Genomic DNA, 115,343 nt, shown 5'->3' on the forward strand with positions numbered 1-115,343 from the left:
AGTTCACAGATGGCATCCGAGATTACGCGTACCCAACAGACGATTCGTTCGATTACTGGTTCGTCGCCTTCGCTCTTTAGACCACCATATGGCGCCACCAATGCAACGTTGAAGTCGGTCATTAGCCAGAACGGATTGAGAGAAGTATTGTGGAATGTCGATTCACAGGATTGGAATGGGGCAAGTGCCTCACAGATTGTAGCTGCCGTGAATCGTATGGCAAGCGGAGATGTTATTTTGATGCATGATCAGTACCAAACAACACTTCAGGCCATTCCACAGATTGCTCAGAATCTGAAAAACCGTGGCCTGTGTGCCGGCATGATCTCTCCATCCACCGGACGAGCTGTTGCACCGGATGGGGCAACCAACAATCCACCCGCAACGACGGTGAGAATCGAAACGGAGAATATGACCAAGAGCGGACAGTATACCGGGAACATCAGCTCCCCGTTCAACGGTGTTGTCCTGTATGCTAATAATGATGCCGTGCGGACGACGCATAACTTCTCAAGCGGAACGCATTCATTCGCTTTGCGAGGTGCGTCGAACAATGCCAATATGGCCAGAGTGGATCTAAAGATTGGCGGGCAGACGAAAGGCACGTTTTATTTTGGAGGTAGCAGTCCCGCAGTGTATACGCTGAATAATATCAGTCATGGTACCGGAAATCAGGTGATTGAACTGATCGTAACAGCAGATGACGGTACATGGGACGCATATCTCGATTATTTGGAAATAAGTTAGTTCGCAAATTAACCGTTTTGAAGGGGAGCATTTTACCGTTAATGTTAATATGAAACGGGCTATTTCAATGACACGCATTTGGTTGTGTCGTCAGCGAAATAGCCTTTTTTGCGTTTATGCAAGCGAAGATAAAAAAAGTGAAAACAAAATGTGACCAAATGTCGTCCGTAAGAGTGTTTAGGGTATAAAGGAGGGCACAACAACCATGCAGCAAACAACATCTCAACCAAGTGATGAAGTTACGAACATCTATGATACATACGCGGATACGCTGTTCCGGATTGCAATGGTTCACCTCGGCAGGCGGGAAGACGCGGAAGAAGCTACTCAGGACACATTCATCAAATGGATGGAAAAAGCGCCTGCGTTCAACGATGCGGAACATCAAAAAGCATGGATGATTCGGGTGATTACCAATCATTGCAAATCCTTGCTTCGTAAAGGCTGGCGTAAACGGGAAGTCAAGCTGGAAGCCGTGGAGCCCATCACGCTGGATAATTCTGAAGATCGGGCTTTGATTGAACTAGTGTTGTCTCTGCCCGTGAAATATAGATCGGTAGTTCATCTCTATTATTACGAAGACTATGGTATCCGGGACATTAGCAAGATTTTAGAGATTAGTGAATCAGCTGTGAAGATGAGATTACAACGGGGGAGACAACTGTTAAAACTGGAGCTTGAAGGGGAGGAACAACCATGAATGAACAACAATTCAAACAACGATATAAGAAAGCGGTGGATCAGATGAAAACAGATGACCAGATGAAAAAAAGAATCGAACAGAACGTGAATGTCCAGCGTCAATCCACGAAACGCCCTCGTAAATCGCTGTACATCGCAGCGAGTGTTGTAGTCGCAACAAGCATTGGATTGGCAGCACCAACGGTATGGCAACAATGGGGTGGAACGACTGCACCTGCAAAAGAGACTGCGTTAAATTCCGGAGAGGTTAACCAAGGCAAGGTTACCAAAGGAAAGACTGCGATCAAAACTGAAAACTCAAACATTGTTCCCGTAGAGATTCCGAAGACTGAGTTACCCAGTAATGATAAGAATGTTAAGGCAGACATGATTGGACTAGTTGTTTATCATGGCAACGTCTACACCGAATCTGCGACAACGGTGGATGGGGCAGATGCCTTGTCGCTCCGCGGTGAGAAACTGGGCAAAACGACTGGTGGCATCCATGAGCGAAGTGGTGAGGATGACTACAAAGAGCTGGCCTCGACGATTGGTACAGCAGATATTTACACCGTGAAAGGATACGATTCTGATTTTCGGATTATGTCTTATACGGAAATAGACGGTCAAGTCTATGCACAACTGTTTGATAAAACCAATGGTATATCGGTCAGCGGCCTATCTGATCTCCTCGGCAAGCTGAACATGAAGGATCATGTGACTGCGGCACAGTGGGAGAGCTTTGATAGCTGGAATAACGGGTTGCAGCAGCTCCAGCAGTTTCCGGTAGACGACTCACTGAACAACTTTATTGATGCACTATCTCTAGCAGCTCCGGTAGCAGCCAGTCCTGAACTGGATGAACGTCTCTATGGTAGAGAAGATCGTAAAATGATTTATTTGACTCTTGAGGATAAAACCAAGGTTAAACTTGTCCTGTTCGGAGAGGAAGGCATGGTACGTTACGGCTTTGCGCCTGTATTTTTTAAAGTGGAGCAGGGGGCATTCCAGCAATTTTGGAACAGTCTTAAGTAAATAAAAGAGCTGCTTGGATGAGCAGAATGAGCTACCTGGGTATGTAGAACGAGCTACAGTATACAAAGAGAACAGCCATCTGGCTGCTCTCTTTTTTGATGCACATACGGTCGAAGAGTCAGAAAAGTTGTTCGCAATGAAGACCTAGAAGGTTGCACACTTCTCATTTAGCAGCCTCATGAACTGCTGTAGCGCACTGCTGACATATCGATTTTCACCCCGTACAAATGTGGTTGTAGTCGGTGTGAGTACATCGGATAGATTGTGTAACGTGTATGCCTCAGGTTTATTGTGAACAACGCTACAGGGCATAATTGTCACAGCGATTCCGGATTCTACACAGCTAAGTAGATTTTCCATTGTACTGACTTCGATCAATCTTTTGGCCGACAGCCCCTCCTCTGCCAAAAACTTCTCTGTAATTTCACGGTACGGACATCCTTGGGGAAAGACAACCCATGAAAGTTGACAAAATGACTCCAAAGGTGACTCCATTCGTTTCGAGATGATGTGAACCGTATCCTGCATCTCATATTCCACCTTTAACCCTTCCTTCACGCAGGCCCCGCTAATGAAAGCACCATCCAGTTCAGAAGACCGAATTTTATGCCTTAGTACTTTGGGGGAGGTAGCGTTCACCAGCGAAATGGATACGTCTGGATACGTCATCTGATACTCATTCAAAATCTCGATGAAACGACGTGAAGCAGCGGTCTCGACGATTCCGATTTTCAACGTACCCGATGGTTCCTCCGGATCGGCCATCTCTTGTTGCAAATCATGTAGTAGACCTCGAATCCGTGCCGCATAAGCAAGAAACTGCGTCCCTTTTTCCGTGGGTATCACCCCTTTGGAAGATCGGTTAAACAACTGTACCTGGTATTCTTCCTCCAGTTTTTTGATCCGTGTCGTGACATTAGACTGGGCGTAGTTTAGTTCTTTGGCTGCTTGTGAGATTTTGCCCGAGCGTCCAACGGCCAGCATAATATCAATATCAGATAGTTCCATGACAGCCTCCCGAACAGCAATTTTTTTAGGCGAAAAAAAGAACGATTGTTCTTCGTTATTCCTTTAAGGAAAGGTATCACTCTCAGTGATAGTCCTATATATTCTAATCATTTTACGATATGTCTTATTCGTTCTACAATAGTTTTAATTTCAAACAGAGAAGAGGAAATGACATGTCTAAATCCAATTTAAATATGTTTCAACCTGTAACGATCAACCAATGGAAGCTTCGCAACCGTATCGTGATGGCTCCACTGACCAGAGGTTTTGCACGGGATGAGGACGGAACGGTAACCGATGAGATTGCTGCTTATTACGAACAACGAGCTAGAGATGGCGTAGGTTTGATCATTACGGAAGGCATTAATCCGATGCTTTCAGGCAAAGGGACATACGGGATACCTGGATTATACACGGGGGCACAGATCGCTTCATGGAAAAAGGTAACAGAGGCTGTTCATCGACACGGCGGTACGATCATCGCACAATTATGGCATGTGGGGCGCCTCTCGCATTCCGACTTGATCGGAAGGAAGCCCCAAGCACCTTCACCCATCCAAGCGGAGGGGAAGGTGCATAAACTTCACAAGCCCTATGAGTGCCCTCAAGCCATGACTCCATTGGAGATCGAGGATGCCGTCTATCATTTTCAGATGGCTGCGCGCAATGCAGTTTTGTCAGGGTTTGACGGGGTTGAGCTCCATGCAGCACATGGGTATCTGATTGATCAATTCATCAATGAGCGTACGAACAAACGAACAGACCAATATGGCGGCGGTCTTCAGGAGAGACTTCGTTTTTTGAGAGAGATTATTGAGGCGGTAAAAAAAGAAATCAGCGTGGAACGCATAAGCATCCGGTTTTCCGAAAAAAAAGATGATGATCCTTCTTATTCATGGGCCTCTAGAGTCGAGACTCTCCACGCCTATCTGGCGCTGTTTCGTGAAACGGGCATCACCATTCTGCACCCTTCAACCGAAAGTTACGCAAGTGTCTGGTTAGATGGACTCAACTTCCATCAGGCCATTCGGACACAATGGAAACACATCATGATCGGAGTAGGAAATCTTAGTCTGGAGACAGCAGAAGAGGCAATTAAGGGCAGTGTAATTGATCTGGCGGCTTTTGGCCGACCATTCATTGCCAACCCTGATCTGGTACACAAGTGTAAGTCAGGAATTCCGCTAACAGCATACGATAGCACCAGACACTTATCCGTTTTAATATGAATCCGAAGCTTGCTGCATATTTTTTTGACCCCATAACACCATCGATTCAATTAAAGGAACCAGTTCTTTGCCAGATAGTGTGAGTGAATATTCGACTCTTGGCGGAATTTCGTTATATTGCTCCCGATGCACGATTCCGTATTGAATCAAATCTTTCAAACAATTCGTTAACATCGTTGGTGTGATGCCGGGCAGCCTTCTTTTTAATTCGTTATATCGAATACTGTCATCTTCACTCAGGATCGCCAGAATTGGCAGATTCCACTTGCCGCCAATCACCTGAAAAGCATACGTAGCTGGACAGAGTTGATCAAAATTAAAATCATATTTCACGCGAAAACCTCCATTAGTATACTTTTTGATACTTAGTCAGAAAAAGAATCGTACTTGTTCTGTAGATTGTAGATATTATAATCATACTAACACAAAATTAATTCAATAGATAAGATCAAAAAGGATGGGATAATGATGAGTAATGAATCCATGATGTGTGATTTGGAAACGGGTGTATGTGGTGTAAGTGATGAAGAAGAAATGCAAGTGATTAATCTAATGGAGGAAGAGAAAAAAATAACACTTTATTATGCTACAGACCCCATATGCTCACACTGCTGGGCACTGGAACCTGTGTTGAATCGATTTGTAGAAGAGTACGGTCATTATTTTAATGTGGAGACTAAAATGGGTGGTTTGTTAGCAAGCTGGGAAGGGTTCTCCGATGGGGCAAATGGTATTCAGAAACCTGCTGATGTGGCAGGCCATTGGAGAGAAGTGGGCGAGCACTCACGGATGCCGATTGACGGTTCCGTTTGGCTTGAGAACCCAATCCAGTCTTCCTATCCGCCTTCTCGTGTGTTCAAAGTCATAGAGCGGATATATCCTGGGAAAGAACAAGCCTTTCTAAGAATTGCACGTGAAGCCGTATTTGCGATGAATCGAAATATTGGAGAAGATGCCGTGTTGATTGAGCTTGTGGATCAATTGGGTCTCAATGGAAAAGAAATCGTGCACAGCGCTGCTCAGCAATCTGCACAAGACATGTTAGAAGAAGATTTTGAGATGACCGCCCGGCTTGGCGTTCGAGGTTTCCCCTCCATTATTATTGTCAATCAAGAGCAACAGGGAATCAAAGTGGTAGGAGCTCGCGCATTGGAAACGTATGTTCAAGCACTACAACAGATTCTGGGTGAAACGCCGAGGCCGAAGAAGATTGCTGGATTGTCTCACAAAATGAAAGAAGGACATCTTCTGTTCTCCAAAGAAATTGAAGTACTGTATGACGTGGAGAAGGATGCTGTGGAGTCATTTGTACAATCTGAATTAGAAGAGGGCACCTATCAGGTACGGCATATCTTAAATGAATTCGCTGTTAAGCGCGTGTAACTGAACCAGGAAAAAGATAACAATATAATTAGTACATTTATCCATGTATTATTGCAAAATCTTCGAGGTCTGTATTCAAAAAAAGTCACATTAATACATGTGAATATGGGTTGATAATATATGTAGTGTATCCCTGATCTGAATCCACATAGTGAAGTAAATGTATTTTATTAGTTCACTTGCTCTAATCTGATATTAAGTAAAAGCAGCTACCTTGGATGGTAGCTGCTTTTTTTAGATGATATGTTTTAAACGGTAAGCTTCTTAAAAGAGGTTCTTGAAATAAACCAGATGATCCGTCCATTCCTCATGTTCATAGATAAAACCTTTGCGAATACATTCGAACTCCAGACCGACACTTTCAGCCAGCTTGATTGAGGACAGGTTATCCAGATTGATATGTGCTTCCAAACGGTGGAATTTTAAAGACTCGGCTGCAATACGGAGGACCTGACTTACTGCTTCTTTGCCGTATCCTTTTTTCCAGTGCTGATTGTGAATGGTGTACCCAAAGCTCGCCCACTGAAAAGGTTCTCTCGCCAAGGTGGCAATATCGATCATGCCCAAGTGAGTGCCGTCTTCTTTGCGGAAAACCCCAAAGACATATACTTTATCGTTAAGCGCCAGTTCCTGATGCCTTGCTACCAGACGCTCGAACCATTCTAATGTACATTCACTCATATCCATTTTTCCAGGATCGTGTCGATGCTGGGAGGGAGAACGGCTCTCGAATTCGTGAAGCCAGTTCTCGTAATCTTCATCTTGTAGTGGGCGGATCACGAGTCTTTCGGTCTCCGACATGTAATCAAATTTATCTTTAATACTACTCAATAGAACATCTCCTTACACTATGCAACGTTATCATCGTTATGAATCGTTATGAATTGCATGTCTCTCTGTCGGAGGACAGAATTAACTCCAGTGTAACACAGATCATTTCTAATGTTGGTTGGATAATGTCTCAAGGATTCACACGCAATGAATGTGCAATCACCCAATATCACGGCTATGCTCAATAATGCAATAGCCCTAAAGGGTGATTGTGCCTATTTTCACGAAGTTGTCAGAAAGAGTTGAGCCTTTCTTGAACGTTTATGAACAAGGGGGTATCAGTGATTGAATTGCTTAAAATTAAGGATATAATAATTTTGATTATTAGGTCTAAGCCAAAGATTAAGGGGTGACGTAAATCTGGGAGTAGGGAACATCCAACCTTGGATAGCGTTCAAGTGTTACAGAATTAAATGCACTGGACATGTGGCAACCTATCCTTGTATTTTGGTTTGTGATTTTTTTCTCATAATGAATCGAATGGAATTTGAGAGGAGACAATGCAAAATGGCAGTCGATACTGTGTTATGGAGCAGACTCGTAACGGGTTTGACACTTGGATTTCACGTTATTTTTGCAACACTTGGCGTGGGTATACCTCTGATGATTGCGATTGCTGAATTTATCGGAATTCGGAAGAAAGACCCCCACTACATACTTATGGCAAAAAGATGGTCACGAGGTTTTGTCATTTCGGTGGCTGTGGGGGTGGTGACAGGTACAGCGATATCCCTGCAGCTGGCCTTGGTGTGGCCGAATTTCATGAAGCTGGCTGGTAATGTCATCGCATTGCCGCTATTTATGGAAGTGTTCGCCTTCTTTTTTGAAGCGATATTCCTCGGCATTTATCTCTATACATGGGATCGATTCAAAAACCCGTATATTCACTGGCTGCTTACGATCCCGGTTGTCGCCGGGGCAGGCATGTCAGCCGTTTTCATCACAACCGTGAACGGATTCATGAACCAACCGGAAGGATTTGTGATGCAGGCTGGTCAATTTACAGCGGTCAATCCCGTGCAAGCCATGCTGAATACAGCAACGTTCTCTAAAGTGTTCCATGTCTTAAGCTCGGCTTATCTGACAGGGGCGGCTTTGCTCGCCGGGATTGCGGCTCTGGCGATGTTGAAGAGAGGTGCATCTGCTTACCACAAGAAAGGCTTAAACCTGATGATGGCCGTGGTTCTGGTATTCAGTTTGCTGAACACCCTTGCCGGAGATGTATCTGCGAAGTTTTTGGCTGAACACCAACCGGAGAAGTTGGCCGCTGCAGAATGGCATTTTGAGACAGAGAGCGGCGCGGATTTGATCCTGCTTGGTTGGCTGAATGCAGAACATGAGATTATAGGTGCGTTGCATCTGCCCAAGTTGCTCAGCTTTCTGGCCTATGGAGATTTTAATGCTGAAGTCACCGGGCTGAACGAATTTCCACCCGATGAACAACCGCCACTGCTGGTGCATTATCTATTCGATTTGATGGCTGGCATCGGATTTGCTCTACTCGCGATCTCCAGCCTATATTTTCTGTTTGTGTTATGGAAGAAGCGTAATCCGCTGAACAAGTGGATGCTTGGCCTAGTTGCAATCAGCGCACCGCTTGCTTTCCTCGCTGTGGAGATGGGCTGGTTTTATGCCGAAATCGGACGACAGCCATGGATTATTCGGGGGTACATGCGTGTCGAAGAAGCCGCTACATCTTCTCCGAGTGTACGAATTTTATTTTTTGTTTTCTTGCTTTTGTATATCGTGCTTGGCGTGATCTGTGCTCTCGTGTTGAAACGCTTGTTCAATAACAATCCTGCTGAGCTTGAAATGGAACGATGGTTGCAGGCCAAACAAAATAAAACAGCAACAGTTGCGGAGAAAGGAGAGCCATCCCGATGAGTTATGAGTTGATTGGTATTTCAGTGCTCTGGCTGTTTCTGTACGGATATTTGATCGTTGCGTCAATCGATTTCGGAGCTGGATTTTTCGCCTTTTATGCACGCTTGACCAAGCAGGATCATCTGATCAATCGATTAATCTCTCGTTATCTATCGCCAGTATGGGAGATTACGAATGTATTTTTTGTCTTTTTCTATATCGGTATCGTTGGATTTTTCCCAGATACGGCCTCTTATTATGGCGCAGCCTTGATCGTTCCCGGAAGTATCGCCGTTATACTTCTAGCGATCCGTGGCTCGTTCTATGCCTTTGAAAATTACGGTTCCAAGAACAACATCGTGTACCTGTTTCTATATGGAGCAACGGGTTTGTTGATTCCGGCATCTTTGTCCGTAGCTCTGACTTTGTCCGAAGGTGGCTTTATCCTGAAGCAGGGGGAGACAGTTACACTGGATTACTGGGCTTTGTTCACCAATCCGTTATCCTGGAGCATCGTTGGACTGGCGATTGTCTCTGTATTGTTTATCAGTGGAACCTTTCTGACCTTCTACGCCTCACGGGCAGAAGATCAAGGTGCCTTGAAGCTCATGCGGAATTATTCCTTATTTTGGAGCACACCTACGATTATTTTAGCGCTGACTGCATTTATATATTTGGGTCAGCACAATGAACGCCATTTTCAAAATATGATGGATCTCTGGTGGCTTCTCGCTATATCCGTAGCCTTCTTCATGGTTGCCATGTGGTTGCTGTACAACGAACGCCGCTACGGACTTGCTTTTATTTGCATCATGCTACAGTTTTTCTGTGCCTTTTTTGCATATGGCATCGGTCAATATCCATACATCCTTGATCCGTACATCACGATTCAGAGCAGTGCCACCTCGCCAGCCATGGGTTTCGCACTGGTAGTCGTCTTTATCGGAGGACTATGCCTGCTCATTCCATCTCTGATTCTGGTGTTCAAACTGTTCCTGTTTGATGCGGATTATGTCAAAGGCAACAAATAAAAGGGAGGGTCATCCTGTGAAAAGGCAAAGGAAAGAGCGAACCAAACAGCAAGGAAAACAGTCAGGTCGGCAAAAATCGATTCTGATTCAACAGCAGATGTCTTCACTCCGAAAAAGCAGACTTCTCCTTATGGCCTTTTCACTGGCCCTTGGTGCAGCGATCATAAGCCAGGCTGTATTTATGGCAGAATCTGTACAGCGTATTTTTGTAGAAAAGGCAACCTTATCATCGATCATGCCGCTTCTCGGGTTATTACTCACCGTTATGGCTCTACGTACGCTGTTAACATACGGCAACGGGAAAGTTGGTTTGCATATGGCTGCACGTGCGAAAACAAATATGCGTGCCAAGGTGTTACAAAATCTGATTCAAGCTTCCATGTTCTCTGCATTGCAAGGGCAGACGGGAGGCAAGGTCAGCGTTGCCCTAGACGCCGTCGATGAGGCGGACAGCTATTTCAGTCAGTACATGCCGCGCATGATGGAAGCGTCGATTATTCCGATTGTGATTTTGGTAGTTGCCTTCACACTGCATGCCAATACAGGCTGGATTCTGTTGTGTACAGCACCGTTTATTCCATTGTTCATGATTCTCGTTGGTTTGCAGACCAAAAATAAATCCGAAGAAAAGTATGCACAGCTGGCGGAGTTTTCCGGTACGTTCCTCGACTCGCTGCAAGGTCTGGTGACATTGAAAATATTCGGACGGGTGAATCGTCAGCAACAGGAGATCGAACGCAGCAGTCTGGGTTATCGGGATAGCACGATGAGCATTTTGAAGATTGCTTTTACGAATACGTTTATGCTTGAAGCGATTGTCATGTTAAGTATCGGTATCGTTGCGTTAGAGCTTGCCATTCAGCTACTCGTGTATAAATCGATGACTTTTCATACCGCTTTTCTATTGCTGTTGCTCGTTCCGGAGTTCTACAGTTTGTTAAAAAATACAGGTACCGCCTTTCACAGCGGTCGAACAAGCATGGGCGCTATTCGTAAAGTGGAGCAACTAATTGGAGAAAGCGAACAACGAAGTGAGAATTCACAGCCCAAGAAAGATGAGGAGAATTCGTCACATCACCAATTTTTGCCTAGATCGTCGTCAACGAAGTCAGATATGCCGTCATTCATTGAATTAAAAAATGTCCGGTTTCATTATGCCCCAGGTTCGTTTGCACTTGAAACGGGACATGTATCGATAAAACCAGGAGAAAAGCTCGCCATTGTTGGTCCAAGCGGCTCAGGTAAAACAACCTTATTGAGCCTAATCTCCGGTTTGTTACATCCAACCTCGGGAGAAGTTTGTATTAACGGAAGACCGCTTGTACAAATAAACGAAGACGACTGGTTTAAACAGATCAGTTATATTACACAACATCCCTATATTTTTGCAGGCACATTAGCTGAAAATATAACTATAGGTTCAGGAAGGGATGAACCCCGTGCGGAGATAGAGAAAGCGGCTGAACGCGCAGGACTCACTTCACTTATTGCTCTATTGGATAAAGGGTTGGACACCCCTGTTGGGGAAGGAGGGCGTGGGCTTTCTGGGGGAGAAAAACAACGATTAGCTCTCGCTCGCGCTTTTCTGAAGAAGCCTGCCCTCATCCTGTTTGATGAACCTACAGTTGGACTCGACCTGCGTACCGAACAGATTTTGCAACGTTCTATCGCAGCATTGTCACAACAGGCCACCATCATTACGGTGGCACACAGGTTATATACGATTCAGCAAGCAGACCAGATTTGGTTCATGTCGGATGGTGTACTTGCAGATTCGGGAACACATCAGGAGCTGTTAGAACGAGTGCCTGTATATGCCGAGATGGTACAACTTCAGAGAACAGGAGGGATCGCATGAAAGAGTTAGCTGTTCTGTCCAAGGCAATGATGCAGGAACGCAAAGACATTTTGCTTTCTATATTATGCGGATTCATTGCTGGCACAGCAGGTGTAGCCCTTTTCTCCGCAAGCGGATATCTTATCTCGCAAACGGTATTTGCACCGCCACTGTACACCTTGATCGTTCTAACGTCGATGGTCAAACTGCTTGGATTCGTGCGTGCGGCTAGCCGTTATGGCGAGAGACTTGCCTCTCACCGGGCAACCTTTTCCATCCTCAGCCGTTTACGAACCTCATTTTTTGCCAAGCTTATTCCGGTTACGCCTGGAATTTTGAACAAAAACCGAAGCGGAGATCTGCTGGCACGTATTGTAGGTGATGTAGAGAGCTTGCAGCATTATTTTCTGCGTGTTGCTTATCCGCCTATTATGGTGGTGATGGTATTCCTGAGCACCGTCCTGTTTACAGCCGTTTTTTCATTCTGGATTGCGTGTTTACTCATCGTTGGTATGTTGATTACAGCCTTTGTTGTCCCAAACCTGGTGCTGATCGGTCAACGTAAGATCAACGAACATGTACGCCAGCAACGGGCAAAGCTATCTACAGAGGTTACCGAAGTATTGTATGGTTTCCGTGACTTGAAAGTATATGGACAATTGGCAGAGCGTGAGCGGCAGCTTCAGCAGGATTCGGCTGAACTCGCAACGCAGCAACAACGTGCCGCTACACAATTGGTGCTGGGACAATCCATGCATGTTTTTGTCACCTATCTCGTCACATGGGGTGTGCTGGTAATCAGTGCTTTTCTCATTGCAGACGGAGTCTTTGCCGGTGTGTATCTTGCGATGTTGATTCTGGCAACACAAACGATGTTTGAAGAATCCGCAGCAATGGCCGTGTTACCAGCGTATAAGTTGGACAGCGAGAATGCTGCGAAACGTTTGGCTGAAACTGTGCCTGATCAGCAGAACAAAGGATACGATGATCAATCTCATTCATCATCTAAAACCCATTTATCTCTGGAGGTCGATGCAGAAGGGGAAGCGGTAACCATTGAACTGTCTCATGTTTCTTTTCAATATGAAGGGGAGTGGAGATCTGCGCTAAATGACGTCTCACTCTACCTTGCACCTGGCTCCAAAACGGCGATTGTCGGGGCAAGTGGCTCTGGAAAATCTACCATTTTGGATTTGCTTCTCAAGCTACGGACGCCTGCTGCTGGCAAAATAAAATTCAATGCCATCTCGGTGAATGAATGGAATGAAACAAACATATGGCAAAATACCCGTGCTGTGTTGCAACAAAGCCACTTTTTCCGGGGAACGATTCGCGATAATCTGCTACTCAGTGGTGAGTCTCACTCCGATGAATATGTGCAAGATATACTCCATCAAGTTCAACTGTTCAATACATCTTTGGACGACTCCGTATACGAAAAAGGAGAAAATCTGTCCGATGGCGAGAAGCAGCGGCTGGCTCTGGCCCGTGCCATGTTACGCAAGGGCAGGTTATGGTTGCTGGACGAACCAACTTCTTCGCTGGACTACGTTACGGAAGCACGTGTGCTACAGAACTTGCTGACACAGGCGGTTGAGGACACGCTGCTACTCGTCTGTCACCGTTTGACAGGACTTGAACGGATGGATCAGATTGTGGTCATGGATCAAGGCCAGATTGTCGAAACAGGCTCGTTCGAAGAGTTGATGGAACGTAAAGGTTATTTTTACGAGATGAAGAAGATTGAACTGCAGATGATTGGAGAGCAAGGTGCCTAACTCTATGAAGCAAAGCCGCACATAAGCGGCTTTTTTGCGTTAGATTCGAAACTGCCAACCGGCTGAATGGTTACTTTGCTCCAAAGTATTGTAAATACGACGATCCATTGCGAAGGATTGCTTGAAAGCAATATTCACATCATACATATATACTAAGGGTAACTAGTCCAATCATGTGAGGAGGTTCGGTTGAGGTGAGAAAAATAATGCAGTTTCCGCTCGTATGGATGTTTACAGGTGTTACTCTCCTGGGCCTGTCCGGTTTCATGACCCAAAAGCTGTTCGTTGATTCGCAAGGCATTCTGTCGATTATGCTGGCACTTGCAGGAGGTATCGTTTCCATTGTGGTCTACTGGTTTGTAATGAAATTCATGGCAGGGCGCAAGGTACAGGAATTGCAACTTCGACATGCAGGAATCGAATTAATCTTAGGCTCAGGAGTTGGTCTGATCTTGATTGGTGTTTCTGTCGGGATCATCACGTTGCTTGGTGGATACAGCTTTACATGGTCAGCGACGAACGCGGTTGGTTCTATTGTGGCTTTGGCGATCGGTGCAGCCATTGTGGAGGAATTGATCTTTCGAGGCCTGTTCCTGCAAGCGATTGAAAAGCGACTTGGAAGCTGGATCGCTTTGGCTATAACTTCGCTATTTTTCGGTTTGGCTCATCTGCCAAATCCCGGAGCAACACTCTGGAGTTCCGTTGCTATTGTCATAGAGGCAGGCATTTTGCTCGGAGCCGGGTTTCTGTGGCGGCGTAATCTGTGGTTTGTCATCGGACTACATTTTGCATGGAATGCACTGGAGGGAATGCTGGGTATACCGGTGTCAGGCATAGCAACGCAAGGCTTTTTTGATGTACAGCTATCCGGAGCGCCTTGGTTGACAGGGGGAAGCTTCGGACTGGAGGCATCCATTGTACCGATCATCGTCAGTTTGCTGATCGCCATCCCTATGCTGATTAGCGCATATCACAAAGGAAATATGAAGTTCAAGAGATAGGCAAGCTAACCGGACTTTTTTTCGAAATTCTTGCAAAATACGTACGTGAAGGGTGAACCGCAAAATGGTTTTCCCTTCTTTGTGATGTTTCCGTACATTCATATTTCCAGACATACATAAAGGATCATAAGAAATTGAAAATTAATCTTGACCTTAGGTCAGACCTAAGGTTTATGCTAACTATAGATAAGAGAACAAAGGTGGAGTTTACGATGAATGAAATGAAAGATGTAATTACGATTAGCGAGCTGGCTAAGCTCATGCAAGTATCCGTACATCAGATTCGTTATTTCGAAGAAAAAGGGGTATTACACCCGGCTTTTACAGGTGAAAATCAATACCGAATGTATGGGATGAATGAAGTGTACCGTTTAGCTCATATTTTATTGCTGCGTAAGATGGGCTTGTCTGTGCAAGTGATCCAAGATTGCCTGTCCCATCTGACGGCCGAGCAGATCATGCCGATTTTCCGTCAGGCGCTGACAGATACAGAGGCGGAGATCCGAAGGCTGCGGGACACCAAACATTTTATTGAGAAGTTGCTTGAGAAAAAAGAGTCCATTTCCCAAAAATCCATCCAGACAGAGGGAGGTGCTTATTCGATCATTCATCGTGACGAAGTTTCATTGTCTCTGTGGTTTGAGATGCAAGATGCTGAAAGTCTGGGAGCTCAAAGGTTAGTCGAGCATCGAGGCAACATTTCCAATCTGTTCGAAGCGGATATTCATTATGTGTACAACGATTCAGGCACCATCGGATTGTATACGCAAGAGGAGAACAGGCAGAGTGATCTGATATTGCCTACCGGTTCATATCTTTCCTGTACACTTTTTGTACAAAATGAAGAACGAATCGCCAAAACAATTCAAGAGTTCTATGCTTATGCTGAAGAGAAGGGTTACCTATGTTCAGGGCCATTGATTATGGTCGAAAAATCATATTTATCTCTGTTTACACCTGACCAGCTCCATTATGAGCTTCTCTCGTATGTTTCGAACCCGGAGGCGGAATAGTAATGAGCCATCTTTTCAACACATATTTCAATAAGACGAATCTCATGAACAGCAAACTAAATCAAACGAATCTCATCCGGATCGAACCTATAACCCTTAAGCAATATCCGGCTGCGGCAAAAATAATGGCTTATGGCTTCGGGCACAAATTTCAGAAGTTATTTTCTGTGTCTACAACGGACATGGCTTTTGTTTTTGAACAATTGTTACTTTACAGTCCGCATCAGACAGGCAGTCTGCGGTTCGTAGCGCTAGAAAATGATGTGCTCGTAGGCACGATGGCTTTAAAGTGGAAGGGGAGCGAGGTTATCCAAAAGGCTAATAATCCCCGGCTCAATTGGTGGAGCATGCGCAGTCACATCGGGTGCTGGAAGTTGCTTCGTATCATGGCAGGTATACATTTACTCAAACACGAGCCTGAGGTAGGTGAATGTTATATCGAAGACATCACTGTAGATCCGCACTCTCAAGGCAAAGGCGTTGGCAGACAGCTGTTGGCTTACGCAGAGCAATACATGTTTCAAACGGCTCAGTTATCTTACCTCAGTCTGCATGTAGCTCGTCACAACCAGAAAGCGGTACGGATGTATGAACGGTATCATTTTCGCAAACAAAGTAGCACGAACAGCCTATTAACCGCTATGTTCCTTGGTGAAAATGAGTGGAATTACATGACCCGTAGAGGAGACAACAACATTGAAACACCACATGTTTAAACATAAAAAAATTTGGATTTCATTCCTTATCATCATTGTATTATGTGCGGGTACAAGCCTATATATCATTGCACAGCAAGACTATAACATGATAGAACGATCCGTGGAGATTCCCACCCCACAAGGGAAATTAACGGGTATTCTTACCCTTGCTAAAAAGGATACCGGGACAGAAAAGCTTGGTTTAGTGGTCTTCATCCATGGAGATGGCCCCCTCGATGCAACGCATAGTGAAGGTTACAAACCGCTGTGGGAACGTCTTGCCTCGCTCGGTTATGCGTCCTTGTCACTGGACAAACGTGGCATCGGAGGTTCAGAGGGGAACTGGCTGAATCAGAGTATCGATGATCGTGTCGTTGAAGCACAACAGGCGATTGCTTGGGCCAAAAAACAACCGATGATTGACGGTTCCCGGATTGGTGTATGGGGAGCAAGTCAGGCCGGCTGGGTCATTCCGAGGCTTGCAGGTAAGGAACATCTCGCATTTAGCATTCTGGTATCACCAGCGATCAACTGGCTGAAGCAAGGGGAATACAATACACGGAGTCAGATGGCCAAGGACAGGCATACACAACAGGAGATTGAAGCGCAGGTGGATTACGATAATCAGATTAAAGATATTTTAAAACGCCACGGCTCTTATGAAGAATACACGAAACATGTTCGGAAGGACGACGAACCAATGTCTCGTGAACGTTGGAGCTTTGTCAGCAAAAACTTTAATTCTGATGCTACCGAGAGTCTGCAAAATTTTAAAACTCCGGTGTTGCTACTGCTTGGTGAAAATGACGTAAATGTGGATATTCAAGATACGGAGCGTACCTATCGTAAGGAGGTTCATCCTGGTTACTTGCTTCATGTCAAAACGTTTCAACATACCGAGCATTCTATGTTACCTACATCGATTGCCGGATCAGAATGGAAGATGGGACTGCGTTTTTTATTTGCCCCAAGAAGCATAACAACGGAAGGGTATATGGATGAAATCGAGACGTTTTTGACGAAACTTGCGTTGTAGAGAAAAAAGAGCATGTATGCCTTATATACAAGCTCTTTTTGAACTGAATACCTTCTACTGAATTAACCCTGTGCTATTTTGTCTGGTCTTCTTGATCAAGTCCACGCCATCGTATGCCAGACTTTCAACATTTGCTGCCTTCTGAAGTATGTAATGATCAAAAAAGTTCTTCGTATAATCTGTAACCAGATTTCGCATCTCCATAGCATCCCGTTCGCCTCTGAGTTCCTTATTAACATGGGTAAACACGATGTCGCAATAATCTAAATGCGAAACACGGTCAACTGAGAAATAATAGGTTTCCATACTGTTGTTAGCACCAATTATCACATTCATGTTATAGTTCGGTTCACAAAACAGAAGTAAGAAGGTTTTTTTTAGATTGCTGTCAAGAAGACCAAACGCACCGCTATCAAGTCCAATCCCGCAAATGAACCGGTCGTCGTCCCGGCAAACGATCGCCGTCGTAAGCCCTCCATAAGAATGCCCGACGATGCCGATGCCAATGTCCAGCAACAATCTGCCTTTAAAGATGGAATTCAACTCTCCAGAGTCCAGGTTGTAAAGATAATCGGCCACATATCTTATATCTTCTGCCTGTAATTCACTATACTCTGTTAGCTTGGCAAGGATCGGTAGTGCAAGCACGTTACGGCACATTTCCATGGCCGTTTCATCGTCAGGCCGCATTTCCATTTTACCAGCTAACGCCAACATCTCCGGATCTTCAGAAAAAGCCATGATGACATCCGAAAAATCCTTGGATATATTAAACAGGCGTCCGTCTTTACGCTTATACATCGTGCTGTTCGGATGGCCGATACTTACTACAACATATCCTATGCTTGCCAGGTCTGTGCATATTACGGTACCCCATTCTGGAGAACCTCCACCACCGCAAACATAGAACAAAACCGGATAGCGCTTTTGTTTCCCTGAAAGAGCGATGTCATCATAACATTGGGTCTTGATATCAATAGAGAAAAAATCCTTCCCTTCAAGATATGCAGTGACAAGAGGTTGCTCATTAAACATTTCGTAGACTTCTGGAAACATGTATGTGGATGTCGACTTACCTTCGCTGCTGTCGGAAGGATAGTATACAAATGCCGTCAGTTCTCTTATTGAGTTATCTGATGCTGTATATTCAAAATCCATCTGGGTTCGACCGACCGTATATCCGCCAATAGGCTCTGGAAATGAATCATACGTCTTCATTTTTTGTCCTCCTTTATCTACTCCTTGGCTTTCTTGAAATCGCTAACTAGTGCAGCATATTGATGATCTTCAAGCAGTCCATGACCCATAAAGTCAGCAAAGTACATGCTAATCCTGTGTTGCAGCTTGGAGTCCTTAATATCAAATTCTCTGAAAAACATAACTAAATTAAACTGCATGGACTCAAACATAAAAGCAATCAAATCATCGTCAAGATCGGGTCGAAGATATCCATCAACCCTCATTCGGCGTAAAATTCCTTTGATTAAAGGGAAAGACTCGCCCTTTAGCACATTCAGATATACTTTAAGTAAAACGTCCTCAGGAATATTTAAAAATGTTTCAGTGAGTTTGATCTCTAACTCATTCAGCGGCTCAGTTACCAAACCATTCGTATTACCAAATAAACGGGTAAGAAAAAATTGGTTAAGGGAATCCCCATCATTGTTATTAAAACATGCAGCTCTTTTCCGGGTCACATTACGAATTAAGAGACAATAAAGATCATCTTTGTCCTCGAAATATCGATAAAATGTTCCGGGATGCATAGACAAGCGATCGAAAACCATCTTCATTGTTATATCCTCGTAAGGATGATCAACAAAAAGATGCATAGCACGATTAGATATTTCCTCACGCCTTGCTTCATTTAAACGAAAGAACGAATGTTTAGGCATAGATTACTCCTTCATATATAGTGTGAACTAATTCACACTATATCGATAATACATTCACATGTCAAATCGTATAGATTGATTTTCAAGATTTTTTTCCCAAAAGTTGCTTTTACTTCTGGTATAATAATATTTTGATCATCTATTGATAAGTAATCCATCATGAAAGGAATGAAGGCCGGGAGTGAGTAGGTGGGAAATTGTTTCTTATGTTGCTATATTTGTTTACACGCTTGTGATGTTGTTGAATGACCAATCGATTTTACTTGTGTTAGGTACAGTGCTGGTTGCTGGACTCATTATGTTTAGCATTTTTGTTTTATATCCTATGGTCTGGGAAACACGTATGGATCGGTTAGAGGCTTTTTTAAGAAGAAAACAACATGCGCCCTATATTTATATTAATTATGCGACAGCCAACAGGTTGGATGAAGAAGTTGAGCTCACGATGGAAAAGCTGATGAGCAATACATCGGCCAGCAAGTCGACGAAGGCCAACTATCAGGCAGCATACGGTGCTTACCGAAAGGATCTGTTTACCGTGAGAAAAGCGGTACGCGAGATGCATAAATCGGTTTATCGTACATACTATGAAACGTTTGTCCTGATCGAAGAAGGAGAGACTGAACGAGCCAGAGAGCATTTAAGTTCCATTAAAAGAGAGTGGATGCGATTTGCCCTTCTAGCCAAAATTGAGCGTAAGCTGAATCATTACAAGGAAGCCGAAGAGTTGGCTGCGCAAGCCGTAAAAGCTAGTAAAGGAGTTAATCGATACGCGATGACGAAAGAATACGAAAGATATTACACTAAAGAACAGCAGGCACAATGATAGAAACTGCTCTCAAGGAGAAAGAAAATTCATATCACAGCGAGGACGATGTCAGCATCGTCTTTTTGTCGTTTTATTGAGCAATTATCCATCGAGATTCCGGGGCTTTACCATAACGTATACGTTATGGTTTATAATGTTTTCAGGAAGGGGAGGTAAGCATGATCCTGATCGGAGAATTAGCGAAAAAAACAAATATCAGCAAAAGAACACTCCATTATTATGAACAGATCGAACTGTTACAACCGACACTTATTACGGAAAATGGGTATCGATACTATGATGAAAGTGCTATCCTTCGCCTGCAAAAAATTCTTCTGTTGAAGTCCATCGGCTATACATTAGAACAGATTAAAGAACTGTTTCAGAACCAAGAAAATAAGGGAGAACATGAAAACTGGGTGGCCTCTTTAAACGAACAAATAGAGCTTATTGAACAGAAAAAAGAAGAATTAAGCCGGAAGCAATATTATCTCAGATCAACCCTTCATACGTTGAAATTGGGAGGAATGAGCGATCTCGAAAGTTTATTGCAGATTATTTCCCAAATGGAGGATCGGAAGCTCTCTGAAGGGATAATTCGTCCCGAATTCAGCGATGATTTACAGTTAACATCAAGGGAAATGGATATACTGAATCATCTGCCTATACTCGGGAGTAACGATCCGCGAATGGAGGAACTTTTAACTATTTTCCAACGTGTACGATCCTTGATGCCTTCATCTCCCTATTCTGCAGAGGTTCAAGTCATTGCCAAGCAATTGTATGAAACAGCATTAAAGCTGTTTGATCATGATGAAAAACTACTTGACAAGTATTGGGAACTTATTAATCCAAGAGATGCGTCTGAGCCTGTAGTCATGGGCATGGATGAAGAATTCATGTCCTATGTTGATGAGATGATCCGCTTTTTTCTAAAACAAAGAGAGGACATTGCTAATGAAGGGGATTAAACAAAACAGGACACAAAGTAAAAATATGTGGCTTCTGTTATTGCTCTCCGGTCTACTCATCATATTCTCAGCTTGTGGAATGACAGCAGAAGATACTTTGAATGAACTGGATCGTGAGAAGTCAAAACAAAATACAGCGCATGACTCGGAGGGAATCGTCGTTGAGGTGCTTGTTGAAAGTGATGTTAATTCGGCATCTGATCTGGAAGTAAAGATCAATGCTCGAAAAAATCCGGAAAGTGTGTATTGGGATACGATTGAAGTTCCATACAAAGATAGATTTGTTATCCCAAAAGATACGTTTATTCCTCTGCTCTCAACTTACGTTAGGGCAAAAGCAAATGACAGTGCAAGCTGGGTAAGCTGTTCCATTTGGTACGATGGGGAGTTAGTTGCATCTCATAAGTCCCGAGGGAGCGGTGCGAAGGCTGTCTGTGAGAAGAAGTTCCAGCTGGGGCCAGGATAACTTCACTAAAGGGAGCGAGGAACACAATGACATTGACAGCACTGGTATCTACTCTTGTACTGCTGGCATTAATTGATTCAACAAGTGTAGGTACTCTTTTAATTCCGATCTGGTTACTGATGACACCCCAGCGTGTTCGAGTGGATCGGTTTTTGATCTATTTATTCACAGTGTCTGGTTGTTACTTTGTTATAGGTCTCATCATCATGTTTGGAACGGATTCATTTCTGAACCAATATGCACCCCTAATGGAATCTCAGCCCTTCCTGTTAGGACAACTGGTGATAGGTATATTGTTAATGGTTATAAGCCAACTCATGGATACAAAAAAATCTCGTGCACGTGCTGCGGAACGTGCAGGAAGCGGAGAAGGTACTATTTTAAAATGGAGGGCTCGTGTTACGGGAGAAACGGTTTCCAGCAGAAGCTCTATTACTATACTTATCGGGCTTGCCCTGACCGCGGTTGTGCTGGAACTTGGAACAATGTTGCCCTATCTAGCAGCCATAGGAGTGTTAGTTAGTGAAGGACCTGCCTGGCCTATGTCGGGGATTCTGTTACTGGGATATTGCTTCGTTATGATAGTACCTTCGCTCATTTTGCTGGCAGGGAGATTGCTCGCTTACCCTGTTTTGAAACAACCTTTAGCTAAAATGGATAGCTGGCTGGTGAACAATGCACAGAATGCTACAGCCTGGATTGTAGGTATCGTTGGCTTTCTGCTGACGGTTAATGCAGTTTATGATTTAGGCTGGTTTCAGTGAGACGTGGGGTATGAGCCGTGTTGACAGTACCCGGATCTTGCTCTTTTCGGCACAGGCATGTGTTATTCGCACAGGCAAGTCGTCCACCCATCGCGTAGACTAAAGCAGATCAAGTCGAGTGAGGTGAATTCCATGGCTAAGACCAATGAAATACACGTTAAGGCAAAACGATTCAAGGATCGTCCGGTCTGCGTGACTCTTCATAATGGTGAGACGTACATCGGGTACATCTCTGGCGTGAGCAACGAGGGTGTAGAACTTACCGGGGGCGGGAAATTAACACAAACTTCAACAACCACAGCAAAAGCAACGGGGACGGCACGGAGTCGTGATCGTCAAATGAAAACCAAACCAACCAAGTCAAACAAGTGCGTATCTTCTTCGAGCCGGAAAAAGGTTCATCGTTCCCGCAAGTCCTCCGTGCGATCCCGGGTAACTTCACGTAGATCTTCGCGCCAAGCTCACGTATCATCCTTTATGCCGATGATGGGCTCTTTATTAGGTGGACTGGGCGGGGCAGGATCATTTGGAGGCATGCTTGGAGGCGGCATGCGTTTGTTCGGCATGATTCAGCGTTTTGTGCCTGTTGTGAAAATGGGCTACGGCATGATCAAACAAATCCAGCCGTTTATGGGAGCTGTGCAAGGGTTGATGTCACCAGCAAGTCAAGCATCGCAGGACGAGGCTGAAGCTGAAGCGGAAACCCAACGGGGGTAACAAGATTGCACAGGTGTAGTGTCGAGAACATGTTGATGTGTAAGAAGAAGAGAAGATAAGTAAGCGCTCCTAAGTCGCTATTATAGCGGCTTTTTTTAGCGTTTAAGTTGTTTGGGATATGATAAAGATTCAATAGGGGGGACTAGCTTCAGTGAATTCATACTTTTCGGGTGGATGGAGCATTATTAAGTATTAGTGATAAATTATTCCAAATATGTGTTATGATATTTTAAGGTGAAATACAATACGTAATCAATTTCTATGATCAAGAGGTGGAAACAGCAATGAAACATAGAAACGTAACAGGTATTGTAGTAGCTATAATCTATTGCATTATTATATATATTTTTTTGACTGATTCCCCACTAGGTGAAGCTCCCAATAATCCCCGCTGGGTATACTTATTGTTACCGCTTGGAGCGATTGCAATAACATCTCTGTTTGATTATGTAATCAAGTTCGATTTCTTTAGGATGAAGAAATGATCCTCAAAGCCTGTTAGATTATCTTTAAAACTCGAATGTACGATAACATGTAGGATAGATTTCTTTAACTCGTAGCAAGTTGCTCTCCGTACTTCATGTGAAGGGGAGTTTTTTTCGAGCCAAAAGCGCTAACGATCACCAGGAAGCTTATTTGAGTAGATATTGAGCTTTGAAAATTCTAACGATCCTGAAAGACCTTATTTTGTTGAAAAAACGTGATTTGGCCTTAAAAACACCCGAATTGTCCGAAATAGCGTCTCCTGTGATCGTTACAGTAAAAAATGAGCTCAAAAGAGTCAAATAAGCTCGCCTGAGATCGTTAGAATATAAGTTACATACTTGGGGCCATTCAAGCGCCTCAATATCCCATTACCATACGTCCGTCAGCAAAGGAAAAAGCCAATACTAATGCTAAGGTTAAAGCCCAGAAGCAGGTATGCTCTGGGCTTTTGATCTTGCGCGATTAAGCTTGTTTTGTTTTCAAACGGATCACGTTCCAGGATGCTTTGTTCAGCACAGCTTGTACTTTACCTTGGTCCACGGTTGTATGTCCGCCGTTGTGAGGCAACACGTTACGTGGATTTTCTTTGGTATTGCTTGCTTTCAGGTCATTGTTTTCCAGGACAATGTGTTCAACAAATGTTGTTTCCCCGAAGGAGCGGAGGTCTACATTCAGTTCCATTGCCTCATCGAGATGTCTGTTCACTGCAAAGATTGTAATGGTGCCATTTTCTTCGTCATGTACACTGATGGATTCGAGATAAGGTACATCCGTGAAGTCTTTGGAATCATACTTAGGTGAAGATGTGATGGAACGCAATACTGTTCCGCGTCCGAAGTTGGAAGCGTGCAGGAACGGGAAGTACGTCGTCTGTAACCAGATTGCGCCGTTATTTTCCGTCATGATTGGTGCGATCGTGTTAATCAACTGCGCAAGACAAGCCATTTTTACACGGTCAGCATGTTTGAGAATGGTGATCAGGTAACAGCCCACTGCCAGCGCATCTTCATGCGTGTACACATCTTCGAACTCTGGAGGAGCAATCTGCCAGCGTTCTTCCATACGGCTTGTACCAATCGATTTCCATACATTCCATTCATCCAAGGAGAGCATCAATTTCTTTTTGCTACGTTTCTTCGCTTGTACAAAATCACAGATCGAAGCCACACTATCAATAAATTGATCCAGATCCAGTGAGGTTGCAAGGAAATCATACGTGTTGTCTTTATTGTTATTGTAATACTGATGCAGAGACAAGTAATCTACATTTTCATAGGTAAGATCAAGCACGGTTGCTTCCCAATCCGCAAATGTCTTCATGTCACGGCTAGAGCTACCACATGCAACGAGTTCGATCTCTGGATCAACCCATTTCATCGCTTTGGCTGTTTCATTGGCAATACGGCCATATTCATATGCGGTCATCGCACCAATCTGCCAAGGACCGTCCATTTCATTACCGAGGCACCATGTTTTGAATTTATGTGGATCTTTATATCCGTGAGAGATACGCAGGTCACTCCAGTATGTGCCGGAAGGGTGGTTGCAATATTCAACCAGATTTCGGGCTGCATCGATACCGCGGGTTCCCAAGTTAACAGCCATCATTACTTCCGTACCTGCCAGCTTGGCCCAATCTGCAAATTCGTTCGTGCCCACAGCATTGGTTTCAATCGTCCACCAAGCCAGCTCAAGTCTACGTTTACGGTCAGCTACTGGACCCACGCCATCTTCCCAGTTGTAACCGGATACGAAATTGCCGCCCGGATAACGAACGATAGGTACGTTAAGCGCTTTAATCGCTTCAATAGCATCCTGACGGAAGCCTTGTGCATCTGCGGTTGGATGACCTGGATCATAAATACCGCCATACACGGCGCGTCCCAGATGTTCTATAAATGAACCGTAAACACGCGGGTCTACTTCAGCAATCTGAAAGTCTTTATCGATCAGCATTTTGGATTTAAGCATAGTGAAAACCTCCATAAGATTAATTTTATAGTGCATGTGATTGATTTTGTATCGTTAGTAATGTCATATGGTGTCACTAATCTATATTGAATTCGCCTAAAAGCAAAATCAATACATTGATTTGTTATCTAATATGTATCATAATGCGGATATACAGAGCAAGTTCATTTTACACAGTTCGCTAAATAGCGAATTCTAAAATGTGAGAAATGAGATGCCAAATGTACAAGCTGAATATGCAAAAGGAAGTGAAGTCGATGATACTTGGAACAGATGCATCTTCATTGCTTGTCTACGAGGCGCTAGCAAGTGAACCTCGTTTAAATATTGTACGTTTGTTGCTAGAGAATAGGGAAATGCATATCAATGCGCTCGCCCAGGAACTTTATCTGAGCAAAGCCATTGTCAGCACACATGTTAGCAAACTGCAGAAGGCAGGCATTGTAGGTAGCCGAATGAAACGAGAGAACGGGGGAACCTACAAATATTGTTTTATCGTAAAAGAGTTCATGACAATTAATTTATCACCTTCAGTGCCTATTGATGCATCGTATTATGAAGTCTCTATACCCGTTGGGCATTATACGGATTACGAAGCATGGCCGACCTGCGGGCTCGCGACGACAACTCAGATGATCGGGCAATACGACACACCCGCTTGTTTTATGGACCCTGATCGGGTTAACGCGGCAATTCTGTGGATGGCACGAGGTTTTCTCGAATATAAGATTCCCAATTATCTTCACAATGATCAGCATCTTCGCGAGATTGAAATTTCACTTGAACTGAGTTCGGAAGCACCGAAAGTCAATGAAAACTGGCCATCCGATATTCGTTTTACTCTGAATGGGAATGACCTGGGTAGTTGGACAAGTCCTGGCGACTTCGGAGATCGAAAGGGCAAGCATACTCCGTTATGGTGGAAACTGGATGTCAACCAGTATGGTGTATTAAAAGTACTCCGCATTAACGAGGAAGGTACGTTTATGGATGGTCAACCAATTTCAGATGTCAAGATCCGGGACTTGGATCTTCGAGCAGCTACCTATTGGACATTAGGGTTAAAACCCGAAGAGAGCGCAGCAGGCCGAGGGGGACTAACTCTATTTGGTAAGGGGTTTGGCAACTATGATCAGGACATTCTGATTCGGTATTATTATGATAATTCCCTAGAAAACAACACTTCAGAAGAATAGAATATGCAATTTGGTATCAACCTATATAAGAGCAGTGCATAAGCCAACTTAAATGAAGCATATACCCATTCCAGCGTTATGGTATTGACAACGATTACATGGCTGGTATAGAATACAGCTAAATAAGGAGTGTCACTGATTCGATCAGGCACCACCACAGTCTGGATATCACAAGTTTATTTTCTTGTGTACCGGCCCATGGTGGTGCTTTTTGCATATATGGGGGTGAAAACATCATGAGGTTCAAGAAATCGTTAAACAACAATATCGCCCTGGCAGAGGATGCTGAAGGTTGTGAAGTCATTGTCATCGGAACGGGGGTAGGCTTCAAAAAAGTAAAGGGACAGCCTATCGAGCAAAGCCAGATTCAGAAAACGTTCCGGATCGGCTCGAATGATAAATATCAGCGAGTTGAACAATTTCTCAGCGATATCCCTCTGCAAGTCATCGATATCACCGATCAAATCATTGAAGAAGGCAGGGAGATGATCGGGAAAAAGCTGAATGATTCTATCCTATTAACGCTTGCGGATCATATCCATTTTGCTCTGGATCGTTTCAAAAAAGGTGTGGACATGCAAAATCCGCTACACTGGGATATTCGCCATCTGTATCCTGCAGAATACCGTGCTGGTGAATTGGCGGTACGCAAGATCAATGAAGCTTTTCTGGTCGCATTGCCTGCGGGTGAAGCCAGCTCCATTGCCCTTCATTTTGTGAATTCGCAATTTGATTCGGGCACCATGAACCAGACGATCAAGATTACACAGATGATCAATGACATTCTTGGGATCATGACCGATCATTTTGGAAGGGCACTGAATCAGGAGTCTGCTGACTTTTCCAGGTTTATCACTCATCTGAGATACTTCATCGTTCGGCAAATGAACCGGGAAGTGCTCTCATTCAAGGATCAGCAGTTTTTATATGATGTATTGTCGGAACGATATCCAGGCAGCTTCCAATGCGCACTCAAAATCAAGGAGACGATGGAACAGCAACGCGGATTTGTAATTACTCCCGATGAGATGGTATACCTCATGATTCACATCGAAAGAGTAACATCCCGTACCGACACCGGTTGACCTCATTACAGCTGTTGGAAGGTATGCCGTCACCAAATTAATTGAATATGGAGTGTTACTGATACGATCAGGCACCACCAAATGTTTTCCGATTCCGCTACAGTAGCGGGGCGGGTTTACATTTGGTTTTTTTTTCGCCAAAAAAGGAGGAAGCAGCATGAATCACCGGGAGTTGTCCAAAGAGATCATCCGATTATCAGGAGGGCAGGAAAATATTACGCAAGCCTGGCATTGTATCACTCGATTGCGATTTAATGTGCGTGAAGAAAAGAAAGTGCAGCTTGAACAGATTCGCGCACTGGATGGTGTTCTTGGAGCACAGTTCCAAAACGATCAGTTCCAGGTTGTGATTGGCAACAAGGTTGCAGCCGTCTATGAAGAGCTGGAGGAGCAGTTGAAACAAGCTGGTGCAACGGAGACAGAAGCAGAACCGCCGCGTTCAAGAGGTCTTAATGCCGTACTGGATACGATCTCGGGAATTTTTACTCCGATTCTTCCAGCCATTGTAGGCACCGGGATGTTGAAGGGGATTCTCGCATTACTTGTTACCCTCGGAGCCATACAAGAGACTAGCGGTGAGTATCAGATTTTGGCGTCCATAGCCAATGCGGCCTTTTATTTCTTGCCTTTCCTGCTCGCTGTATCGTCTGCACGGAAGTTTAAAGTCAATGAATATATCGCCTTGACCCTTGCAGGCACATTGTTATATCCAACTATTTTGAATGCTTACTTGGAAAATCATCTGGAGCCGATTCGTTTTCTATCTCTGCCGGTGTCGATCGTTAATTACACCCAGTCTGTCATTCCTATTATTCTAGGAGTGTGGCTCCTCAGTTATGTACACCGCTGGGTGGATCGCTTCATTCCTGGTCCGGTTAAAGTCATTTTCACCTCAATGATTGTGTTGGTGATTACGGTTCCGATTCTATTAATCGCCATTGGACCACTGGGTAATTACATCGGTATTTATCTGGAAATCGGTACATCCTGGCTCTTTGCTCACTCGGGCCCATTAACAGGAATTGTGCTGGGCGGACTTATGCCAGTGATTGTTATGACAGGTATGCATTATGCGTTTTTCCCGGGAACATTACAGAACTTGAGCAAGCTCGGTTACGACGTGCTGTTACTGCCGCTTAACCTTGTAGCCAATATGAGTCAAGCTGGTGCCGTAATGGCGGTATTCCTCAAGACCAAAAACAAATCGATGAGATCTATTGCTTTATCCAGCGGCATATCTGCTTTTCTGGGCATCACAGAACCTGCAATCTATGGTGTGACGTTGAAGCTGAAAAAGCCGTTCTATGCTTCGATCATCGGTGGAGCAGCCGGCGGTGGATTTATTACAGCGGTAGGGCTGAAATGTTTCGGTTTTGCAGTGCCAGGTCTCTTGTCACTCCCTTTATACATTGGGCCAGATGGTGGCATGGCAAACTTCTGGTACGCGCTCATCGGTGTGGGCATCAGCTTCGTTGTTTCCTTCACAGTGACCTTGTTGCTCAAGTGGGATGAACCAACTACGCAGCAAACTGCTGGGGTAAGTTCCTCCGGGGGAGGAAGTGAAACCGAGTTAACAGAAGCAAAACCAACAGAGTCAACAAATCGGTCTAATCAAGTATCTACACCGTCTGTAACCGTTCGTTCGATTGAGGAAAAGAAAGGTGAAATATTCAGCCCGCTTACTGGTGAACTGGTTTTACTCAAAGAATTGCCTGATCCTACGTTTGCAGAGGAAATGACGGGAAAAGGAATTGCAATTCATCCACAAGAAGGCCGTGTAACGGCACCTTTTGACGGAACGGTCACAATGATCGCGAAAAGCAAACATGCCATCATGCTGACTTCCTTCAGCGGAATCGACATTCTCATTCATGTTGGACTTAACACGGTGTCCCTGAAAGGAAAGTATTTTGAAGAGAAGGTTGTTATCGGACAACGAGTGAACAAGGGAGATTTACTGCTGGAGTTTGATATCGAGAGCATTCAAGCTGCCGGTATTAATCTAATAACTCCTGTCATTGTAGCTAACACGCCAGATTATCTTGATGTAGTACCGGTTCAGGTGAAGGGGGTGATTCCAATGAATGAATTGCTGCTGCTCACCGTTCGTTAAAAGCTTATTACAAAACGAATGAAGGCTTTCTATTTTAACCGAGTTTTAAAATTTAACGTTATATTTACACAAAAAAGGAGAGAAACCATCATGACACAAACAACAAAACACACATTCCCTAAAGGATTCCTATGGGGCGGAGCTACCGCTGCCAATCAGCTGGAGGGCGCATTTGACGCTGACGGCAAAGGACTTTCCACATCTGACATGGCACCTTATGTTCCCCATGAAGAGCGAAATGGTAAAGATTTTACCTTTGACGTAAACTCCGTTGAACTGGAACAATATTTGAGCGGCAACACCGATGTGTATTTCCCGAAACGCAACGGCGTAGATTTCTACCACCGATACAAAGAAGATATCGCCTTGTTTGCAGAGATGGGCTTCAAAGTATTCCGCCTTTCCATCGCTTGGCCACGAATCTTCCCGACAGGAGAAGAAGCCGTTCCTAACGAAGCAGGACTTGCTTTCTATGATAAAGTGTTCGACGAATTGTTGAAATACGGCATTGAGCCGCTTGTAACGATCTCTCATTACGAGATGCCGATTGAGTTAACCCGCAAATACAACGGCTGGGAAAGCCGCGAGATGATTGATCTCTACTTGAAATTTGCCAACACATTGTTTGACCGTTACAAAGATAAAGTGAAATACTGGATCACATTCAATGAGATGAATATGATGCTGACCAGCTTGTATACAGGCGGCGGTATTTTGGAAGATAAAATCAAAGGCACAGCGGAACAGGTAGCCTATCAAGCAACCCACCATCAGTTTGTAGCAAGTGCGCTGGCCGTAAAAAGTGGTAAAGAGAAAATGCCAAATGCCCAAATCGGCTGCATGATCTGCCGATTGGAAACCTACGCTGCATCCAGCAAGCCGGAAGATGTGCTGCAAACCATGAAAGAGGATCAGATGAACCTGTTCTATCCGGAAGTACAGGCGCGTGGAGAGTACCCGTCCTACATGCAGAGATACTTTGAAGAACAAGGCATTGAACTGGTGAAAGAGCCTGAGGATGATGCGATTATCCGCGACAATACGGTGGACTTTATTGCTTTCAGTTATTACATGACGTATATCGGAAAATACGATCCGAACGACAACAGCAACTCCGGTATGCTGGTAAGTCAGATCAAAAACCCGCATCTGAAAGCCACCGAGTGGGGATGGCCAATCGATCCAATCGGTCTTCGCATCGCGCTGAACCGGTTGTATGATCGCTATCGTATGCCGCTCTTTATCGTAGAGAACGGACTCGGCGCTACGGACACGCTCGAAGAGGACGGATCTGTACATGATCCTTATCGTATTGATTACCTGCGAAGCCACATCGAGCAGATGAAAGAGGCCGTAGCTGACGGTGTAGAACTGATGGGATTCACCAGCTGGGGACCGATTGATATCATCAGCTGTTCCACGTCCGAGATGGGTAAACGTTATGGTTTTATCTATGTTGATCAAGACAACGCAGGTCATGGTTCCCTGGATAGAACCCGTAAAGATTCATTCTACTGGTACAAACAAGTGATTGAGTCTAATGGAGAGATTCTTTAAACGTTCGAAATTTGGAATTTATACTCCTTAACCTACTAAACGAATAGATACGAATTGATTAGTATATCGTCATGCAACGCAGAAGAAGGAGGGCCTATACAGGCCGCTCCTTTTTTGTTATCTGAGTATGAAGCCGTAATCATAGATACACCAATTTAAGAAAGCAAGTTTATTACGCTTTGGATTTTAATTTACGGAATTCCGTGGGGCTGAGCTGCGTCCATTTTTTAAACTGCCTGCTGAAATGGGACAGATTTTTGTACCCCAAACGCAGGGCTATCTCAGTCAAGGATATCTCAGGCTGTTGCAGCAGCATCTTGGCTTCTTGCAGCTTCAGATCGGACAGATACTTTCGCGGAGACATATGGTAGATTTTTTGAAATATCTCCAATCCATAGTTAGGACTGATTCCTAACGATGCGATGATCGGTTGAATATGAACCGTATCATCCTCGTCTGCGTCACCGTTTTTTTCGCGCACTTGTTGTCTGAAATGACTTTTGATGGCCTCAGCAATTTCACGGGCATGTTTGGCCGTGGTCATCGACTGATTCGCATGCGTTTCTGTGTTCACAGGTTGTAAGTCGATTAAGATCCCCAACAATTCAAACAGAACGATTTGTGCTCTCAATTTAGCTTTGGATACCGTCATATCCGGATCGTCAAAAAGATCAATCCATTGCTGAATACAAGCTCTTAGCCGGCTATAAGACGGATTGGAAGGGGTATACACCCAGTCACAATTCTTCATGATTTTCATACGCAACGCAGGCTCATCTACATCGAAATGTGCACAGAAATAGGTCATTGACGAAGCTGAAAAGTTCGTGTTTGTGTGTTCAAAGCCAGGAGGGATGAGAAGAATATCCTCACAATGTACCTCATAAGACTCGCTCTCCAGTTTTGTTTCCTGCACTCCATCCAGCACAATTAAAATTTCAAAAGCATGGTGAAATTCTTTTGTCGTAGCCCATCCGGAACGAACCGTCTGTTTGTGAGCACCGAAAAAACGTATATTCCAATCAATCCGTGGAAGAAGGTCTGTTCTGTCACCCACCATATAATCCTGATTATTCATTTCCATTTAATTGAATCCACCTTTGATAAGGGTAAATTAATCTGTACTGACACCATCGAATTGATCGATTTATTGAGCTTATACTATGTATCAAGTGATGAGAAACCGCTTTCCTGACAGGGATTGCTCTTTATTGAACGAATGCCTCTGTTATTATAGCCAAAGCCGTGATCGTGATCAATGAACATATATTTTGAGACTTCAAGCAGAGAAATGGGTAAACTCACATGCCAGGAAAAAGAAAGCGCTTCTTTGTAATCGCTCCAGTTAGAGCAAGCTTACTAAGAATAATCACAATTTTACATCTGAAAGGAGAATGAATATGAACCGTATTATCAATCCAGTCATACCGGGCATGGCTCCTGATCCATCCATTATTCGTGTGGATGAAATGTATTATATCGCAACCTCTACTTTTCATTGGAATCCTGGAATTCAACTGTTTCAGTCCCGTGATCTGGCGAATTGGGAGCAAATCGGATCAGCTTTGAACAAAGGTGAGATCAATCTGCGCGGAACCAATACACCGGCTGGTATCTGGGCTCCGCATCTGTCTTACGATGCTGCCAGTCAAAAATATTGGTTAACCTTTTCCCATATGGTCAATATGGCTGGGCGAGAATTTAACGCTGACTCTTATATCATGTGGGCAGAAGATATTAGAGGTCCTTGGTCAGAACCGGTTTATCTCACTTCCATTGGATTTGATCCTGCTCTATATCACGATGATGACGGTAAACATTATGTTGCCATTCTGGAATGGGAGACTCGCACGGGGTACCAGGCTCCGGGGCATATTGTCATTGCCGAGTTGGATATGGATACTGGAAAAATCATCGGTGCATGGCACCGGGTAACGAAAGGTTTCACGACACGAGGGTGTGCAGAAGCACCACAACTATACAAACGCAATGGATACTATTACTTGCTTTTGGCAGCTGGTGGAACAGGTTATGCGCATGGTGTCGAGATTGGACGCTCGAAACATGTCTTTGGTCCTTACGAGCCGCATCCATCTGGAGAGCCAATCATTACTTCTTCACCGCAGCATTTATTTTCACTCGGTGATCCGGATGCAGGACATTTTGAGATGTATAATCCGAACTCTATCATGCAAAAAGCAGGTCACGGATCATTAGTGGAAACGCATACCGGCGAGTGGTATATCGCACATTTAATGTCGCGCCCATTGGGGGATAAACTTCTCAATCCGCTAGGGCGAGAGACTTCCATTCAGAAGATGCAGTGGACAGAGGATGGATGGCTGCAGATGAAAGACGGCTCCAATGTGGCGAAAATGGAAACCGAAGGCATGGCAGGTTTATTGGGTGCAGGCTCGGTGTCTCATGATGTGTTCGACGACTTTGATCAGCAAAAGCCAAGACTACATTTTATGACACCTTATCGTGAGCAGCAAGAGGAATGGGTGAATACAACGGAACGTCCAGGTTATTTGCGGATACACGGACAAAATTCCTTGTTTTCACAAGTCAATCCATCCATAATGGCGACACGAGCTACATCTTTCAAGTATGAGTTGAAGACGCATGTGCAGTTTCATGCAGATCACTATTCCGAAACGGCTGGCATGGGACTTTATTATGATTCAAATAACTGGTTATACGTGCATCTGACATATTCCGAAAGGGCTGAGAGAATGATCCTCACGGTACTTCAGGCTAAACTTGGGGAGCGTATGGAGTATGTCCATCATCAGGTGCCTGTGCCTGAACAACAGGCAGATCTTAAACTGGTTTACAATGAAGGTTTTGCAGACATTTCATATCGTTTTGAAGAGCAGATGGAGTGGCAAGTACTGCTGAAGGCAATCGATGTATCGTATTTGTCGGATGAAGGCGTTAATGGTGAGCCGGGTGAAATTGGTGGCTTTACAGGATTATTTAATTTTATTGGCTCTGTGGATGCCCACCAGCATGATTCATTTGCAGATTTTAAATATTATTGCGTTAAAAATGAATAGCATCTAGAGAGGAAGTAGGACATGAATACCCGAACAATCCCGCTAAAACGTTTGATTCCAGGTTTAATCATTGGACCAGCCACTTGGCTGGGACCATACATTGCGATGTCTAGTTTATTTTTGCCGGCTCTGATCCAGCATCTGGATGCGGCGAATAAAATTAATATTTTAGCCCTTTTCTCAGCGCTCGGCATGATTGTAGCCGCTGTATCCAACATGGCAGCCGGTTATTTGTCAGATCGTACAAGATCGCGTTTTGGAAAGAGAACCCCTTGGCTCGTTGCTGGATCGTTTGTATTTATGTTAGCCATGATCTTTGCCTCCATGAGTCCGAACGTGCCGATGTTACTCCTTAGCTGGATGATTGGCCAAGTGGCATTAAACTTCATTGTAGCACCGATGGTTGCCTGGATTGATCTGGCTCCAGAAGGTGGAAAAGGCTCTGCGTCATCAGCCTACGGTGGCCTGGGTATGGCTCTGGGCAATAACGGATTCACCATTCTGGCCGCTTTCTTTTTGGGTCAATTCAGATTGGGCTTTATCATTTTTGGTATCATCACATTTGTGGGTACACTTATTGCAGCATTAATTGCCCGTGAGCCATCCAATCTGCATGAAACAACGGACAGAGAGGATTCATCGACTCGCCAGAAACTGTCCCTGAAAGAGGCGATGGCCGTTTTTCCAAAATGGTCTGTTGGCCGAGACTATTACTTGGCTCTCATCGGTAAGTTATCCCAAGGGATCGGAAACTTTGCCATTACAGGGTATCTTCTCTTTATCATGACAGACTTTCTTCAGAAGGATAACACATCCACACAGCAGTCCATACAGTTGATCAATATTATTATGTTGATTTTCGGAATACTGATGGGATTTATTGCAGGACCGCTATCGGACAAGTTTAATGTATTAAAGTATCCTGTCGGGCTGTCTACCATATCTTTGGGTGTTGGTGCACTGAGTTTGTACTTTTTGCAAAATGATACAGGAATAATTATCTATGCCTTTTTAGCTGGCTTAGGAATGGGAATATGGAACTCCCTGGACAATTTGTTGAACCTCAACGTTATTCCTGACAAAAACCGTGTTGGTTTATTTCTGGGTATCTATAATCTAGGTAATACGTTGACACAGGCCATTGCGCCAGTAATCGCAGCTTTTTTGATCTCACAGATCGGATTCTCGTCCATCTTTATGCTGTCATTTGTTCTGTCTATCTTTGGAGGAATCTGTATTCTGATGATCAAGTCAGTATCCAGATAAGTCTTGAAGTCTAAGAAAAAAAATCAATAAACCATTTTAAATTGACATATCGCAAAAGATCGATATAATAATGATTATGAATCCAATTGACATTTTAAAAGCTGTCTCGAATGAATCCAGGTTTCAGATCTTACAATGGCTCAAAGAACCTTACGAGCATTTCAAACCCCATGAAGGAGTGGATATGAACGAAATAGGGGTGTGTGTAAGTCAAATAACCGACAAGCTTAACATGACACAGTCAACGGCTTCCCAGTATCTTACGATATTGCAGCGGGCAGGGCTGATCACAACAAAACGGATAGGCAAATTTACGTATTATCAGAGAGACGAGGAAGCGATAGCTGAATTTACTCGTTATATGATGAGTGATATGTAAGTTGCAGCTGAGTTCTTACCAAGAATTCAGTTTTTTTTCAGCCCATTATATCGACAATTCTTAATATGTCATTCTGTGATTATGTATATCTACAATTTCAGATATATCATTTTATTAATTTATCAAGGAGTGGTGTTCAATTGAGGTCGTCAAGTTCGAAAGTTTACATTTTGGCAATCGTTAGTTTTTTGGTCGGGACTTCCGAGTATGCTTTATCGGGTATTTTAGATAAGGTAGCCGCCTCTTTGGATGTCTCACTGGCTGCAGCAGGTCAGCTAATCACCATTTTTTCTTTGCTCTACGCTCTGTGTACACCTATTTTAATGGCGCTCACCGCGAGTATGGACAGAAGAAAGTTAATCGTTATCAGTATGGGCATATTTGTTGCTTCCAATATCCTTGCATTTGTCCTGCCAGGATATGGACTCTTTGTCGTTGCTCGTATCCTGATGGCGATTGGAGCAGGAGTTGTCGTGGTCACTGCTTTGAACATTGCCGCTAAAATTGCACCCTCAGGTAAACAAGCAAGTGCTATTGCTACAGTGGTCATGGGTTTCACAGCGTCATTAATCATTGGTGTTCCGCTCGGGAGAGTCACAGCCGATACTCTGGGTTGGAAATCGATTTTTGGAGGAATTGCGATTTTAGGAATTTTGGCTATAATCATTCTTTATCTCGTAATTCCACGTATTGAAGGGGACGTGCCTGTGCCGCTCAAGCAGCAGCTAAGTCTATTGAAAAAACCTAAGGTCGCGTTAGGCTTGGCGATCACTTTCTTTTGGCTGGGTGGTTACTCTATCGCTTATACTTATCTTTCACCTTATTTACTGCAAGTATCAGCATTAAATGAACAATTTCTCAGCGGAGCTTTGCTTGTATTTGGTATAGCAAGCATGATTGGTTCCAAACTTGGCGGCCTCAGTGCGGATCGGTGGGGAGTTAATCGAACATTATTCGGTGGATTTACACTGCATATTATCATGCTGATCCTGTTGTCCGTTGTAACCCATACATTAGTGGGCGTAATAATCGTACTTTTGTTGTGGTCCTTTTCCGCCTGGTCCTCCGGTCCAACGCAACAATATCATTTAACGACCATTGAACCGGAAGCTTCAGGAGTGATGCTAAGTCTTAATCAATCCATGATGCAGCTTGCTATGGCAGCCGGAGCTGGTATGGGTGGAATCGCGATTGAAACATTCACTCTCTCATCGATAACCTGGATTGGTGCTGGCGGAATTGCGATCGCAATCATCGCATTGATCGTTCTTAATCGAGTGAATGCCGTTGTAAAAGTGAATGTCAATCATTAATTAGTGTGATTAATCATATATTACATTTTTACCTTCTTCACTCAGCTTTTTCAAAGAGGCCACCATATGATCAATTTCTTCGTCGGAGTGTCTTTCCCATGAAGCTAATTCGGCTACTATTTTTAAAGGTGATTTGGATCGGTAGGAGCGAGTCGGGTTTCCAGGGAACCTTTTATCCGTTACGTTGGGGTCATTTTCGAAATCGCCTAAGGGCTCGACAATGTAGATTCTTTCCTTTGCACTCGATCTGGCTAGTTCAGCCCCCCATTTGGCAGCATTTAATGTTCCAGTGAAGTAGATGTGATTCGACTTTTTGTCTTGATAATTGGATAAAAATTGTGGCTCTAACAAATCGCCAATGTTTAATTCTGCTTTTGTACCATGAAAAAAAGGACCTGGATCTAAAACCATTTTCTTGTCATCCATACGGACACACCTCAACTTTATTGGATTTGTATTTAGCAGTATAGTGGAGGCACTGGTGAAAAAACAGTCTATTATATCTTTTATAAAACCGTTATACTAGAAGTAGAAGGAACGATATTGAGCGATAATGTCATAGTGAAAAGTGTATATATATCCACGAAAGTCGCTATAATAGCGACTTTTTTTGTTCTTTTTTGAGCCAAACCCCAAGCGCTCTACACCTTAAACATCGAAGCATTGGATACATAATACGAGGTAATAAAGTCACGAAACTGCTCTAAGAACGGTGACAAGTTTCGATGTTTGACCCATGACAGGCTGATGGGATAGACTGCGGCATCATCAGTTATGGAAACGTAGTGCAGTCCAAGATTACGGCAGACGGAGATCGGCAGCAAAGCCACACCCCGATCCAATTGGATGATCTCGACCAACGTATGTGAATCAACCTCAAAAGCCAGATGCGGAACAAACCCCGCTTTCTCACATAACATCGTGGTAAATCGGCGGTATTCATCATTATTGGCGAGCGACAGAAAAGGTTCGTTGGCAACGGCATGTAATGAGATTTTTTGCTGATCGCTATATGGGTGGGTGGAAGGCAGGACAAGCACAATATGCTCATCAACCAGCACGACGCTTTCAATCTCCTCATCCAGAATGGGGTGACCCGTGATGCCCAGATCAATCTCTCCTTTTTTCAGCTGTGTCACAATGTCACTTCGACTTGCAATCCCTTGATGGAGCTGAGCGCTTGGACACACTTCGATATATTCACTGATCAGCCCCGAAAGAAACCTCGAATTCGAGATCGCAATACGGATCAGCGAAGAAAGCTCATCCTCTTTTTCCTTGATTGCCAGCCGCGCATTTTCAAGTTCAACAAAAATCCGATTGACATGCTTCAGCAAAATTTTTCCCGCCGCATTCAATTCAATATTTCTTCCTTTTCGGTGAAAGAGGGGGGTACCCATTTCGTCCTCCAGCCGTTTGATCGTAAGGCTTAACGAAGGCTGAGCGATATTTAACTGAGCAGCGGCTTTGGAGATATGTTCCGTATAGGCGACGGTTTGAAAATATTTCAGCTGGAGAAGCTCCATTGGTTTGCACTCCTTATTTATTTCAATAAATATATATAGTACTTATTATGTATTATATTAAATTTGAAAAATAATGTAGACTTTTTTTTATAAGCCAATAAACAAGTAAAACAATCAACCAATAACTTGATCTAAAGGCAGGTGTCTGTTTATGAAAATCGATGTGCACAATATTGCCAAAAATCTGAATACACCTTTAACAGCCCCGGCATACCCAATGCCACCTTATAAATTCGTTAACCGTGAATATCTGAACATCATTTATCGGACGGATGAGCAAGCCTTACGCGCAGCTGTTCCCGAGCCATTGCAAATCACCGAACCGCTGGTGAAATTTGAAGTGATGTGGATGCCGGACGTTTCTGGACTAGGTGCATATACCGAGGCAGGACAAGTGATCCCGGTTCAGTTCAATGGCGAAGAGGGCGATTATGTGCATTCAATGTATGTGGACAACTTTCCTGCAATCGCAAGCGGAAGAGAGTTAACTGCTTATCCGAAAAAACTCGGCGCTCCCAAGCTGTATACGGACTCTGATACACTCGTGGGCACGCTGGACTATGGATCACTGCGCGTAGCCACAGCAACGATGGGGTTCAAACATGTGGAGATGGACAAAGAGCTTGCCAAAAAAGAAATCTGCCGTCCCAACTTTATGATCAAAATCGCCACGGATTATACAGGTAATCTTCGCATCTGTGATCTGATCCGTACGCAAATTACTGATATCGAGGTAAAGGAAGCCTGGACAGGCCCGGCTCGGCTACAGCTGTTCGAGCACGCACTTGCGCCTCTGGCAGATTTACCAGTGCTTGAAGTGGTGTCCGCTTCCCACATCCTGACGAACTTAACTTTGAATGCAGCACAACCTGTATATAACTATCTGGAAGAAAAATAAGGAGGCAACACATATGAGAATTGCAATTGTAGGTGCAGGTTCACTAGGAACCATCGTTGGTGCTTATTTGGCAGATGGCGGGATGGATGTGGAGTTGATTGATGCATATCAGGAACATGTCGATGCACTTAATCAGACAGGAGCGAAAGTAACCGGAACGACCGAGTTTCAGGCCAAAGTTAAAGCCATCACCCCTGAACAAAAGTCAGGGCAATATGATCTTGTGCTGTTGTTAACGAAACAGCTGTTCAATGAGTCGGTGCTTAAAGAATTGCTTCCATATCTGCATGAGGATAGCGTCGTATGCTCTCTCCAGAACGGGATTCCTGAAGATAGCGTAGCATCCATTGTTGGAGCGAAACGGGTCATCGCGGGTTCGGTTGAGTTTGGCGCTACATTCATGGAACCTGGCGTATCCAGTCTGACCACGGCGCATCCACAATTCAAGCAGTACGCATTCCAGATCGGAGAATTAAACGGAGATACGACCGAGCGAATTCAGCGTGTAAAAGAAGTGCTGGATCTTGTTGGCGGTACACATATTTCGGATAATCTGGTAGGAACCAAATGGTCAAAACTGCTGATCAACAATGCTTTTAGCGGCTTGTCCGCTGCACTGAATGGGACGTACGCAGATATTCTGGATCATGAGGCAGGCATTCGTAGTGCTGTTCATATCATTGACGAAACGATCAAGGTCGGACATGCAAATGGTGTTTCTTTTGTCACCATGAACGGATTTGATATGGCTTCACTGGAGCTGCAGAGCGAAAAGGATATCCCTGTACGCATTCAAACACTTCGCCATGTGATGGAGCCTTCGAGACTGCTTAAAGCAAGCATGTTGCAGGATCTGGAAAAACAACGTAAAACGGAGATTCAATATATTAACGGCGTAGTTTCGAGCAAGGCAAAAGGTACGGGGATTGCAACACCGTATAATAATATGGTCGTTCAACTGGTCGAAGCCGCAGAAGAAGCACGCAATGTACCTGAATTTGCAACCAATATCCAAACCTTTGAACATCTTTTGAACGTGTCACAGTTCTAAAGTCTGAAGCTTGATGTAATCACAAATTCATAACACAAAACACAAATAAAAAAGCCTTTCCTTCCTCATGAGTACAAAAAGTAAACATGAGAAGAAAGGCTTCTTTTATTTTGCAAACTCTAGTTCAGGCATCATTGCTCATTCTGTCTAATTTTGCTCAACGAAATCCATCTATCCTTTGTCCTCATTGCCTACATAATGTAGCAGCATATCAACCAATTGCTTCGTCATCTGATCATCCAGTTGATGCAGTTCATGAGATCGATGTGTAAACATCTTCTGCAGCATTCCCATCATCACTGTAAATATGAACTGCGCCAACTTAAGCGGAGGGGTAGCATTGCGGATGCTGCCGTCGGCAACTCCTGAAACCAACGCTTCAAGCAGGAAGTGGTTCTCTTTACCGTTTTGGATAAACCGTTCATAAGTATCTTTCAGTTCTTGCTGAAAATGAACCACCTCATAATTGATATCGAATAGTTGAATAAAACGAATATGGTCAGGATTCATCTTAGCAAAAGAAACCCATGCGTTCAGCATTGTAGCTAGTTGTTCACGGCCACTACCACTCTGCTTTGCAGCTAGTCTCACATGATCCGTCATCGTTTCAACCAATTGCATCTGAATAGTGAGCAACAGTTCATCGATCGATTGAAAATGTTTATAAAAGGTCACCCGGCTAAGATTCGCCTCGGCGCAGATGTCTTTGATTTTCACTTGAAGCAGACCGTGTTTTAGAAAAAGCTGCTTACCCGCTTCGATCAGTTCATCCCGATTCTGATTTTTTAACTGCTGATGCCAATTCTCATTCGCTTGCATATCGGTTTCCTCTCTTTGAACGTTGCGCGCTCATCGTAAGTGATAACGCCGCCAGTAACATAAAGGCACCAAAAATATACGGGAAGTTCACGTTTTTGTCAAACAGCAGACCGGCAACGAGAGGGCCGAAGACGGTTCCCAGACTGGAATAGGTCGTATTCAGACCAGAGGCATAACCTTGCCGATCTCCAGCGTTTTGCGAAATTAGCGAGCTGACAGTTGGGCGCAGAAATGCATTAAAAGCAAAGTACAGTGCTGACGCAAATAATAGAAATGCCAAATTAACTTTAATTAACATGAGCAAAAGGGCAATCGGGGTCATGATTAAGGACAGACGGATGAGTTTGATTTCGCCCAAGCGTTTCACAAAAAAGTCCAGTAGCCAGATTTGGATCACGATGCCTATAATCGCTCCCATGGTAATGATAATCGAGATGGTTGAAGCATTAAAACCGTATTTATATTCAGCAAACAGCGAGAAGACCGTCTCATAACTCATCAAACCAAAGGTCATCACCAGAATAATCAACAAGTATCCGAAATAAGGAACCTTGAACGAACTCCAGATCTGCTCGCCCATGGCGAATCCTTTTTTCTTCGACGTTGAAATTGTTCTTTTTTCAGGCGGAAGAGTCTCGGGCAAAAGAAGGGTAAGTAGTGCCGCAACCAAACCCAAACCGGAAGCGACGAAATACGGCATACGCACACCCATCTCGGCAATAAAACCGCCCAGACCTGGCCCAAGAACCATACCCAGGTTCATCGATGCACCGAAATAACCCATTCCCTTGGCACGGGTCTCCAGAGTTGTAATATCAGCAACGTAAGCCAGATTGGCTGGAACCATCAGACCTAGACTGATTCCCCCGATGAAACGAGCGATATAGAGCAGAGGCAAAGAGGTGGACACCGCAAAGATAAGGTCTGACACGACAACAAGAAACATGCCTGCCATAATCAGCTTTTTACGTCCAAAGCGGTCAGCCCATTGTCCTCCGAGCGGCGAAAACAGAAATTGGGCTGCGCCAAAGGCCGCGACCAGAAAACCAGCAACGGTGCCTCCTGCATGGAACAGCTTGAGATACTCGGGTAAAATCGGAATCAACATCCCTTGTCCTAACAAAGCAATAAATAGATTTAACATCAGAATAAACATCGGAAAGCGGGTGGATTGTGTCATCGAACTCATACGTTTAAATTTCTCCTTCTCCATCATTTACACATTTTATGGTTAACACTTTGTTAACCTTTACTCAATGTAAACCATTATAGTGTGTTATAATTCCTGTTGTAAATACATTTTTGATGGAAAAGGGTGAGACATATTGATTGATCACAACAATCAGGAAGAGTACCTTGATCCAATGAACTATGATCTGGAATTTGGCGGTGAGACGGACAAATACGAATTTTTTCTCGAACTGGCGAGGAAACATCCAGGGCATGTGCTGGAATTGGCTTGTGGTACAGGACTAGCCGCTCTCTATTTAGCCGAAAGAGGAATTCAAATTAGCGGTGTAGATATCGTAGAGCCTATGCTCGCGTATGCAAGGGTCAAAGCGAAGGATTTACCGGTTGCTTTTATCGAAGCAGATGCTCGTACGTTTGAGACGGATCAGCGGTATTCCATGATCTATCTAACGGGAAATGCATTTCAGGCTTTTCTGAGCGATGAGGATCAGCACGCATTGCTGCAAACGGCGTATAAACATTTGGAGCCCGGCGGTATATTTGCATTTGAAATGCGAAATCCAGACGGTAATGATTTATCCGATGAAGAGGAAGAGAGCTGGGGCACATTTGTTGATGTTGATGGTGTGACCGTCAAGGTATCTGGCACCCAGACGTATGATGCTGCGAACCAGATCATGCACTGGGTAACCATTCGGGACTGGGGACATCGTCAAACGACGTCACGCATTGCTTGCCGATTTACAGATGTGCAGACACTGCAACAGTTGCTGGAAAAGCAAGGGTTTACCGTAGAGAGACAATATGCGAACTGGGATCAAACGCCGTTTCAACCTTCAAGCCCAATGGTAATTAGTGTATGTAAGAAAGGGTAAGTATGCATTGAAATGATGGATTGAAATTACATAAGTAGAAAGGGGAATATTTGATATGACAACATCATCTAAGATTTGTAACGATTGCGGAGGTACATCTTTTGTGGAGGCAACGGACTTTATTCATTTGCGGCCTTTGGATAAAAAGATGTCGCTTGGTTCTGAACGTGTATATACGATCTGTCAGGACTGTGGTGAGGTCGTTTCCATTAAGGTAAAGAATCCGGAGAAGCTGATGAATTAAAATAATTCTCGGGAGAGAATACAAAAGGAATCCTGCACTTTTGGCACGGCTTGACCGTTTCATCATTTTTCGTCACAGGCAACCGATACATATATCGGTTGTCTTTTTTGCTTTTCCCGCCAGCACAAAATATTTCATACAACAAACGGCAAACGAGCCCCCGCTTGTATTTCAAATGTTACATTTAGTAGAATGATGAGGCACATACACTTGGGTTTATGAGGTAACGCTAGAATAGGGGTGCAGTAATGAATCACGTTTTGCTTGTTGAAGATGATGAGAATTTTGTGTTTGGAATAGAATATACGTTAACCAATGAAGGTTATGAGGTCACTCATGCGGGAACCTTGAAGGAAGCTCGCGATGCTCTTGCGCAGACCGAAATAGAACTCATTTTGCTCGATATTAATTTGCCTGACGGAACGGGATATGAATTATGCAAGGAAATTCGTGTGGACTCTCAGGTGCCGATCATTTTTCTCACCGCGCTGGATGAAGAGATGAATGTGGTCGCGGGACTAGATCTGGGTGCTGACGATTATATGACCAAGCCGATTCGTACCAAGGAGCTGCTTTCCAGAATCAAGGCTGTTTTACGGCGTCATTCCCGTCCTGAACAGCATTCGAACATTTGGAAATCCGAAGAGTTTGAAGTTCGAGTGCTGGAAGGTATTGTTTTCAAAAACAAAAAGGAAGTTCCTCTGACAACACTGGAGCTTCGGCTGCTTCTTATGTTAATGTCCCATCCCAAACAAATATGTAGCAGAACATCGATCCTTGAGAGGTTATGGGATGTCTCTGGTGAATTCATTGATGATAATACACTGTCCGTACATATACGCAGGTTAAGGGAAAAAGTGGAGGAAACGCCAGCCGCGCCTCAGTACATTGTTACAATTCGTGGGGTTGGGTACAAATGGAACGCTGAAACGACAGGAGCATACCGCTGATGGTTGAAGTCATCCGTAATCCGGAGTGGAAATCTGTGTTCACCAAGTTCATCCTTGTTCAATTAGGTTTGACTGCAATCATTTACGTTGTGATGAACCTTCAGATACAAAGCGTTAATGAAACGGTTGTGAACCAGCATGCGGCCTTTGTTGGACAAGTGTTAAGTAAGCAGCCGCAGCTCGAAGATCAGCTCATTCATACGATCACTCAAGGTACAGACCAACAGGATCTTACGCTAGGTAAACAGATATTGTCTCGATACGGGTATACAGAGCAAATGAATATTCAGGATCAATCTGCCCTGTCAGGGACAGCATTACCCGTGAATACAGCGTTGATCTTTTTCCTGTGCGGTATCCCGGTGTTGTTGCTCTTATATTGGGAGTACCGCAAGTTGTTTTCCAGAATTCGCCGCGTTACACATGCAGCGGAACAGGTGGTGGAAGGTCAATTCGATACTTCATTGCCTGAGAATGCTGAGGGAGACTTCAGTGCCCTTGGCCATAGCTTTAACATGATGGCAGGCAGACTAAGTCATAGTGTAGATCAGCTGAAGCAGGAGAAAACATTTTTAAGCCATCTGCTTACCGATATATCACATCAACTCAAAACACCGCTCGCATCTCTGCTCGTGTTCAATGAAAATATGCTGCATGACCCACATATGAAAGAAGATGTCCGAAGCAATTTTCTTGAACGAAGCAGGCAGCAGATTGAACGCATGGAATGGCTGATTATCAGCTTGTTGAAGCTGGCAAGAGTGGAAGCGGGAGCTATCGTTTTTCAACTGCAAAACGTTAGACCCAAAGACATCATTGATTCCACTGTACAGACCTTGCAGTCCTTGGCGGAGCAGAAGAAACAGACTATCATCGTTCAAGGCGGCGAAGGCATGTTGCTGCATGCAGATGAGGAATGGTTAACCGAGGCGATTATTAATCTGACTAAAAATGCACTGGAGCACTCTCCCGTATCAGGCAATGTGTACATTACAATGGAGGACGAGGGCTTGTTTCACTCAATTATCATCCGGGATGAAGGGGAAGGGATCGGGCCGGAACAGATCCCCCATGTATTCACGCGATTTTACCTGGGCAGAAGTAATGCTAAACCTCACAGTACCGGGGTAGGCCTGTCTCTGACCAAGTCGATTATTGAAGGCTTGGGTGGAACGATCTCGGTATCAAGCGAGCCTGGCAAGGGAGCGGAATTCCGAATTACTTTCATGAAAACAGTGTATTGAGAGGAAGCTTACAATAACGTAAGCTTCCTCTTCACTTTAACGTAAGCTTCCGAGCCTATAATAACCCATATGAATACTACAATTGTTCGCAGCTCATGAAGGAGGCACATGCTTTGGAAATTTTAAAAACGCATGATTTATGTAAAACATACGGAAGTAACGACGCCAAAGTCGATGCACTGAAACATATTCATTTAACGGTGCAACAGGGTGAATTTGTCGCTATTGTTGGTGCCAGCGGTTCGGGGAAAAGCTCGTTATTACATCTGCTTGGAGGTGTAGATCGTCCAACCAGTGGGCAAGTCCATATTGATGGGACAGATCTATATTCTCTGAGCGAGACGGATTTAGCAATCTTCAGAAGACGAAAAATCGGATTTATTTTCCAGGCCTATAACCTGATTCCGGTTCTAAGCGCAGAGGAAAATATTAAACTGCCTATGCTACTCGACCATCGTCAAGCCGATGAAGACTATGCAGACGAACTAATGAACGTACTCGGTCTAAAAGACAGAAAGCATCATCTCCCTAACCAGCTATCGGGTGGACAGCAGCAGCGCACAGCCATTGGACGAGCCTTGATTAACAAACCTTCGATCATTCTGGCTGACGAACCGACGGGGAATCTGGATAGCAAAAACAGCAAGGAAATTGTAGATCTGCTCACCTATTCGGTTCGGAAATACAATCAAACCTTGATTATGATCACACATGATTCCAATATAGCCCGGAGAGCCGATCGTATTGTGAACATTAAAGACGGGGTTCTTTTCGATCAGCAATCTGGGGGCGAGCACCATGCGTAAGTACACAGGCCTCACAGAGAAGTATTTACTTGGTCAGAAAAAAAGATCCATTCTCACCATTGTTGGCATCATTCTATCGGTAACGCTTCTTACTGCTGTCGGCACACTGGCGATGAGTTATCAGGACAAACTGGTACGTCAAACCATTCAAGATTACGGGGATTATGAGGTGTCCTTCAATGGAGTTCCAGGCAAAGACGTACCTCGCATCGTGAATCAGGCCGCCATAGGCAGTGCGGGAGTCATTCATCGTATTGGTTATGCAATCATAAGTTCAACGAGTGAAAAGGAACAAAAGGAAAACCCGTTTGCTGCTCCGTATCGTTATTTGAATGTGAAAGGATACGACGCGCAAGCCATGTCCAAGCTTCAAGTTCAGTTGGAGAGTGGACGTCTCCCGCAAAAGCCTGATGAAATCATCCTCTCATCCTGGAGCATGAATAATTTTGCTTCGAAACCAGCAATTGGAGATAAGATTACGCTAAACCTGGGAGATCGGCTCGAAGCTTCCACCGGAAAGGTGAAGAGTGTGAACTCCATTGGTGATTATGGGTGGGACCTGGATGAGAAATTCGAACCGCGTATGAAACAGCAATATACCGTTGTCGGGGTGATGAAAACAGCCAAAAATGTAACGTGGTCATCTACCTTTATCTATTCAGCGATTACGTATGATAATCATCAAAAAATCGATCCGTCTCAGACTTTTTTTATCTATGCCACCATGAAATCGATGGACAATATACGGGAGAAGAGCGAAGCCATTCTGTCTTCATCGGGTTTGGGGAATGTTGATCAAGGTTCCGCTCAGGAGCTGAACCGGGAAAATGTTATAAAGAATGTACGCATTGAATACAACAATGAATTGCTCAAACTCTTTGGCAAAAGCACCTATTCCAACGTTAACCAAAGTTCAATGTATGCATTTGCAGCTATTGTTCTAATCATCCTGGGATGCACAAGCGCAGTAATTTACAATACGTTTCATATTTCAGTACTTGAACGCATCTCTCAGTTTGGCATGCTGCGCTGTATCGGTGCAACACCCGCTCAGATTCGCAGAATTGTATTCAAAGAAGCGACTGTGCTTAGTCTGATTGCCATTCCGATCGGTTTATTTACAGGAACCATTTTGATGAAAGTGTTATTTTATAACATCAGTATGCTGACATTAGGTTTCTTGAACGACATGCACATGATTATTTCAGTGCCTATTCTACTTGCAGCGGCAGGTTTAGGACTGATTGTTGTTTATGTGTCAGCGCTGGGTCCAGCCAAGCTGGCATCCAGCGTCTCACCACTTGAAGCACTGAAAACCTCAGGCAGCACGGTGGTAGAGCAGGGGGATTTCAAGCGATTGTCTTTTGCAGGCAGCAAATGGCTCGGGTTTGAAGGCCGATTTGCCAGCCGAAATATTCGGCGGAACCGAAAGAGATTTCGCATTACGGCTTTTTCAATGATTATCAGCATGGTCATGTACATTGTGTTTAGCGGCTTGGTGAACGTTCTGGGTACAACCTCTGCATCAGGTATCAATTACTCTTACTCTTTGGACTATCAGGGTATGAGTAAACGTATCCCTAATTCGGTATATAACAAGCTGGCTACACTTGATGGAGTTAAACAGGCTTATTCTTTCTACAATCATCAGCTCCAAGCGATCATTCCGAAAGAAAAATTGAATCCGAATTACTACCGGCAGCAGAAAGAAATGTACAGTGTTGAAATGGAGAACGGATATCGGACGGATAACAACTTTCTCATGTCTTACGGTATAAACGGACTTCAGGAGCTTCGTCCCAAACTCACCTCCGGAAGCATTGATGCAAGCCAAATGAACGATGAAAATGGTGTCATTGTTATCCAGAAAATCAGCATGACCACCGAAAAAGGAACTAACATGATCATTGACCAGACCCGTTTCAAGGTTGGGGATAAAATTAAAGTTCGCTCAATGAATGACAATCAGCCTTACAAAACGGTTACTGTTGTCGGAACCGCAGATCAAGGTCCTCTTTCTGGTGAATACACCGAAAGTGCTATTATTCAAATGATAACGACACCAAAGGTGATTGAAAACATCACGAGTGATAATGCTTATGACAGAATATTACTTCAAGCCAATCCTGAGACAGATAAGGGGGCAATTGTGGGTTATTTCAAAAGTCTTGTGCAGCAGGATGCAGGGTATAGTTACCGTGATCGGGTAGAGGAAATGAAACAAGCTCGCAACGATGCGATGACGTTAAATATATTCCTGTACGGCTTCATAGGTGTCATTGCAGCTATTGCGTTTCTGAATATTTTGAATACGGTGAGTACGAATCTTATTCTGCGAACGAAGGAGTTCGCCGTATTAAAAGCGATTGGTATGACGCAAAAGGAAATTCGCAAAATGGTTTTGCTTGAGGGTGTGTTCTATGGCGTATTTGCAGCTGTGTACGGAAGTCTTCTCGGTACAGCCTTGAGCTACGGTGTATCTTATCTGATGAGGAATGCTGTGCAGATCGAATGGGTTATGCCTTGGAGCAGCATTCTCACTAGCAGCTTGGGTGCTATCGCAGCCACACTCTTAGCTTCATACTGGCCGCTTAGACGTCTTGAACGAATTCAGATTACAGATGGTTTACGCGGGGAAAATTAACCTCGTCAAAAAAGCTCGGTTGTTCGCATTAGAACGAACAACCGAGCTTTTTTGGCATGAATAAATTCTGAAATAGTCAGGAGAAAATTTATAGAATTAATCATCAAATCAACTCAGAGGATGAAGAGCTCGTTACTCCCTCTAAAAAGACACGTACGATTTTCTCCGCCATGACATGATGTGACTCATATTTTTGCTGATCATGCTCTCGGTTCCCCATCAACATTAGAGTCGAAAAAGCTTCTGCCAAGAATAACGGCTCTTCTTCACGAAAGAATTTCTCATCCATGGCTTTTCTAAAATGCGAGGCTAACACATCATGAATCTGATGTTCTGCTTCACGAATGGCATGAATCTGTTCTTCCTCCAGAAAAGGCTCCGCTTCACGCATCATCATTTCGATCTCACCATGCGGATTAGCAAGACGAGCTTCAGCTAATCGAATTAATCCGTCTCGGAGATGTTCAGCCTCATCCAGCATGTGCGCCGTAATTTTTCTAACGTTCTGCAACATCGTTGTCATGGCTGCCACGAATAGATCCGCTTTGCCCGCGAAATGATAATATATGGTTGGTTTGGATACGCCGCATTTCTTGCCGATCTGCTGAAGGGTCACCATCTCGTAGCCAAATTCTTTAAATAGGGAAGATGCCGTATAGATAATGGTTTGCTGCATGGAAATGTCATTGTCCGTCTGCTTAGGTCTCCCACGCAAACGTTTAGGTACTTGCTCTGGCATATGTTCGTACACACTCCTTCAACAGTATTTTATGTCAAATCATAAATATAAGCAAAGAGACTTGTAATTTTACTTACCAGTAAATATAATTAATTCTGTAATTAAAAATGATACGTTTAAAGGTGGGCAACGGAGTTATGGCAAAGACAACAGTGCGTAAGAGCAGATGGAAGAAAATAGCGATATGGATTAGTGTAGTTATTATTGCCCTGGTAGCAGGCGTGTTTGCCTACCTTGCATCTGTCACATACAGCCCGTCGGAACAAGCGGAAGCGGCAATGAAAAGTGATGATCAGGTCGTTGTTAGTGAAGTGAAGAACGGTTATCAATTTGAACCTAAAGGGCAGGACATCACACAGCCAAATGTTGTGTTTTATCCCGGAGGTTTGGTGGAGCCGGCAAGTTACGCGCCTATGGCACGAGCACTAGCGGAGCAAGGACATCGTGTATATATTACGAAGATGCCACTGAACTTGGCGATGTTCGGTGGAAACCGGGCAGATTCGTTTCTCGCGGAACATGCGGGTGAACGTTTTGTTATTGGTGGGCACTCATTAGGAGGTGTGTTTGCTTCAAGATATGCTGTGACGCACACAGCTCAGATCAAAGGTGTCTTTTACCTAGCTTCTTATGCAGATGATGGCGGGAGACTGGACGGAACGAACTTATCCGCGCTTCAAATTACGGGAAGCAATGATGGTGTTCTGAACTGGGAATCGTGGGAAAAAGCGAAGTCCAATCTTCCGAATGACACGACATATGTAAGTATTGAAGGCGGCAACCATGGTCAATTTGGCTCCTACGGCATGCAGAAGGGAGACAACGCACCTAAGATCACAGAACAGGAACAGCTTAAGCAGGTTGTTCACGCATTGGAAGAATGGATGAAATCAATAAAACCATGATAAAATAAAAAAAAGACCGAGGTTTTCATCTCCAAACGATGAATGCTGTCGGTCTTTTTATGATTTTCTATGCATTTAATACTCTTGCAACACCTCTATAAAAAATGTCTATTGAACAACCGGATCGATATCCGCTTCTTTTGGTTAACGTCTGCGGAAGGCTCCGCCGCGTGCCAGAGCAAAAAAGATGAGCAGGGCAATGATCGAGCCAACGATGGCCGGAATGATATGAAATCCCCCAATCACAGGTCCCCTTGGTCCAAGCAATTCCGTTCCTAACCAGGAACCGATAAAACCCGCAACAATGTTCCCGAGTACACCGCCCGGTACGTCCCGCCCAATCAAGTTGCCACTTAACCAGCCAATAAGTCCACCAACAATAAGTACCCAGAGCAGATCCATGGTTTGTTCTCCTTTCTTCGGGTTTATTAGAAGTTATGTTGGGTTCAGAGGAATATACCTCATCTTCCTGTTGGTGGAGGTGTTTAAATGGTCTGTGCTAAGATGAAGGTACTTATGATTCAAGCTGGGGAACAAGGATAGAAGGGGTGTACAGACATTGAAGAAAATACTTGTCATTGACGATGAAGTCGCCATTCGGGATTTGATTGAGCTTGTACTACGGAGAGAAAACTATAATGTGCAAACCGCAGAAGATGGCAAAACCGGACTGCAATTGCTTGACTCTTTTCAACCCGACCTGGTGGTACTTGATTTGATGCTGCCAGACTGCTCCGGATATGACTTGTGTAAGGAGATTACCGGGAAACGTGCCGTTCCTGTTATTATGCTCTCTGCCAAAAATGAGATTATCGACAAGGTTCTGGGGCTTGAGCTTGGCGCGGAAGATTACATGACCAAACCTTTTGACAATCGGGAATTGCTCGCTCGAATCAAGGTGGTTCTGAGAAGAAACGAGAACAAGGAGGAGACAAATGAAGGGAAGGAAGTGCCTTCGACACGTATCATCCATGAAGAGCTGACATTTGATCTTGAAAGCCGAAGAGTGCTGAAAAACGATGTGCCCGTCTCCTTAACAGCCAAAGAGTTTAAAATTCTCGAAACTTTACTTAAAAGGCCTGACAAAATCTATACTCGGGATGAGCTCTTACAGATCGGATGGGGATATGATTTTATGGGGGATAGTCGCAGTGTGGATATGACCATCATGCGATTACGGAAGAAACTGGAGGATAACGCGGACGAACCGAAATATGTCCGAACGATCTATGGTTTCGGCTATCAGCTTGGAGGTGGCGAGACCTGAAGTACGCAACCCGGCTACTGCTGAACTATTTATTTTTCTCTGTGCTCTCCTTTGGCATCATCATCTTTGCCGTCAATAAAGCCATTGATTACTACAGCTTCATTACTATTGAAAAACAAATGATGGAGAAGGCGGACCTGTCTGAGTTGTCCTTCCGTGAGGTGCTGGCACAGCATCGATCATCATCAGGGGAGCCGCAGACGAAGGAAATCGTCAGACTTGCACTGGAGAAGCTGAAAGCTTCAGGCAAGGAAGTGCGTATCTATGACAGCTCCAAGCAGCTATTGGGCTTGGCTGTAGATGGCATCATTATTAATGATGGCAAACCACACATTTTTGAGAAAAATATTGAAAAAGCTCTGAGCGGAAGCTATGCCTACACTGTAACGGATGATCATCTGCTTTATTTTACGACACCCATTCAGAATCAATTTTATGAAAATGCTTATGTGTATGAATTTGTAGAGGACATTTCATACTTTTATGCAATCATGGATCAAATCCGATATGTGCTGTTTGCGGGTGCAGGCGGATTCATTGTGCTAATTACGTTAGCCAGTCTGTGGATTGCACGCAATACAACCAAGCCGATTAAGGTGCTACTTGATGCCACACAAAGTTTCTCCAAACAAGAATTTCGTCGAGTTCATCTGAACCGAAAGGATGAGCTGGGCATGCTGGCGGAAGGGTTAGATCAAATGGGGCAGCAGCTTCATAATTACATTCAATACCAGAAACAATTTGTCTCGAACGTATCTCATGAGTTAAAAACACCTCTGTCAGCGATTCGTGGTTTCTCTCAATACCTGTACGAAGGGGAGAATGAGAACGAAGAGCTGCAAAAAATCTACGCGCATCTGCTGCAGGAATCGGATCGGCTCACCCGTTTGATCAATGAACTGTTGTTGTTATCCCGATTTGACAAGACAGGTTCAAGCGAATTGGAGGTCGAAAAGACAGAAATGAACGCGCTGATCCAGCAAGTTGCCACGAATATGGAAGCCAAGGCGAAGGAGAAAGAGATCAGCATCACAGTTAAACAAGTGGATGGAGAGCCGTCAGATGAAAATCTGACAAAAGTATACGCGAACGTCAATCCAATGCTCATATCCCATGCAATCGCCAACTTGATGGATAACGCTATCAAATATTCAGGCAGGCATTCGAAGATTGAAGTGCAGATGGAACATACGTCAAGCGAGGTTATTGTAAAGATAGGTGACCAAGGCATCGGTATCGCGGGTGATGAAATGGAGCGAGTACAGGAACGCTTTTACCGGGCGAAAAATGCAAGCACAGCGAATGGTTCTGGTCTCGGTTTATCCATTTGCAAAGAGATCGTCGAGCGGTTTAATGGATATATCGACGTAGAAAGTGAGTTAGGACAAGGCACGACAGTGACGATTGTGTTACCTCGTGCCTAAGCTTGCTCCTGAATCGAAGCCCAAATAAGTACCGTTACAAGACTGATACATTTCTGTTATGAGACTAACAAATGCTTTTTTTATAATGACTTCATAAGAACAAATCACACATTTATGGAGGGATTATGATGAAGTTTACAAAGAAAGCTACAGGTTTTATCCTACTGAGTATTGTACTAACGATGGCAATGACGGGCTGTCAGTCCAGCAATGCCAAGTCTCCAGAGTCTGCTCAGAACTCGGTTGAACCAGGTGCATCGAAGGAGCAGAACAAAGACGAGGGAGCAACAAATTCAAATGCCCCTGCTTCCGAAAAATCAGAGGGAGAAGATGGTGACGTCATTAAAGAAGGCTCAGTGCAGAAGGAAGGCAATGTGGTGCTGAAGGAGCTTGCTTTTGTCTATAACGAGCATACCATTGCGATTTCGGATACAGCGAATGAAGAGCAGATGGAACAGATGCTGGGCAAACCAGACAATTTCAAATCCCATACGTACACTGCAGGTGACGGAACCAATATGGATAATTTAATCGGATTTACGGAAAAAGTATACACGTACCCTGGTCTGGAGATTAAAACAATCAGTGTACCTGAAGGAAAACAAGACTCGATTTTTAATATCCAAATTACCGATCCCAAGTATACGACAGTTCGAAATATTAAAGCAGGGGACAGCTTGGACACACTAAAAAAAGCGTATCCTGAAGGGAAACTGTTAGGTAACGGGGCACCTGACGAGGAAGATGACTTCCGTTACGAGCCTTCCAACTATGTAGATGTCATGTCGTTCCATATCAAGGATTCCAAGGTTGAGAGCATTCAGATCTTCAGCCTGCTGGACTAAATGTACAATCGATTCACTTCTTTCATTCACAGAGCCGTTTGATAAGATTTACTTTTCGAACCTGCCCAAAAGTATGGGCAGGTTTTATGTCGTTATGAATTGATAAGAGATTGTAGCGTATGTAGTGTTTTTAGCGTTATATACCTCCAGATCTATCCATAAAAATTAGAGGGAGTACAAGTTTTCCTTACGCAACTTTTTTGGATTCCCATTAAACTCTTGCGGCACTCAGACTATGTTTGCTTACACTCAAAACGTTTCTCTAGACCCACACAAACGTTCAATGATACCATCATACAAGTGTTAAGAGAGTTGAAGACTGCAGGAGGAACGGAATGTGGATCAAGTAAGATATGATAACTTAAAACTCGGGGAACGTGGGGCGATCATCAGTATCATCGCTTATATATGTTTGACCGCAATAAAGCTGGTGATTGGTACAATTGCTGGCTCTGAAGCACTCAAAGCAGACGGCTTGAATAATGCAACGGATATTGTCGCATCCATCGCCGTACTGATTGGTTTAAGATTCGCCCAGCGTCCGGCTGATAAAGATCATACATATGGGCACTGGCGGGCAGAAACGGTGGCTTCTCTTGTCGCTTCGTTCATCATGATGGCTGTGGGACTGCAAGTATTGTTCGAAGCCTTTGGCTCTGTGTTTGAAGGTAAGCACGAATCTCCTGATCTCATTGCTGCGTATACAGGTATTTTCTGTGCGATTGTTATGGTTTTGGTCTATCGATACAATAAAAGACTGGCCACACGTATCAAAAGCCAGGCTGTTATGGCTGCCGCACGGGATAATATCTCCGATGCTTGGGTGAGTATTGGTGCCGTCGTCGGGATCGTGGGTTCTCAGTTCGGCCTTCCTTGGCTTGACCCTGTAACGGCGATTATCGTCGGTTTGCTGATCAGCAAAACGGCCTGGGATATTTTCAGAGAAGCTACGCACCATCTTACGGATGGATTTGACGTAGAGTTAATTCAAGAATACCGGGAGACTATTGCCGGAATTGATGGTGTAGAGACGGTTAAAGATGTTCGAGCACGTAATTACGGTAGCAACGCCGTGGTTGACGTGGTGATCACGGTTCGGGGAGATTTGGATCTGCAACAAGCACATGATATTTGTACCGATGTGGAAAACGAGCTTCTGGAAGAGCATGATGTGTATACGGTACACGTTCACGTTGAGCCGGAGCCAGAGCAGGAAACGGTCAAAGAATACATGTAATATTGTTCGAAATGTAAAAAGGGCAAGAAAACGCAAAAAACCAGTAAACGATAATGTTTACTGGTTTTTTGCTGTTGTTACCTACTTAAGCTTATTTCACATTTTAACATGCCAGCATTAACGCAAATGACCTAATCCACCAATCATTTAGGCATATTGTACATAATCAAATTATTGTACTTATCCGCATGTTTTTGTTCGTCCAGAATGATTCCCCATACCGTGTCTTTGTAGATGCCGTAGGGTAAACCAAACCATATTCTTCTGTACTTCTCCACAGCGGAAAGTTCACCCTGGAATGCCTTCTGCAATCCACCGAGATAGGAAGTGACGCTCTCGGGGGGTTCACTGCTTATACCCGTGATTTCCTGACCTGTGAGGTCCTTATACATCTCTCTGAACATCCGATTATGCCCACGCTCATCATCGCGAATGCTTGTAATGATTGCTGCTTGGTAGGTGTCTGGAGCCATGCGAATAAGAGCATCATAGAACAGTTCATCATTTCGTTCGCCTTGAACAGCGGATTGTATTAATCCGAGTGCTTCAACTGTTGATGTTGCCCATACGGGAGTAAACGGATTTCTGTAAAAATAAGGATAGGTTGCGTACATGCTAATCCCTCCATGCCCATGATGAAATAAGATATGCACATACGCCCAGTAACGTTAACCTTCTTTTCGTTAGGATTCCTCGATGACTTTCCTTACCCCAGCACTCTAACGATTGAAAAGTTTAACGATATCGTCTGGGAATATCATTTTTAAAAGCTTACTGTAGCCATGGGCAAGCACAAAAGGCAGGAAATAAGACCAGTACGTCCAGAACATATTCCATCCGTTAAAATAAACAACATGCCCCATCAACTTAGCACACCACTCAATCAGCGTCAGCACAAGTGCTGATATAAAGATGCTTGGCCACGGTCTGGCCTTTTTCACTAGAATCATGTACATCATGATACACCCCGTAATAGGATATATACCAAGATCCATCGGCAGGGCAGCATATGACTGGTTGTTTGTATTCGGCATAATATTCCAGAAATAATTAAATCCAACATTGTTAATGCAAGCCGATATTGCCACACCAAGTGGGAAGTATAACACGAGCAAGTAGTAATGACGCCTTAAAATCCATGCACCCAGTAGCAGGGGGACGAGCATACCCAAAACCCAGTTACCCAGCATATCATTTTCCTCCAAATCTAACTCTGATCTTCGACTCCGTCTCAGATTTAATACAGGTTTAACTGTGGCAATTTAATCTGTTTTTTTCTGTTCAAGGAGACGGTTGACTTGCTCCGCAATGGCATCTAGTTTTCGATCGTAGTGCTTGTAAGTGAACCAGCCTACAACGGCTTTAACTGCAAAGAAGAGAACTGCAGCGATAATCACCAAAATATAGTCATGGGCAATGTGTTTTAACCAATCATTGATGTGCTGCATTATTTACACCCCCGTCGCATACATATATCGTCTGGTTAAGATGCCCATTAAATCTTAAGGTAATTCATAAATGCTAATAAGATCCTTTGCGTATAAAGTGTTGCTTTTTGTCGAAATCCATGCTACATTATCGATGTAAACGTTTATATTTGCTTTAAACAACATCATATATGATTCAATTTGGCGTGTTACTGTTCGGCAGGCAAGGCTTAAATTGGGTGGTTTGTATATTTATTATACCCACCTAATTTAGGCCTTTTTTTATGCACAATTTCAGGGTGAGGTGTTTACATGAATTACAAAGAAACCGCTAAGGCTATCCTTAACAAAGTAGGCGGACAAGAAAATATCAATGATTTTCTCCATTGCTCTACCCGATTAAGGATGAATCTGAAAGATCCAAATCAAGCAAAAACCGAAGAAATTAAAGCCATGGATGGCATCATGGGAGCCGTATACAGCGGCGGACAATATCAAGTTATTATCGGGAATGATGTAAGCTATGTATATAATGAACTTAAACAAATGATCACTATAAACACAGATGAAAACCCGGAGCCAAACAAGAAAAGAGATATGAGTTTTAAAGGTTTGTTTGAGAGTTTTGCCGGATTGATCACGGGCATTTTCCAGCCGATCATTCCAGCAATCGCAGCGGCGGGTATGTTTAAAGCTTTGCTTTTATTGTGCACATCGCTTGGTATCCTATCTAAAGAAAGTCAGATTTACGCTTTATTGCTTAATATCGCTGATGCAGCGTTTTACTTCCTGCCTGTATTGCTGGCATACTCAAGTGCACAGAAATTCAAAACCAATCCATATATTGCGGCCACACTGGCGGGGGTTTTACTGCATCCTAAAATGATCACATTACTTGGAGGAGAAGTACCCGTACAAATCGCTGGTATTCCAGTACCTAATATCAGTTATGCGTCCAGCGTTTTACCCATTATTCTGACCGTATGGCTCATGTCATATGTTGAGAAATTTGCGGATAAGGTATCCCCTGGTCCAGTGAAAATCTTCCTAAAACCTTTGATTGTTCTTCTTGTCATGGCACCACTGGCTCTCACAATTCTGGGGCCAATCGGAAACTATCTGGGTGTAGGTCTGTCAGACGGTTTATTCTGGATTCAAGGTAAAATTGGTTGGTTAACCGTTGTGATTTTAGCCGTATTCCTTCCATTTATCGTCATGTTCGGAATGCACAAAGTGTTTTATCCCGTTATTTTCGCAGCCATGGTTTCACCAGGCTATGAAACATTGATCCATAGTGCGATGCTTTCTTCTAACATGGCACAAGGCGCTGGAGCACTGGCGGTCTGGTTCTTGGCAAAAGACAAGAAATTGAAGCAGGTTGCATTGCCAGCAGGTATATCTGGATTGTTCGGCATTACCGAACCAGCTCTGTACGGGGTACATTTACGTCTGAAACGCACGTTGGTCGCTTGTATGATTGGTGCAGGGTCAGCGGGACTCTTTGCCGGTATCGTCAACTTGAAAGCTTATGCAGCAGTAGGGCCGGGTCTTGCTTCTTTGCCGATGTTTATCGGGGCTGAAAATAACTTTACCTACGCGCTGATTACAGCAGCTATTTCAATCATCGTTACTCCAATTGCCGTTTATTTCATCGGCTTTAACGATCCTGGAGCAGATTCAGATGCACAAGCTTCATCAGGAAATTCTGCTCAGGGAGAAACAACGCCAGCAGCTCCGAAGAAAGAGAAATTGCAATCACGTTTGGTTGTCTTTTCTCCGATTGAAGGAGAGGCAATTCCGTTAAAAGCGGTAAACGATGAAGCGTTCTCCCAAGAAGCAATGGGGAAAGGCATGGCAATTAAACCTGTTAAGGGACAAGTTATGGCTCCATTTGATGGAACTGTGCAAACTGTGTTTCGCACCAAACACTCGATCGGTTTGAAATCAGTAGAAGGCATTGAACTTCTGATTCACGTCGGCATTGATACCGTCAAATTAAAAGGAAAGCATTTCAATGTTGTTGTTCAGGAGGGAGATATCGTGAAACACGGTCAACTTCTGATTGAGTTCGATATGGAGGCCATTGAAAAAGCAGGCTTTGACATAACAACACCCGTAATTGTAACCAATAGTGGTGATTATCTTGAAATCCTTGGATATGAGCAATCTGAAAAAATAGGACCCGAGACGCCACTTATAACCATTTTGTAATATTATGGGGTAAATTCACCCTGAACATAGAGGAGCATGGATATGAGAGTAGTTAAGGTTCTCAATACAAGTATTGTTTTGGCCAAGCGTAATGACAATAAAGAGGTTATTGCCATGGGCAAGGGAATTGGATTCAGAAGCAGACCCGGGGACATCATTAACGAAAATGAAATTGAAAAAGTATATGTCGTTGAGAATGAAGGAATGTCCTCGGATATGACTGCACTGATGAGAGAGACGCCGGAAGAGTATTTAATTTTGGCAGACGAAATCATATCCTATGCGAAACAAGTATTATCGCGTGATCTGAGTGAAAATCTCTATTTTTCGTTAACAGACCACCTCCATATGGCTGCCAAACGATTCAAATCGAATATTACGATACAAAATCGCATGTTATGGGAAGTGCAGAAGTTTTACCCGCAAGAATTCCTCATTGGGAAGCAGGCATTGAAGTTTATTAAAGATAAGCTTGGACTGGATCTGCCTGAAGAGGAGGCAGCTAACATCGCCTTCCATCTGGTCAACGCCCAGCAAACGGAACAAAACATGAGTCAGGTCATGATGATGACTACTACCGTTAAAGATATTCTTAACATTATTCGCATTCATTACGGAATTGAGCTGGACACATCAAGCATTAATTATTCACGCTTTTTGACTCATCTGCAGTTTTTTGTTCAGCGATTGTTAGAGAATACAATGCTCCAATCCAAGGATGATGAATTGCTCGAACGAATTTCGAGTAAATATCCAGAGGAAAGCAATTGTGTTTCCAAGATCAACAATTATATTGGCGCGAAATTTGAACGATTTATGTCCGACGAAGAAAGATTGTATCTCATTATTCACATTAGCCGTGTGATGGACAGAGCGCATTAACAGGAGGATTATGATATGACAACCACCAGAACATTTCCCGAAGGATTTTTATGGGGCGGAGCAATTGCAGCGAATCAGGCTGAAGGAGCCTGGAACGTGGCAGGAAAAGGAATTTCCACCGCCGATACGGCTATGAATAAGAAAAATATTAGTAAAAGTGATTATAAAAAACAAAACGCTGTAAGTTCAGAGCAGCTTGCGGCAGCGCTTGAGGATCAATCTACCGTGAATTATCCGAAACGAAGAGGAATCGATTTCTATCATCGGTATCCAGAGGATCTTGCATTAATGGGTGAGATGGGGATCAAAACGCTGCGAACTTCCATTGCGTGGACCCGGATTTTCCCGAATGGCAATGAAACTCAACCCAATGAAGAAGGACTACTCTTCTACGATCGTCTGTTAGACGAGATGATTAAAAATGGCATTGAACCTCTGGTTACCTTGTCTCACTATGAGATGCCGATGTATCTTGTCGATCATTATGGAGGATGGACCTCCAGAGAAGTGGTTGATATCTTTGTACGATTCACGACAACGGTGTTCAACCGATATAAAGATAAAGTTAAGTATTGGATCACTTTTAATGAAATTGATGGTATTGTTCGTCATCCATTCACTAACGGTGGCATTGTTCCGGATCGGTTCGAAAATGTTGAGCAGGCGGTATACCAAGCGCTTCATCATCAATTCATTGCGAGTGCTTATGCGGTAAAGCTATGCCATGAGATTATTCCAGATGCCCAAATTGGTTGTATGCTGACAAGCCTGTTGCACTATCCTCACACATGTAATCCGCTGGATGTGTTGGCTGCGCATAAAAATAACCAATTTAACCTGTTCTTTACCGATGTGCAGGTGCGGGGCACTTACCCAGGTTACATCGAGAGATATTTTAGAGAGCAGGGAATTACTATTGAAAAAGCTGAAGGCGACAGTGATTTGCTAAAAGAGTATACGGCTGACTTCATATCATTCAGTTACTACAACTCCTTTGTTGCAAGTGCAGATAGCGAAGGCCTGGAAACGGTTAGTGGCAATACGATGGGCGGCGTGAAGAACCCTTACCTTCCTGTCAGTGATTGGGGATGGCAGATCGATCCGATTGGTTTAAGACTTGCGCTTAACCATCTGTACAGCCGTTATCAGGTTCCTTTATTCATCGTGGAAAATGGACTGGGTGCTTACGATAACGTTGAAGAGGATGGTACAATCAGCGATCCTTACCGCATTGAATACCTGCGTTCTCACATCGAACAAATGCATGAGGCTCTGCTGGATGGTGTTGAAATCATGGGGTATACCGTCTGGGGAATCATCGACCTAATCAGCTATTCCTCTTCCGAAATGGAAAAACGCTACGGTCTAATCCACGTCGACCAGGATAATGACGGAAACGGCACGCTGGAGCGAAGACGGAAGGAAAGTTTCTTCTGGTACCAGAATCTGATTTCTAATAATGGACTGTAAACACATGCTAAAAAGTTAAAGTAAGAGATGATTTCTGTATTGTAAAGGAATCATCTCTTTTTATTCGTAGAATGAATTGGCAGGCTAAAACAAATTATAAATATATCTTTCAGCACATTCTTCTTTTCGGTAGAATAGAGTTATCCGATCTGTAATCTTTTTCCTTATTGATAACGGATTGGAAAAATGATTTGAAGGAGGAGAATGAATGAAATCGGCTGCTTGCAGGGAGAGGCGATTGGTGTACAGAAGGATGGGTGTGATGCTCGTATTCATCATGCTGGCCAGTATTTTACTTGGGCCCGGCTCAACGGCTCGGGCTGCCGGGAAGACGATTACGTCCATGGAGTACTTTTCATCTGCTGACGGACCTGTCATATCCAAATCCGGGGTTGGCAAGGCCAGTTTCGGGTTCGTGATGCCTAAGTTTAATGGGGGTTCTGCTGCATGGAGCGAAGTGAACGGGGATTTAGGTGTTAATGTCAAGGTAGGAAGCCAATGGGTGGATATTGATCAGGCGGAAGGCTTTACGTACAACCAAAACTGGGGACACTGGACTGACGCCGGCTTTCATGGATATTGGTTCACTCTCTCCTCAACAACCGATGTTCAATTGTATTCCAAAGCGAACGGAATAAAGCTTGATTATCGACTGGTTTTTCAAAACATTAACGAAACAACGATCACAGCAATGAGCCCTACACAGGGGCCTGACATCATTGCCAGCAGCACCGGAGGTGCCGGCTTTACTTATCCCACCTTTAACAATAATCCATCAGTCACTTATGAAGCCGTCGCTCTGGATCTCAAGGTGTATGTGAAACCAGTGCAGAGCAACACGTGGATTGATATTGACAATAACGCAGCCAGCGGCTGGATTTACGATCAGAACTTCGGCCAATTCACTGAGGGTGGAGGAGGATATTGGTTTAACGTAACCGAGTCTATTCATGTCAAGCTGCAGTCCAAAACATCGGCAGCGAATATTATTTACACCATTACATTCAATGAACCTGTGCGTAATTCATTCGTAGTTACTGCCTATGAAGGCACAACTTTCACAGCAGATGAAAGCGGTTCCATAGGTATTCCACTGCCCAAGATTGGCGGGAGCGCACCTATTGCGAAGGAATTACAAAATTTTGTATACCAAATCAATATCAATGGTCAATGGGTAGACTTAAGTAATAGTGGTCAAAGTAAATTTACGTATTCCGGCAATGGCTACAATCCGATTTCCGATGCCAATCAGTGGGGATACTGGGCCGATCATATCTATGGTCTATGGTTCAGACCTATTCAGGAAAATATGCAAATTCGAATCGGCTATCCGCTTAACGGACAGCTCGGTGGAAACGTGGGCGGCAACTATGTGAACTATACACTCATTGGCAACCCGGATGCCCCACGTCCCGATGGTTCGGACCAAGAAGACATCTCCATCGGTACACCGAACAATCCGGCAATTGAAGGCATGAATCTTATTTGGCAGGATGAGTTCAGTGGTTCTGCGCTGGATACAAGCAAATGGAATATAGAAACAGGGTATTATCTCAATGATGATCCGGGAACCTGGGGTTGGGGCAACGCGGAGATGCAGCACTACACTACCAGTCCGCAAAATATCTTTGTTCAGGATGGAAAATTAAATATTCGTGCAACACATAGTAACCAATCATTCCCTCAAGACCCGAATCGTTTTGCGAAATATGCCTCCGGTAAGGTGAATACCAAAGACAAGTTATCCTTGAAGTACGGGCGTGTCGATTTCCGTGCCAAACTGCCTACAGGGGATGGCGTCTGGCCTGCACTCTGGATGCTGCCGCAAGATTCGGTATATGGCACTTGGGCTGCATCAGGTGAAATTGACGTGATGGAGGCAAGAGGTCGTCTGCCTGGAACAACCAGCGGAACGATTCACTTTGGCGGGCAATGGCCTGCCAATCAGTATGCAGGTGGAGAGTATCACTTTCCCGCAGGACAAACTATTGCTAACGATTATCACGTATATTCTGTAGTTTGGGAACCGGACAACATCAAATGGTACGTGGACGGTAAATTCTTCTATAAAGTTACCAATCAGCAGTGGTCGTCTGCAACTGCACCGAACAACCCTAATGCTCCATTTGATGAACCGTTCTATTTAATCATGAACTTGGCCATAGGCGGTAATTTCGATGGTGGTCGCATTCCCAATGCTTCGGATATTCCTGCAACCATGCAGGTGGATTATGTTCGGGTATATAAACAGCAATAATGGTTTTAATGTAGTTCACTTGAGTTAATTTAGCGAGAGCGAAATCCATCATGCAGCATGATCATTAACGTTATTTGCCATTTACCAGGGGTGAACTTCGGTTCACCTCTTTTTTGCACACGTAAGAGAGGTAAGGGCAGCACGTAATCAAAGACGTAGATGTCAAATTTTTGAGTTTTTCCTTTGTGCGAGTACATCAAATCCTAAAAATGTTGCAAACAGCGGTGATTTATGATGCAATCAAAGTGAACCACGTTAATAATGATGAGAATAGTGAGGTACCGTTATGATTGCAAAAACAGAAGAGGATTTTAATGGTTTAAAAGAAATTGGTAAAATTGTTGCTTCCATTAGAGATACGTTGGTTGAGCGGACCGCCCCCGGTGTAACAACAAAAGAACTGGATGATTTGGCTGGAGCGCTTTTTGAAAAAGAAGGCGCCATTTCCGCTCCCAAAAGTGAATATGACTTTCCTGGTTATACATGCATTAGTGTCAATGAAGAAGTCGCACACGGAATTCCAGGGGATCGGGTAATCCAAGAAGGCGATATCGTCAACATTGATGTTTCCGGCTCCAAAAACGAATATTTCGCAGATACTGGCATCTCGTTTGTGGTTGGCCAGGGAGATGAAGTGTTAACGAAAATCTGTGAGGTAGCCAAACTCGCTTTTGAAGCAGGTCTGAAAAAAGCGAATCCTGGTTCCAAAAAGAGCGGGATTGGCAAAGCCGTTTTCCTGACCGCACGCCAGCACGGGCTAACCGTTATACGAAACCTGACTGGACATGGAGTGGGCCGGGCTATTCATGAAGCGCCGGATCATATCTATAATTACAATGACACGTCAGATGATGAGTTGTTAAAAGAAGGTATGGTTATTGCCTTTGAACCCTTTATTTCTACATCTGAAGAAGAAGTGTATCAAAAAGGGGATGGATGGACGTTTGCTACGAAAAATAGTTATGTAGCTCAGATTGAACATACGATCATTCTGTCCAAAAAAGGGCCAATCATTATTACCCTGTAACTACAGAGGGCAATAAAATGTTTTGTGAGATCATAGTTAAAAGCCGATTCCAGAAGTAGATGTGGAATCGGCTTTTAGCGTTATAGTAAACCATAAGCAAAAATCTGAAATTGAGCAGTGTGCGTACATTATTTTGCCTAACCGCCCGTTTCCATGGCACGTGAAACGAATTAGAGTGTTTTTTTTCAACGAGTGGTCTGTTCTGCAAATAAAGATCCGAATCGGGGCTAGAGCCATGCATAATTTTGTGCGTTACAATTTTCGCCAACACACCGTAGATTCGCACACCTTCTGATTTAGAAAAGGGCTCAATATGATTGATCGATTGTTCACACAATTTCAGTTGACGGGCGGCTGCTTCTTCACCGAACGTATTTTTCAAAGAAATAAAGCTTTCTTCCCCCGTATATTGAATCAACGCAGTATTGGTGCTTGTGCTGCCTTCTCCAACCTTCCGCTTGTCCACGACAACGACTGATAATCCTTGATCACATAGAAAATGAGCACACTGTGCACCTGAACTGCCCGCACCGATGATGAGAATATCACAAGTAACGTTAATATCAGCGAGATCAACAAAGAAGAACCACTTAATAAACATTTTTGTTTACAAAGTGGTTTACTTATCCTATATTAAAGATACATCTGCAGGTGTATTTTACTAATATTTCAATATATATGGAGGTGTCCGTGACAAACGAGAAGCCCATCGGCATCTTTAATCGACGTTACAGCGCAATGACCATTGGCATTATGTTGGTATTAACCACTTCGGCATTCGAAGGGCTAGCGATTACTACCATTGCAGCCAAAATAGCTAAAGACATGCAGGGAATTCATTTATATGGCTGGATTTTTAGCGCGTTTTTGTTATGTCAGCTTGTAGGAACCCTGGTGATGGGCCAGCAAGTGGACAGGCGAGGTGTGTTCAATTCCATTCTTATATCTTTTGCTGTTTTTGTAATTGGAACAATCATTGCTGCGACATCCATGAACATGTACATGCTCATTGGAGGAAGAGCCTTTCAAGGATTTGGAGCTGGCGCTTTAATTACATGTGTCTATGTGTGTGTAACATTATACTACCCGGATACGCTCCGAACTCAGATTTTAGCCGCTTTTTCAATGGCGTTTGTTCTTCCTTCGTTAATCGGGCCTTATTTTGCTGGACTTCTTGCTTCTTATCTGTCTTGGCGGTTTGTTTTCTGGATCGTTATTCCTTTGATTGCACTTGCTCTTCTGCTCACATATCGCTCATTTCGTGATCTGCAGCGCAATCAGCACATTATAGAAGAAGCACGAGGAGTTGACTCAAGAACAGGTCAGGCCATTTTATTAGCTATTGGAACGGGATTGCTACTGACAGGTCTTGGCATGATTACAAGTTGGCAGGGCATAGCTCTTTCAATTAGTGGATTCATAATCATGATACCGTTCATGCACAAATTACTGCCTCAAGGAACATTTCTAATCCAATCCGGTTTACCGGCAACCTTGGTAACAAGAGGATTGTATGTGGCTTGTTATTTTGCAACGGAGAGTTTTGTTATTTTGGGTTTGACTGAGATGAAGGGGGTATCGGCAGAAACTGCCGGCTTACTTGTCGCAGCAGGCTCATTAAGCTGGTCTGGAGCGGCATGGTTGCAAGCCCGATTGGATGTAAAAGACCAAGGTGATGGACGGAAGCAGCGAGTGATGTATGGAATTGGCATTATGATCATCGGAGTTATGCTCGTGATGCTGGCTTTATTTTTGACGGATACCGGGATCCCGCTCATTCTCCTCTCACAGATTATTATTGGTTTTGGTGTGGGTCTGGCTAACCCGACTACCGCAGTCCTTGCTTTACAGTATGCTGAGCTTGGAAAGGAAGGAAAGATGTCAGCCAACCTTCAGTTTGTCGATTCTTTTTATGTGGCTGTAAGCATTGGTGTAAGCGGTTCATTAGTTGCTTTAGCCAAAACGATGGGATGGGGCATATCAACAGGGATTCTGATGGTGCTGACGCTTCAACTTCTATTGGTTATACTGAGCTTTTTCTCATCGTTGCGAATTACAGCCCATACATCTAAATCACATCAGCCCACTGGGCAAAAAATAGATACACTTCCGATGTAAACAAACAACCGGTCAGACCAGATACAGATCGGAGGCACATATTACATTCAGGAGGTGCGCACGATGGCGCGTGTATTGGTTGTCATTACTCCGGCTGAAGGCCATGTGAACCCATCCCTTGGGTTAATTACGGAGCTAGTCAAACTTGGAGAAGATGTTGTTTATGTTTGTGTTGAGGAATATCGTTCTCGGATTGAGCAAACGGGGGCTAAGGTCATGACCTATCCTTTTGCGGAGGATGCTTTCTCACATGAGCCTACACTCAAGCCTTTGGCATATCGGCATCCCTACCAATTCATACACATGGTTACTTGCGGTATCATTCCCAAAATGATTCCTGAGGTGCTTCGTTTGATACAGCATGAAACGTTTGACTATCTGATCTATGATTCACTGATGGGGTGGGGAGGTCAAATCCTCGCTGAGAAATTAGGGATTCCATCTGTATGTACGATAGCTTCTTTTGCTTCCGTTGAGCCAGCACGCGTAGAGAATGGGGAGGATATCGATACACAGGAACTATATGAAGCGATTATGAACATGGCAAAAGAAATAGCAACAACGTATAAGGTCAGCCTTCCTGCTGTGGAGGAGATGATGGAACATAAAGCTCAATTAAATATTGTTTACACCAGCCGTTATTTTCAGCCACGGGCAGAAGAATTGCATGATCGTTTTCTATTCACGGGTTCATCGATTATTCCGCGGGAAGATGCCCCCGAATTCCCATTTCATCTTCTTCGTGAACGACATACGAAGACGGTATACATTTCAATGGGAACCATACTGAATAAAAACCTGGAGTTTTACAAACTGTGTTTTGATGCATTAAAAGATCACTCAGTAAATGTTGTTTTATCTTCGGGGAAATATACCGATATTACATCCATTGAAGAAATGATTCCCGATAACTTTATCGTGAAGCCTTATGTTGCTCAGATTGAAATATTGCAGCATGTAGACGTTTTTGTTACCCATGCAGGCATGAATAGTGTAAGCGAGGCGTTATATTTCGATGTTCCACTTGTCATGATTCCCATGACATCAGATCAACCATTTGTTGCGGGTCGCGTAAAAGAACTTGGAGCCGGGCTGGTATTAGATCAACATCACCTGAACGCAATCCAATTAGAGGAGGCGATTATGGAAGTACTTCACAATCCCATCTATAAAGAGCAGGCACATCTCATCGGCAAATCTTTGAAAGAAGCTGGGGGCTGCACCCTTGCGGCGACGGCCATAATGCAACAATTTACCAAGGTATAACTGCACTCCACCTCTTATTCTCATCATATAACAGGGAATATACTTATTGTTAATACAACAACCCCCTCACTTCATTTCTTTCGAAAGAAGAGAGGGGGCACTTAGAAAAGCGATATACGTTTACACATTAGACATTAGCCTGAATGCAGGATCGTTTACTTCCCTTTTTTCAAAATATCAAAAATAACTTTGGCATTGTCTGTGTTATCAATTAATCCAGAGAATCGCTGACTTCCTGGGCCATAGGCATACACCGGTACATCTTCACCTGTGTGACCACCTGTTGTCCAACCTGTGAACGAGCGGTTATCTATAATAGCTTCAATTGCGTTATCAATTTTGGTAACGTCCGCACTTTGTGCAGCATCTTTCACGGATTGAATTTCCTCAGCTGTCAGCTCAAGTTCAAGATATTTTTTCAATGTCTCATCAACGGAAGCCCCTTTGGCAATTTGAGCAGCCATGAAGTCAGGAGTACGAAGTGCAGCTTTAATTGGGTCTACGAAGAAATTGTATTCTCCATCTTTACCAAGAGTAAGGCCGCCTGTGGAGTGGTCAGCAGTTGCTACGACAAGGGTTTGTCCGTCTTTTTTAGCGAAATCAATCGCAGCTTTAAAGGCAGCAGCAAAATCGTCCATCTCACTCATGGCACCCACAATATCATTATCGTGTCCTGCCCAGTCAATCTGACTTCCTTCAACCATGAGGAAAAATCCTTTTTTGTTCGTTTTAAGGCGATCGATAGCCGAATTCGTCATCTCAGCCAGCGAAGGCGTTGTAGTTGTGCGATCAATAAACTTGTCCAGACCACCGTCTGCAAACAATCCAAGTACTTGTTTATTTTTGTTTTCAAGCAAAGATGCACGGTCTGTTACATAACTATAACCTGCTTTTTGAAACTCTTTCGTAAGGTCACGGTCTTTACGTACAAAATTGGTTTTGCCTCCTCCGAGCAGTACATCCACTTTGTGTTTGCCGTTAATTAACTCATCGTAGTAGTCGTTCGCAATGGCATCCATGTTTTTGCGGCTGATATCATGGGCTCCAAATGCCGCTGGAGTAGCATGGGTAATCTCAGAAGTCGCGACCAAACCTGTGGATTTACCAATTTGTTTGGCTTGTTCCAAAACGGTTTTGACATTCTTTTGATTCGTGTCCACTGCAATGGCTGCGTTATACGTTTTCACACCTGACGACATTGCGGTTGCTGCAGAAGCGGAATCTGTAACGTTTTGTTTGTCATCGTCGGGATAGGTCATTTGAGCACCTACCAGATAAGGATCAAACACCGTTTTTTCCATCACCTTCGTTTTAGGATTATCATTCATGTAACGATAAGCGGATGTATACGACGTTCCCATGCCGTCTCCGATAAGGAAGATGATATTTTTGATTGGTTTTTTCTCTGTTCCTGCGGCTTTAGCCATACTTGCTTGTCCAGGGGAAAGAAGAGTGGAAGCTGATACAGCCAAGGTTAGTGCTAATGCAGGCAATGCTTTTTTAGACAATTTCACAATGATTCCTCCTCGATATCTCTTTAACATGAATGCATGAAGCTTTGTTCATTTGTTCATCCTTAAGAAGATTATCATTCAATTGTAAATGAAATCCATCACAATTGTTTGCTGGGTGTAAAATAAACAAATCAACCGAAATAAAAGCCTTAAAGCTTAAAAAACGAATGAAATACATTTGATCAATCAAAATAGTTCGTAAATAATGTGAACAAAGCTCAAATTTGATTGACATCTTGTGTTATTTTTAATAAAATTCGAAATGCACCTCAGCTTAAAAACAAAATCCTTATCTTTATCTTCACATTCGGAGCTGTTCAGATCCTGATGACGAATATAGGAGCGTGAGAATTCCAATCCTATAGGAAATTAGGATTTTTTTGTTTTTAACTGTGCTGGAGGATCTAAGAAGACAAAATGAAAGTTGGAGGCTGGCTTGACGATGGACAACTGGTTCAAACTGAAAGAAAGAGGCACCACCGTTTCAACCGAAATTATTGCTGGTATTACTACATTTTTCACGATGGTATACATAGTGATTGTGAATCCCGGAATTCTGAGCGACACAGGAATGAGCTTTAACGGGGTATTCATTGCTACGATTCTGGCGAGTATTGTGGCAACGCTGATTATGGGACTGTGGTCCAATTATCCGATTGTTATCGCACCAGGTATGGGATTAAATGCGTTTTTCGCGTTTAGTGTGGTAAAGGGATATGGCGTAACTTGGCAGACAGCACTTGGTGCTGTATTCATTGCAGGTGTTCTGTTTATTATCTTATCGCTTACTTCGTTTCGTTACATGCTTCTGGATGCCATTCCAGCCAGCCTCAAACACGCTATTACAGCAGGAATCGGATTATTTATTACAACCGTAGGGCTACAGAATGCAGGCATTATTGCCAATTCTGAATCTAACTTGATTACACTCGGAAACCTGGCACAACCAATGACCTACCTAACGATTATTGGTCTGATCATCACTGTTACGTTGATGGCTTACAATGTGAAAGGTTACCTGTTTATCGGTATGGTCATTACAGCGATCATTGCCTGGTTCATGGGACTCTTCCAGATGCCTGCATCCATTGTAGCCATGCCGTCAGGGCTCGGCGAAACAGCATTCCAGATGGATTTGGCAGGTGTCTTCTCCAATGGAATATACACGATTATTTTCACCTTCCTGTTAATCACCTTGTTTGATACGACGGGTACGATGCTTGGTGTGGCGGAACAAGCCGGATTACTGAAAGACGGCAAATTCCCGCGCTCCCGTGGTGCATTGCTCGCTGATGCTGTCGGTACAACGACGGGTGCCATGCTCGGAACAAGCCCGACGTCGGCTTATATTGAGTCCAGCACGGGTGTAGCCGCAGGGGGCAGAACAGGACTGACTGCGGTGACAGTAAGTATTTTGCTCGCCGTAACCTTGTTCTTTAGTCCAATTGTTAGTGTCATTTCAAGTATCCCGGCGATCACCTCCCCGGCGCTGATTATTGTAGGTTTCTTTATGATCAGTGTTATTAGCAAAATGAACTGGAGTGATCTGGAAGAGGCATTCCCGGCGTTCCTCATCATTATCCTCATGCCGCTGACGCACAGTATTGCAACAGGAATTGGGATTGGTTTTATTTTCTACCCTGTGCTGAAACTGCTACGTGGTAAAGGTAAAGATGTTCATCCGATTTTTTATATTTTTGCAATCCTGTTTTTCATTCAACTCGTATTCCTCGACCACTAAAACGGCCTTAAACATGGCAAAGAGAGCTGCGTTTATATAAGCGGCTCTCTTTTTTTCATGTATACTGCTTAAAAACGATATAAAATGAATGATTTATTTACACAAAAACGGAGAGGACAGAAAAAACCTGGAAAAGTGGAGCTAAAAGCTTTCTGAAGGAAAGCTACTTCGGAAGCATAAGCTTAGCCTTTATCACCGGATTTATCCCTTTCAAAAAGGGAATCCAAAAAATTTGGGGATAACAGCGATTGAAAGGTTATTCTGTCATCGGAGTGCTCGTGTAAAGTAATTCAACTTATATATGCCAGTTCATATTCCGTTCATATTGGCGTCACGCTGGCAACATCTTGTCTCATTATACTGTAAATAAGTCACCAAGACAGTTACACAGACTTAAGGACGGGAGAAGATGAGAGTGGAAGGAATCGTAGAAATGAAGCAAACAGAGAAGAAGCGCGGCAAGAAACGCAAGTTGTTTTTAAAAATAATCGGGGGAATCATCGCAGCGCTCGTATTATTCATGGGCATCGTATTTGTAATAAATCTGATTAGCAATGGGCTGGAAAAGAAAAAAATTGAATCCTATGGACAGTATGTGCAAGTGGATGGCAAAAACATGAATGTCTCCATTCAAGGTAACGGAGAACAGACCATCGTGCTGCTTCCGGGACAAGGAACGCCATCTCCGGTGTTGGATTTTAAACTATTAATTGATCAATTAACTTCGGATTATAAAGTGGTAACGATTGAACCATTTGGCTATGGATTAAGTGATCGTACTGACAAAGAACGTACCTCTGAAAATATTGTCAGTGAAATTCATGCCGCTGTCGAGCAGCTTGGTCTGAAGCGTTATATTCTCATGGGGCATTCCATTACAGGACTATACGGCGTGTCTTATGTGAAAAATTACCCTGACGAAGTGATGGCCTTTATCGGTATAGACAGCAGTGTTCCTAATCAGCCTGGCATGGATGTTAAACTACCTCTGAAATCGATGCAGTTCCTTCAAACATCAGGGCTGATGCGATTGCTGAAGAATGTGAGTGCAGATCCTTACAAATCTATGGACTACGATGAGCATACCATAGAGCAGATGAACCTAATCTCCAACCAAGTTTCGAGCAATCCGACCCTTATGAATGAGTTGAAGCATCTGGGTTCCAATTTCAAAAATGCAGAGAATCTTACCTATCCTCGCAATTTACCAGTACTGCTCTTTGTTCAGTCCAATAATACAGCGAATCCAAGTTGGATACCGCTGCATGAGGAGCAAATCAAACAATCCGATCAGGGCAAAATGATCCCGATGGAAGGCTCACACTATCTGCATCATACAAAGTACAAAGAGATTGCAGCAGAATTCAAAGCTTATATGAAGAGTGTTCAATTCCAATAAATTAAATCAAATATAGCAACGGAAGTACGTATACTCTCCACACTTTATTTAAAGAGCGGTGCCAAACCTGGTGCCGCTTTTTGCTTACCACGCATTTTGCATCTTTTGTACAAGTGAATCTGACAATTGTTATGTTGGAACGTCATGATAAAATCCCTTCCTCATATCAAATGGGATTTTAAGGTTTATTTGTCACTAGTTCAAGCTTTTCCACATCATTTTTATTAAATATATATCTTCCCTTTGTATTGAAAGTTATAATGATTCCTGAGCAAGCAAAAATTAGAGTTTGTCCAAAAATCAAGTGCATTCGGAGGTAACGATCAGCATGAATATTCAGTTTGGCACTCCAGCCACCTATTGGGTTGAAGCACTGCCTATCGGTAATGGCAAGTTGGGCGGAATGGTCTTTGGCGGTATCGAAAAAGAACGCATTGCATTGAACGAAGACACGTTGTGGTCAGGCTATGCACAGGATTGGAATAATCCGGAGGCTCGTGAAGTATTGCCTCAGATTAGGGATTTAATTGCTCGTAAACAGTATGTGGAAGCAGATCAACTTAGCAAAAAAATGATGGGACCTTTTACACAATCGTACCTGCCATTTGGTGATTTGGAACTTGTGATGGAACATGGGCAATTATGTGAACGTAAAACCTATCAGCGCAAGCTGGATTTATCTACAGGTGTTGTAAGCGTTTCCTATGAAATTGGTGGAGTACGATATGACAGGGAGGTATTTGCTTCCCATCCCGATCAGGGTATCGTCATTCGTTTAACCGCAAGCAAAGAAGGAAGACTTAACTTCCATACCAGACTGAGCAGTCCGCTCAGACACGAAACTTCTGCTGCGAACGCTCAATATGAGCTGTCCGGAACAGCTCCTGAGTATGTGTCACCGAACTATCACGATGTTGAAGTGCCTGTTCGTTACGGAGATGCGGCATCTAGTCGTGCGATGACTTTCCATGGCAGACTTGCGGTATCTCATACTGGAGGTACACTGAATTCAAGCGGTGGCGGACTGCAAATTGTTGGTGCAACGGAAGCGGTCATTTACTTTACAGGGGCTACGAGTTATGCTCCTACAGGTCAAACCGATGACAGCGTTACTTCCCCGAAAGAGAAGACTGCGGACGTTATTAGGCAGATTATGACTCGTGATTACACGGAATTGCGTCAACGTCATGTACAGGACCATCAAGCGCTGTTTAATCGTGTGCAATTACACTTGGGTGAAAGCGTTGCTCCGCAGGACATGCCTACAGATGAGCGCATTGAGAAATACGGCAGCAGTGATCCAGGGTTAGTCGAGTTGTTGTTCAACTATGGCCGTTATTTGATGATCGCCAGCTCCAGACCGGGAACGTTACCAGCCAACCTGCAGGGAATTTGGAATCAGGAAACACGTGCGCCGTGGAGCAGCAACTATACATTGAATATTAATGCAGAGATGAACTATTGGCCTGCAGAGACGTGTAACATGGCTGAACTGCATGAACCGTTACTTGATTTTATTGGAAAACTTGCGGAAAACGGACGGAAAACAGCTGAAATAAACTATGGTGCTCGAGGCTGGGTAGCCCATCACAATGCAGACATCTGGGGACAAACGGCTCCTGTTGGAGATTATGGTGCCGGTGATCCGTCATGGGCTTTGTGGATGATGGGCGGTGTATGGCTGACGCAGCATCTGTGGGAGCATTATGCTTTCTCAGAAGATAAAGTGTATTTGCAGGAAACCGGTTACCCGTTGATGAAGGATGCCGCTTTGTTCTGTTTGGATTGGCTTATTGAGAATAAAGAAGGTCATTTGATCACATCACCATCAACGTCACCAGAAATGAAATTTGTCGTTAACGGAGAGCATGTTGCTGTTAGTGAAGCAACCACAATGGACATTTCCCTCATTGCCGAGTTGTTTGATAACTGCATTAAAGCAGCTGAAGTGCTACAAACAGATGAGGAATTTGTGGATCTCCTGCGAGCGAAGAAAGAACAACTTCTGCCCTTGCAGATTGACGCAAAAGGTCGCCTTCAGGAATGGAGCGAGGATTTCACGGAAGAAGATCCGCAGCACCGTCACGTATCCCACTTGGTAGGTGTATTCCCGGGACGACTGATTACAAAGAAAAAATCTCCTGAACTGATGCAGGCTGCACGTACTTCACTTGAGATTCGTGGTGACGGTGGCACAGGCTGGAGTCTTGGCTGGAAAATCGGTTTATGGGCTCGCTTTGGAGAGGGCAACCGTGCTGAACAGCTTATCTCCAATCTGTTAACTTTGGTAAAAGCGTATGAGCCAAGTAAACATGAGACTGGCGGAGTGTACGCCAACTTGTTTGATGCTCATCCACCATTCCAGATCGATGGAAACTTTGCGGCAACCGCAGGTATTGCCGAGATGCTGTTGCAATCTCATCAGGGATATCTCGATTTCCTGCCAGCCTTGCCTGAACGCTGGTCTACAGGTTCGGTTAAAGGGTTGAGAGCAAGAGGCGGGTTTGAGGTTAGCCTAAGTTGGGAGAACGGTAAGCTGCTTGAAGCAGAAATCCTCTCGCATACAGGCAATACATGTTATTTGCAGTCTGTACCTGGTCTGAATGTTCGCCAAGGGGATACCGTTGTGCAAACCACCCCGGAAAAAGACGATCAAGTTAGCCTGCCAACGCAAAAAGGACAAACATATACCATCCGATTTGAATAATATTCATCAAAAGGTTCACCTGCCGCTGATCTTCAAGGATCAGCGGTTTTTGTTTATCATAAACGGAATAGTTAAGTGTTGTAATGAAAACGGTTTTATGCTATTTTGAATGTATAAAAACGTTTTAATAGCAAAGGAACCTGAATGTATGGGAAAAATCACAATTAAAGATGTTGCAAGAGAAGCCGGTGTCTCGATCTCTACGGTTTCGAATGCCTTAAATGGTGTGGATGTACTGAATCCGGAAACGAAGTCCCACGTGCTCAAAGTGGCAGAACGTTTAAACTACATCCCTAATCTCAATGGCAAACTGTTGAAATCAGGCCAGACCAAAATGCTTGGTTTCTTCACAACAAGTGTGTCGGGGCCGTATTTTTACAAGTTAGTCGAGGCCATGTCGCGTGAGTGTGACCGTCTCGGTTACGGACTCAATGTGTTTGTAACCAAAGATAAACATGTGATTATGAGCAATATTCTTGGCAGGCGGGTAGATGGTGTAATCATCTATGAAGAGCTGCGAATTGATGAGCAGGATATTTTGTCGATGGAAAAAGACAAGATTAAAGCTGTTTTCCTGGATCGTGTGTACGAGAGCGAACGAATGGGAAGTGTCATCTTTGACTCTTACGTAGCCAGCTATGAAGCGACCAAATATCTGATCGGGCTTGGTCATCAGAAAATTGCTTATATCTCTGGCGTAGATGAGATGTTTGACAGTGTACAGCGTCGAGAGGGGTATCTGGCGGCCCTTCGAGAATACGAGTTCCCCGTCGATGCAGACTACATCATTCAGGGGTATTTTGAAGAAGAGGCCACTTACAGTGCCATCAAATCCTTCATTCATAAGCATCCAGGCAAGTTACCAGATGCCTTTCTCGCCGGCAATGACCTGAGTGCGATCGGATGCATACAGGCATTGAAATCTCATGGTTATGAGGTTCCGAGTGACATCAGCGTAGTCGGATTCGATGATATTGATATCGCTCCGTACTATTCTCCACCGCTAACGACCGTTCGGAATCAAATTGCAAGACAAGGCATTCTAGCTGTCACACAATTGGTCGATATGATCAAGGGACAGGAAGAAGGCGTAGCGCAAAAGCTGTCTGGAGAACTTATCGTAAGAGGTTCAAGCCATGTGAGAATCAACCGGAGAGATGGCCGCTAATAAAGGGAGAGAGACTCTTCGGGTCCATTTTCATTCATATTACAGGGAAGGGAGTTTTTTGGGATAAAATAAAAACGTTTTTATAAAACGGAATAAATACACCTATCGACACATACAGAGGGGAGCAACGAAGGATGAGTCACTTGACGACTACAGCAGACAGACAGCAGCAACCTCTTAAACCCGGTGGCAAAAAACATTTCAAGCAACGGTTCAATACATTCTGGGTCGATTTCGCCAGACAATGGGAGATCCAGTCGATGGTTCTACCCGGCATTCTGTTCATGATTGTCTTCTGTTACATACCGATCTACGGATTAACGATTGCGTTCAAAAATTACACCGTCATTGATACACTGTCCAGTGCCCCATGGGTGGGGCTGGATAACTTCAGAATCATCATGTCAGACAAATACTTCTGGGATGCCGTTGTGAATACGCTGGGCATCAGCTTTTTGAAGCTAGGGATTGGCTTTGTCATTCCGATTATTCTGGCCATTATGATTTACGAGCTGAACAGTGGACGATTCAAGAAATTTGTGCAAACGGTTTCATATCTACCTCATTTTCTCTCATGGATCGTGCTGGGCGGTATGCTCATCACCTGGTTCTCCACAACCGGCTTGTTCAATGAACTACTGCTCGGTCTTGGCATCATATCACAGCCGCAAAACATATTGCTGGACGCAGGCAAGTATTGGTGGATCGCCACGTTATCGGATATTTGGAAGGAAGCTGGCTGGGGCACCATTTTGTATCTCGCCATCATGTCCAAGATCGATCCTACGTATTACGAGGCCGCCAAAATCGATGGAGCCAGCCGGATGCGTCAGATCTGGAATATCACCTTGCCTAACATGAAATCCATTATCAGTCTGAATCTGATCCTGACGGTCAGCGGACTACTCGGTTCGAATCTCGATCAAACGCTGGTGCTCATGAACTCACAGAACCGCGAAAAGGCCGAAGTCATCAATTCATATGTCTATCGTATGGGGATGTCGCAAGGAGACTTTTCGTATGCTACCGCCGTAGGTTTGGGTGTTTCCATCATTTCTGTAATTCTGCTGGTCACGGCAAACAAAATCACAAGCAAGCTTAATGACAACCAGTCTGTGCTGTAGAAGGAGGTCCCTCATGAATGGAAAAGCGGCAAAAGAAGATCTGGACAGCCGGATTTTTGATACGCTCAATATTATTTTTTTAATGATCTGTACCATCATCATTATCGTTCCGCTCTGGAATGTCATCATCTCGTCCTTTAGTTCAGGCAAAGCACTCGCAGAAGGTGGATTCATCTTCTGGTCACCGGAGTTCTCGCTGGAAAACTACCGAGCGGTGTTTAACGATTCCAACATCTGGCAGGCGTTCTTCATCTCTGTGTCCAAAACCACCATCGGTGTCGTGACACATGTATTCTTTTGTGCCATGGTCGGATACGGACTCAGCAAGAAGTACCTGAGAGGACGTAAATTGTATGTAGCCATGGGTGTAATTACTATGTTTTTCTCCGGCGGCATGATTCCAACCTTTTTGCTCATCAAGGCACTAGGTCTCCTGAACAGCTTCTGGGTGTATATTATTCCGGCTTTGTTCAGTTTCTTCGATGTAGTTATCCTGATGAATTTCTTCCGAAATGTACCGGATTCACTGGAAGAATCGGCGAAGATGGATGGGGCTGGAGACTGGCATATCTTTCTCAAAATCTTTATCCCGCTGTCCATGCCAGCAATGGCGACCATCGCTTTATTTAATGGGGTAGGCCAGTGGAACGACTTTATGACGACCAAACTGTATATCACAGACCAATCACTGTACCCGTTACAGATGATGTTATATGAAATTATTGTGCAATCCCAGACACAGTCCATGCAGAACGTTGGCGGGTCTGTCGTGATCGAAACAACAACCAAAGGGGTGCAGCTTGCCACCATCGTCATTACGACATTGCCAATTGTGCTGATCTACCCTTTGTTACAACGATATTTCATTTCAGGCATGATGCTTGGAGCTGTTAAGGAATAAAACGATAGATTCACATCAACGATTTATATTCGACTACGAGGGGGAAAACACATGTTTAATATTCACCGGGTACTGGGCAAAAGAGGGGTTAAAGGATGTGCAGCATTACTCACAGCTGTGTTCATGATTACGGGATGCAGCGGCGGTTCCGATGGATCGAGTGAAGCAAACTGGGTATCCATTGAGAATCGCTATACGGTTGATCCGGAGAAACCAGCATGGCAGCTCGATAAAAAGGAAGAAGTGACCGATCTGACCTGGTACGTCAATGCAGACTGGTGGAATACCGATTTTGGCAAAGATATCGTCACTAAAAAGATTAAGGAAGACTTGAACATTAACATCAAATTTATTACAGGCGATGATACCAAATTAAATACCTTTTTTGCTGGCGGAGATATGCCTGATCTGCTGACGGTGTTTGATTCCAATTCGCAAGTCGTGAGCAAAGCATCAACCTGGGCCATGCCTCTTAATGATCTAGCTGAGAAATACGATCCGTATTTCAACAAGGTCGCGGCTGCGGACACGCTGAAGTGGTTCCAGCAAGCGGATGGCAAGACCTACGGTTATCCGAATTATTCCAACACACAAGCAGATTATGATAGCGGTAACATTCCAGCAAAGACCGCCTTTATTATCCGCAAGGATGTATATGAAGCATTAGGCAGTCCAGTCATAGGAACACCGGAACAATTCCAGAGTGTGATGAAACAGATCAAGGAAAAGTTCCCATCGCTCATTCCGTTTGGCTTCAACGCCATCGGTGGAGGCACAGGTTCACTTGGCGATGCGTTACAGGATTTTATCGGCGTACCTCTGGAGACGGAAAACGGAGAGTTCTATGACCGCAATCTGGACGAAGATTACCTGACTTGGCTGAAAACATTAAACGCCGTGTATAGAGACGGCAATATTAGTGATGACAGTTTTGCGGATGACGGTACAGCCTTTGAAGAAAAAGTGAAATCCGGTAAATATGCGACCATGCTGCTCGATGGCACACCTCAGCAGGGTGGAAATCTTCAGATTTACATGAGTGATAACGAAGGCAAAGAGTACATTGCCATTGATGGGCCGCAAAGTACCAAGGGCAACGCACCGACACTGAATCAGTCCGGTATTACAGGCTGGATGATTAATTTCATCTCCAAGGATGCTAAAGACCCTGCCAAAGCGATGCAGATTTTCACCTATTTGCTGAGTGAAGAAGGACAAATGCTGATGAACTATGGCATTGAAGGAGAGACATTTAAGAAAAAAGCCGACGGTACAGTGGAATTACTTCCGGCAGTGAAGGACATGCAATTGCATAATGCGGATCAATTCAAGAAGGAGTATCGCCTGGGTGAATTTATGTTCTTCGGTCATGACCGTCATAAGGCGCTGAGTGCCGATGCCTTCCCAGAAGCCATAAAACAAATGCAAGCATGGGGCAAAGGCAAGCTGACACCTCATTTTATTCTGGAAAATATTAACCCAAACCTGGGCACACCGGAAGCTCGCGCCTTGTCCGCCATCAACACCAAATGGAACTCAACACTGGTAAGCATGTTGCGTTCAAAGGATGATGCCTCGTTTGACAATGCCCTTGCCGCATATCAATCGTTTCTAGAGGAAAATCGCTGGCCTGACATTGTGAAGATCCGCAGCGAGAAGATGAAGCAGAATAAAGAGAAATTAGGCATGCAATAATGAGGAGGCTTCGCAATGACAACATACAAAATATTCAAAACTACGGGAGAGAATGACCTGTTTCGTCTGGTTCACCCTGAGGAATATAATCCAATCAAGTCTGCAGACGCTGATTCTTTAACGGCAACCGTACAGTTGAATGATCGCCAAACGTATCAGGAGGTGGACGGGTTTGGAGCATCATTCACGGACGCTGCGGCATATCTGATGAATCAAAAGATAACGGACGAACAGCGGGCGGAAGTGATGACACGGCTGTTCCATCCGACAGAAGGAATCGGCTTGTCGGTGATCCGCAACCCCATGGGCGCTTCGGATTATGCCCGCACGGTATACAGTTATAACGATCTGCCCGACCATCAGACAGACCCAGAATTAGACGGATTTAGCATTGCACATGATGAAGCGGATATCATCCCGTTAACCCAGCAGGCGCTTGCACTGAATCCCGATTTGAAGCTGTTCGCTTCACCGTGGAGCGCACCCGGCTGGATGAAAACAAGCGGCTCCATGATTACAGGCCAGCTCAAGCCTGAGTGGTATTCGGCATATGCCGAGTATTTTGTAAAATATATTCGGTCATATGCAGCTCATGGTCTGCCAATCTATGCAATCACCCCGCAGAATGAGGCTTTATATGAGCCGGGACATTATCCAGGTATGCTGATGCCTGCTGAGGCGCAAGCAGACTTTATTGTCCATCATCTCAAGCCAGCTTTTATACGCAACAACCTTGACACCAAAATCTTCTGTTATGATCATAATTGGGATCGTCCGGATTATCCACTGACCGTTCTGGAACATGCAGAAGAAGCCGTGGATGGAGTGGCATGGCATTGGTATGGGGGAGATGCGTCAGCCCAATCCAAAGTATACGAAGCTTTTACGGGAAAAGAAGTGCATTTCACGGAAGGTTCTGGAGGGGAATGGATTCCCCCGTTTGAACAAGCGTTCTCCAATGTGATTCGAACGGGCATTCAGATTTTGCGAAACTACAGCAAGTCACTCGTGCTATGGAATATGGCACTGGATGAACACAATGGCCCTACGGTGCCGGGTTTTGGGCAGAGCACCTGTCGTGGCATTGTGCAGATTAACCAGCAGACGGGAGATCTTGTCTACACGCTGGATTATTACGCGCTGGCTCATTTCAGTGCTTTGATTCGCCCTAAAGCGGTTCAAATCCAATCGGTCTCCAGCGACGATTCAATATACACGGTAGCTTTTCGCAACACGGACGGAAGCACAGCATTGGTACTGTTTAACGATGGTCAAGAAGGCAAACAGGTTAAGATTGATATGCAAGATCAAGAGAGCCTTGTTGTATACATGGAATCCAAATGTGCTGTATCCATATTAATATCGAACGAATAAAAGGGCAGCAGCTCGGCTATGACCTATTAGTTGTAGAAAAGAAAACCTGCCTCAGCATGTATTCATGTGTTCTCGATATTACTGAGAGTAATAATGCGAACGATGTAGACCGCCAACTTTGGCGGTCTTTTGTCTGTTTTTTAATCTGCTGTATATTTTTTGATCGTTTTCTGATCATTTTTCTACACATTAAGGGGATTTCATGCATGCAGTCCGAATAAATTACAAGATAGAATGCACATGCCCATGAATATTTAGGGTGATATCTCGTGTATAAATAACCAACTTTGGAGGACTTCCATGTATAAACTGATGATTGTAGAGGACGAATTGCTGATGCGTGTTGGCATTCGTTCCATGCTGAACTGGGAAGAATACGGTTTTTGTGTGACAGGTGAGGCTAGTAATGGAAAAGAAGCACTGGAGCTTGCGCTTGAGAAGGTGCCCGACCTGATCATTACAGACATCCGAATGCCCGTTATGGATGGATTAGAGTTAATCAAACAGTTATCCCCATCGTTAAAAAGCTGTAAATTCGTCATTCTGAGCAATTTTGATGAATTAGATTATGTGAAAAATGCTTTAAAGTTCGGTGCCGCCGATTACTTAATTAAAAGCGAAATTAATGAGCAATCGCTCATCGAGCTTTTGACGAATATACGGGAGAAGTTGCAAAGTGAACACCATCAATTAAACGCCTCACCCTATATATCCTCCGATTATTCCAAGAGTATTCGATATTTAAAGGATAGCTTTTTCCAAGATGTTGTAAGCGGATTCATCCATGAAAAAGAGTTGTTTTCCAAAGCGGAAGAACTCCATTTTCGTATCCAGTCAGACCAACTAGTCGTCATCAAATTCATCGTTAATCATTATGAGAAGGTCAAACGCAAGTACATTGAAAAAGGGGAAAAGCTGCTCCGTTTCTCGATACTCAACATTATGGAAGAGGTTATTCCATCCCGGTGGGCAAAGGAGATTTTTGTGGAAAGCTCGTCTGAATACTGGGTGGTGGTTAACGTTGAATCTAACGCGGATGCACATGCTGACCTGAACAAGCTGATTCGTAAAGTGCTCATTTCCATTAAGGATTTTATGAACCTGTCACTTACAGCAGGAGTAAGTTCGGTTTGTATCGGCTTTGTGTCGTTGCGGAAAGCATGTCAGGAGGCAGAATTTGCGCTCAAGGAAAGCTTTTTCACGGATGAAAGCCAGATCCTGTATGTTGATGAGGTACGTGAAACCCCGAACAGGGAAGACGTTGAACATCTGCTGAGTCCGCAGCAGGAACAACATTTCATGAAAATTTGTATGAGCAAAAATAAGGAGAAAGCCCGGCAATTTGTTGAAGAAATCTACATTCGCCTGAAGACCATACGGGCGGACGAGAACAGCATCCGCAAGCAATACATTACGCTGCTCGAAACGATGCACGCCCATTTGCTGAACAGCACATCACGAAGCAAGATCTCAGTAACCGAAAAATCCCCCTATGAGATTGTCCTGAACGGGGAGCATTGGGAGGATATCCATCAGAATGTGCTGACTTATATCACGGAGACATTTAGCGCGAGCTCCCAGGTCACACACGAACTCAAATATACAGACCTCGCAATAGACATCATCAACCGTTATTATGCAGAGGATCTTTCCCTGCAAAGTGTAGCTAGCCAGATTAACGTGAATCCGTCCTATTTAAGTCGTTTGTTCAAGCAGGAGAAGAAGGAAAATTTCATCTCATATCTGACCCGGGTTCGTATTGATCATGCGAAGGCTTATCTGCTCAGCAAAGATCTGAAAATATATGAGATTGCCGATAAAGTCGGGTATCACAACTACACGTATTTCAGTAAGATTTTCAAAAAGAACACAGGGCTTACGCCAGAGGAATATCGGGAACAGCAGCATGTGCATGCCATTCGTGAATAGAGGTGTGATCGATGAAATATACGCGGCCTTTTCAGATTAAATACAAGATTATGGTAATCTGTATGATCGTCATCATCTTTCCTGTTTTTGTGATGACCATTAATTCGTACTATTCTTCCGAGCGGTTATTATCACAGAATTACAATACACTGCTTAGTGATTTGACCAAACAGACGAACATTCGCATCGACGAGTTTTTGAAAGAAATCGAAAAGATCACCCTGCTCGCCAGCAACGGACTCAATGACAGTTTATCTGCTACCCATGAAGGCAGCTTTCCGATCCAGGATTTTCTGCGTGTAAGTGATGAGGAAACCGAAATCGCGGCATATAACATATTAATGAATTATATTATGATGAAGGATCGTGTATTTTCCATTTATTTATACAATATGAACGGTGGACAAGACTTGTTTGTAAGTCCACATCAACCGATTGACAAAGCCTTCAATGTAAGAAATGAGCTGTGGTTCAAGAAGTTTATGCATGACGACGAGCGTACGATCACGTTAACCACCCGGGTTGACAAGCAGCTCGAAAATAAAGTACTCGCCGTGTCCCATGCACGAAAAATTCATGATGTCACGAACGGCAAATTGCTTGGCGTGATGGTGGTTAGCATCGATATTAAATTTATTGAAATCGTCAATCGTAACTTGCAGGAAGGACTTCGATCCAGATTCATGATTATCGATGAAGACGAAAAGATCGTCTACAACGTCAACGACCAGTTAATCGGCACCTTGTTTCGAGATAACGTTCGTCCATCCGAGGCAACCAATGTCGTAGTAAAGAGTCCGCTTAGTCAGCAGAAATGGACTACATATGTCTATATGCCGCTGGAAGAGCTGACAGCCGACGGTAGAATACTAGGTAAAAACCTCGTAACACTAGCGATCGTCATGTCACTTTTCGCTGCAGTTATCTCCATTTTCTTGTCTCACGTCATTACACGTCCCATCAAAAAGCTGTTAAACAATATACGTCTTGTCGAAAAGGGGCAGTTTGAGCAGGTGCAGGATATTCGCTCCCGTGATGAGATTGGTCATTTATCCACCAGATTCAACCGAATGTCACATGAATTGAAACGAATGGTGGAGCGCATGCAGCAGGAAGAGATCGAGAAGGCCGCCGCCGAGATGCGGGCACTGCATGATCAGATTAACCCTCACTTTCTGTATAATACTTTAGGTTCCGTGAAATGGATCGCTTCCATGCAACAGGCCGACAAAATTGTAGATATGACCGATGCACTGATCTCTATGCTTCGATATGCCACCAAGTCTGATGGAAGTCTCGTCATGATTCGTGAAGAATTAAACCACATTGCACATTACGTGACCATCCAGAATGTTCGATATTACGGCAGTATTCAGATGAAATATGAGATCGATGAAAACCTGCTGCATTATGCAATGCCTAAAATGATCCTGCAGCCCATCGTAGAGAACGCGTTCTTTCACGGTCTGGCCGAGATCGAAGAGGATGGCTTGATTACAATTCGAATTGGGGCCCAGAAGGAAGATATCTGCATTGAAGTTTGTGATAATGGAACGGGTATGGACCAGAGTATGGTACGAAGCTTGATGGAGGAAAAGCATGAAACAGGAAGTGGAGGCCGGGGGATAGGCCTCTATAATGTACAACGACGTATTCAACTTCACTTTGGCCAGCCGTATGGAATACAAGTGAAAAGTGAGATCGGCAAAGGAACAACGTTTGCGATTCTGCTTCCAGCAATCCCCTGTGTACCAGATAACAAGTGAACGTGTGCTCGACAGTCGCATACGAAGTCGCCCTTTATGTCACCTTAGCCTTTAACACTGCCGAGTACCAGTCCTTTAGTAAAATATTTCTGCAAGAACGGATAGATCAGCAGAATCGGTATTGCACCGAGGAACATCTGTGCCGCTCGCCCTGTTCGGGCATTCATCATGGATAAGAGCTGGGTGTAATCGGATCCGGATTTCAACATCATCTGCTCAAAGCTTTGAAGCAGCGTCTGCAAATAGCTCTGTAACGGATAGTTGGCCGGATTGTTCATGTAGATAATGCCGTCAAACCAGGAGTTCCAGTGACCCACAATGCTGAACAATCCAACCGTTGCAAGTGCTGGTTTGAGAAGAGGCAGCATGATGCGGATCAGCACCTGCAGAGGGCCTGCGCCGTCAATGATAGCCGATTCTTCAATCTCCTCCGGCAAGCCTCGAATAAAGTTCATGAGAATAATCATGCTGAACACGGGAAGCGCTCCTGGCAGAATCAGAGACCAGATGGAATCAATCAGTCCCATTTTCACCACAACGAGATAGGTCGGGATCAAGCCGCCGCTAAACAGCATCGTAATGATAAAAAATCCCATGTAGACGTTGCGCCCCATCACTTTCTGTTTGGTTTTGGATAGAGGGTAGGCTGTGAGCACAATTAACACCAGATTCACAAGTGTACCCAGGACCGTTCGCTGGATGGCAACCCATAGCGAGGAATAAAACGCGCCACCAGAAAGGGCAAACTCATAAGCTTTGGTTGTGAACTCTACAGGCCAGAAGGTAACACTACCTGCCGATACCGCTGAACTGCTGCTGAAGGACACGGCGAGTAAATTCACAAATGGCAACACACAGATTAGCGAGATGGTCAGCAGGATCGTGTAATTTATAATAAGAAACACGCGTCTGCTTATACTTTTATCATAGATCATGCGAATATGCCCTCCTTAGAAGATACGGTAACCCGCCACGCGGTAAGCCAGAATGTAAGAGACAGCTACTAAAATGCAGGAGATCACGGATTTGAATAATCCAACGGCGGTCGCAATGGAATATTGGGCCTGCTGTATCCCCAAACGGTAGACATAAGTATCGATAATATCACCAGTCTGATAAACGACAGGAGAGTAGAGATTGTAAATCTGGTCGAATCCGGCATTCAGCACATTGCCAAGGGAAAGCACAGACATCAAGACAATCGTTGGCATCAATAGCGGCAGGGTGATATAGAGCGTTTGCTTCCAACGCTTCGCTCCATCGATCACTGCGGCTTCATACAGTCCGGGATCAATGCTGGTTAAAGCCGCGAGATAAACGACCGTTCCAAAACCGAAACCCTTCCATATGTCACTCACGATCATCGTCCATGGAAAGATTGAAGGAGTGCCGAGAAAAGAGATCGGTTTGACGCCGAACAAACTCAGGAACGTATTCACGATGCCATCCGCACTCAGAATATCCAGCATAATGCCCGCCATAATGACCCATGACAAGAAATTCGGTATATATACGAGGGTCTGGAACGTGCGTTTAATCCCGTTGTGAAGGACTTCGTTCAATAGCAGTGCGAAAACAACCGGCACGACAATGCCGCCAATCATTTTGAATATGGACATGTAGAGGGTGTTCCAGATCGTTCTCACAAAGTTAGGCTGATTGAATACATGCGTGAAATTGTCCCATCCTACCCAAGGCGAGTTAAAGCCGAGACCGGGGTTATATTTTTGAAACGCAATAATTAGTCCATAGAACGGGATGTAGCTAAAAATAAATACCAGCACAACGCTGGGGATCAACATGAGGTGGTACGGACTTTGCTGCTTCCATTTTTTCAGCATGGTTTTTCCTCCGTTCAGTTATCAAAAAGAGGGGGTGAGAACGGGCTCACCCCCTCCAGCTTCACAACGCAAATGCTTTATTTCCCGTAGGCTTCATTGACTGCTTCAATGGCATTGTCTCCGCCGGCTGCTCGCCAGTTCTGTACGACCACGTCAAAGTAATCGATGCTTTCACTGCCCATAATGATTTTGGTAAATCCTTCGGTCAGAATGTCATCCAGCGTTGTGCCGTAGCTGGAGAGAGCTTCTGGCGTAACCCCCCATAGCGCGGTTTTGATATAGTTGTTGCTATCGAGCACTTTTTTGGCCAGACCATATGCATTTTTCGGAGCACCCTGCTGCAAATAATCGCCAGTTGCTCCTGGTGTCGCATTTTTGATAAACTCCACGCTATTGTTGTATTTCTGCCACATTCCTGAAGTCGTGAGTCCGCTCGTATCCTTCGTTTCAAGAGCTTTGGATACAGCTTCAAACTGCTCATAGTCCGAATTCGGATTAAGTACACGGAATGCACCAACCACGTGGGCAATATCATTGTCGAGCAGGGCAGACAGTGTCTCCGGTTTCTCCTTGCCGTTGCCTTCATCTACGATGTAGGCATAATCATTCAGGATTTCGATCACCGCTTGCGGATTGGCGGCATCCTTTTTCATAACGATGTAGTTGTTGTTGGCAAAAAAGATAGACTGTTTTGCTTCCTTACCATCAACGGTTGGAATGAGATATGGATAAAAGATCGCATCTTTGCCCAGATTGGCAATCGTATCTACGCCCGGATTATACCCCCACCACTGATAGTAAGGCTGGATGCCTACTTTACCAGCAACGATGTCGGCATTCATGGCATTGAAGTCTTTAATCGCGAATTCGGGATCAATAATGCCCAATTTATACCATTCCGCCCACTCGGCAAGCGCGTTTTTCATCTCAGGTTGAATGGAGCCATAGGTGAGTTTTCCCGAACGATCTTCAATCCACATGTCGGGATGTGCGTTCCATGCAATGGCTAGCAGGTTGAGATAGTCCAGGGATTGATCTACAGCGATGCCGTATCCACCGTGTTTTTCCATAAATTTGAGCGCCATATTTTTGATATCTTCAACGGATTTCGGATCTTGCAGTTTAAGCTCTTCTTTCCAGTCGTTCCGTATCCAGATAAAGTCGGGCTGATCAATTAACCCCCAGTGCATCTGCGGTATACCGTAGAGTTTTCCGTCTTTCTTGCCTGATTCGTAGCTGTCTGCATCCGCTTTCATATAACCTTTCAGACGTTCCGAGGCATGTTGTTCAAAGGCTTCTGTCAAATCCATGACCATATCGGCTTCAACCAACTGGCGCAGCTGAGAAGGGTTCACCCGAAAAACGTCTGGTAATTCATTGGAAGAGATGGCGAGATTAAGCTTGGTTTCGTACTCATCACTAACCCAGTCCGTCTTGACGTTAATGTTTAACTTCTCTTTATACCGGCGAGTCCAGACATTATTGGTGATATCATCGCCCTTGGGATATTTCGCTGAACTGTACTCCGATGTGACCGTATGAATGGTGACTGCACCTGTGCCATCATCGTCCGCATCGGTTTGTGCTTTACCTTTTCCCGTGTCACTACAAGCTGTGATCAACAGAGCGGACATGCTCATCGACAAGATTAGAAGCTTCATCTTTTGGTTCATTCACGTTCCCCCTCAAGTTCAAGTCATATTTAGGAAAGTTGTACATGAAGATATTGTAATGGAGAATAAGAGGAGCGGATATAAACGTTATTGACCAGAATCTGTATGATTTTTTACTTTAGAGGGAGATTGCGAGGACGATTGGGATAAAAAGTGTGTACGGATCTTGCACTTATTTGAACTGTGTTGCACTTTTTTGACCTGGTTGAACCGATAAAGTCACTATAATAGCCCTATTGCATGATATTGATGTTGAGCGGTTCTAGAGAAAATCGTGAGAATAATCGGAAGTATACATATTTTTTCAGCTAAGTTGTGGCTATTCGTTGTGCTGCGGTGTCTAATTCATTGTAAATCAAGAGGAGGTTCACACCATGTCAGGAGCTCATGACACAGAATTCACAGCTGTTTATCCGGATGAACAGGACATCACTACCCGATTTGAACGCATCTATGCATTATATCGTGACCGCATACGAAGTTACTTTTTGCTGAAATTAAATGCCGCGGCTGCAGACGACCTTACCCAACAGGTATTTATGAAAGCATCGGAGAACATGCATCGTTTTAGAGGGAACGCGCATATTTTCACATGGATTTTCAAGATTGCCCAGAATACGTTAAAAAACGAATATCGCAGATTGTCACGTCAGAACGAAACACCGCTTGATTTTACACAATTAGAATCGCAGTCCATCACTCTTGAGTTTACAAAGTATGTTGACTTTCGAATTGACATTGGCGCGGCACTACAGACACTGGATGAGAAAAATCAGGAGATTATTGCGTTACGTTTTTTCGCAGATTGTACGCTACCCGAGATTGCGAGTATTGTTGGCATGCGTGAGAGCGCAGTGAAGAACCGTTTATACCGCGCCCTTGGAAAGCTCAAGCATGAATTAAATGAATGGGGGAACATGGCCACCATGTCGATTGAACAATTGATTTCTATAGAAAATAAAGGAAGTTCAGAACATTCGGACAACCGTCTGAAAAAAGCAAATCATGATCTCTTCACGGAACTAAGCGGTAATGTCGAACGACTTGTGACCAAATACAACTACCAGCCCAAACGTAAAGTCATCATTGAAATGTATCCAGATCTCCCAACCTTTCATCGGGCTGTGGGGGAAGCGGATGCGCCTAACTGGTTCACGGGTACGTATGAAGAAAACATTCTTAAGATCGTATCACCACTCAATCCCGGACCCGAGCATACCTACGAGTCTATTATTAAAGGTACGATTCACCTGTTTTCCATGTGGCTGATTGAGGAGATTAATCCTAAGGCCCCCAAATGGATTAGACAAGGAATCGGCGGATACGATGCCAAACTGATGACACCCGATTTTCTGGAAAATTCGACGAAAGAGGCCATTCGCACGAATTCGATTCCCACCTTTGCTCAATTAGACGATGATACATGGGATTTTGAAACCAAGAAAGGATTCCAATTCTCGTATATGTTTGTCGAGTTTGTCCTAGAGAAGTACGGTATAGAGGCTTTGAATCAATTGATCCGTCAGCCGCAGGATCTCAAAGGTATTTTAGGGTGCTCAGAAACTGAATTTCATCAGAAACTGGTTGACTATCTGGAGAAATTATATTAAGAACTCACATGAAACGAACGACAGTTTAACGATTATAAGCCTGCACACCTTCAGCAACATGCAGTCCCCGTTCATTATGGGATATCATGACTGGAGGTGTTTTTACATTTAAATAAGGTGGAAGGAAGGTTTATAGCGTTCGTTCATGTTCCGTTCATATTGCATTCATTCTAGGGACATCGAAGTTGAGTACACTTGACTTGGAGTAGAGCAAGACCCACCCCAGAAGGAAACATGACATAAAGGAGCTGAAGGTGTTGATCGAACCAAGTCATTCAGATTCAAAAAAAACAAAAGCAAGCCAGGATTCCAAAGCCAAGCGAGTTCTTAAACTTTTACTAAAAGTCGTAGTCTCTATACTTATCGTCATCCTGCTTTTCATCGCGACCGTGTTCACGGTGAACCAAGTCAGCAGTCATGCTGAACAAAAGCGACTGGAGAACTACGGGCAACAGGTATCTGTCGATGGAAAACGAATGAACGTATTCATGCAGGGTGAAGGGAAAGAAACAATAGTCATTTTACCTGGGTTCGGAACAGCTTCTCCTGCACTTGATTTTAAGCCACTCATCTCCGAACTAAGTCCTCATTATAAGGTCGTAGTTATTGAACCTTTTGGTTACGGACTAAGTGAGCAGACCGACAAGGAACGTAGTTCGGCTAATATCACACATGAGATACATAGTGCATTGCAAAGCCTGGGTATCAAACGTTATACGCTCATGGCGCATTCCATCTCAGGTCTCTACAGTCTAGAATATGTGAACCGATACGAGGATGAGGTGCAGGCGTTCATTGGGCTAGATCACAGTGTTCCGTCTCTTAGCGAGCAAAAAGTTGAAGCATCCGACATCGAGCCAATTAAATGGTTCCGTAACCTTGGTTTTGCCCGTGTTCAGTTGAAACTGACTGATGACCCGTATGAAGGGCTTTCCTATGACGACGATACCAGAGAACAATTGAACATTTTGATACGCAAAAATATGTATAACAATACACAATTAAACGAGGCTGTGAGCATGTATTCCAATTTTCAGGCAGCGAAACAGCTTACATGGCCTTCGGATTTACCTGTTCTTTTCTTTGTGCAGAAGAATCACCCTGTCGTGAAAGAATGGGTCGCAGAGCATGTGAAACAGATCGCGAACGTTGAACAGGGAGAGATGGTTTTACTGGAGGCCGGACATTACTTGTATCGCTCCCATCCCACGGAGATTGCTGAAAAGATTAAGGAGTTCACTGAAACGATCACTACACATTGAAACAGCAGCGTTATATGGCGTACTTAAAGTACCCGTATAACGCTTTTTTTGTTATTCTATTGTTTTACGGGCCAAATGCCGGTATATCACACAATGAACACAAAAACAAAATCAGGAGGTTTCAATATGCATATTCTAGTGCTTGGGGCTACTGGACGTGTCGGAAGCCATATCGTTAAATATGCGCTTCAGGACGGTTATCAGGTAACTGCATTGGTCCGTACTCCACAGAAAATAAACACGCAACACGATCGCTTGACCATTATCGAAGGTAACGTACTTGAACCCAATGATCTTGTCCATGCCATGCACGGCGTTGATGCGGTAATCAGCGCGCTGAACACGGATGGAACAACCACACTATCCAAAAGCATGCCGTTACTCATCAATGCCATGCAGCACGAGGGCATAAAACGAATCATTACCGTAGGAACAGCCGGTATTCTGCAAAGCAGAACCGAGCCTGGGAAACTGCGATTTCAGTCGAGTGAATCCAAACGCAAGTCAACTAGGGCCGCTGAGGAACATGAACAAGTGTACACACTGCTTAAAGAGTCCACCCCGGAGTGGACGATTGTATGCCCTACGTATTTGCCAGATGGGGAGGTCCGCGGCAACTACCGGGTAGAACGTGACGTTTTACCTGAGGGCGGCACAGAAATTACCGTTGGCGATACCGCTGAATTCACCTATCGTCAACTTAGCGACCGCCGTTTTATAAACACACGTGTAGGCATTTGTTACTGATGCTTTAAGAAAATAAATGATGGGTTGGAAAAATACAGAAATCTCCTCTGTCAATGCGAAAACAATTTAGGTAGATCCACACGACTAGGGCCTGTGTTCTTTTAATAGAAGATAGGCCTTTTTGTGCTTTACAGAATATTAACATGTGCCTGAAACAGGGCTGATGATTTCACCTTAACATAAGTATTGGATGTGGGAACGGTCCCACACTGAACAATCATTTCATTTTTTATAACACGCTGAAGGGCGGTGTGGTTCAAATGAAGGTGCTGGATCTGCAAGGAAGCCTCACTCCCCATGATTCAAAGACACATATATGCATGCCATTTGTCGTTGAAGCCGGATGTTCGAAGCTTCATATGCGTTTACAATATGGACCCAAAACCCTTGAGGATCAGGATAGATCCATAGAGTTGCTTATGGAAAGTTACGATCTGTACATTTTACCCGAACACCGGGAATACGCCATTGCCAACGCAACTCGTCATCTCCCGTTAAAAAATCTGATTACACTCTCGCTGGATGATACCAATCGATATAGAGGAGCATGTCATCGCCATGACCCGATCCAGGAACTTTACATAAGTAAAATGGATGCTTCCCCTGGACTGATGCCGGGTGAACTTCCTGCGGGGACCTGGACGATCATGTTGAGCGTGCATTGTATTGTCACAGAAGAGTGTACGTACCAGATGCAAATCTGGACATCCGAGGAGGACAACCTATGAGATGGCTCGCTTGTGAACTGCATACCCATACGCTGCATAGTGATGGCAGTCAAACTTTGGAGGAACTCGTTAAAGGCGCTGTTGATCTCGGGTTCGATGCAATCGCTTTGACGGACCATAACACGATGTCTGGTCTGATCGGCAAAGATGAGATAGAGCAAAAATATGAGTTATACATCATCCCTGGTATGGAGTGGACGACCTTCTACGGTCATATGGTGACCATTGGACTTCATGAATTTGCAGATTGGCGTGATGTGAGTCGGGAGCATATTGAAAAAGGGATCGCGGCCGTTCATCAACACGGCGGTATTGCCGGAATCGCACATCCATTCCGCATCGGAAGTCCTGCCTGCACAGGTTGCTTCTGGGAATATGATATTACCGACTGGTCCAGTATGGATTATATCGAAGTGTGGTCAGGTACGTTTCCTTCCATTCGAACGGATAATCATCGAGCTTTTGATTTGTGGACACAAAAACTGAATGAAGGATGCCGCATCGCGGCCACATCAGGGCGAGACTGGCATTCACAGGATAAGACCAATGACCCCATCTCTGTCACATACCTTGGCATTGAGGAAGAGGCAAACATGGCTTCGCATCACACCGATCGCTTGATTCGCTCCTTGCGTGAAGGAAGAATATCTGTAACGATGGGGCCATTGCTCACACTGACACTGAGCGTTGGAGAAATTTTGTACCCGCTGGGTTCTATGATTCCGGCAACGCTTCCTGAGACGCTAAATACTACACAGCAGTTGCTGGCGCATATCGCTTTGGACTTCTCTGTACGTGCCGGGAAATGGTCTTTGCCCGAGCAGCCTTTAAGGTTAGTGCTGTACTCCAATCTGGGAGAGGAAGGGCACGGAGAGGTCATCATGCAACACAATGAGCATGTTCTGGAACTGGAGATGCCGTTGTCCACCAACGATGGAGCATCACCTCGAAGATGGATTCGAGCCGAATGCTGGGGCACGATGCAAGGCGCCTATGTACGAATTGCGTTTACCAACGCGATCTATTGGGAGGAAGGAGGGAAGCCGTTATGAGTAGCTTTCCGCTGATTACAGCGCATACCGGCAGTATGGGGTATCCGGATCACTCGTTTGAATCCCTGCAAGCCTCCTTAGCACTTGGGATAGATATTTATGAAGATGATATTCGGATAACCCGGGATGGCATCCCAGTACTGGCACATGATGATGGGATCGAACTCGGCGACGGAAGACAAGGAAGTCTCGAAAAGCTCTCGTTGAATGAGGTACATGCCATGAGTCTAACGCCATTCCCGACCCTTCAGGAGATGCTAGTGCATATTCGCAAGGCAGGTAACATCATGAACCTGGATATCAAAACGGATCGTGCATTAGAGCCCGTGTCTGCCCTGATTGAGCAGATGAACATGAAAGAACACGTATTTCTAAGTGGTTGTGCCTACGACACTGCTTTGAAAGCTGGCAAGTATGCACCTGAAATTCGCCGGTTGCTGAATGTGAACCTTCAACATCTCCAACGTCTCAACTATGCGGATGCCATTATTCAGATGTGCGAAGAGGCCAAACATGCTGACTGCTTTGGACTGAACCTGCCCTTTCAAGTTGTGAGAGAGCAGCTTATAGATATTGTGAAGTCAAACGGTCTTGATGTCTATGTATGGACGGTCATGGACGTAGAGGATATGCGTACGCTAGCAGGCTGGGGTGTCGATTCTATCACAACGCGTAATCCGCTGAAACTGACGACTTTGCGAGAAGAGATGAAACGAGCGGAGGAGAAGCAGGTTGAACCAAAAGCTAAACTATAGTCTGCGTGAACTCGCAGAGCTGGCGGGTGTGTCCAAATCGACAGCATCGCGTGTAATCTCTGGAAACGGGTACGCAAGTCCGGATGTACGAGAGCGTGTACTTCAGGCTGTCGATCAGCTCCGCTACAAACCTAGCGCGGTGGCAAGAGCCATGGTTTCCAAACGCACGTATAACATCGGTGTCATCGTATTTCGGGACAGGCTACCGATTGTATCCCACACACTATATGGGCGAATCATTGATGAGATTCTAATGGCCGCCGAAGCGCTGGGTTACTCGATCTTTTTGAAGACAGATCGGGAAATGTCGTTACGCTCTACCGACTATATGCTGGAGCAGCGTGTGGATGGACTTATTCTGGTGAGCAGACTACAGAAGAACGTAATCGATTACGTAAAAAAATTCAATATTCCGTATCTCATGGTCAACGGATCTACCGAAGATCCTGAGGTTGTGCATCTCGTTAGCAACGACGAGGCTGGAGGTGAACGTGCAGCAGAACATTTGGTTGCATGTGGACACCGCCGATTTTTCATCATTGCCGGGCCAGGCGAACATCGGAGCCACTCGTTACGGCTGAAAGGTTTTTGCCAACGTTTGCAAAGGTTTGGTTTATCCGTATCTGAAGGACAGGTTCGTATTCTGCAATCCTCGGAATCGAGTTTTGAATCCGGGCACCAGTTGATGGAAGAGTACTATCAAACATTCCGGGAAGGACAATACAGTGCTCTTTTCAGTACAAACGATATGCTGGCACTGGGAGCAATGAAGGCCATGTTAGATCGTGGCATGCGAATCCCGGGAGATGTAGCTATTATGGGTTACGATAACACAGATTTATCGATAATGGTTCACCCTTCACTAACAACCGTCAGCGTGGATGCTACAGGCATTGGACGGGATGCCGTATCCCTTCTGGATCGCCTGATTCGCGGGGAAGAGAATGTACCTCGTTTGACCGAATATGAAAGCCACGTACTGATTCGTCAATCAACGAAAAGAAAGGAGGAATAGCGATGTTGTGGTATTGGAAACATGTTGGACCAAGGAGAATCATTGAATTCGTGTTACTAACTCTATTCGCCATTTTCTTTGCAGGGCCTCTGGTTAATCTGCTGCTACTTGCATTTACTGAAAAATGGAATTACCCGGACGTTCTACCTCAGATCTGGGGGTTCAAATGGTGGAAATTTGTACTGGCTAAGGATGACATTGTCTCGTCGATCTCCTTATCCTTCCTGATTGCGACGCTCGTAACGTTGCTGTCCATCGTGATCTGTATTCCGGCTGCGTATGCTTTTGCCAGACTGCAGTTTCCGCTTAAGCGTATGTTTCTGTTTTCGTTCCTTCTGACACATGCATTTCCCAAAATGGGGTTGTACGTATCCATCGCTGTGCTTTTCTATCAGCTTGGTCTGATGAATACCCTGCTTGGTGTTGTGCTGATCCATATGATCAACGTACTGATGTTTATGACCTGGATTCCGACCTCGGCCTTCCGTAATGTACATCGGGCACAGGAAGAGTCCGCTCGAGATGTTGGAGCGAGCCCCTTCAAAGTGTTCCGCAGCATCACACTGCCTATGGCGATGCCTGGCATCATGGTTGCATCTATCTTCACCTTTCTCAATTCACTTGATGAAGCGCAGGGAACGTTTCTGGTTGGAATCCCCGATTATAAAACGATGCCTGTTGTGATGTATTCAATCATTTCCGATTTCCCAAGCAGCGCTGGAGCCGTATTCTCGATTATTTTGACGCTACCAACCATCATTCTGCTCGTGGCAGCCCAGCGACTCGTGAGTGCCGATGTGTTAGCAAGTGGTTTTCAGATGAAATAATAACGTTTCGGTCACGATACCGGGGCAAAAGGGAGGCAGTTAGTAAGATGCAGTTGTCTGTACGCGCGTTATCCAAACGTTACAAAACCGGTGATGGGGTCAGTGGGATCAACATCGATATTCAAAAAGGAGAACTGGTTACGCTGCTGGGTCCTTCAGGCTGTGGTAAAACAACCGTGCTGCGAAGCATAGGTGGATTTCTCGAACCGGACTCTGGCGACATTCTGATCGAAGGCCAAAGCGTAATACAACTCCCGCCTGAGAAAAGGCCAACTTCCATGGTGTTCCAAAGCTATAATCTATGGTCCCATATGTCTGTATACGACAATCTGGCGTTTGGTCTGAAGATTCGTAAAAAATCCAAGGCCGAGATTCAATCCGCTGTAGAGGATGCGCTCAAACTGGTTCGGTTATCAGGCTTTGGCAAAAAATATCCGGCCGAGCTGTCCGGTGGACAACAGCAACGGGTTGCTCTTGCACGATCCTTGCTGCTTAATCCGGCGGTGCTCTTACTGGACGAGCCATTCTCAGCATTGGATGCCAAACTGAGACATGAGATGCGTGAGGAATTGCGTGAGATTCAGATGAAAACCGGACTCACGATGGTATTTGTCACACATGATCAGGAGGAAGCCTTGTCCTTATCCGACCGCATCATCGTTATGAATCATGGGCGTATCGAACAAATCGCAGAGCCTCAACGAATCTATGATGAGCCTGCTTCATTATATGTTGCCAGTTTTATCGGCAAAATGAATTTCCTGAGAGGGGTGGCAGCACAGGAGAGCATCCAAATTGGAGATATCCATCTCCCGAATGAAAAAAATCTGGATGGACAGGTGATCGTAGCCGTTCGTCCGGAAGATGTACAGTTGCAATTCATCGCAGGGGATCATCCGTCCTTGGCAGGTAAGATCAAACAAGTCATGATCTTGGGGCATTATGCAGAAGTTACCGTTGATCTGGGCCAGTTAGGCGTTATCCGTGCTTTTCTGAACAAAGATCGAGTAGAACAGCTTCACACAGGCAAGGACATTTACGTTTCGATCAGCAAAATGATTGCATATCCACATGAGGAATCATACTGAGGAGGATGAAAAATATGCCAAAGAAAAAGCCCTTTTTATCATTGTTGACGGTAGTTGGATTGTCGATGTCCCTATTAGCTGGTTGTGGCAGTGCAAGTGATGCGAAGACAGCTTCAAGTGAAAGCAGTGCAGCGGCATCAAGTAAACCCGTTTCCTTTAACTTCTACTTTACAGGCTCACAAAATGTTAAGGATCTGTGGGATTCCCTCGAACCTATGTTTGAAAAAGAACACCCGGATATCGACGTAAAAATGGTCTACATTCCATCAGGAACTGGAGCAGAGCCGACATATGACCGCATCGTTGCTGCCAAGAAGGCAGGCAAAGGATCAGGAGATATCGATCTGTATGAGGATGGCATCGTCACTGTTTCTCAAGGGATAAAAGATGGCGTATGGGCACAATTGGATGCAAAGGACATTCCTAATCTGAGCAAAGTTAATGCAAACACGATGAAGGATGTTAACAATTATGCGATTCCCTATCGTTCATCCGCAGTGGTGCTAGCGTATGACAGCAGTAAAGTTAGCAATCCTCCCAAAACACTGGATGAACTCCTGACATGGATCAAAGCAAACCCTGAGAAATTTGCCTATAATGACCCTTCAACTGGCGGTTCGGGAAGCTCTTTTGTGCAAACGATCGTGTATAAAGACCTGCCGGAAGAAGACATTCACAACCCCGATCCAGCGGTTATGGAGAAGTGGAGTGCCGGTTTTAATACCCTTAAAGAAATTGGACCATTTGTATACGGCAAGGGGATCTATCCGAAGAAAAATCAGGGTACCCTGGACTTGCTCATGAATGGAGAAGTATCCATGATCCCAGCTTGGTCTGATATGGTACTGCAACAATTAAACGAAGGATTGCTGCCGGACACCATCAAAATGCAACAGATTACGCCAGGATTTAACGGTGGACCAACATACCTGATGGTGAATGAAGCGTCGGACAAAAAAGAAGCGATCAACACTTTCCTGGATTTTGTTCTTTCCCCAGAAGCACAAGAAGTGATTGTAAACAAAATGAATGGATTCCCAGGGATCGAGCTCTCCAACATGTCTAGTGAAGTACAAAGCAAATTTGATGGAGTAGCTGAGGGCTTCCGCACATTCAACATCGGGGATCTGGGCACAGAGATTAACAAACGCTGGCAGAGTGACGTTGCGGCCCAATGAGTAAGGAAATCAGGCAGTCAATTACAGGCATAGCGATGGTGCTCCCCTCCTTCGCCATCCTGCTGATTGTGGTCATCATTCCAATTATTCAATCGTTTATAATGAGTCTGAGCAATGATGCAGGCGGTTATGATCTGAGCAGGTACACGTTTTTGTTTACCGATAAAGGCATGCGTGACAATATCGTTTTTACGCTGCGAATCACAGTAATAACCTGCATCGTCGTCATGCTAATCAGTTACAGTCTGGCGATCTACATGCGTTTCAATCAAGGTCCGATTGTGAATCTGATTCGTAAAACGTACATGATTCCGCTTTTTATCCCGGGGGTCATCGCAACCTATGGTCTGATTAATCTGCTTGGAAACCATGGCTGGCTGGCACGTATGCTGGAAGTGGTGGGGGTAACGTTACCACGTATCATTTTTGATGAAAAAGGAATTATTATTGCGAACCTCTGGTTCAACATACCGTTTACCACGATGCTGCTCAGTTCAGCACTGTCGGGAATCCCGTCATCAGTGATCGAAAGTGCAAAGGACATAGGTGTAGGCAGGTTGACGCTGTTTACCCGGTTTATTTTCCCACTGTCCTACAAAACGTTCCTTGTTGCAATCACCTTTGTCTTTATGGGAGTGATCGGTTCGTTCACCGCGCCGTTTCTGATCGGAGCCAACTCTCCCCAAATGCTCGGCGTATCTATGCAACAGGTGTTCAGTGTATTTCAGGAGCGCGAACAGGCCGCAGCGATTGCATTTTTCTCTTTCTTGCTCTGTTCCGTACTTGGGGCGTTCTACATTCGTTCCATGGCGCAGGAGGAGAAGGGAAGAATCTAAAGAAGCAGCAAGCGAAATAAAAGGTAAGTTGAACCAAAGTTGTACAAGCAGACACTCCACAGCAATGTTGAAATGATCTAAACTAATGGTTTGAAAATGAATGTAGCCCCTCCGAAGAGAGGGGCTACATTCATTTTTTTGCTTAAGATAAACATTCTAGCTAAAGTTATCTCTACTTGCAGTTGAACACTACTTCATACGTCTGGAGATGGGATGGTCCTCATTCATTTGCAGCAAATCCCACAGGTTCCCATAAAGGTCTTTAAATACAGCAACGATGCCATAGTCTTCTTCCTTTGGCTCTCGTACAAATTCAATGCCTTTAGCAACCATGTCGTTATAATCTCTCCAGAAGTCATCGGTATTCAGGAACAGGAAAACACGCCCACCCGCCTGGTTGCCGATAAATGGCTCTTGTTCCGGTTTGGAAGCTCTTGCGAGTAAAATGGTTGTGCCTATAGATCCCGGAGGGGAGACCACCACCCATCTTTTGTCCTGCTCAGGTTGATACGTATCTTCAAGCAATGTGAAGTTTAATTTCTGAGTGTAAAATTCGATTGCTTCATCATAATCGTTAACGACCAAGGCAATATGTATAATCGATTGAATCATTAAAAGGGTCTCCATTTCATCTTCAGATTATGATAGAACTCTACCATTGTAATCGTATACACCACAACGGTAAATGAGGAAGAGCAGGAAGTTTCCCTATTCCTAAGCCCTGAATTGAAGTATGATAACACTAGGTTAAGCGCTTTCTTTTAAATCGAATTGAGTATACATACTTAGGAGGCTACCAAACTTGTTGAATACAAACACAAATTACGCAGGATATCTTTTTGTGCATTTTATCGGTGAACAGCCCGATGGAGAGCAGGTTTATTTTTCATATAGCGAGGATGGCCTTCATTGGAAGGATTTAAACGGAGGTAAACCCGTATTACGCTCCAATCTGGGGGAACAGGGCGTACGCGACCCGTTTCTCATTCGCTCCGCTAAGGAAGACAAGTTTTATCTGATTGCTACCGATCTGCGAATCGCAAACGGCAAAGGCTGGGGTGTTGCTGTAAACGAAGGAAGTCGTGATATTGTCGTATGGGAGTCCAGTAATCTCATGGATTGGTCTTCTCCTTGGACAGTTACACTTGGCACCCCTGGTGCAGGTTGTGTGTGGGCACCTGAAGCCGTCTATGATGAGGCGGCTGATGAGTTTCTTGTATTCTGGGCCTCGGCCACACAAGATGCAGATGAATCTGAACGTAAACAAAAGATTTATAGCGCACGTACCAAAGACTTCCGTACATTCACTCCATCCGAAAAATATATTGAGCGTGAGAATCACATCATTGATACCACCGTTCTTGCTTCATCTGGTTCCTACTACCGTTACTCCAAGGATGAAACAACCAAAAACATTCGTGTTGAAAAGGGGGGCTCTCTGGATAAGGATGCATTCACTCCGCTCTATGCGCCTGTGCTCGAAGCGTTGATGGGAGTAGAAGGGCCGCAAATCTTCAAATTCAATGACCGGGAAGAGTGGTGCCTAATAGTGGATCGGTTTGCCGAGGGGAAGGGGTATCTTCCACTTCTGACCACTGACTTGGCAAGTGGAGACTTCCGCATTGCAGCGGAGAATGAATTTGATATGGGGACGACAAAGAAACGGCACGGCGGCATTCTGCCCATCACCGCGGAAGAAGGTAATCGTCTGCTGGCCGCTTATGGAGACGGTCACCAGGTACTGGCTGGTCAATATGCTGACCCTGATGTGGCGAAGTTTGGCGACCGCTACTATATGTATCCAACTACCGATGGTTTTGATGGATGGTCAGGTACACAGTTCAAGGTGTTTTCCTCCAGAGATCTGCAGTATTGGCAGGATGAAGGGATCATTCTTGATCTGGCAACGGATGATGTGCCTTGGGCCATCGGAAATGCTTGGGCACCAGCGATTGCCAGCAGCAACGACAAATATTACTATTACTTCTGCGGCAAAATGCCTAATCAGGAAAGTGCTATTGGTGTGGCTATTGCGGATTCCCCAACGGGTCCTTTCCGAGCGGAGCCTGAGCCTTTAATTACAATGGATCAATTGAGACGTCTTGATATCAAAATGGGGCAAGCCATTGATCCTTCAATCTATGCTGAGCAGGATGGGAAGATGTATCTGTTATTCGGCAACGGGGATGCTGCCATTGTGGAGCTTAGTGACGATATGATTACTGTTCGTGAAGAAACGATGCGTAACCTTGCAGGATTGCATGATTTCAGGGAGGCCGTAACCGTATTAAAGAGGGCGGGCCTGTACCACTTCACATGGTCTTGTGATGATACGGGAAGTGAGGATTATCATGTCAATTACGGTACGTCGGAAAGCCTCTATGGCCCGGTCACCTATCACTACCCTGTCTTAAGCAAAAATGTAGAAAAAGACATGCTTGGAACAGGACATCACTGTATCTTCCATGATGCTGGAACAGATCAGTACCACATGGCTTACCATCGTTTTGTCACTCCGTTATCGCGGTTTTCCGAGGGAAAAGGGTACCACCGGGAAGTGTGTATTGATCCGATTCAGTTTGGAGCGGATGGGCAAATGAAGCCCGTTGTTCTGTAAAATGATGGGATGGTTTGAGCATCGAAGCATACAATCACGATACAAACAATGACTTTGAATAGATTATCGTGCTTGGACTTTATCATTTGTATGTCTCATGGAAGCCGCTAACCATAGCGGCTTTTTTTTAGATTTTGCTTACATACGTACCTGGGTCGAAGCATTGTTATTACGGAAGAAGGAGTTTCTGTATGTCAAGAATTCATGTTTTATATGAAACGTTTCGAACTGAAAAATAAAAAGAAAAGCTAAATTCAACTTTAAAAAGTAAGGGTTTTCATTTTGTTATTTACCAAATATGGACACTCATGATATCATAAATGCGAAACGTTTCGAATTCATTTTTGAAGGGAGAAAAGAGATGAACATTGTAAAAAGGTTAGGATTCATTTTAACTTTTTGTCTGTTTGCCAGCACAGCTTTCACTCCTGTCATATCCGCACATGATTCAGGCAAGCCGCCAGGCTTCAAACCGGAATTGAAAGCGGTTGCCAAAAAAACGTACAAGTACTTCAAAGATTTTACCGATCCCAAAACCGGGTTAACGTATGATGAAGTCCGAATGAAGGAAAAGGGAACGGAAGAAGCCAAGCGTACCTCGCCAACAAACATTGCGATGTACATGATGAGTACCGTTTCTGCCGAACAAATGGGCCTGCTTTCAAAGAAAGAAGCCGTATCCCGCTTGAAAACAACGTTAAACACGCTGGAGAAGATGGATAAGTGGAACGGGCTCTTTTATAACTGGTACAATACGGACGATGGTTCCGTCAAAAAAGATTGGGGGCAATTTATATCACAAGTAGATAACGGTTGGTTATCCGCAGGATTAATCGTCGTTGGACAAGCGTATAAAGAGTTAAATGCACAAACCAGCACTCTCGTTAAACAGATGAACTATACAACGTTATACGATCCGGAAGTAGGCCAATTCCGTGGTGGCTATGATGTCGCCAAAGGCGCACTGACAGAGCATCATTATGGGTCCTTTTATACGGAACCTCGTGTAGCGAGTTATATTGCCATTGGTAAAGGAGATGTACCAAAAGAGCATTGGTGGAAGATGTATCGAACTATGCCTCTTGAATGGGATTGGCAGTCTCAGATTCCGCAGGGTCAAACGGTGAATTATGATGGCGTAGATGTCTTCGAAGGAAGTTATGAGTATCAAGGTAAAAAATTTGTCCCAAGTTGGGGCGGTAGCATGTTTGAAGGACTTATGCCGGGTCTGGTAATCAAGGAAAAAGACTTGGGTATAGAAGCGTTAGGTCTAAACAATAAACGTCATGTCGAGCTGCAAATCGAATATGCCAAAGAAAAAGGGTATGCAGCATGGGGATTCTCGCCATCAGCAACAGCTACCGGATATAGTGAGTTTGCAGCGACACCGCTTGGCATCTCAGGTTACAAAGACGGAGCAACGGTAACTGCGCATGCAACATTCCTTGCCCTGGACTATGCGCCTGAAGAGGCACGCAAAAACATCAAAACATTGAAAAAGTTAAACATGATGGGCAAATATGGCTTATACGACTCCATCAATCTGGAGACCAAAGAAATCGCCAAAGCTTATCTGGCGTTGGATCAAGGCATGATTATGGTATCTATTGCGAACTATCTGGAGGATGGGGTTATCCGTGATTATTTCCACAGCGATCCCATCGGTCAAAAACCTGAAGAGCTGTTGAAAAAAGAAGTGTTCTCCATTCAGTAGACCCGATTCAAATGGAACGAGACATCGCTTAATGATGCTTCGTTCCGTTTTTTCAGCAAATGCTAGCTAATAACATATTCCTATTGTTGATTAGGCATATGACTTTTTTGTGTATAGCATAGTTTAAATTGTTTATTACATATTATTAATCTTTTACGATCGTTACAATAACTTATAAGAGAAGTGGTTGATTTACTTCATAAAAACTGCAGGAGGATAACCAATGAATGATTTTTTTAGATTTGATACGCATGAAGAACGGCGAGCGTTATTGATCAGAGCAAGAAAAGTAGCTTTATCAGCAATTCAACAGTATGACATAGAGTGGGATAACATCCAGTTTATTCAACTATCTGATACGATCACGTATAAAATTGAAACCAGTACAGATAACCATTATCTGCTTCGCATTCATTCGGACCTATTAAGCAGAGAAGAAATTCGTTCGGAACTCCTACTGTTACAAGCACTGAACAAATCGAAAGATCTTAAGGTACCCGAAGGGATACCAAGTTGTGATGGTATTTATGTATTGGACATCGAAACAGAGATAGGATATAGACGCCCTTATATAACGATGATGCGGTGGATCGAGGGTGAAAAAGCAACAGGTGAATTTAAGGATAGTCATGCATATAATATGGGTGTATTGATGAGCAGGCTCCATGAAGCAACAAAGGATTTCAATCCACCTTCTGATTTTGTAAGACCTACTTGGGGAGTAGAAACTTTTAAACGTGATATGGCTAAGTTGGAACGTTGCCATGAACATTTTTTATCCGAAGAGGCATGGAAGCTGTATCAAGATGCAGCTGAGAAGGTTGTATCCCAACTTACCACTATGCGTCCAAGTGAACATAACTATGGGCTCATTCATGCTGATTTACATACCGGTAATATGGTTTTTAACGATAATCAACCTTATCCGATTGATTTTGGAAGATGTGGGTACGGATATTATCTCTACGACATGGCAGGCACCATGTTGGAGCTTTGGCCAAAGCATCGATGGATGCTTATCCAAGGTTATGAGAGTATTAGGAAGCTCGAAATGGACTATACTCGGGATCTGGAATGTTTTTTCGTTATGATCATAATCGAGAATTACTGTCATCACGCATCTGATCCAAGAGAAACAGCCAGTTTAATCAATGAACAAAAATATGCCCAAGCATACATAAGAGAATATTTAAACGGTAATCCATTTTTATTCGAAGTGATCGAGGCTGTAAATGTGGATTAATATGGACTTATGTCAAGAAAGTAGACACTTACGCGACGGATTTGACCGTAAATTTCAGTGCAAAACGAGCAGGTGAAAGATAACCTAGCGCCATCCGAGCCACGATCCGAGTGACGGAGCAATCCTGGAGCGGGGCGTTTGGCCTGGTAAGCATCTTTCAATGCATCTAGCACCAGGCTCGTTTCCTTCCGTACGTTAACGGGTGTCCACATTTTATTTTAGCAACACTGGGATCGTTAGAGAAACAAGCCTCCGTAGGACAATGATACGACCTCCTCTTCAAGTGATAACTCCCTCAAATTGGACATGAGCTAGCTTGAGTTTCGACTCTAGAACCGAATGATTAGCTCTGCAAGATACATATCGCACGTCCTTGCCACGACCTCTGCTAATGGGAGGTCTATTTTTACTCCAACCTGCCTATTTCACCTATGTCAACTTATATCCATCTATGCCTGTCTAGCCCTACGTAAGCGCTGCGCAAGTCTGCCTAAGATATTCCTTTTTTTGCATCACCAGAGTATATTCCTCTTCTTTTCGTGGAGATTATCTCATTTCATGTATCTAAAGTGCCTTTAAGCAACCGTTGGAATATCGACTTTCAAGCAAATAGTCATCAAATTCACCTATAAGGTCATGAGATTGGTCTTAAAACAGCTGGTGTTCAGAAGTTACAATGAGAGTGTTCAACAAAGAGTTCAACGAGAACAGGTATACGAAGAACACGCATTCGAAGAAAATGCAGAACGAAGAAAAGGAGGTATGCACGTGGCTTCAAATATGGCGGCGCTGGAACAACCCGAAACTCCCGTACCCCGCAAGATCAAACCTGAGCGATTCAGGTCTTTCAAAAAATATTGGGACTTATATTTGATCATGCTGCCAGGGCTCGCGTATTTTATCGTCTTTAAATACTTGCCGATGGGCGGCATCGTCATTGCATTTCAGGATTTCAGCGCCTTTGCCGGCATTCGCGGCAGTGAGTGGGTAGGACTCACCCATTTTAGAAACATGTTCATGGATAGCGAATTCTATTCCGTTTTCAAAAACACCCTGTTAATCAGTCTCTACAAACTGGTCTGGGGGTTTCCTGGACCGATTATTCTGGCTTTAATGCTCAATGAAATTCGTAACATGATGTATAAACGATCCATTCAGACCCTGGTTTATTTACCACACTTTCTATCTTGGGTCATTATCGGAGGCATTTTGATCAATGTTTTGTCTCCATCAACAGGCATCATCAACCAGCTTCTGGGCATGATCGGGCTGGAGCCCATCTTTTTCCTTGGAAGCAAGGAATGGTTTAGAACCATACTTGTAGCCAGCGATATCTGGAAGGAAGTCGGCTGGGGAGCGATAATCTACCTGGCGGCACTGTCCTCGATTGATCCTCAAATATACGAAGCCGCAGTTGTCGACGGTGCAAACAAATGGAAGCAGTTGATTCATATTACGTTGCCATCCCTAATGGGAACGATTGTTATTTTATTCGTTCTTCGTTTGGGGAGTGTGCTGGATGTCGGGTTCGAGCAAATTTTCGTACTTTATAATCCGCTCGTCTACGACGTCGCTGATGTCATTGAAACCTACGTGTACCGAACGGGGATCACACAAGCGCAGTACAGCTTTACAACAGCCGTAGGTTTGTTCAAATCGGTTATCAGCCTCATTCTAGTCGTATTTGCAAACCAGGCAGCCAGAAAACTCGGGCAGAACAGCTTATGGTAGAGAAGGGAGAGATCACGTGAGACTTACAAGGGGAGAACGAATGATATCCCGTCTGAATGTTGTGCTCCTTGGCCTTTTCGCCGTGCTGGCCTTGCTGCCCTTCCTGCATGTCGTTGCCCAGTCCTTTAGCAGTCACCAAGCAATTACGTCAGGGCGAGTACATCTGTGGCCCGTCGATTTCAGTTTTGAAGCCTATCAGAAAGTGCTGGCAGAGCAGGCATTCTTGAATGCTTTTCAAGTCAGCTTGCTTCGTACGGTAATCGGCACTGCGGTAAATGTAGTCATCACATGTATGCTCGCTTACCCGTTATCCAAGTCCTATATCCAGGGTCGTTCAGCCATTATGTTTCTGATTGTATTTACGATGCTGTTTAGCGGTGGCATGATTCCGACGTTTCTGGTTGTCAAAGCAACGGGACTGCTGAACTCCTTCTGGGTGTATATCATACCTGGAGCTGTCAGCGCGTTTAATGTGATTATTATGAAAAACTTTTTTCAGAGTGTGCCTCTGGAACTTGAGGAATCTGCCAAAATCGATGGTTCGTCCAATGTCGGGACGTTAATCCGAATCGTCGTTCCACTATCCATGCCCGTGATCGCAACAATTACATTATTCCATGCTGTGGGGCATTGGAATGCCTTTTTTGACACCGTATTGTATGTGACCGATCGCAAGCTTTTCCCACTTCAAGTCTATTTGCGAGAATTAGTGATGTTCAATCAATCCAACATCAGCAATAATAATGGATATTCCGCCAACATCGACAGCACCTTGCTCGCTTTGGAGTCATTGAAGGCAGCAGCACTGATCGCAAGTACACTTCCAATATTGCTGGTCTATCCTTTCTTGCAAAAACACTTTGTCAAAGGCATTATGCTTGGTTCTGTAAAAGGATAATATACAGCTGACCACACGGAGGGGATTGTCATATGAAAAGAAATAAAAGTAATGGATCAAGCATGGGGATTTATCTGAAACGGTCTGTAACTGTGATGGCTCTGGCCGCCTTGTTCATCGTTACCGCATGTTCTTCTGGAGCAAAAGAAGGTACGGCAGATGGAACCGGTGAAAAACCATCCATCGAGATTGTATTAAATAATGCGGGTCGGAAGTTCCCCGAAGGCATGGACGAAAACAAAAACCCGTACATTGATTACATTCGTGAAAATACGAATATGGACATCAAGCTGACTACCCCGCCAGCAGACGGTTATGGGGAAGCATTGAATGTCATTATGGCATCAGGTGATCTACCGGATATGATTCTGTCCTACGACCCGAACTGGTTTGAAAGTTATGTTAGACAAAAAGCATTAACACCATTAAACGATCTGATTGATCAATACGGGCAAAATCTGAAAAAAAATATACCTGAAGAGGCTTGGAAAACAGTAACGGTCGACGGGAAAATTTATGCCATTCCAAGTTTAAATCCGATCCCGGGAAATGAAATTATATTTGCACGCAAAGACTGGCTTGATAAACTGGGGTTGAATGCACCTAAAACGCTTGATGAATATAAAAACGTAATGCGTGCTTTCGCACAGGATGATCCCGACGGAAACGGTAAAAATGACACCTTCGGGCTGATCCTGCAAGAAAATTTGGGGAAAACAGCTCCGTTCATCGGTGCATGGGGCATTCAACGGGGTCAATGGACAGAACGGGACGGTAAGCTGGTGATGTCCAGCACTTTACCTGAGATGAAAGAAGCTCTGGCGTATCTTGCTGACCTGTATAAGGAAAAATTAATAGATCCCGAATGGGCATTGAACAAAATGGCGAATGTGGATGAAAAAGTTGCGAGTGGTAAAGTCGGACTGTTCTCAGGAAACTGGTATGATACGAGGGGACCTATTTTAACCAATCAAAAGAATGATGAAAAGGCCGAGTGGATCACGCTGGAGTACCCGACTGGACCGGATGGTAAACAAGGAACTTGGGGCAACAATTATGTATCCGGTTACAATGTTGTTCCAATCACTAGTAAAAACCCGGATGCTGTCATTCGCATGCTTGATTTTATGATTGGTGATGGATATCGTACACTTGTTCTCGGCTTCGAAGGGGAAGTTTGGAACACGCAGGACGGAAAAGTTGTCACCAACTTTGATGAGCACAACAAACATATTTACCGTCAGACACTGAGTGAGGCCATTGTGCCATTAGAAGCTGAAGTTTCCAGAGATCGCCTGGATTCACTAGGGATGGAGTTCAAACTCAATGAGATTATAGATCAGATCAACTCCGTTGCAATCCGTAATCAATACCTGGGAGTTCCGACAGCAGGTATGGGTAAAAACGGCCCGAAATTAGGCAAAATGGAAAACGAAATATTCACCAAAATCATTATGGGTGATCTGCCACTGGATGCTTTCGACCAGTTTGTCGAAGATTGGAAGAAGAACGGTGGAGAAGAAATTACGAATGAAGTGAATCAGAGTAATTAAAAAGTTCAGTTAGTATAGGTAGAGAAGGCAATTTCGAAACAGCGCTCAAATTGGGCGCTGTTTCAGCCGGTTCAACAAGCAACACCCCTGCTAAGCGTAAGCGTATAAATAAACGTAACATATCGTATCTGTCTTTGGGGGAGTGCAGCAAATGAAATGGCTCAAACGATTGCAGAATCATTATTCCCAGTCCATTCAAGTGAAACTGACCTGTTATTTTCTCTTGATTCTGTTGCCACTGGTTGCTTTCAGTATCTATGCTAACGTGAAATCCCGGCAGATTCTGGAGCAGGAGCTTGGTGAGCGAACAATCAGTGCGATGAGTTCGGGTCTGGAGTTTGTGGATCTGACGCTCGGAAGCATCAAAAACTTATCTACGCTCATCTCGACAGACTCCAATTTATTATCCTTACTGTCTCATGAAGAAGAAACGCTGAGTCCTGGTGCTATTATGGATTTCTCCCGTGTGATTGAGCGAATTACAGATATCACTGCGGTGAATGATTATTTGAGTAACGTCATGATCTATCATCATGCTTCGAGTTCCTTAATGACTACCAAGCTTGGCTTGATACATCTCGATTCCTCCGATTCGGAGCGATGGCACGCGGATGCCCTAAAAGCAAATGGTGCAAGTATCTACTACTTGCCAGATCGTTACAAAGAGACCATGGCAGGGAGAGCAGACTCCATCTATAATCGTAACGACCTCATCATGATGAGACTGCTAGATTTTTATCGTGTAGATAAAAGTGAAAACGTACTGATGTTGTCCATATCCAAAAGTAAGCTGTTGCGTTCTCTGTCATCTTTAGTGGAAAAGAATCAATCCAAGCTCTATCTGTACGATGATCAGGATCGAATGATTGTCTCCAATGCTGCCGATGAACCACAATCTTTTGAGCTTCATGAAGTTCAGGTAGATCAAATCATTGTACAGGACAGCCTGGAGAGTAACGAGAAAAACATGATATTACGGGTGACCTCACCCCGGAGTGGATGGTCCATTTTACTGGTGCAGCCTGAAAAAGAAGTTTATATGAAATCAAAACCGCTGGAAATCTTTACGTACGGTATCATCGTTCTTAGTGTGGTCCTTGCATTCTGGATTGCTTGGCTGGTGTACAGTGGAATATCTTCTCCCATTTCCGGTCTGGTTTCAGGCATGAGACAGCTGCGAAAGGGGAATTTAAACATCCAGCTTGAGAATAAAAGACAAGATGAATTAGGTTTTTTAACAGATTCATTTAATCAGACGGTGACGCAACAAAGGCATTTAATTAAAGACATCTATGAGCAGCAGCTGCGCATGACCAAAACAGAGCTGAAGTTGCTGCAAGCGCAGATTAATCCGCACTTTTTGTACAATACACTTGATTCCATCTACTGGACAGCCAAAAATTATGATGCTGAAGAAATCAGTACCATGGTACTGAATCTGTCGAGTTTTTTCAGACTTAGCCTGAGCAAAGGGCAAGAAACATTTACGGTAGAGGAAACGTTCAAACATCTGCATTATTATGTACGCATTCAGCAAATCCGTTTTTCCGAACAGTTCACTATCACTTACCATGCCTCTGAAAATAGCAGACATCTGCATATTTTGAAATTGCTGCTTCAACCGTTAGTTGAAAATGCCATTTTGCATGGGCTTGAAAAACGAAAAAAAGGGGGTACTTTGAACATAAGTACAAACGTCATTCATGATCGATTGGTCATTCAAGTCAGTGATAACGGGCGCGGGATTCCGAAAGAACGGTTAGACCAAATTCAGGAAGCACTCGCACTCATAAAGAAGGGGAATATAACGTCACCTTCGGAACGAAATTCATCGTTTTTCGCTTTGCTCAATGTGCAAGCACGTATAGGCATCTATTACGGAGAGACAGCTGATCTAATTATTGAAAGCATAGAAGGCGAAGGCACAACGGCCACCATGAAATTCCCCGTCAACCGCTGTAGTAAGGACAGAAGGGAGTCAGAACATGAACCTAATGATTGTTGAAGATGAGATTCGAATTATGAATAGTCTAGTTAACAATATCCCATGGAATGAGTATGACATTGAGGTGGTGGCCGCAGCCGAGAACGGGCTCGAGGCGTTAAGTCTCATTGAACGTAAAAAACCTGATATTGTACTGCTTGATATTGAAATGCCCGAAATGGACGGTCTGACTTTGGCTAAACTCGTTCGAGAATTGGAACCCCAGATTAAATTGGTTGTGCTCAGTGGCCATGATGATTTTCACTATGCCCAAGCGGCAGTGGGACTTGGCGTAATGAAGTATTTACTTAAACCTGCAGGCGATCAAGAGATTATGGATGCTGTTTTGCAAGCTGCCGGAGAGATTCGCAAAGAACTCATGGAGAAGCACAGTATGCTTGAATTAAAGCGGAAGTGGCAGGATCGACTGCCTCAGCTGCAAGATGATTTTTATCGAAACTGGATGATGGATCGTTATGCGGAATGGGAACTGCAAAAACATATGCAGGAGTTAAATCTATCCTTGAACGTTTTCTCAACCTTTGTCGTCGCCGTGTGTGAAATAGACCCGCTTTCGGAGCAAGACGTACGGTTCACATCCTCTGATCAATCTTTATTGCAGTTTTCGCTGGAATGCATCACTTCTGAATGTCTTCGGGACGAGGATTGCCGGGTGTTTACGGATGCGGACGGAGCAACAATTCTGCTGTTTGTGGGGAAACCCGAAGAATCGGAGCAGGAAGTGATCCAACGGATCAACGTAAATGTAGCACGGTTGTTGAACATCGTGAAGGAATGCCTGAAAATCACAGCCAGTGCCGGACTAGGAACCTTCGGTTCATGGGATCATGTATCGCTTTCGTACCGTCAAGCGCGCCGTGCAATACAAGAGCGGGCCATCTATGGGAATGATATGTTCATTCCGTATTTGGATGTGGCAAGCAGCAGACAACCCGTACAATTTGATTCTGATTTTGAAAAACAGCTAGAGATTGCGGTTCATACCGACGATTCATTGGAAGTCATCCGTCTGATTGAGAACTACTTTGAGCAGCTATATGCCTATGATGTATCTACTCAACGTGTATATGAACATCTGTTGTATCTAAGCAGTTTGTTCACTCGAATCATTCAATCCAGAGGCTGGTCGATGCAGCAAGTGCTACAAGAAGACTATTCCGCATTCCTTGCCTTCGGATCACTGCTGTCCAAAGATCAGATCGTGACATGGGCGAAAAGAGTCGCCAGTCGAATCATTCTTTACCGGGAGAAGGAACGGAAACATTCGAGCCATGAGCTTGTTAAAAAGATGCTCGATACGGTCGAACTCATGCTGGGAAAAGAAGAATTGACATTGCACACGCTTGCCGAGCGTTTATATGTCAACCCTTCATACCTCAGCCGCCTCTTCAAAAAAGAAGAGGGGAAGTCGTTCTCCGAATACGTGCTGAAACGAAGTATGGAATACGCCAAAGAACTGTTATTAAACGGGGTTAAAGTTTATGATGCTGCTGAGGCAGCCGGTTATCGTGACGTTAGTTATTTTGCCAAAGTGTTCCGCAAATATTGGGGAGTCGCGCCGAGCGAATTCAAACGTCAGGAACGTACTACTGAGCTGACCCCGGATTAGGGCCACACTATCGGATACGCTTCTCACGCTCGTCGTTTCGTAATATCACTCACCGTCGCGCCAGAATGAAATGCTCCTTGCAGGCGGATATGCTCATAGGGCAGGCTCGGATTAGAAATTCTCCATAACATCCGATCCGCCCCGCGCACCCCCACCTCTTTCACAGGCAGTTGTGGCCGTGTCAAATCAGGGATTAGCTCTGAAGCAGCATGCTCCAAACCGATCAGAGAGCAATCCTGAGGGATTTGCCGGGTCAGTAGACTGCATCCGTAATAAATCCACGCTAAATCATGCTCCATGCCTACCAGAATCGCGGTTGGTTTTTCCTTTTCCAATAAATCCGTCAACTGCTGGATATACAACGCTTTGGACTGAAGTCTTGTCAAATGTTGATCTTCATTCACGGGAATTCCTTCGAGCTGTAGCGCTTCCTGAAAAGCATGCCAGCGCAGCCGGAAGCCGCGATGCATTCGTATGTCTCCAATGTACAAAATACGTGAATGGCCCTTGCTAACGAGAAAACGAACAGACTGGTGCACCGCCGACGAAACATCCCATATCACACTATCCACCTGTGCAACAGGCGGCGGGTAATTAAGCAAAATCTTGGGGAGATCAAGCTCCATCAATCTGGCCTCCATAGGCGGAAGAATCATCGGTCCAATAAAGAAACCGTCCAGATAAAGTAATTGATTCTCGTCCATCCAATCAAAAAATTGCGAATCTGAAACTGTACCCTGTGGTGCAAAAAGTATTTCCAGTTTGTGCCCAAACTCGGCAAGTCGGGACTTGATACCCTCATACAAAGAGTGATGAATGAACGGCAGTTCTGTGTTCGGCACGATAAACGCGAACCTTCGCGGCTTGGAAGAATAGATGGGGATCTGCTCAACCGCCAAGCTGCGCTCTTGCTCCTTGGTTCGATACCCCAACCGGTTAGCAAGGGCAACGACCTCATTACGTGTATGCTCGGACATCCCCGGCAGACCGCGTAAAGCCTTGGACACCGTGTGTACGGTCAGATCAAGCTGATCCGCAATCATTTTTAGCGTAACCTTCTTGGGAATGGGCATATGAACCACCTTAACGATCAATTTTCTATCATTATAGATAAAACCAACCAAAAGTGAAACTAAAGTGTAACTAAAAATAAGGTTCGATGGCAGTTAAAATGAAAGTAATTCATGGAGGTGGTTCACATGACTCAACCCAAATCAGAGATACGAATTCCGGAACGTCGTATTCCGTTATATAGCGAAGTGGATGTATTGGTCGCTGGAGGAGGACCTTCTGGCGTAGCAGCAGCGTTGGCCGCTGCAAGAAACGGAGCATCTGTATTACTTATTGAGCAGCGAGGTTACCTTGGAGGCATGGCGACGGTATCCCAGGTTCCAGCCTTTTGCCCATACACCGATCAGGTTAAACCCGTGATTCGCGGGATCGGACTGGAAATCCTGAATGATATGAAGTGCAATATGGAGGAAACGTTCCGTAAAGATTGGC

100 protein-coding genes and 1 pseudogene (1 of these 101 running past the window's edge) are annotated in these 115,343 nt (G+C 44.3%); 77 read left to right on the forward strand and 24 right to left on the reverse strand.

Going from position 1 to position 115,343, the window contains the following annotated elements; genetic code table 11:
• From EC604_RS23880 to EC604_RS30860, 4 genes are all read left to right on the forward strand, one after another.
• A partial coding sequence (locus EC604_RS23880) for a polysaccharide deacetylase family protein (RefSeq protein WP_123066535.1) occupies nucleotides 1-747 on the forward strand: 747 nt, incomplete at its 5' end.
• A 205-nt stretch (nucleotides 748-952) separates the two neighbouring features.
• Nucleotides 953-1,447: an RNA polymerase sigma factor gene (locus tag EC604_RS23885; RefSeq protein ID WP_123066536.1), complete on the forward strand. Its 495-nt coding sequence runs from the start codon at nucleotides 953-955 to the stop codon at nucleotides 1,445-1,447.
• Complete coding sequence (locus EC604_RS23890; protein ID WP_123066537.1) at nucleotides 1,444-2,463, forward strand: hypothetical protein; 1,020 nt, start codon at nucleotides 1,444-1,446, stop codon at nucleotides 2,461-2,463. Before EC604_RS23885 ends, EC604_RS23890 begins: the two co-directional genes overlap by 4 nt.
• Before the next feature lie 13 nt (nucleotides 2,464-2,476).
• Complete coding sequence (locus EC604_RS30860; RefSeq protein WP_275670052.1) at nucleotides 2,477-2,611, forward strand: hypothetical protein; 135 nt, start codon at nucleotides 2,477-2,479, stop codon at nucleotides 2,609-2,611.
• On the opposite strand, the gene EC604_RS23895 is transcribed toward EC604_RS30860, so the two are convergent.
• On the reverse strand, nucleotides 2,608-3,471 hold the full coding sequence (locus EC604_RS23895) for a LysR family transcriptional regulator (RefSeq protein WP_123066538.1): 864 nt from the start codon (nucleotides 3,469-3,471) through the stop codon (nucleotides 2,608-2,610). The genes EC604_RS30860 and EC604_RS23895 overlap by 4 nt on opposite strands.
• Nucleotides 3,472-3,644: 173 nt before the next feature.
• On the opposite strand from EC604_RS23895, the gene EC604_RS23900 reads away from it, so the two are divergent.
• A complete protein-coding gene (locus EC604_RS23900) occupies nucleotides 3,645-4,700 on the forward strand; it encodes an alkene reductase (protein ID WP_240037155.1) in 1,056 nt (351 codons plus the stop codon).
• Here the strand turns inward: EC604_RS23900 and EC604_RS23905 are convergent.
• Nucleotides 4,692-5,033, reverse strand: coding sequence for a winged helix-turn-helix transcriptional regulator (locus EC604_RS23905; protein ID WP_123066539.1), 342 nt, complete (start codon nucleotides 5,031-5,033; stop codon nucleotides 4,692-4,694). The two genes, EC604_RS23900 and EC604_RS23905, sit on opposite strands and share 9 nt — an antisense overlap.
• Before the next feature lie 135 nt (nucleotides 5,034-5,168).
• On the opposite strand from EC604_RS23905, the gene EC604_RS23910 reads away from it, so the two are divergent.
• Nucleotides 5,169-6,083 carry a DsbA family oxidoreductase gene (locus EC604_RS23910; RefSeq protein ID WP_123066540.1) on the forward strand — a complete coding sequence of 305 codons (915 nt, stop codon included), beginning with the start codon at nucleotides 5,169-5,171 and terminating at the stop codon, nucleotides 6,081-6,083.
• Nucleotides 6,084-6,347: 264 nt separating this feature from the next.
• Here the strand turns inward: EC604_RS23910 and EC604_RS23915 are convergent, their stop codons facing one another.
• The gene (locus EC604_RS23915) at nucleotides 6,348-6,884 is read right to left on the reverse strand and encodes a GNAT family N-acetyltransferase (RefSeq protein WP_123066649.1); all 537 of its coding nucleotides are present in this window, start codon (nucleotides 6,882-6,884) and stop codon (nucleotides 6,348-6,350) included.
• A gap of 537 nt (nucleotides 6,885-7,421) precedes the next feature.
• Here EC604_RS23915 and EC604_RS23920 point away from each other — a divergent pair.
• From EC604_RS23920 to EC604_RS23955, 8 genes are all read left to right on the forward strand, one after another.
• Nucleotides 7,422-8,798: a cytochrome ubiquinol oxidase subunit I gene (locus tag EC604_RS23920; RefSeq protein ID WP_123066541.1), complete on the forward strand. Its 1,377-nt coding sequence runs from the start codon at nucleotides 7,422-7,424 to the stop codon at nucleotides 8,796-8,798.
• Nucleotides 8,795-9,808, forward strand: coding sequence for a cytochrome d ubiquinol oxidase subunit II (locus EC604_RS23925; protein WP_123066542.1), 1,014 nt, complete (start codon nucleotides 8,795-8,797; stop codon nucleotides 9,806-9,808). Before EC604_RS23920 ends, EC604_RS23925 begins: the two co-directional genes overlap by 4 nt.
• A gap of 97 nt (nucleotides 9,809-9,905) precedes the next feature.
• Nucleotides 9,906-11,666, forward strand: coding sequence for a thiol reductant ABC exporter subunit CydD (gene cydD / locus EC604_RS23930; RefSeq protein WP_240037177.1), 1,761 nt, complete (start codon nucleotides 9,906-9,908; stop codon nucleotides 11,664-11,666).
• Entirely contained in the window at nucleotides 11,663-13,423 is a 1,761-nt protein-coding gene (gene cydC, locus EC604_RS23935; protein WP_123066544.1) for a thiol reductant ABC exporter subunit CydC, read from the forward strand. Before cydD ends, cydC begins: the two co-directional genes overlap by 4 nt.
• A 194-nt stretch (nucleotides 13,424-13,617) precedes the next feature.
• A complete protein-coding gene (locus tag EC604_RS23940) occupies nucleotides 13,618-14,424 on the forward strand; it encodes a CPBP family intramembrane glutamic endopeptidase (protein WP_240037159.1) in 807 nt (268 codons plus the stop codon).
• A gap of 212 nt (nucleotides 14,425-14,636) precedes the next feature.
• On the forward strand, nucleotides 14,637-15,437 hold the full coding sequence (locus EC604_RS23945; protein ID WP_240037161.1) for a MerR family transcriptional regulator: 801 nt from the start codon (nucleotides 14,637-14,639) through the stop codon (nucleotides 15,435-15,437).
• Between the two features lie 44 nt (nucleotides 15,438-15,481).
• Nucleotides 15,482-16,153, forward strand: coding sequence for a GNAT family N-acetyltransferase (locus tag EC604_RS23950; protein WP_205127949.1), 672 nt, complete (start codon nucleotides 15,482-15,484; stop codon nucleotides 16,151-16,153).
• Nucleotides 16,146-17,171 carry an alpha/beta hydrolase family protein gene (locus tag EC604_RS23955; RefSeq protein ID WP_123066651.1) on the forward strand — a complete coding sequence of 342 codons (1,026 nt, stop codon included), beginning with the start codon at nucleotides 16,146-16,148 and terminating at the stop codon, nucleotides 17,169-17,171. Before EC604_RS23950 ends, EC604_RS23955 begins: the two co-directional genes overlap by 8 nt.
• Before the next feature lie 54 nt (nucleotides 17,172-17,225).
• Here EC604_RS23955 and EC604_RS23960 read toward each other — a convergent pair whose 3' ends face one another.
• Both EC604_RS23960 and EC604_RS23965 read right to left on the reverse strand, forming a co-directional pair.
• Complete coding sequence (locus EC604_RS23960; protein WP_123066547.1) at nucleotides 17,226-18,389, reverse strand: choline esterase; 1,164 nt, start codon at nucleotides 18,387-18,389, stop codon at nucleotides 17,226-17,228.
• 17 nt (nucleotides 18,390-18,406) lie between these two features.
• Nucleotides 18,407-19,066: a TetR/AcrR family transcriptional regulator gene (locus EC604_RS23965; protein ID WP_123066548.1), complete on the reverse strand. Its 660-nt coding sequence runs from the start codon at nucleotides 19,064-19,066 to the stop codon at nucleotides 18,407-18,409.
• 181 nt (nucleotides 19,067-19,247) lie between these two features.
• On the opposite strand from EC604_RS23965, the gene EC604_RS23970 reads away from it, so the two are divergent.
• The 5 genes from EC604_RS23970 (at nucleotide 19,248) to EC604_RS23990 (ending at nucleotide 22,792) form a co-directional block, all read left to right on the forward strand.
• Complete coding sequence (locus EC604_RS23970; protein WP_123066549.1) at nucleotides 19,248-19,892, forward strand: hypothetical protein; 645 nt, start codon at nucleotides 19,248-19,250, stop codon at nucleotides 19,890-19,892.
• 161 nt (nucleotides 19,893-20,053) lie between these two features.
• Nucleotides 20,054-20,845, forward strand: a complete 792-nt coding sequence (locus EC604_RS23975; RefSeq protein WP_123066550.1) for a MerR family transcriptional regulator — start codon at nucleotides 20,054-20,056, stop codon at nucleotides 20,843-20,845.
• Complete coding sequence (locus EC604_RS23980; protein ID WP_123066551.1) at nucleotides 20,832-21,311, forward strand: hypothetical protein; 480 nt, start codon at nucleotides 20,832-20,834, stop codon at nucleotides 21,309-21,311. The genes EC604_RS23975 and EC604_RS23980 overlap by 14 nt, the downstream gene beginning before the upstream one ends.
• Nucleotides 21,312-21,337: 26 nt before the next feature.
• Nucleotides 21,338-22,075, forward strand: a complete 738-nt coding sequence (locus EC604_RS23985) for a GAP family protein (RefSeq protein ID WP_123066552.1) — start codon at nucleotides 21,338-21,340, stop codon at nucleotides 22,073-22,075.
• 132 nt (nucleotides 22,076-22,207) lie between these two features.
• Nucleotides 22,208-22,792 (forward strand): hypothetical protein, encoded by a 585-nt coding sequence (locus EC604_RS23990; protein WP_123066553.1) that lies wholly within the window; start codon nucleotides 22,208-22,210, stop codon nucleotides 22,790-22,792.
• Nucleotides 22,793-23,740: 948 nt separating this feature from the next.
• On the opposite strand, the gene EC604_RS24000 is transcribed toward EC604_RS23990, so the two are convergent.
• The gene (locus EC604_RS24000) at nucleotides 23,741-25,249 is read right to left on the reverse strand and encodes an alpha-N-arabinofuranosidase (RefSeq protein WP_123066555.1); all 1,509 of its coding nucleotides are present in this window, start codon (nucleotides 25,247-25,249) and stop codon (nucleotides 23,741-23,743) included.
• 257 nt (nucleotides 25,250-25,506) lie between these two features.
• Between EC604_RS24000 and EC604_RS24005 the strand changes: the two genes are divergently transcribed.
• The 4 genes from EC604_RS24005 to EC604_RS24020 all read left to right on the forward strand — a co-directional run bounded on the left by EC604_RS24005 (nucleotide 25,507) and on the right by EC604_RS24020 (nucleotide 31,200).
• Nucleotides 25,507-26,445: an ArsR/SmtB family transcription factor gene (locus EC604_RS24005; RefSeq protein WP_123066652.1), complete on the forward strand. Its 939-nt coding sequence runs from the start codon at nucleotides 25,507-25,509 to the stop codon at nucleotides 26,443-26,445.
• Between the two features lie 236 nt (nucleotides 26,446-26,681).
• Entirely contained in the window at nucleotides 26,682-27,530 is an 849-nt protein-coding gene (gene licT / locus EC604_RS24010; RefSeq protein WP_123066556.1) for a BglG family transcription antiterminator LicT, read from the forward strand.
• Nucleotides 27,531-27,687: 157 nt separating this feature from the next.
• Nucleotides 27,688-29,643, forward strand: a complete 1,956-nt coding sequence (locus EC604_RS24015) for a beta-glucoside-specific PTS transporter subunit IIABC (RefSeq protein ID WP_123066557.1) — start codon at nucleotides 27,688-27,690, stop codon at nucleotides 29,641-29,643.
• A gap of 90 nt (nucleotides 29,644-29,733) precedes the next feature.
• Complete coding sequence (locus tag EC604_RS24020; RefSeq protein WP_123066558.1) at nucleotides 29,734-31,200, forward strand: glycoside hydrolase family 1 protein; 1,467 nt, start codon at nucleotides 29,734-29,736, stop codon at nucleotides 31,198-31,200.
• Nucleotides 31,201-31,372: 172 nt separating this feature from the next.
• Here the strand turns inward: EC604_RS24020 and EC604_RS24025 are convergent, their stop codons facing one another.
• Nucleotides 31,373-32,284: an AraC family transcriptional regulator gene (locus EC604_RS24025; RefSeq protein WP_123066559.1), complete on the reverse strand. Its 912-nt coding sequence runs from the start codon at nucleotides 32,282-32,284 to the stop codon at nucleotides 31,373-31,375.
• A gap of 316 nt (nucleotides 32,285-32,600) precedes the next feature.
• Between EC604_RS24025 and EC604_RS24030 the strand changes: the two genes are divergently transcribed.
• From EC604_RS24030 to EC604_RS24045, 4 genes are all read left to right on the forward strand, one after another.
• Entirely contained in the window at nucleotides 32,601-34,259 is a 1,659-nt protein-coding gene (locus EC604_RS24030; protein WP_123066560.1) for a family 43 glycosylhydrolase, read from the forward strand.
• A 21-nt stretch (nucleotides 34,260-34,280) separates the two neighbouring features.
• On the forward strand, nucleotides 34,281-35,525 hold the full coding sequence (locus EC604_RS24035) for an MFS transporter (protein ID WP_123066561.1): 1,245 nt from the start codon (nucleotides 34,281-34,283) through the stop codon (nucleotides 35,523-35,525).
• 76 nt (nucleotides 35,526-35,601) lie between these two features.
• Nucleotides 35,602-35,904 (forward strand): ArsR/SmtB family transcription factor, encoded by a 303-nt coding sequence (locus EC604_RS24040; protein ID WP_123066653.1) that lies wholly within the window; start codon nucleotides 35,602-35,604, stop codon nucleotides 35,902-35,904.
• A gap of 140 nt (nucleotides 35,905-36,044) precedes the next feature.
• The gene (locus EC604_RS24045) at nucleotides 36,045-37,217 is read left to right on the forward strand and encodes an MFS transporter (RefSeq protein WP_240037163.1); all 1,173 of its coding nucleotides are present in this window, start codon (nucleotides 36,045-36,047) and stop codon (nucleotides 37,215-37,217) included.
• Nucleotides 37,218-37,226: 9 nt separating this feature from the next.
• Here EC604_RS24045 and arr read toward each other — a convergent pair whose 3' ends face one another.
• Nucleotides 37,227-37,643, reverse strand: a complete 417-nt coding sequence (arr, locus tag EC604_RS24050) for an NAD(+)--rifampin ADP-ribosyltransferase (RefSeq protein WP_123066563.1) — start codon at nucleotides 37,641-37,643, stop codon at nucleotides 37,227-37,229.
• 215 nt (nucleotides 37,644-37,858) lie between these two features.
• Nucleotides 37,859-38,743, reverse strand: coding sequence for a LysR family transcriptional regulator (locus tag EC604_RS24055; protein WP_123066564.1), 885 nt, complete (start codon nucleotides 38,741-38,743; stop codon nucleotides 37,859-37,861).
• A 151-nt stretch (nucleotides 38,744-38,894) separates the two neighbouring features.
• Here EC604_RS24055 and EC604_RS24060 point away from each other — a divergent pair, with 151 nt between their 5' ends.
• Both EC604_RS24060 and EC604_RS24065 read left to right on the forward strand, forming a co-directional pair.
• Entirely contained in the window at nucleotides 38,895-39,641 is a 747-nt protein-coding gene (locus tag EC604_RS24060; RefSeq protein ID WP_123066565.1) for an acetoacetate decarboxylase, read from the forward strand.
• A gap of 13 nt (nucleotides 39,642-39,654) precedes the next feature.
• The gene (locus tag EC604_RS24065) at nucleotides 39,655-40,692 is read left to right on the forward strand and encodes a ketopantoate reductase family protein (protein ID WP_123066566.1); all 1,038 of its coding nucleotides are present in this window, start codon (nucleotides 39,655-39,657) and stop codon (nucleotides 40,690-40,692) included.
• A 171-nt stretch (nucleotides 40,693-40,863) separates the two neighbouring features.
• Here the strand turns inward: EC604_RS24065 and EC604_RS24070 are convergent, their stop codons facing one another.
• Both EC604_RS24070 and EC604_RS24075 read right to left on the reverse strand, forming a co-directional pair.
• Nucleotides 40,864-41,511 (reverse strand): TetR/AcrR family transcriptional regulator, encoded by a 648-nt coding sequence (locus EC604_RS24070; protein WP_123066567.1) that lies wholly within the window; start codon nucleotides 41,509-41,511, stop codon nucleotides 40,864-40,866.
• A complete protein-coding gene (locus EC604_RS24075) occupies nucleotides 41,498-42,700 on the reverse strand; it encodes an MFS transporter (protein WP_123066568.1) in 1,203 nt (400 codons plus the stop codon). The genes EC604_RS24070 and EC604_RS24075 overlap by 14 nt, the downstream gene beginning before the upstream one ends.
• Before the next feature lie 136 nt (nucleotides 42,701-42,836).
• On the opposite strand from EC604_RS24075, the gene EC604_RS24080 reads away from it, so the two are divergent.
• The 6 genes from EC604_RS24080 to EC604_RS24105 all read left to right on the forward strand — a co-directional run bounded on the left by EC604_RS24080 (nucleotide 42,837) and on the right by EC604_RS24105 (nucleotide 49,465).
• A complete protein-coding gene (locus EC604_RS24080; RefSeq protein WP_240037164.1) occupies nucleotides 42,837-43,577 on the forward strand; it encodes a class I SAM-dependent methyltransferase in 741 nt (246 codons plus the stop codon).
• Between the two features lie 55 nt (nucleotides 43,578-43,632).
• Entirely contained in the window at nucleotides 43,633-43,821 is a 189-nt protein-coding gene (locus EC604_RS24085; RefSeq protein ID WP_123066569.1) for a hypothetical protein, read from the forward strand.
• A 248-nt stretch (nucleotides 43,822-44,069) separates the two neighbouring features.
• Nucleotides 44,070-44,771 (forward strand): response regulator transcription factor, encoded by a 702-nt coding sequence (locus tag EC604_RS24090; protein WP_123066570.1) that lies wholly within the window; start codon nucleotides 44,070-44,072, stop codon nucleotides 44,769-44,771.
• Complete coding sequence (locus EC604_RS24095) at nucleotides 44,771-46,015, forward strand: HAMP domain-containing sensor histidine kinase (RefSeq protein WP_123066571.1); 1,245 nt, start codon at nucleotides 44,771-44,773, stop codon at nucleotides 46,013-46,015. The genes EC604_RS24090 and EC604_RS24095 overlap by 1 nt, the downstream gene beginning before the upstream one ends.
• Nucleotides 46,016-46,128: 113 nt before the next feature.
• Nucleotides 46,129-46,821 carry an ABC transporter ATP-binding protein gene (locus EC604_RS24100; RefSeq protein WP_123066572.1) on the forward strand — a complete coding sequence of 231 codons (693 nt, stop codon included), beginning with the start codon at nucleotides 46,129-46,131 and terminating at the stop codon, nucleotides 46,819-46,821.
• Nucleotides 46,814-49,465 carry an ABC transporter permease gene (locus EC604_RS24105; RefSeq protein WP_123066573.1) on the forward strand — a complete coding sequence of 884 codons (2,652 nt, stop codon included), beginning with the start codon at nucleotides 46,814-46,816 and terminating at the stop codon, nucleotides 49,463-49,465. The genes EC604_RS24100 and EC604_RS24105 overlap by 8 nt, the downstream gene beginning before the upstream one ends.
• 103 nt (nucleotides 49,466-49,568) lie before the next feature.
• Here EC604_RS24105 and EC604_RS24110 read toward each other — a convergent pair whose 3' ends face one another.
• A complete protein-coding gene (locus tag EC604_RS24110) occupies nucleotides 49,569-50,204 on the reverse strand; it encodes a TetR/AcrR family transcriptional regulator (RefSeq protein ID WP_123066574.1) in 636 nt (211 codons plus the stop codon).
• A gap of 137 nt (nucleotides 50,205-50,341) precedes the next feature.
• On the opposite strand from EC604_RS24110, the gene EC604_RS24115 reads away from it, so the two are divergent.
• A complete protein-coding gene (locus EC604_RS24115; protein ID WP_123066575.1) occupies nucleotides 50,342-51,109 on the forward strand; it encodes an alpha/beta hydrolase in 768 nt (255 codons plus the stop codon).
• A gap of 144 nt (nucleotides 51,110-51,253) precedes the next feature.
• Here the strand turns inward: EC604_RS24115 and EC604_RS24120 are convergent, their stop codons facing one another.
• Entirely contained in the window at nucleotides 51,254-51,511 is a 258-nt protein-coding gene (locus EC604_RS24120) for a GlsB/YeaQ/YmgE family stress response membrane protein (RefSeq protein WP_123066576.1), read from the reverse strand.
• Between the two features lie 157 nt (nucleotides 51,512-51,668).
• Between EC604_RS24120 and EC604_RS24125 the strand changes: the two genes are divergently transcribed.
• From EC604_RS24125 to EC604_RS24140, 4 genes are all read left to right on the forward strand, one after another.
• Nucleotides 51,669-52,376, forward strand: a complete 708-nt coding sequence (locus EC604_RS24125) for a response regulator transcription factor (protein WP_123066577.1) — start codon at nucleotides 51,669-51,671, stop codon at nucleotides 52,374-52,376.
• Between the two features lie 41 nt (nucleotides 52,377-52,417).
• The gene (locus tag EC604_RS24130) at nucleotides 52,418-53,800 is read left to right on the forward strand and encodes a sensor histidine kinase (protein WP_123066578.1); all 1,383 of its coding nucleotides are present in this window, start codon (nucleotides 52,418-52,420) and stop codon (nucleotides 53,798-53,800) included.
• Nucleotides 53,801-53,928: 128 nt separating this feature from the next.
• Entirely contained in the window at nucleotides 53,929-54,645 is a 717-nt protein-coding gene (locus EC604_RS24135; protein WP_123066579.1) for a hypothetical protein, read from the forward strand.
• 337 nt (nucleotides 54,646-54,982) lie between these two features.
• The gene (locus EC604_RS24140; RefSeq protein WP_123066580.1) at nucleotides 54,983-55,882 is read left to right on the forward strand and encodes a cation diffusion facilitator family transporter; all 900 of its coding nucleotides are present in this window, start codon (nucleotides 54,983-54,985) and stop codon (nucleotides 55,880-55,882) included.
• A gap of 143 nt (nucleotides 55,883-56,025) precedes the next feature.
• Here the strand turns inward: EC604_RS24140 and EC604_RS24145 are convergent, their stop codons facing one another.
• From EC604_RS24145 to EC604_RS24155, 3 genes are all read right to left on the reverse strand, one after another.
• Nucleotides 56,026-56,496, reverse strand: coding sequence for a ferritin family protein (locus EC604_RS24145; protein WP_123066581.1), 471 nt, complete (start codon nucleotides 56,494-56,496; stop codon nucleotides 56,026-56,028).
• Between the two features lie 105 nt (nucleotides 56,497-56,601).
• A complete protein-coding gene (locus tag EC604_RS24150; protein WP_123066582.1) occupies nucleotides 56,602-57,072 on the reverse strand; it encodes a hypothetical protein in 471 nt (156 codons plus the stop codon).
• Between the two features lie 72 nt (nucleotides 57,073-57,144).
• Nucleotides 57,145-57,330 carry a hypothetical protein gene (locus EC604_RS24155; RefSeq protein ID WP_123066583.1) on the reverse strand — a complete coding sequence of 62 codons (186 nt, stop codon included), beginning with the start codon at nucleotides 57,328-57,330 and terminating at the stop codon, nucleotides 57,145-57,147.
• Between the two features lie 291 nt (nucleotides 57,331-57,621).
• On the opposite strand from EC604_RS24155, the gene EC604_RS24160 reads away from it, so the two are divergent.
• The 5 genes from EC604_RS24160 to map all read left to right on the forward strand — a co-directional run bounded on the left by EC604_RS24160 (nucleotide 57,622) and on the right by map (nucleotide 65,156).
• Complete coding sequence (locus EC604_RS24160; RefSeq protein WP_123066584.1) at nucleotides 57,622-59,520, forward strand: beta-glucoside-specific PTS transporter subunit IIABC; 1,899 nt, start codon at nucleotides 57,622-57,624, stop codon at nucleotides 59,518-59,520.
• A 42-nt stretch (nucleotides 59,521-59,562) separates the two neighbouring features.
• Complete coding sequence (gene licT / locus EC604_RS24165) at nucleotides 59,563-60,402, forward strand: BglG family transcription antiterminator LicT (protein ID WP_123066585.1); 840 nt, start codon at nucleotides 59,563-59,565, stop codon at nucleotides 60,400-60,402.
• A 15-nt stretch (nucleotides 60,403-60,417) separates the two neighbouring features.
• Nucleotides 60,418-61,872 (forward strand): glycoside hydrolase family 1 protein, encoded by a 1,455-nt coding sequence (locus EC604_RS24170; protein ID WP_123066586.1) that lies wholly within the window; start codon nucleotides 60,418-60,420, stop codon nucleotides 61,870-61,872.
• A 253-nt stretch (nucleotides 61,873-62,125) separates the two neighbouring features.
• A complete protein-coding gene (locus tag EC604_RS24175; RefSeq protein WP_430538879.1) occupies nucleotides 62,126-64,129 on the forward strand; it encodes a glycoside hydrolase family 16 protein in 2,004 nt (667 codons plus the stop codon).
• A 286-nt stretch (nucleotides 64,130-64,415) separates the two neighbouring features.
• Nucleotides 64,416-65,156, forward strand: coding sequence for a type I methionyl aminopeptidase (map, locus tag EC604_RS24180; RefSeq protein WP_123066588.1), 741 nt, complete (start codon nucleotides 64,416-64,418; stop codon nucleotides 65,154-65,156).
• A gap of 295 nt (nucleotides 65,157-65,451) precedes the next feature.
• On the opposite strand, the pseudogene EC604_RS30630 reads toward map, so the two are convergent.
• Nucleotides 65,452-65,757, reverse strand: a pseudogene (locus EC604_RS30630) (FAD-dependent oxidoreductase); the annotation flags it as partial.
• A gap of 152 nt (nucleotides 65,758-65,909) precedes the next feature.
• On the opposite strand from EC604_RS30630, the gene EC604_RS24190 reads away from it, so the two are divergent.
• Together EC604_RS24190 and EC604_RS24195 are read left to right on the forward strand one after the other, a co-directional pair.
• The gene (locus EC604_RS24190) at nucleotides 65,910-67,274 is read left to right on the forward strand and encodes an MFS transporter (protein WP_123066655.1); all 1,365 of its coding nucleotides are present in this window, start codon (nucleotides 65,910-65,912) and stop codon (nucleotides 67,272-67,274) included.
• 63 nt (nucleotides 67,275-67,337) lie between these two features.
• Complete coding sequence (locus EC604_RS24195) at nucleotides 67,338-68,540, forward strand: macrolide family glycosyltransferase (protein WP_123066590.1); 1,203 nt, start codon at nucleotides 67,338-67,340, stop codon at nucleotides 68,538-68,540.
• Between the two features lie 155 nt (nucleotides 68,541-68,695).
• On the opposite strand, the gene EC604_RS24200 is transcribed toward EC604_RS24195, so the two are convergent.
• Nucleotides 68,696-70,060: an alkaline phosphatase gene (locus EC604_RS24200; protein WP_429350830.1), complete on the reverse strand. Its 1,365-nt coding sequence runs from the start codon at nucleotides 70,058-70,060 to the stop codon at nucleotides 68,696-68,698.
• Between the two features lie 436 nt (nucleotides 70,061-70,496).
• Here EC604_RS24200 and EC604_RS24205 point away from each other — a divergent pair, with 436 nt between their 5' ends.
• The 10 genes from EC604_RS24205 (at nucleotide 70,497) to EC604_RS24250 (ending at nucleotide 85,858) form a co-directional block, all read left to right on the forward strand.
• Entirely contained in the window at nucleotides 70,497-71,795 is a 1,299-nt protein-coding gene (locus tag EC604_RS24205) for an NCS2 family permease (RefSeq protein ID WP_123066591.1), read from the forward strand.
• Nucleotides 71,796-72,204: 409 nt separating this feature from the next.
• Complete coding sequence (locus EC604_RS24210) at nucleotides 72,205-73,194, forward strand: alpha/beta fold hydrolase (protein ID WP_240037166.1); 990 nt, start codon at nucleotides 72,205-72,207, stop codon at nucleotides 73,192-73,194.
• A gap of 328 nt (nucleotides 73,195-73,522) precedes the next feature.
• On the forward strand, nucleotides 73,523-75,901 hold the full coding sequence (locus EC604_RS24215; RefSeq protein ID WP_192895152.1) for a glycoside hydrolase family 95 protein: 2,379 nt from the start codon (nucleotides 73,523-73,525) through the stop codon (nucleotides 75,899-75,901).
• A gap of 148 nt (nucleotides 75,902-76,049) precedes the next feature.
• Nucleotides 76,050-77,069 (forward strand): LacI family DNA-binding transcriptional regulator, encoded by a 1,020-nt coding sequence (locus tag EC604_RS24220; RefSeq protein WP_123066593.1) that lies wholly within the window; start codon nucleotides 76,050-76,052, stop codon nucleotides 77,067-77,069.
• 134 nt (nucleotides 77,070-77,203) lie between these two features.
• On the forward strand, nucleotides 77,204-78,193 hold the full coding sequence (locus EC604_RS24225) for an ABC transporter permease (protein ID WP_423246125.1): 990 nt from the start codon (nucleotides 77,204-77,206) through the stop codon (nucleotides 78,191-78,193).
• Between the two features lie 13 nt (nucleotides 78,194-78,206).
• Nucleotides 78,207-79,094 carry a carbohydrate ABC transporter permease gene (locus tag EC604_RS24230; RefSeq protein ID WP_123066594.1) on the forward strand — a complete coding sequence of 296 codons (888 nt, stop codon included), beginning with the start codon at nucleotides 78,207-78,209 and terminating at the stop codon, nucleotides 79,092-79,094.
• A gap of 51 nt (nucleotides 79,095-79,145) precedes the next feature.
• A complete protein-coding gene (locus tag EC604_RS24235; protein WP_123066595.1) occupies nucleotides 79,146-80,789 on the forward strand; it encodes an extracellular solute-binding protein in 1,644 nt (547 codons plus the stop codon).
• Nucleotides 80,790-80,804: 15 nt separating this feature from the next.
• Nucleotides 80,805-82,163, forward strand: a complete 1,359-nt coding sequence (locus EC604_RS24240) for a glycoside hydrolase family 30 protein (protein WP_123066596.1) — start codon at nucleotides 80,805-80,807, stop codon at nucleotides 82,161-82,163.
• A 300-nt stretch (nucleotides 82,164-82,463) separates the two neighbouring features.
• Nucleotides 82,464-84,092, forward strand: a complete 1,629-nt coding sequence (locus tag EC604_RS24245; protein WP_123066597.1) for a response regulator — start codon at nucleotides 82,464-82,466, stop codon at nucleotides 84,090-84,092.
• Nucleotides 84,093-84,103: 11 nt separating this feature from the next.
• Nucleotides 84,104-85,858, forward strand: a complete 1,755-nt coding sequence (locus tag EC604_RS24250; RefSeq protein WP_123066598.1) for a cache domain-containing sensor histidine kinase — start codon at nucleotides 84,104-84,106, stop codon at nucleotides 85,856-85,858.
• A 44-nt stretch (nucleotides 85,859-85,902) separates the two neighbouring features.
• Here EC604_RS24250 and EC604_RS24255 read toward each other — a convergent pair whose 3' ends face one another.
• The 3 genes from EC604_RS24255 to EC604_RS24265 all read right to left on the reverse strand — a co-directional run bounded on the left by EC604_RS24255 (nucleotide 85,903) and on the right by EC604_RS24265 (nucleotide 89,372).
• Entirely contained in the window at nucleotides 85,903-86,793 is an 891-nt protein-coding gene (locus tag EC604_RS24255; protein ID WP_123066599.1) for a carbohydrate ABC transporter permease, read from the reverse strand.
• A 15-nt stretch (nucleotides 86,794-86,808) separates the two neighbouring features.
• The gene (locus EC604_RS24260) at nucleotides 86,809-87,699 is read right to left on the reverse strand and encodes an ABC transporter permease (protein ID WP_123066600.1); all 891 of its coding nucleotides are present in this window, start codon (nucleotides 87,697-87,699) and stop codon (nucleotides 86,809-86,811) included.
• 77 nt (nucleotides 87,700-87,776) lie between these two features.
• The gene (locus EC604_RS24265; protein WP_123066601.1) at nucleotides 87,777-89,372 is read right to left on the reverse strand and encodes a hypothetical protein; all 1,596 of its coding nucleotides are present in this window, start codon (nucleotides 89,370-89,372) and stop codon (nucleotides 87,777-87,779) included.
• Between the two features lie 374 nt (nucleotides 89,373-89,746).
• Between EC604_RS24265 and EC604_RS24270 the strand changes: the two genes are divergently transcribed.
• The 11 genes from EC604_RS24270 to EC604_RS24320 all read left to right on the forward strand — a co-directional run bounded on the left by EC604_RS24270 (nucleotide 89,747) and on the right by EC604_RS24320 (nucleotide 100,470).
• Nucleotides 89,747-90,982, forward strand: coding sequence for an RNA polymerase sigma factor (locus tag EC604_RS24270; RefSeq protein WP_123066602.1), 1,236 nt, complete (start codon nucleotides 89,747-89,749; stop codon nucleotides 90,980-90,982).
• 254 nt (nucleotides 90,983-91,236) lie between these two features.
• Nucleotides 91,237-92,244, forward strand: a complete 1,008-nt coding sequence (locus EC604_RS24275) for an alpha/beta fold hydrolase (protein WP_345789280.1) — start codon at nucleotides 91,237-91,239, stop codon at nucleotides 92,242-92,244.
• Nucleotides 92,245-92,370: 126 nt separating this feature from the next.
• On the forward strand, nucleotides 92,371-92,991 hold the full coding sequence (locus EC604_RS24280) for an NAD(P)-dependent oxidoreductase (RefSeq protein ID WP_123066603.1): 621 nt from the start codon (nucleotides 92,371-92,373) through the stop codon (nucleotides 92,989-92,991).
• Between the two features lie 260 nt (nucleotides 92,992-93,251).
• Entirely contained in the window at nucleotides 93,252-93,719 is a 468-nt protein-coding gene (locus EC604_RS24285; RefSeq protein WP_123066604.1) for a hypothetical protein, read from the forward strand.
• On the forward strand, nucleotides 93,716-94,771 hold the full coding sequence (locus tag EC604_RS24290) for a CehA/McbA family metallohydrolase (RefSeq protein ID WP_123066605.1): 1,056 nt from the start codon (nucleotides 93,716-93,718) through the stop codon (nucleotides 94,769-94,771). The genes EC604_RS24285 and EC604_RS24290 overlap by 4 nt, the downstream gene beginning before the upstream one ends.
• Nucleotides 94,768-95,526, forward strand: coding sequence for a glycerophosphodiester phosphodiesterase (locus EC604_RS24295; protein WP_123066606.1), 759 nt, complete (start codon nucleotides 94,768-94,770; stop codon nucleotides 95,524-95,526). The genes EC604_RS24290 and EC604_RS24295 overlap by 4 nt, the downstream gene beginning before the upstream one ends.
• Complete coding sequence (locus EC604_RS24300) at nucleotides 95,504-96,541, forward strand: LacI family DNA-binding transcriptional regulator (protein ID WP_123066607.1); 1,038 nt, start codon at nucleotides 95,504-95,506, stop codon at nucleotides 96,539-96,541. Before EC604_RS24295 ends, EC604_RS24300 begins: the two co-directional genes overlap by 23 nt.
• 2 nt (nucleotides 96,542-96,543) lie before the next feature.
• Nucleotides 96,544-97,368: an ABC transporter permease gene (locus EC604_RS24305; RefSeq protein ID WP_123066608.1), complete on the forward strand. Its 825-nt coding sequence runs from the start codon at nucleotides 96,544-96,546 to the stop codon at nucleotides 97,366-97,368.
• A gap of 47 nt (nucleotides 97,369-97,415) precedes the next feature.
• Complete coding sequence (locus tag EC604_RS24310; RefSeq protein WP_123066609.1) at nucleotides 97,416-98,456, forward strand: ABC transporter ATP-binding protein; 1,041 nt, start codon at nucleotides 97,416-97,418, stop codon at nucleotides 98,454-98,456.
• A gap of 14 nt (nucleotides 98,457-98,470) precedes the next feature.
• A complete protein-coding gene (locus EC604_RS24315; RefSeq protein WP_123066610.1) occupies nucleotides 98,471-99,634 on the forward strand; it encodes an extracellular solute-binding protein in 1,164 nt (387 codons plus the stop codon).
• Entirely contained in the window at nucleotides 99,631-100,470 is an 840-nt protein-coding gene (locus tag EC604_RS24320) for an ABC transporter permease (protein WP_123066611.1), read from the forward strand. The genes EC604_RS24315 and EC604_RS24320 overlap by 4 nt, the downstream gene beginning before the upstream one ends.
• 189 nt (nucleotides 100,471-100,659) lie before the next feature.
• Here EC604_RS24320 and EC604_RS24325 read toward each other — a convergent pair whose 3' ends face one another.
• Nucleotides 100,660-101,082, reverse strand: a complete 423-nt coding sequence (locus EC604_RS24325; protein WP_123066612.1) for a VOC family protein — start codon at nucleotides 101,080-101,082, stop codon at nucleotides 100,660-100,662.
• 193 nt (nucleotides 101,083-101,275) lie between these two features.
• Between EC604_RS24325 and EC604_RS24330 the strand changes: the two genes are divergently transcribed.
• The 3 genes from EC604_RS24330 to EC604_RS24340 all read left to right on the forward strand — a co-directional run bounded on the left by EC604_RS24330 (nucleotide 101,276) and on the right by EC604_RS24340 (nucleotide 106,044).
• Nucleotides 101,276-103,087: a family 43 glycosylhydrolase gene (locus tag EC604_RS24330; RefSeq protein WP_123066659.1), complete on the forward strand. Its 1,812-nt coding sequence runs from the start codon at nucleotides 101,276-101,278 to the stop codon at nucleotides 103,085-103,087.
• Between the two features lie 361 nt (nucleotides 103,088-103,448).
• Nucleotides 103,449-104,801, forward strand: a complete 1,353-nt coding sequence (locus EC604_RS24335) for a glucoamylase family protein (RefSeq protein WP_123066613.1) — start codon at nucleotides 103,449-103,451, stop codon at nucleotides 104,799-104,801.
• 223 nt (nucleotides 104,802-105,024) lie between these two features.
• Nucleotides 105,025-106,044 carry a phosphotransferase enzyme family protein gene (locus EC604_RS24340; RefSeq protein ID WP_123066614.1) on the forward strand — a complete coding sequence of 340 codons (1,020 nt, stop codon included), beginning with the start codon at nucleotides 105,025-105,027 and terminating at the stop codon, nucleotides 106,042-106,044.
• A gap of 28 nt (nucleotides 106,045-106,072) precedes the next feature.
• Here EC604_RS24340 and EC604_RS30865 read toward each other — a convergent pair whose 3' ends face one another.
• Nucleotides 106,073-106,198, reverse strand: coding sequence for a hypothetical protein (locus EC604_RS30865; RefSeq protein WP_275670053.1), 126 nt, complete (start codon nucleotides 106,196-106,198; stop codon nucleotides 106,073-106,075).
• A 608-nt stretch (nucleotides 106,199-106,806) separates the two neighbouring features.
• On the opposite strand from EC604_RS30865, the gene EC604_RS24345 reads away from it, so the two are divergent.
• The 5 genes from EC604_RS24345 to EC604_RS24365 all read left to right on the forward strand — a co-directional run bounded on the left by EC604_RS24345 (nucleotide 106,807) and on the right by EC604_RS24365 (nucleotide 113,840).
• On the forward strand, nucleotides 106,807-107,775 hold the full coding sequence (locus EC604_RS24345) for an ABC transporter permease (RefSeq protein WP_123066660.1): 969 nt from the start codon (nucleotides 106,807-106,809) through the stop codon (nucleotides 107,773-107,775).
• A 16-nt stretch (nucleotides 107,776-107,791) separates the two neighbouring features.
• Nucleotides 107,792-108,673, forward strand: a complete 882-nt coding sequence (locus EC604_RS24350) for a carbohydrate ABC transporter permease (protein ID WP_123066615.1) — start codon at nucleotides 107,792-107,794, stop codon at nucleotides 108,671-108,673.
• Nucleotides 108,674-108,705: 32 nt separating this feature from the next.
• Nucleotides 108,706-110,226, forward strand: a complete 1,521-nt coding sequence (locus tag EC604_RS24355; RefSeq protein WP_240037170.1) for an extracellular solute-binding protein — start codon at nucleotides 108,706-108,708, stop codon at nucleotides 110,224-110,226.
• 151 nt (nucleotides 110,227-110,377) lie between these two features.
• Nucleotides 110,378-112,231: a sensor histidine kinase gene (locus EC604_RS24360; RefSeq protein WP_123066616.1), complete on the forward strand. Its 1,854-nt coding sequence runs from the start codon at nucleotides 110,378-110,380 to the stop codon at nucleotides 112,229-112,231.
• Entirely contained in the window at nucleotides 112,212-113,840 is a 1,629-nt protein-coding gene (locus EC604_RS24365; RefSeq protein ID WP_123066617.1) for a response regulator, read from the forward strand. The genes EC604_RS24360 and EC604_RS24365 overlap by 20 nt, the downstream gene beginning before the upstream one ends.
• 23 nt (nucleotides 113,841-113,863) lie before the next feature.
• On the opposite strand, the gene EC604_RS24370 is transcribed toward EC604_RS24365, so the two are convergent.
• On the reverse strand, nucleotides 113,864-114,913 hold the full coding sequence (locus EC604_RS24370; protein WP_123066618.1) for a LacI family DNA-binding transcriptional regulator: 1,050 nt from the start codon (nucleotides 114,911-114,913) through the stop codon (nucleotides 113,864-113,866).
• A 126-nt stretch (nucleotides 114,914-115,039) separates the two neighbouring features.
• Here EC604_RS24370 and EC604_RS24375 point away from each other — a divergent pair, with 126 nt between their 5' ends.
• Nucleotides 115,040-115,343, forward strand: partial view of an FAD-dependent oxidoreductase gene (locus EC604_RS24375; protein WP_123066619.1) — the 5' end (the start) only. Its footprint extends 1,058 nt past the window's final position; the window shows 304 of its 1,362 coding nt (coding positions 1-304); its start codon is at nucleotides 115,040-115,042; the stop codon falls past the right edge of the window.

Origin of the sequence: Paenibacillus amylolyticus (assembly GCF_003719335.1) — a bacterium.
Taxonomy (GTDB): domain Bacteria; phylum Bacillota; class Bacilli; order Paenibacillales; family Paenibacillaceae; genus Paenibacillus; species Paenibacillus amylolyticus_D.

Bases quoted from the DNA above. Each gene is read 5' to 3' on its own strand.
- EC604_RS23885 (WP_123066536.1), top strand. From the start codon at position 953: ATGCAGCAAACAACATCTCAACCAAGTGATGAAGTTACGAACATCTAT.
- EC604_RS23890 (WP_123066537.1), top strand. From the start codon at position 1,444: ATGAATGAACAACAATTCAAACAACGATATAAGAAAGCGGTGGATCAG.
- EC604_RS23895 (WP_123066538.1), bottom strand. From the start codon at position 3,471: ATGGAACTATCTGATATTGATATTATGCTGGCCGTTGGACGCTCGGGC.
- EC604_RS23900 (WP_240037155.1), top strand. From the start codon at position 3,645: ATGTCTAAATCCAATTTAAATATGTTTCAACCTGTAACGATCAACCAA.
- EC604_RS23910 (WP_123066540.1), top strand. From the start codon at position 5,169: ATGAGTAATGAATCCATGATGTGTGATTTGGAAACGGGTGTATGTGGT.
- EC604_RS23915 (WP_123066649.1), bottom strand. From the start codon at position 6,884: ATGTCGGAGACCGAAAGACTCGTGATCCGCCCACTACAAGATGAAGAT.
- EC604_RS23920 (WP_123066541.1), top strand. From the start codon at position 7,422: ATGGCAGTCGATACTGTGTTATGGAGCAGACTCGTAACGGGTTTGACA.
- EC604_RS23925 (WP_123066542.1), top strand. From the start codon at position 8,795: ATGAGTTATGAGTTGATTGGTATTTCAGTGCTCTGGCTGTTTCTGTAC.
- cydD (WP_240037177.1), top strand. From the start codon at position 9,906: ATGTCTTCACTCCGAAAAAGCAGACTTCTCCTTATGGCCTTTTCACTG.
- cydC (WP_123066544.1), top strand. From the start codon at position 11,663: ATGAAAGAGTTAGCTGTTCTGTCCAAGGCAATGATGCAGGAACGCAAA.
- EC604_RS23945 (WP_240037161.1), top strand. From the start codon at position 14,637: ATGAATGAAATGAAAGATGTAATTACGATTAGCGAGCTGGCTAAGCTC.
- EC604_RS23950 (WP_205127949.1), top strand. From the start codon at position 15,482: ATGAACAGCAAACTAAATCAAACGAATCTCATCCGGATCGAACCTATA.
- EC604_RS23955 (WP_123066651.1), top strand. From the start codon at position 16,146: ATGTTTAAACATAAAAAAATTTGGATTTCATTCCTTATCATCATTGTA.
- EC604_RS23960 (WP_123066547.1), bottom strand. From the start codon at position 18,389: ATGAAGACGTATGATTCATTTCCAGAGCCTATTGGCGGATATACGGTC.
- EC604_RS23965 (WP_123066548.1), bottom strand. From the start codon at position 19,066: ATGCCTAAACATTCGTTCTTTCGTTTAAATGAAGCAAGGCGTGAGGAA.
- EC604_RS23975 (WP_123066550.1), top strand. From the start codon at position 20,054: ATGATCCTGATCGGAGAATTAGCGAAAAAAACAAATATCAGCAAAAGA.
- EC604_RS23980 (WP_123066551.1), top strand. From the start codon at position 20,832: ATGAAGGGGATTAAACAAAACAGGACACAAAGTAAAAATATGTGGCTT.
- EC604_RS23985 (WP_123066552.1), top strand. From the start codon at position 21,338: ATGACATTGACAGCACTGGTATCTACTCTTGTACTGCTGGCATTAATT.
- EC604_RS23990 (WP_123066553.1), top strand. From the start codon at position 22,208: ATGGCTAAGACCAATGAAATACACGTTAAGGCAAAACGATTCAAGGAT.
- EC604_RS24000 (WP_123066555.1), bottom strand. From the start codon at position 25,249: ATGCTTAAATCCAAAATGCTGATCGATAAAGACTTTCAGATTGCTGAA.
- EC604_RS24005 (WP_123066652.1), top strand. From the start codon at position 25,507: ATGATACTTGGAACAGATGCATCTTCATTGCTTGTCTACGAGGCGCTA.
- licT (WP_123066556.1), top strand. From the start codon at position 26,682: ATGAGGTTCAAGAAATCGTTAAACAACAATATCGCCCTGGCAGAGGAT.
- EC604_RS24015 (WP_123066557.1), top strand. From the start codon at position 27,688: ATGAATCACCGGGAGTTGTCCAAAGAGATCATCCGATTATCAGGAGGG.
- EC604_RS24020 (WP_123066558.1), top strand. From the start codon at position 29,734: ATGACACAAACAACAAAACACACATTCCCTAAAGGATTCCTATGGGGC.
- EC604_RS24025 (WP_123066559.1), bottom strand. From the start codon at position 32,284: ATGGAAATGAATAATCAGGATTATATGGTGGGTGACAGAACAGACCTT.
- EC604_RS24030 (WP_123066560.1), top strand. From the start codon at position 32,601: ATGAACCGTATTATCAATCCAGTCATACCGGGCATGGCTCCTGATCCA.
- EC604_RS24035 (WP_123066561.1), top strand. From the start codon at position 34,281: ATGAATACCCGAACAATCCCGCTAAAACGTTTGATTCCAGGTTTAATC.
- EC604_RS24040 (WP_123066653.1), top strand. From the start codon at position 35,602: ATGAATCCAATTGACATTTTAAAAGCTGTCTCGAATGAATCCAGGTTT.
- arr (WP_123066563.1), bottom strand. From the start codon at position 37,643: ATGGATGACAAGAAAATGGTTTTAGATCCAGGTCCTTTTTTTCATGGT.
- EC604_RS24055 (WP_123066564.1), bottom strand. From the start codon at position 38,743: ATGGAGCTTCTCCAGCTGAAATATTTTCAAACCGTCGCCTATACGGAA.
- EC604_RS24060 (WP_123066565.1), top strand. From the start codon at position 38,895: ATGAAAATCGATGTGCACAATATTGCCAAAAATCTGAATACACCTTTA.
- EC604_RS24065 (WP_123066566.1), top strand. From the start codon at position 39,655: ATGAGAATTGCAATTGTAGGTGCAGGTTCACTAGGAACCATCGTTGGT.
- EC604_RS24070 (WP_123066567.1), bottom strand. From the start codon at position 41,511: ATGCAAGCGAATGAGAATTGGCATCAGCAGTTAAAAAATCAGAATCGG.
- EC604_RS24075 (WP_123066568.1), bottom strand. From the start codon at position 42,700: ATGAGTTCGATGACACAATCCACCCGCTTTCCGATGTTTATTCTGATG.
- EC604_RS24085 (WP_123066569.1), top strand. From the start codon at position 43,633: ATGACAACATCATCTAAGATTTGTAACGATTGCGGAGGTACATCTTTT.
- EC604_RS24090 (WP_123066570.1), top strand. From the start codon at position 44,070: ATGAATCACGTTTTGCTTGTTGAAGATGATGAGAATTTTGTGTTTGGA.
- EC604_RS24095 (WP_123066571.1), top strand. From the start codon at position 44,771: ATGGTTGAAGTCATCCGTAATCCGGAGTGGAAATCTGTGTTCACCAAG.
- EC604_RS24105 (WP_123066573.1), top strand. From the start codon at position 46,814: ATGCGTAAGTACACAGGCCTCACAGAGAAGTATTTACTTGGTCAGAAA.
- EC604_RS24110 (WP_123066574.1), bottom strand. From the start codon at position 50,204: ATGCCAGAGCAAGTACCTAAACGTTTGCGTGGGAGACCTAAGCAGACG.
- EC604_RS24115 (WP_123066575.1), top strand. From the start codon at position 50,342: ATGGCAAAGACAACAGTGCGTAAGAGCAGATGGAAGAAAATAGCGATA.
- EC604_RS24120 (WP_123066576.1), bottom strand. From the start codon at position 51,511: ATGGATCTGCTCTGGGTACTTATTGTTGGTGGACTTATTGGCTGGTTA.
- EC604_RS24135 (WP_123066579.1), top strand. From the start codon at position 53,929: ATGAAGTTTACAAAGAAAGCTACAGGTTTTATCCTACTGAGTATTGTA.
- EC604_RS24145 (WP_123066581.1), bottom strand. From the start codon at position 56,496: ATGTACGCAACCTATCCTTATTTTTACAGAAATCCGTTTACTCCCGTA.
- EC604_RS24150 (WP_123066582.1), bottom strand. From the start codon at position 57,072: ATGCTGGGTAACTGGGTTTTGGGTATGCTCGTCCCCCTGCTACTGGGT.
- EC604_RS24155 (WP_123066583.1), bottom strand. From the start codon at position 57,330: ATGCAGCACATCAATGATTGGTTAAAACACATTGCCCATGACTATATT.
- EC604_RS24160 (WP_123066584.1), top strand. From the start codon at position 57,622: ATGAATTACAAAGAAACCGCTAAGGCTATCCTTAACAAAGTAGGCGGA.
- licT (WP_123066585.1), top strand. From the start codon at position 59,563: ATGAGAGTAGTTAAGGTTCTCAATACAAGTATTGTTTTGGCCAAGCGT.
- EC604_RS24170 (WP_123066586.1), top strand. From the start codon at position 60,418: ATGACAACCACCAGAACATTTCCCGAAGGATTTTTATGGGGCGGAGCA.
- EC604_RS24175 (WP_430538879.1), top strand. From the start codon at position 62,126: ATGGGTGTGATGCTCGTATTCATCATGCTGGCCAGTATTTTACTTGGG.
- map (WP_123066588.1), top strand. From the start codon at position 64,416: ATGATTGCAAAAACAGAAGAGGATTTTAATGGTTTAAAAGAAATTGGT.
- EC604_RS24190 (WP_123066655.1), top strand. From the start codon at position 65,910: ATGTTGGTATTAACCACTTCGGCATTCGAAGGGCTAGCGATTACTACC.
- EC604_RS24195 (WP_123066590.1), top strand. From the start codon at position 67,338: ATGGCGCGTGTATTGGTTGTCATTACTCCGGCTGAAGGCCATGTGAAC.
- EC604_RS24205 (WP_123066591.1), top strand. From the start codon at position 70,497: ATGGACAACTGGTTCAAACTGAAAGAAAGAGGCACCACCGTTTCAACC.
- EC604_RS24210 (WP_240037166.1), top strand. From the start codon at position 72,205: ATGAGAGTGGAAGGAATCGTAGAAATGAAGCAAACAGAGAAGAAGCGC.
- EC604_RS24215 (WP_192895152.1), top strand. From the start codon at position 73,523: ATGAATATTCAGTTTGGCACTCCAGCCACCTATTGGGTTGAAGCACTG.
- EC604_RS24220 (WP_123066593.1), top strand. From the start codon at position 76,050: ATGGGAAAAATCACAATTAAAGATGTTGCAAGAGAAGCCGGTGTCTCG.
- EC604_RS24225 (WP_423246125.1), top strand. From the start codon at position 77,204: ATGAGTCACTTGACGACTACAGCAGACAGACAGCAGCAACCTCTTAAA.
- EC604_RS24230 (WP_123066594.1), top strand. From the start codon at position 78,207: ATGAATGGAAAAGCGGCAAAAGAAGATCTGGACAGCCGGATTTTTGAT.
- EC604_RS24235 (WP_123066595.1), top strand. From the start codon at position 79,146: ATGTTTAATATTCACCGGGTACTGGGCAAAAGAGGGGTTAAAGGATGT.
- EC604_RS24240 (WP_123066596.1), top strand. From the start codon at position 80,805: ATGACAACATACAAAATATTCAAAACTACGGGAGAGAATGACCTGTTT.
- EC604_RS24245 (WP_123066597.1), top strand. From the start codon at position 82,464: ATGTATAAACTGATGATTGTAGAGGACGAATTGCTGATGCGTGTTGGC.
- EC604_RS24250 (WP_123066598.1), top strand. From the start codon at position 84,104: ATGAAATATACGCGGCCTTTTCAGATTAAATACAAGATTATGGTAATC.
- EC604_RS24255 (WP_123066599.1), bottom strand. From the start codon at position 86,793: ATGATCTATGATAAAAGTATAAGCAGACGCGTGTTTCTTATTATAAAT.
- EC604_RS24260 (WP_123066600.1), bottom strand. From the start codon at position 87,699: ATGCTGAAAAAATGGAAGCAGCAAAGTCCGTACCACCTCATGTTGATC.
- EC604_RS24265 (WP_123066601.1), bottom strand. From the start codon at position 89,372: ATGAACCAAAAGATGAAGCTTCTAATCTTGTCGATGAGCATGTCCGCT.
- EC604_RS24270 (WP_123066602.1), top strand. From the start codon at position 89,747: ATGTCAGGAGCTCATGACACAGAATTCACAGCTGTTTATCCGGATGAA.
- EC604_RS24280 (WP_123066603.1), top strand. From the start codon at position 92,371: ATGCATATTCTAGTGCTTGGGGCTACTGGACGTGTCGGAAGCCATATC.
- EC604_RS24285 (WP_123066604.1), top strand. From the start codon at position 93,252: ATGAAGGTGCTGGATCTGCAAGGAAGCCTCACTCCCCATGATTCAAAG.
- EC604_RS24290 (WP_123066605.1), top strand. From the start codon at position 93,716: ATGAGATGGCTCGCTTGTGAACTGCATACCCATACGCTGCATAGTGAT.
- EC604_RS24295 (WP_123066606.1), top strand. From the start codon at position 94,768: ATGAGTAGCTTTCCGCTGATTACAGCGCATACCGGCAGTATGGGGTAT.
- EC604_RS24305 (WP_123066608.1), top strand. From the start codon at position 96,544: ATGTTGTGGTATTGGAAACATGTTGGACCAAGGAGAATCATTGAATTC.
- EC604_RS24310 (WP_123066609.1), top strand. From the start codon at position 97,416: ATGCAGTTGTCTGTACGCGCGTTATCCAAACGTTACAAAACCGGTGAT.
- EC604_RS24315 (WP_123066610.1), top strand. From the start codon at position 98,471: ATGCCAAAGAAAAAGCCCTTTTTATCATTGTTGACGGTAGTTGGATTG.
- EC604_RS24320 (WP_123066611.1), top strand. From the start codon at position 99,631: ATGAGTAAGGAAATCAGGCAGTCAATTACAGGCATAGCGATGGTGCTC.
- EC604_RS24325 (WP_123066612.1), bottom strand. From the start codon at position 101,082: ATGATTCAATCGATTATACATATTGCCTTGGTCGTTAACGATTATGAT.
- EC604_RS24335 (WP_123066613.1), top strand. From the start codon at position 103,449: ATGAACATTGTAAAAAGGTTAGGATTCATTTTAACTTTTTGTCTGTTT.
- EC604_RS24340 (WP_123066614.1), top strand. From the start codon at position 105,025: ATGAATGATTTTTTTAGATTTGATACGCATGAAGAACGGCGAGCGTTA.
- EC604_RS30865 (WP_275670053.1), bottom strand. From the start codon at position 106,198: ATGCTTACCAGGCCAAACGCCCCGCTCCAGGATTGCTCCGTCACTCGG.
- EC604_RS24345 (WP_123066660.1), top strand. From the start codon at position 106,807: ATGCACGTGGCTTCAAATATGGCGGCGCTGGAACAACCCGAAACTCCC.
- EC604_RS24355 (WP_240037170.1), top strand. From the start codon at position 108,706: ATGAAAAGAAATAAAAGTAATGGATCAAGCATGGGGATTTATCTGAAA.
- EC604_RS24360 (WP_123066616.1), top strand. From the start codon at position 110,378: ATGAAATGGCTCAAACGATTGCAGAATCATTATTCCCAGTCCATTCAA.
- EC604_RS24365 (WP_123066617.1), top strand. From the start codon at position 112,212: ATGAACCTAATGATTGTTGAAGATGAGATTCGAATTATGAATAGTCTA.
- EC604_RS24370 (WP_123066618.1), bottom strand. From the start codon at position 114,913: ATGCCCATTCCCAAGAAGGTTACGCTAAAAATGATTGCGGATCAGCTT.